This is a genomic window from Stenotrophomonas sp. STEN147, from assembly GCF_056757995.1.
The window spans coordinates 54,512-159,419 of sequence record NZ_JBRRCG010000010.1 but is presented as its reverse complement, the minus strand read 5'-3'; the positions used below and the strand labels follow the sequence as shown (position 1 = coordinate 159,419).

Genomic DNA, 104,908 nt, shown 5'->3' with positions numbered 1-104,908 from the left:
CCGATCCCATCCCGAACTCGGAAGTGAAACGCAGCTGCGCCGATGGTAGTGTGGCTCAAGCCATGCGAGAGTAGGTCATCGCCAGGGTTTATACCCAAAAACCCCGCTGCTCACGCAGCGGGGTTTTTCCTTTTAATGAAGGCACTGCATTTCCGGGTGGCTTCCGCCCAAGGGCAAGATCGCGAAGCTGGCGCCGCAGGCGCTGCTGCAACCGTCTCCCTGGTGAAATTAGCGCTGTGGAACCACCCGATCCCATCCCGAACTCGGAAGTGAAACGCAGCCGCGCCGATGGTAGTGTGGCTCAAGCCATGCGAGAGTAGGTCATCGCCAGGGTTTATACCCAAAACCCCGCTGCTCACGCAGCGGGGTTTTTCTTTATGCGCGGAAAGCGGCCACTGAGCTGCGATCGCACAAAAAAAGCGGCGCCCCGAAGGGCGCCGCTCTGACCTCGTTAGCGGGCCGGGGTCTTGGCCTTCATCATCGTGTCGCGGGCGGCTTTGAAGGGATTGCCTTCATACCAGTTCGGCCAGCGGTCGCCACCGGCAAGCTCCCTGCCGACGCCATACATCAGTTGCAGGTCTTCGACAGTGCCGTCCAGCTTCCAGCTCGCCGCATCGAACTCATCCTTCGGGCCATGGTAGCGGTTGGCGCCGTAGTCGGCTGCTGCCTTGCGGCCGGCTTCCACCCCACCTTCGCGCAGATCTTCGCCGCCGTCGGCGTACAGCGCCGGGACGCCTGCCTTGGCGAAATTGAAGTGGTCGGAACGGAAGTAGAAGCCACTCTGTACCGAGCTTTCGCCGTGCAGGGTGCGTCCCTGGGCCGCCGCCAGCGGCTTGAGGATGTCTTCCAGCTCGGAGCTGCCGAAGCCGGTCACCGTCACGTCCTTGGCGCGGCCGGCCACGGACATGGCGTCGATGTTGATGACGCCGGCGATCCTGTCCAGCGGGAACGTCGGATGCGCAACGTAGTACTTGGAGCCGAGCAGGCCGGATTCTTCCAGGGTCACGGCAAGGAACACCACCGAACGCTCCGGCTTCGGATCCTGGTGGGCCATCGCTTCGGCGACTTCCAGGATGCCTGCCACGCCGGTCGCGTTGTCGATCGCACCGTTGTAGATGTTGTCGCCTTCCTCGCCCTCGTGCTTGCCCAGGTGATCCCAATGGGCCATGTACAGCACGGCCTCGTCGGCACGCTTGGTGCCCGGCAGGACGCCGACCACGTTGCGCGACTGCTTCTGTGCGATACGGCTCTTGAGGTCGACGGATGCGGTGGCTTTCAGCGGCACCGGCTTGAAGCCGCGCTTGCTGGCGTCCTTGTAGGCCTGGTCAAGGTCCAGGCCCGCAGCGGCGAACAGCGAGCGTGCGGCGTCGGCGCTCAGCCAGCCCTGCACCGGGATGCGTGCTTCCGGATCGTCCTTGGCCGGCAGGTCGTACTGCGGTCCGGCCCAGGAGTTCTTCACCACATCCCAGCCGTAGGAGGCGCCGGCCGTGTCGTGCACGATCAGGGCCGCGGCGGCGCCCTTGCGTGCGGCCTCCTCGAACTTGTAGGTCCAGCGGCCGTAATAGGTCATGCGCTTGCCGTCGAACAGGGTCTCGTCATCGACGTGGAACCCCGGGTCGTTGACGAACATGACGACCGTCTTGCCCTTCCAGTCCTGGCCGGCATAGTCGTTCCACTTCTGTTCCGGTGCATCGACACCGTAGCCGACGAACACCAGGTCGCTGGCATCGATGCTGATCTCGGCCTGGCCGGTACGCGTGCCGACCACCATGTCAGTGCCGAACTTCAGCTCGGTGGTCTTGCCGCCCTGGTTGATCTTCAGCACGGTGGACTCATCGGCCGTGGTTTCGGTCATCGGCACGTCCTGGAACCAGCTGTCGCCGTTGCCCGGCTGCAGGCCGATGCGCTGCATCTGGTCGCGGATGTAGTTGACCGTCAGCTCTTCGCCCTTGCTGCCCGGTGCTCGCCCTTCGAACTCGTCGGAGGCCAGGGTCTTGACCATCTCGGCGAAATCGGCGGCATTGATCTCCGGCGAGAACGCATGGCCCGCGGTCGCGGTGGACGGGGCGGTACTGTCGGTGCCGGCGCTCGGCGCCGGGGAGTCATTGCCTTTGCAGGCACTGAGCGCGGCCGCGGCGGCCAGGCACAGGAGGAGTTTGCGGGGCATCATCGGTTCCTGGGAAACAAGGGAGGGCCGCACGGTGGTGCGGCCGGGAACGGGGAGTATCCCCGAATCGTTGGGCTCAGTCCGCCGGCGCGGTTTCGCTGTCGAACGGAATGGGATCGGCGCCGCTGACCGGGCCGATGCGCGCAGTGCGGTGCACGTACAGCACCACGTCCCGCTCGAAGTGCAGGGCGCCACTGACCACGGCGTTCGGGCCGATGATGACCCGCGGCTTGCGGACGGCCGTCAGCGAGACGCTGAAGCTGGGCTTGCGCACGCGCACGCCGCCGTCGACCTGGGAGCCGATGCCCACGGTGATATCGCCATTGACGGTTTCCACGTCCTTGCTGACGCGGCTCTCGACCAGGCCGATGCCACCGTTGACGGTCTCCACGCCGCCTTCGATCTGGCTGCCGCGATCACTGAAGATGCTGCCATTGACCGTGCTGACGTTGCCGCGGGCGATCACCTCACGGCCCAGGCGCACCCCGCCGTTGACTGTTTCGATGCTGCCGGTCCGGGCGCGGTCGGCGACCTTCACCCCACCGTTGACGGTATCGATGCTGCCGGTTTCGCTCCCTTCGCCGACGCGGATGCCGCCGTTGACGGTATCCAGCTTGCCGTAGCGCTGCCCGGCTTCGGCGGTGATGCTGCCGTTGACCTTGCTGATGTTGTCCTGTGCCCAGGCGGGACTGCTGGCCAACAGCACGCCCAACAGCAGCGGAATGGATCGAATGTTCATGGGTCCCTCGGTGGATGTGCGGCTGGCAGGCCGCGTGCGTTGATGTCACCATTCCCCAATCGCCCCTGCAACTGCCTGAAGTCACTGGAAAGCCCTTGCGCAACAACGCCTTCCCCTCACGCCGACATCACATCGCCGCTGCCCGCGGCGGGCGCTGCCTGCTGCTGGGGCTGGCCTTGGCATTGGCGCTGCCGCTTCCGTCAGGTGCACAGAACACGCGCGAAACGGAGCGCAAGCTGCAGAAGCTGCGCAGCGAGCTGAAGGGCGTCGCGCAGGAGCGCCGCCAGCTTGAGGGCCAGCGTGGCCAGGCATCTCAGCAGCTGCGCGCGGCCGATGAGAAGGTGGCCCGCAGCGGCCGTGTGCTGGCCCAGACCGAGGCGGCGCTGCGCGAGCAGAACCAGGCACTGGCCGAGGCCGAGCGACGTCGCACGACCCTGCAGTCCAACCTGGCGCAGCAGCATCGCGAACTGGCCGGGTTGCTGCGCGCGGCCTATCAGCTGGGCAACCACGCCCCGCTCAAGCTGCTGCTGTCACAGGACACGGTGGCCGATGCCAACCGTGCACTGGCCTACCATAGGTACCTGCAGCGCGAGCGCGCGCAGCGCATCACCGCGTTGACTGCCGATCTCAAGGAGCTGGAGGCGCTGCAGGCACAGATTGCCGAGCGCCAGCAGCAGCTGCAGGGGACCCAGCGCGAGCAGAAGCAGCAGGCGGCTGCGCTGGCGGCCGATCGTCGCGAACGTGCGCAGACCGTGGCCTCGCTGGACGAACGCTTCAAGGACCGGCGCGAGAAGGAACAGGCCTTGGGGCAGGATGCCAAGGCACTGGAGACCCTGCTGGCCAATCTGCGCGCGGCCGCAGCGCGGGCCGAAGCCGAGCGTCGCGCGGCAGCGCGCCGGGCTGCCGCGGAGAAGGCCGCCGCCGAACGCGCTGCACGCCAGGCCGCCGCCGAAGGCCGACCGCCGCCGGCGACCAAGGTGCCGCCGGCCGTGGCATCGGCGCCGGCACCGAAGGTCGGGGGGCTGGGGTGGCCGCTGTCGGGCAACCTGCTGGCGCGCTATGGCGGCAAGCTGCCGGATGGCCGCACCAGCAGCGGCGTGCTGATCGGTGCGCCGGCCGGCAGCACGGTAACCGCAGTTGCGGACGGCACGGTCGTCTTCTCCGACTGGATGACCGGTTACGGCATGATCCTGATCGTCGATCACGGCAATGGCTACATGAGCCTCTACGCGCACAACGACACGCTGCTGAAGGATGCCGGTGCGCGGGTCAGCCGTGGCGATGCGGTCGCCAAGGTCGGCAACTCCGGCGGCCAGGGCGTGACCGCGCTGTATTTCGAACTGCGTCGTGGTGGGCAGCCGGTCAATCCGGACAGCTGGCTGCAGCGCCGCTGAACCCGGGGCCGGCACGGACTGCGTGGGTTCAACGGGAATTTAGCTGTGCTTCGCGCATAATCGGTGCCTGTGCCTTGGGCACGATGCCACCGTCGACAGGAGTGCTCCATGCGCGCAGCCCGTACCGCCACCCTCTTGCTGGCCCTGTTGCCAGCGCTGTCCTGGGCGCAGCAGACCGCGCCGGCCCCGACCGCTGCGAACAGCGGGCAGGCGGCGAGCAGCGAGGAGGCGGTGACCTCGAAGGTGCCGCTGGAAGACATCCGCCGTTTCGTGGCGGTGTATAACGCGGTGCGCGCGGCCTATGTCGACCCGGTCGACGATAACAAGCTGATGCAGTCGGCGGTCCGTGGCCTGCTGCTCGACCTCGACCCGCACAGCACGTATTTCAACAAGGAAGATGCGCAGGCCTTCGACGAGCAGGCCTCCGGTGCCTACGAGGGCATCGGCGTCGAGCTGCAGCAGCAGCCGGACAACGCCAGCATGAAGGTGATCGCGCCGATCGATGACACGCCGGCGGCCAAGGCCGGCATCCTCGCGGGAGATCTGATCATCGCCATCGATGGCAAGCCGATCAGTGCGATCGATGCCAGTGAGCCGCTGCGGGGCCCGGCCGGCAGCAAGGTAGTGCTGACCATCGTGCGCGACGGCCGGCCGAAACCGTTCGATGTCAGCCTGACCCGGCAGACGATCCGAGTCACCAGCGTGCGCAGCCGCCTGCTCGAACCGGGCTATGGCTACATCCGCCTGAGTACCTTCCAGGCCGACACCGGTTCGGATTTCCAGAAGCATGTGCAGCAGTTGCAGAAGCAGTCGGGTGGCCAGCTCAAGGGCCTGGTGCTGGACCTGCGCAGCAACCCGGGTGGCCTGCTGACGGCCGCCGTGCAGGTGGCCGACGATCTGCTGGACAAGGGCAACATCGTCAGTACGCGGGGCCGCATCAGCATCAGCGATGCGCGTTTCGACGCCACGCCGGGCGACCTGTTGAAGGGCGCACCGGTGGTGGTGCTGGTCGATGCGGGTTCGGCCAGCGCCTCGGAAGTGCTGGCCGGTGCATTGCGCGACAATGGCCGCGCACGCGTGGTCGGCAGCCGCACGTTCGGCAAGGGCTCGGTGCAGACCGTGCTGCCGCTGGACAACGGCGATTCGGTGAAGCTGACCACCGCACGCTATTACACGCCCAGCGGCAAATCGATCCAGGCCACCGGCATCGTGCCGGACGTCGAGCTGAAACCCGCCGCCACGCCGGCCGAGGATGCACTGCCGGCCAGCCTGAGCGACTACAGCGAAGCCACACTGCCGGGTCATCTGCGCGGCGACGACGAAGGTACCGAAGGTTATCGCGCAGGCGCGGTGTTGCCGGGCGATGGTCCGATCAACGATGCGCTCGCCGAACTGAAGCATCCTGGCTCGGTGGCCGCGCGACTGAAGGCCGAAGCCGCGAAGGCGGAAGCGGAAAAGGCCGCCGACGCGGCGACCGCAAAGCCGGAAGCCAAGCCGGAAGCCAAGCCGGAAGCCAAGCCGAGCCCGGCCCCGGCAAAGCCCTGAGGTAGCGCCGGGCCACGCCCGGCGACGCCGGCCGGTTGCCTAGAACCCGTGCCGCTTGCGCAGGCGGCGCGCGATTGCTGCGCGCACGTACACGCCATACACCACGCCGAACACGAAGCCGCCGATGTGCGCCCACCAGGCCACCATGCCGAAGGTCGGGCCGATGTAGGCGAACACCACCTGCAGTGCTGCCCACACGCCGATCAGCAGGTAGGCCGGGGCGCGCACGAACTCCAGGAACAGGCCGAGCGGAATCACCACGCCCAGTCGCGCGCCCGGGAACAGGGCCAGGTAGGCGCCGATCAGGGCCGACACCGCGCCGCTGGCACCGATGATGATCTGGTCCGGGCTGCCCATGGTGTAGATCGCCACCAGGTTGGAGACCGCGCCGCCGACCAGGAACAGCAGCAACAGGCGCCATGGCCCCAGTACCCGCTCTGCCGGCAGGCCGAAGATCAGCAGGAAGACCAGGTTGCCCAGCAGGTGCGACCAGTCCGCATGCAGGAACAGGGCTGTGAACAGGCGCAGTACGCTGCCGTCCTGCAGGGTGGCCCACCAGTCCAGCGGATGGGTCAGCCCGGTGGAGAGCGCGCCCCAGTCGAGCCACAGGCTGCCCCTGGCATCATCCGGCCGTGAGATCGACCACAGGAAAGCCAGCCACAGTGCCGCAAACAGCACGGGTGTGGCCCAGCGCAGGGCGGCCTTCTTGCGCGACGGAAGGGAAACGAACATGGCGACAAGCCTAGCGCGCCGGGCTCCGTGGCGGGGGCGCTCCTGTTCAGGTTTTGCGACGAAAAAAGCGCCGCCGCTGTTATTGTTTCATTAACGGCTCTGGGTAATACTCGCATACGGCGTCGTATGTCGGGAGGGGAATCCGGCGCGCTCCGATGGGCCCCAGGGCCTGCCGGGCGCAGGCGCACTCAGAGCAACATCACCGCTTACCGGAGAGAGAACTACGATGCAAACCGCTTCCACCATTGCCCGTCTGACCCTGCTGGCCGTCGGCGTTGCCGGTGCGCTGGCCGCCGCCGACGCCAACGCTGCTGCCTTCCAGCTGAAGGAAAACAGCGCCAAGGGCCTGGGCCGCGCCTTCGCCGGCTCCACCTCGACCGAAGGCGACGCCTCGGTCATCGCCACCAACCCGGCCTCCATGCGCCTGCTCGACGGTACCCTGCTGCAGGGCGACGTCAGCGCCATCAGCTTCGGTGCCAAGTTCCGCGGCCGTGGCGAATACGGCAACGGCGCGCCGATCTCGGGTGGCAACGGCGGCGACGCCGGCATGATCGCCCCGGTCCCGGCGGCCTACTTCCACCTGCCGTTCGGCGAGAACGAGAACATGCACTTCGGTGCCTCGCTGACCGTTCCGTTCGGCTTCAAGACCGAATACGACCGTGACTGGGTCGGCCGCTACAACGGTGTCAAGACCGAACTGCAGGCGATCGACCTGGGCGTCGCGTTCTCGTACGACGTCAACCCGTACCTGTCGTTTGGTGCTTCGGTGTTCGCCGAGCGCCTGAACGTTGACCTGACCAGCGCCGTCGACACCGGCACCGCGATCAACGCCACGGCCCAGCGCCAGGCTGCCGCCCGCGTGCTGCAGGCCGGCGGTACTCCGGCCCAGGCCGCTGCCGCTTCGCAGGCCGCCGCCCGCCAGGCGGCCCAGCTGGGCTTCGCTCCGGGCACCGCTGATGGCTACCTGCGCATCAAGGGTGACGAAGTGTCGGTCGGCTATACCCTGGGCATGACCGTCAGCCCGGTGGAAGGCACCAACATCGCCTTCAGCTACCGGTCGGAGGTCGAACACAAGATCACCGACGGCACCGCCGACTTCACCATTCCGCAGAATGCCGCGGCCTTCCTGGCCAATACCGGCACCTTCATCGACAGCAACGGCCGCGCCACCATCACCCTGCCGGCCAGCGCGACCGTCGGCATCACCCATCGGGTGAACGACCAGTGGCAGGTCATGGCGGAAGTCACCCGTACTGCCTGGAGCAAGTTCGACCAGGTCACCGTCGACTATGACTCCAACCAGCCGGACAGCGTGCTGCCGTTCCACTACCGCGATACCACCTTCGCGGCGATCGGTACCGATTACAAGGTCAACGACAAGCTGACCCTGCGCGGCGGCCTGGCCTACGATCAGACCCCGACCACCTACGAGCACCGTGACGTCCGCGTGCCGGACACCACCCGCAAGTGGCTGTCGCTGGGTATGACCTACGCAGCGTCGGACAAGCTGGAGTACAGCGTGGGCTACACCCACCTGTTCACCAAGGATCCGGACATCTACTCGACCTCGGCGACGGCCAACACCGTCATCGGCAAGTACAAGGTCAGTGGCGACGTGCTGGCCGCATCGCTGCAGTACAAGTTCTGATCCAGGCCACGGCCTGATCCGGTACACGAAGGGCCCCGCGCAAGCGGGGCCTTTTGTTTGTGCAGCGCGCATCCACGCGGGCTGCGGATCTACGACAATGGCCGCATGAACCTGTCCGATCCGAACTTCCAGCTGGAGCTGGCCGCCAACGTAGCGGTCGCAGGCTCGATCCTGCTGGCGGGACGCAACAACGTCCACACCTGGTGGATGGGCATCGTCGGCTGCGCGTTGTTCGCCCTTGTCTTCGAGCGCTCACACCTGTACGCCGACATGGTGCTGCAGTTCTTCTTCATCGCCATCAGCGTGCTGGGATGGTGGCAATGGCTGCGTGGCAACCACGGCGCACCGCTGCCGATCACCTCGCTGCGCCCGCGCACGGGAATGTGGCTGCTGCCGACGGCGGCACTGGCCACGCTCGGTTACGGCTGGATGCTGACCCGCCTGACCCACGCCTATGCGCCCTATGTCGATTCGGCGGTACTGGTGCTGAGCGTGATCGCGCAGATCCTGATGATGCGCCGCAAGCTGGAATCGTGGTGGGTGTGGCTGCTGGTCAACACGATCGCCGTGCCCCTGTACTACAGCCGTGGCCTGCACCTGACGTCGATCCTGTACGTCGGTTTCTGGATCAATGCACTGGTGGCGTTGCGCCACTGGCGAAATCTGATGCGTGCCGAGGCCACGGCGGCACCTGGCTCCCTGTAGAGCCGAGCCCACGCTCGGCTGCGCCGGAAAAGCCGAGCGCGGGCTCGGTTCTACGGCAAGCGAAGCACAAAAAACCCCGCTTCCGCGGGGTTTTTCGTTGACCACATCAACCCGGTGATCAGTCGCCCAGCGTCAGCAGCGAGGCGTTACCACCAGCGGCCGTGGTGTTCACCGTGACGGTCTTCTCGGTGGCAAAGCGCAGCAGATAATGCGGGCCACCGGCCTTCGGTCCGGTGCCGGACAGGCCCTGGCCGCCGAACGGCTGCACGCCGACCACTGCACCGATCTGGTTGCGGTTGACATACACATTGCCGACCTGGATGCCGTTGGTGATGCGATCGACCGTCTCGTCGATGCGCGAGTGCACGCCCAGGGTCAGGCCGTAGCCGGTGGCATTGATCTGCTCGATCACCGCGTCCAGCTGCTCACCCTTCCAGCGGATGACGTGCAGGACCGGCCCGAAGATCTCCCTCTGCAGCTGGCCCAGGTTCTTCAGTTCGTACGCGCGCGGTGCGAAGAAGGTGCCGTGGGCAGCCTCGGCGGACAGTTCAGCCGCAGCGATCAGGCGCGCTTCGCGGTCCATGCGTTCGGCATGGTCCTGCAGGATCTTCAGCGCATCGGCGTCGATCACCGGGCCGACGTCGGTGGACAGCAGGCCGGGGTCGCCGACCTTCAGTTCCTTCATGGCGCCGGCCAGCATGGTCATCACCTTGTCGGCGATGTCGTCCTGCACGAACAGCACGCGTGCGGCCGAGCAGCGCTGGCCGGCGGAAGTGAAGGCCGAACCGATCGCATCCTTGACCAGCTGTTCCGGCAGCGCCGAGGAGTCGGCGATGAAGGCGTTCTGGCCACCCGTCTCGGCGATCAGCACGCCGATGGCGGCATCACGCGCGGCCATCGCGCGGTTGATCGCACGTGCGGTGTCGGTGGAGCCGGTGAAGGCCACGCCCGCCACGCGCGGATCGGCGGTCAGCGCCGCACCGACGGTGGCACCATCGCCCGGCAGGAACTGCACCACTTCGGCCGGCACGCCGGCGTCATGCAGCAGCTTCACGGCGTAGTAGCCGACCAGGTTGGTCTGCTCTGCCGGCTTGGCGATGACGCTGTTGCCGGCAGCCAGTGCGGCGGCCACCTGGCCCAGGAAGATCGCCAGCGGGAAGTTCCACGGGCTGATGCAGACAAACACGCCACGGCCGTGCAGCTGCAGCTCGTTGGACTCGCCGGTGGGGCTCGGAAGCTTCTCGGCATGTCCGAACTGCTCGCGTGCCTGCTTGGCGTAATAGCGCAGGAAATCGACCGCTTCACGCACTTCGGCGATGCTGTCGGGCAGGCTCTTGCCGGCTTCCTTCACGCACAGCGCCATGAACTCGGGCATGCGTGCTTCGAGCTGGTCGGCGGCGTGCTCGAGGATGGCGGCGCGGCTTGCTGCCGGGGTGCGGTTCCAGGCCGGCTGCGCGGCCACGGCATTGGCCAGCGCCTTCTGCACGGTGGCGGTATCGGCGGGCAGCCACTGCCCGACCACTTCGCGGGTATCGGCGGGGTTGGTCACCGGTTGCGGCGCGCCTGCGGGAGTCGCACCCGGCACCAGCGGCGCGGCCTGCCACGGCTTCACTGCCGCGTTGAGCTGCCCGGCCAGGGCGCGCAGTTCGTTGTCGTTGGCGAGATTGGCGCCCATGGAGTTCTTCCTGTCGTGGTTCTGGCTGCGCAGCAGGTCAACCGGCAGCGGGATCTTGGGATGCGGAATCGATTCGAACGAGGACACCATCTCGACCGGATCGCGGATCAGATCGGAGATCGGCACGCGTTCGTCGGTGATGCGGTTGACGAAGCTGGAGTTGGCGCCGTTTTCCAGCAGGCGTCGCACCAGGTACGGCAGCAGATCCTCATGCGATCCGACCGGTGCATAGACGCGGCAGGGAAGGCCGAGACGATCGGCCGGCACCACTTCGGCGTAGAGATCGTCGCCCATGCCATGCAGCTTCTGGTGCTCGTACACGCCGCCGTTGGCAATGCTGCGCACGGCCGCGATGGTGTGCGCGTTGTGGGTGGCGAACATCGGGTAGATCGCATCGGCATGCGTGAACAGACGCTTGGCACAGGCCAGGTAGGACACGTCGGTGTTCTGCTTGCGGGTGAACACCGGGTAGCCCGGGTAGCCTTCGATCTGCGCGCGCTTGATCTCGGCATCCCAGTAGGCGCCCTTGACCAGGCGCACCTGCAGGCGGCGACCGGCACGGCGCGCCATGTCGGCCAGGTGGTCGATCGTGTACGGGGTGCGCTTCTGGTAGGCCTGCACCACGACGCCGAAGCCGTCCCAGCCGGCCAGCGAGGCGTCGCAGAACACCTGCTCGATGATGTCCAGCGACAGTTCGAGGCGGTCGGACTCCTCGGCGTCGACGGTGCAGCCGATGCCGTAGCTCTTGGCCAGCTGGGCCAGTTCCAGCACGCCCGGCACCAGGTCTTTCAGCACGCGCTCGCGCTTGGCATGTTCGTAGCGCGGGTACAGCGCCGACAGCTTGATCGAGATGCCCGGTGCGTTGTTGACGTCGCCGTCGGGACGGCCGCCGCGTGCCTTGTGGTCACCGCCGATGGCGTGGATCGCACGACGGTAGTCTTCCAGATAGCGCAGCGCATCCTTCATGGTCAGGGCACCTTCGCCCAGCATGTCGAAGGAGTAGCGGTAACTGGCGTTGTCGCCCTTGTGCGAACGCGCCAGCGCCTCGCTGATGGTGCGGCCCATGACGAACTGGTGGCCCATGATCTTCATCGCCTGGCGCACGGCCAGGCGGATCACCGGCTCACCCACGCGGCCGACCAGTCGCTTGAACGCGCTGGGCGCATCGGCGCGAGTGGCATCGTTCATCTGCACCAGCTTGCCGGTCAGCATCAGGCCCCAGGTGGAGGCGTTGACCAGTACCGAGTCACTGCCGCCCAGGTGCTTTTCCCAGTCGGCGTCGGCCAGCTTGTCGCGGATCAGTTTGTCGGCGGTGTCCTGGTCCGGAATGCGCAGCAGCGCTTCGGCCACGCACATCAGCAGCACGCCTTCCTCGCTGCCCAGATCGTACTGGCGCATGAAGGCTTCGATCGCGCCCTGGTCCTTGGCGCGCACGCGCACGCGGCCGACCAGATCGGCGGCCAGCGCCTGCACCCGGGCCTGTTCCTCGGCGGGCAGGCGGGCCTGCGCCAGCAGCTCACGAACGTGGCTGGCCTCGTCCTTCAGCCAGGCGTCGGTAATGGCCTGGCGGAACGGGTTGGGGGACGCCGGCAGTTCCGGCGACAGCAGCGCGCCAGGACGCGGGGCGTCTTGGGCGGCAAGGGAGGAGGAGGGTGCGTTCATGCCGGTCCGGCCAATGGAAAACTTGGCGATTTTAATCATTTTTGCGCCCTTCGGAAGTGCCCCGCGGCCGCCTTCGTGAATGCTGATAGCCCCTAACGGTGGTGGATTCAGCGTGTTCAGCAAGCGCGACACTATTTGTGCTGAATTCGTCATTTGCGGCGCCGGGCGAATGCTGTATTGCAGCATGGCAAAAAGTGTGAATGCACCCTTGCTACCGGTGAGACGGCGGGGCTACCATCGAGACGTTTCCCGCGGCAGGAACGCGGTTGCGACATGATCGAGGTGCTTCCAGCTCCAGATGGGTCAGGTACGCAGCTGCGGCTGCGTCCCCCACGGGCGCTCGATGCCCGGCAGTTCGTCCTGTTGTTCACCGTGTTGTCGGGAGCGATGTGGCTGGTCTCCGCCCTGGGGTGGTTGGCCGGCAATGCATTCGCCCCCCTGTTCGCGCTGCTGTACAGCCTGTTGCTGGCAGCCGCGTTACGCGCCCTGTGGCGCAGCGGCGAACGGCAGGAGGAAATCCGGGTAGTGCCGGCGTATGTGGAGGTCATCCCCGTACCCGGTGGATTGCCGGTGTTCCGGGCTCACCCGCATTGGGTGCGCCTGCTCGCCGACGATGAGAGGGTCCGGCTTGCGTCCAGCGGCCGGCAGGTGGAGGTGGGGAGTTTCCTCGCGCCGGCCGAACGTCAGACGCTCGCAGAGACACTTGAAGGCTTGCTCGCCGCCAGCGATGGCGGCAACCGACGACGCTAAGGGTCTAGGCAATGAAGCAAAGCAGCAGGTGGGGCACGAAGTGCGTTGCAATGGCCGCCGCAGTGGTGGCCGGGGGATGGGTTCCGGCGATGGCATGGGCCCAGGCGGCCGATCCCAAGCCGTGGCAGCTGAACATGGGCAAGGGGGTCACCCAGACCTCGCGCCTGGCCTGGGAGTCGAACAATCTCTCGCTGATCGTCTGCACGGTGATCGGCGTGATCGTGTTCGGGGCGATGGCCTACGCCATCTTCAAGTTCCGCAAATCCAAGGGGGCGGTCGCCGCCACCTTCAGCCACAACACCAAGGCCGAGATCATCTGGACGGTGATCCCGGTGATCATCCTGGTGGTGATGGCATGGCCGGCCACGGCCAATCTGATCAAGATGTACGACACCCGCGATGCCGAGATGACGGTGAAGGTCACCGGCTACCAGTGGATGTGGAAGTACGAATACCTGGGCGAGAACGTCACCTTCACCAGCCGCCTGGACCGCGAGTCGGACCGCATGCGGCAGAGTGGCAAGGTGCCGACGCGCGAGAGCCATCCCCACTACCTGCTGGATGTCGACAACCGGCTGGTGCTGCCGGTCGATACCAAGGTCCGTTTCGTCATCACCTCCGACGACGTGATCCACGCCTGGTGGGTGCCGGCGCTGGGCTGGAAGCAGGATGCCATTCCCGGCTTCATCAACGAGGCCTGGACCAGCATCGAGCAGCCGGGCGTCTATCGCGGGCAGTGCGCTGAACTGTGCGGCAAGGACCACGGATTCATGCCGATCGTGGTCGAGGCCGTGTCCAAGGAGGAGTTCAGGCAGTGGCTGGCGCAGCGCAAGCCGGCACCGCCGGCCGCAGCCCCGGCCGAACCGGCTGCGCCTGCGGCGGAGACGCCTGCCGCGCCGGCCGAACCTGCCGCCGCCGAAGCGGGTGCCGCCCCTGCCACCGCGGCCAGCGGCGCGTGATGTAAATCCCGCGGCCGCCTGCGGCCGTGGCGACAACCGATTCTGAGAGGTGTTTTGCAATGGCGCACTCGGCAGTTGGGCACGACGATCACCACCACCACCCGGGCTTCTTCGAGCGTTGGTTCTTCTCGACCAACCACAAGGACATCGGCACCCTGTATCTGCTTTTCAGCTTCATCATGTTCATCATCGGCGCGGCGATGAGCGTGATCATCCGCGCCGAGCTGATGCAGCCGGGCCTGCAGTTCGTCAGGCCGGAGACCTTCAACCAGCTCACCACCGTGCATGCACTGGTGATGATCTTCGGCGGAGTGATGCCGGCCTTCGTCGGCCTGGCCAACTGGATGGTGCCGCTGCAGATCGGTGCGCCGGACATGGCCCTGCCGCGCATGAACAACTGGTCGTTCTGGCTGCTGCCGGTGGCCTTCAGCCTGCTGCTGCTCACCTTCCTGCTGCCCGGAGGTGCGCCGGCCGGTGGCTGGACGCTGTATCCGCCGCTGTCGCTGCAGGGCGGTTACAACGTGGCCTTCACTGTGTTCGCCATCCACGTGGCCGGTATCAGTTCGATCATGGGCGCGATCAACATCATCGCCACCGTGCTCAACATGCGCGCGCCGGGCATCGACCTGCTGAAGATGCCGATCTTCTGCTGGGCCTGGCTGATCACCGCCTTCCTGCTGATCGCGGTGATGCCGGTGCTGGCCGGTGCGGTGACCATGCTGCTGACCGACAAGTTCTTCGGCACCAGCTTCTTCAACGCCGCCGGTGGCGGTGACCCGGTGATGTTCCAGCACATCTTCTGGTTCTTCGGCCACCCCGAGGTGTACATCATGATCCTGCCCGCCTTCGGCGTGGTCAGCGAGATCATTCCCACCTTCAGCCGCAAGCCCCTGTTCGGCTACCAGGCGATGGTGTACGCCACGGCTGCGATCGCCTTCCTGTCGTTCATCGTCTGGGCCCACCACATGTTCACCGTGGGCATGCCGCTGGGCGGCGAGATCTACTTCATGTTCGCCACCATGCTGATCTCGATCCCGACCGGCGTGAAGGTCTTCAACTGGGTCAGCACGATGTGGCGTGGCTCGCTGACGTTCGAGGCGCCGATGCTGTGGTCGGTGGCCTTCGTCATCCTGTTCACCATTGGCGGCTTCTCTGGTCTGATGCTGGCCATCGTCGCCGCCGACTTCCAGTACCACGACACCTACTTCGTCGTTGCCCACTTCCACTACGTGCTGGTGACCGGTGCGGTGTTCGCGCTGATTGCCGCGGTGTACTACTGGTGGCCGAAGTGGACCGGTCGCATGTACAGCGAGAAGTGGGCCAAGGTGCACTTCTGGTGGTCGATCGTGTTCGTCAACCTGCTGTTCTTCCCGCAGCACTTCCTCGGCCTGGCCGGGATGCCGCGCCGTATTCCCGATTACAGCGTGGCGTTCGCCGACTGGAACCTGATCAGCTCGATCGGCGCATTCGGCATGTTCGTCACGCCCTTCATGATGGCGGCGATCCTGCTGTCCTCGCTGCGCAATGGCGAGAGGGCGGCCGATCGGTCCTGGGAAGGTGCGCGTGGCCTGGAGTGGACGCTGCCGTCGCCGGCACCGGCCCACACCTTCACCACCCCGCCGATCCTGCGCCCGGGCGATCTGGCGCATGACGACATCACGCATTGAGGTGGGGCATGCATAACGAGCGCCCGCTCCAGACCTGTAGAGCCGAGCCCGGCTCGGCTGTCGAAGAGCAGCCGGGCAGGGCCCTGCTGTACGGCGGCGAGACTGAGGGCATCGAACAGCAGCGCCGGCGTGCCCGGCGCACGGCGGTCGTGGTGGGCGCCATCGCCGTACTGGTCTATGCCGCCTTCATTCTCAGCGGGGTGATCGGACGATGAGCCCGACGCCGGCCAGCACACCGTCGCCCAGCGCCGGCCTGCCGCGCCTGATCGGCGTTGCCGTGGCCGTGTTCCTGCTGACCTTCTCGCTGGTGCCGCTGTATCGCATCGCGTGCGAGAAGGTGTTCGGCGTGCGCCTGGAGCGCGGCCCGGGCAGCGAGGCCAGCGTGGGGGCTGCCACCGCAAAGCGCACCGTGCGGGTGGAGTTCGATGGCGGGGTCAATTCGCGGCTGCCATGGGCATTCCATCCCGAGCAGCTGACCATGGACGTGGTGCCCGGTGAGCTGAACGAGGCGCTGTACTACGCCCGCAATGACGGCCCACAGGCGATCGTCGGCAGTGCGGTGCCCTCGGTCGCGCCAGCACGTGCCTCCGGATTCTTCAGCAAGACCGAGTGCTTCTGCTTCACCGCGCAGACGCTGCAGGCCGGCGAGAAGCGCGACATGCCGGTGCGCTTCATCGTCGATCCGGATCTGCCGCCGGAAATCAAGACGATCACCCTGTCCTACACCTTCTACCGCAACGACGCGCTGTCCGATCGGCTGGCTCCGGCCGCCACTTCGGAAGGCGCGCACGCCGCTCCCTGACCCGGATAACGACATGGCCCAGACACCGACCGACGCCAACGTGTACTTCGTCCCGGCCCAGAGCAAATGGCCATTCGTGGGCTCCATCGCGATGATGGTGACCATGGTGGGCGTGGCCAGCTGGCTCAACGATGCCAGCTGGGGGCGCTGGACGTTCTACATCGGCATCGCGATGCTGGTGCTGACCCTGTTCTGGTGGTTCAGCGACGTGGTGCGCGAATCGCAGGCCGGCCACTACAACCGCCAGGTCGATGGTTCGTTCCGGATGGGGATGGTCTGGTTCATCTTCTCCGAGGTGATGTTCTTCGGCGCGTTCTTCGGCGCACTGTTCTACACCCGTCACCTGGGCCTGTCCTGGCTCAGCGGCGAGGGCCGCGGGGTGATGACCAACGAGCTGCTGTGGCAGGGCTACTCCGCGGGGTGGCCCACCAACGGCCCGGCGGCGATCGGCGGGGCCTTCCAGACCATTCCGGCCTGGGGCCTGCCGTTGATCAATACGCTGATCCTGCTGACGTCCGGCGTGACGCTCACCATCGCCCACCATGCGCTGAAGGCCGGGCACCGCCGCCAGCTGCTGGTCTGGCTGGGCCTGACCGTGGCGCTGGGCCTGGGCTTCCTTGCCCTGCAGGCGGAGGAGTACATCCACGCCTACAAGGAGCTGAACCTGACGCTCGGCTCGGGCATCTACGGGTCGACGTTCTTCATGCTGACCGGTTTCCACGGTGCGCATGTGCTGCTGGGCACGATCATGCTGATCGTGATGTGGCTGCGCTCGGCGAAGGGGCATTTCACCCGCGACAACCATTTCGCGTTCGAAGCCGCTGCGTGGTACTGGCACTTCGTCGACGTGGTGTGGCTGATGCTGTTCCTGTTCGTCTACGTGCTGTAAGCGCCGGTGCCGGTGGCGTACTCAGCCACCGATGCCGTGCGGTTTGATCCAGCCCATGTAGATGCTCACGATCACCAGTACGATCAACGCCACCGACACCGCGATGCGGCGCGTCAGTGCGTTGACCGTGCGCTTGGTCTGGCCCCGGTCGACCAGCAGGTAGTACAGCCCGGCGCCCAGGTTCCAGACGATGACGATCAGAAACGCGATCACCAGCAGGGTCTTCAGCGAATCACTCATGCGCGGCTCGAGGGCAGGGTGGATGTGCCTATCTGACCGCGTTTGCGCGGACTTGTCATGATGCGCCAGCACACGCGGGTGATCGGCTGGCTGCTGGCACTGGTGGCGATCACGGGATTCACCGCGCTGGGGCTGTGGCAGTTGCAGCGCATGCATGCAAAACAGGCCATGCTGGATGCGCAGGGCCCCGCTGCGGCGCAGGCACTTCCGCTGGCGCAGGCACTGGCGGCGCCGGGCGCGCTGCATGGCGTGGCCGACCATGGCCGCTTCCTGCCGGGTGTGGTGCTGCTGGACAACCAGACCCGGCACGGCCGGGCCGGGGTGAAGATCTATCGCCCCTTCCGCAGCGACGGCGGCAGCGTGCTGCTGGTCGACCTCGGCTGGCGCGCGCTGCCCCCCGACCGCACGCTCCCCGATCTGCCGCCGCCGCCTTCGCCGGTGGCCGTGCGCGGGCTGCTGGCGCCGCCGCCGTCTGCAGGGTTGGCGCTGGGCCCGGCGTTCTCTGCAACCGGTGAGGCGCAGCGCTGGCTGGCCAGCCGGCTGCCTGCCGAGGGCCTGGCGACGGCGCTGGGGCTGCCTGCGCTGCCGGAGCGCGTGCTGCGGCTGGATCCGGCGCTGCCCTTCGGTGATGAACGCGACCTCGATCTGCTGCCGAACACGCTGCCCCCGCAGCGCCACCTGGGTTACGCCGTGCAATGGTTCGGCCTGGCGCTGACCGTGCTGGTGGTCGCGCTGGTGCTGGAATGGCGCAGCAGGCGCGTTGCACGCTAGCGCCGGCCCGACATCGGACGCCCGGCATCCCCTGTCCAACCATGAGAAAATGCCCGCATGAACACTGCTACATCCCCGCAGGCGCGCGGTTCCGGTCGCCGGACCCTGGTGCTGTTGTTCGCCGTGTTCTTCGGGGCAATGGCGCTGGCGGCCGTGCTGCGCTTCTCCGGATGGCAGCCCACCGGCCACCGCAACAGTGGACAGCTGCTCAAACCCCCGGTGGACCTGCGCCAGCAGCCACCGACCCTGGCCGACGGCACGGCCTATCCCTGGAATCCGGAGGCGCGCACCTGGCGCCTGCTGGTGGCACCGGCTGGTGCCTGCGACGCGCAGTGCGTCACTTTGTCGCAGGGACTGGGCAAGGTGTGGCAGCTGTTCGGCCATAACGCCGATAATGTCGAGATCCTGTGGCTGGGTCCGCCACCGGCGTCGATCGCCTCGCTGCCCGCGCTGCGGCCGCTGGCACCGTCGCCAGCGCTGCGCGCGGCCCTGCCCGGCGTCGATGATCCGGCTGGCCTGCCGGTCTACGTGATCGATCCGAACGGCTTCGTGATCATGCGCCACGCCCCGGGCAGCGACCTCGGGGGCCTGCGCAAGGACATGGCCACGTTGCTGAAACTGAAGTGAGTCCTGTTTGATGAGCCTTTCCGCGCGTCCGGCGCTGCACCGCAATTTCCACCGCCTGGCGTGGTTCGCCATGATCATGACCGCGAGCACGATCATGTTCGGTGCCTTCGTCCGCCTGTCCGATGCGGGGCTGAGCTGCCCGGACTGGCCGACCTGCTATGGCCGCGCGACCTGGCCGCAGCACATCGAGGAGACGGTTGGCCACCCGGCCGCCGATATCCGTCCGCTGGAAACGCACAAGGCCTGGCGCGAGCAGGTTCACCGCTTCCTGGCCGGCGCGCTGGGCATCGAGATCCTGACCCTGGCCCTGCTGGCCACGCGCAGGCGCCGGTTCGGAACCACGGCGGTCGTCACCGCCTGCGTGCTGGTGGCTGCCGGCATACCGTTGTACATGATGGGCTGGCATGCAACGGCCAGTGCCCTGGCCCTGAGTGGTGAGGCGATACTGCTGATTGCCGCCTTGCGCTGGAACAACATCGATCTGGCGCGCGCGGCGGTACTGACCCTGGCGGTGGTGATCTTCCAGGCCCTGCTGGGCATGTGGACGGTGACGCTGCTGCTGAAGCCGATCGTGGTGATGGGCCACCTGCTGGGCGGCATGCTGATGTTCGGCCTGCTGGTGTGGCTGGCGTGGCGGGCCACGCATCTGCCGATCACGCTGGCCGAGGCGCCCAGGCTGAAGTGGCTGCTGCGTGCCGCCGTGGTCGTGCTGGTCACCCAGATCGCACTGGGCGGCTGGGTCAGTGCCAACTACGCGGCGCTGGCCTGCGGCGGCGGCAGCGCCTCGCTGGACAATTTCCCACGCTGTGCCAACCAGTGGTGGCCGCAGCACAACTTCGTCGAAGGCTTCACCCTGTGGCGTGGCATCGGCGTGGACTACGAAGGGGGCGTGCTCGATGGCGCCTCGCGCATCGCCATCCAGCTGGCGCATCGCCTGTTCGCCATCGTGGTGGCTGCCTACCTGCTGTGGCTGGGCGTGCGCCTGTTCCGCCTGCCGAGCATGCGGGGCTGGGCGACTGCGCTGATCGTGCTGCTGGTGCTGCAGGTCACGCTCGGCATCCTCAACGTGAAGCTGGCGCTGCCGCTGGAAGTGGCGGTGGCGCACAACGGCGTGGCCGTTGCCCTGTTGTTCGTGCTGGTCAGCCTGCTGGCCCGCCTGCGTGCCCCGGACTGATCCGATGTTCTCCAATTACCGCCAGTACTGGGACCTGACCAAGCCCAAGGTCGTCGCCCTGATCGTATTCACCGCTCTGGTGGGCATGGTCCTGGCCATTCCAGGCGTGCCCAGCTGGGAACAGGTACGCGCGGGCCTGCTCGGCTTCCTCGGCATCTGGCTGGCGGCCTCGGCTGCGGCTGCGATCAACCAGCTGCTGGATGCGCACATCGATGCGCAGATGGCGCGCACCTCGTGGCGGCCGCTGGTGGTCGGCAAGGTCAAGCCGTGGCAGGTGCTGGTGTTCGCCGGCGCGCTGATCGCGCTGTCGATGACGATCCTGGTGCTGTGGGTGAACGTGATCACCGCCGTGCTGACCTTCGCTTCACTGATCGGTTATGCGGTGATCTATACGGTCTACCTCAAGCGTGCGACCTCGCAGAACATCGTCATCGGTGGTCTGGCCGGCGCGATGCCACCGATGCTGGGCTGGGCCGCCGTCACCGGAATGCAGGGCTCTTCGGACTGGGCGTACTCGTCGCTGCTGGTGCTGATCATCTTCATCTGGACGCCGCCGCATTTCTGGGCGCTGGCGATCTTCCGCCGCGAGGACTACGCCAAGGCGAAGATCCCGATGCTGCCGGTGACCCACGGCGTAGTGCATACCCGCAGGCAGATCATGGTGTATTCGGTGGTGCTGGCCCTGGTCTGCCTGCTGCCCTATCTGGTGGGCATGAGCGGACCGTTCTACCTGGGCGGTGCGATCGTGCTCAACGCGGTGTTCCTCTGGTATGCGTGGCGCATGCTGGATCCGCCGGATGAGCTGTTCTCGATGAAGATGTTCCAGTACTCCATCGTCTATCTGATGGCGCTGTTCGCCTTCCTGCTGATCGACCACTGGATCCTGCCCTGGCTGTAACGGGCGCATGCCGCCGGGCATGGCCCGGCGCTACCGCATCCCGGAAAGAGGCGGGCGCATCAGCCGGATGCATGACGGCCGTCGCAGGGAGGACATGCTTGACCTGATCGAGGCGGCACGCGTGCTGCGCAGCCACGCCGTGCGTGGACGGTCTTCCACAGAACTCCGTGCGTTCAATGTCGGGTTCCGCTCGCCGGAGGCGGCACTTTGCCAACCCGCCGAGCCGCTACGGTGTAGCGATCTGCCCCGCTGCTGACTCACCGCGGGCAGTGGATCACAGATACGGATGGATTCGGCAGGCGGGATGGTCGAATGTGGATACACAGGATTTGCGAGATGAATCGCAATTCTGTGGAGCAATCAATGAAATGCCATGTTTCTCTGCCAATCGTTCTATGTGCTGCGCTTGCATGCTTGGCCGGCAATGCAACAGCAGAAGTAAAAGCACTGAGTCGGGCCAACTGCATTGGATTCGTCAATGAATCCGTTACCTACGAACGGCCCCAGTTCCGCAACTTCCAGGGCTCTGCCGCATCCAGGCATATCCCGCTTGGAAACATCGAGCCGAAGCATGTCCTTGCTGCTCCCAACAATGGACTGTACTCCTGGCGCTTCTATGCAGGCGATGGCACCGATCCGGAACGGATGGTTGTTCATGGCTACCACACATGGGTGCTGGGCGGGCGTGTATTCACCCAATCCACGAGCGCGGTCGATTGCCAACTTTCGGAGTGGTGAGCATCATGAAAAGCGTTTGCTTTCTTGCAACCTCACTGCTGATGTCGATGTCGGCCCAGGCATCGCAGACCGATGCAGCTCCTGATCCGGTGGGACATTGGCTACATCAACGTGCCATGCAAGCTGCAATGGAGGAGGCCTCGATGACGAGAGGGTCGTCCGTAGGCGCTGGCAGCTACCAGATCGTGCGGCTGGCAGACCTGGATGCTCCCGAAGAGGTGAAGCATCAGCTTCGCGCGGACATGGACCGGTCAGCAGGTGTGGTGCAGGTTGCAGAAGGGGACATCCCAACGCGGGCCGAACTGCTGGCTGCGTTGCCCCGCCGATATCGCTCGGCGTCGGAACTACGCCAGCGCCTGCCGCAGCCCCCCAGCAGTCTGGAAGCAAGCCTCCTGGGACCGGCAGAGCTGATCGGTATGGAGCCCAGTGGCGCGCTGGATGGAGGCAGGTCCTCGGGGCTGAGCCGTTTCTTCCAGCTGGAAGGCATCGGCGTCGTGGAGTTCAGCGAGAACAACTTCCTCGCTGCGGGCACGCATATCGAGGTCATTGCCGAGGCGCAGAACACAACAGTGAAAGGCGCGCTCGCGCACTTGAAGAAGAGCATTGACAGTGCTGGCCGCACCCGCGTCGAGCTTGTCTGGACGGGAGACAGCAAGACCTTCAGCCTGATCGCAACCGGGGAGCGCGGCACCGACGTGGAGCGTAGCGCCCGATTGCTGCACGACATCGCTGCCGCCATCATGGATTAGCGGCGCGAGGCGCATCCACACGTGGCGTGGCATCGGCCGAGCATGGGCTCGGCTCTGCAGTAGTTCCACGCCATGTGTGGATGAATTTCCGGGTCAGGACGCGCGCCTGGCATACCGCTGCGCGATCACGCCGCAGACGATCAGCTGGATCTGGTGATAGATCATCACCGGCAGCACGATGGCACCGAGGCTGCCGCCGGCGAACAGCACCTTGGCGATCGGTACACCCGTGGCCAGGCTCTTCTTCGAGCCGCAGAACACGATGGCGATCTCGTCCTCGCGGTTGAAGTGCAGGCGACGGGCGATGAAGGTGATCAGCGGCATGGCGATACCGAGCAGGACGGCGGCTACCACGGCCACCGCCAGCAGCGACAGCATGGGGGTCTTGCTCCAGAGCCCTTCGGTGACGGCTTCGCCGAACGCCGAATACACGACCAGCAGGATGGTGGCCTGGTCGGTGTAGCGCAGCAGCGCGCGCTGCTTCTCGACCCAGCCGGCGATCCACGGGCGCAGCAGGTGGCCGGCCACGAACGGCACCAGCAGCTGCAGCATGATGCCGCCGATAGCATGCAGCGGGTCATGCACACCGCCGGAGGTGCCGGCCAGCGCGGTCAACAGCAGCGGCGTGAGGAACACACCGAGGATGCTCGACAGCGATGCGCTGCAGACGGCCGCCGGCACATTGCCGCGTGCCATCGAGGTGAAGGCGATGGATGACTGCACGGTGGAGGGCAGGGTGCACAGGAACAGCACGCCCAGGTACAACTCCGGGGTCAACAGCCAGCCCGACAGCGGCTTGAACATCAGGCCCAGCATCGGAAACAGCAGGAAGGTGCAGGCGAGAATGGTCAGATGCAGGCGCCAGTGCAGCATGCCGCCGATGATCGATTCGCGCGGCAGGCGCGCCCCGTGCAGGAAGAACAGCGCGGCGATGGCGACCGTGGTGACATCGTCCAGGACGATGGCGGCGGCGCCCTTCATCGGCAGCAGCGAGGCCAGGCCGACGGTGCACAGCAGGGCGAGGGTGAAGTTGTCCGGTCGCAGGCGCGACCACCAGCGGGTCATGGGGGGCAGACTCCTTGGTGTGGAGGGTTCAGGGCGAGGTGACCGGTGTGGCCAGATGCTGGCGGGTGGCCGCTTCCAGCGACTTCAGGCCGGCGCGCTGGCCCAGCTGGAGGGCCTGTTCCGGGCTGGCATGTTCGTAGCGTGCATTGACCAGGCCGAGCACGGCACCGGCGCGGTTGCCGGACGCGCAGTGCAGCAGCACCGGCCCCTGGCTCTGCTGCAGGGCCTGGTGCACGGCGCGCACATTGGCCGCATCCAGGCCCTCGGCGCCGGCCACCGGGATGCGCACATAGCGCAGGCCCAGCGATTCGGCCGCGCGGGTTTCATCGAAACCACGTTCCTCGTCGGGCTGGCGCAGGTCGATCACGGTGCGTACGCCTTGCGCAGCCAGTTCGCGCAGGTGTGCGGCACTGGGCTGGCCGCCGGCATACAGGCCGGGGCGGACTTCATTGAGCGGGGCATCTGCGGCCAAGGCCGCCCGCGGCAGGCAGAGGGACAGCAACAGCAGGCAGGTCAGGCGCAGCAGCATGGTCCTCTCCGTTGAAACGTTCCGCCGCTACCGGCCCAGGCTGGCGCGGGCCTTGAGCAGCTCGCGCAGTTCGTACTTGTCAGTATCGTCCAGTCCCTGCTGACGCTGCTTTGCCAACAGCTCTTCCAGACGTTGCTGCAACAGTTGTTTCTCCAGCTGGGCCACGGCGTCGTGCAGTTCCTGGGTCCAGATCGCTTCGCTGCCGGGCAGGGTCTGAGCGGCCAGCGTGTGCAGCGAGGCCTGCTCCTCACGCCCGTCGAAATGTTCCAGCAGCGCGCCGGTGCTGATATCGGGACGCTGTTCAACCAGTGCCAGCAGCTCCAGCAGCAGCTCCACACCCGGCAGGCGCAGGCCCTGGAAGTGATGCTTGCCGCCCAGGGTCAGCGCCAGCGACGGCTGCTGCAGCAGCACGGCGATCGCACCCCGCACCAGGCTGCGCTTGGCCACCGGCTGGATCGACCGTGCCGGAGGGCGCTGCGGCATCGCCGTGCGGGTATTCTGCGTGGCCGCACCGAGCCCGGTCAGCTGCGCCAGCTGCTGCTTCATCAGGTCACCGAACGCGCCATCGGGAATCTGCGCCAGCATCGGTCTGGCCCGCTCGGCCAGGCGTGCCCGGCCGTCCAGCGTGCCCATGTTGATCTCGCGGGTCAGCTCGTCGAAGAAGAACTGCGACAGCGGCGTGGCCTGCTTCAGGCGCTCGTTGAAGGCCTCAGCGCCTTCCTTGCGCACGATGGTGTCCGGGTCCTCGCCGTCGGGCAGGAACAGGAAGAAGGCCTGGCGGCCGTCCTTCATGCGCGGAAGCACCGACTCCAGTGCCTTCCAGCCGGCGCGGCGGCCGGCGGCATCGCCATCGAAGCAGAAGAACACGTCCGGTGCGTTGCGGAACAGCAGCTCGGCATGGTCGGGTGTGGTCGCGGTGCCCAGCGTCGCCACCGCCTGGGTGACGCCGAACTGGAACAGCGAGACCACGTCCATGTAACCCTCGACCACGATCAGCCGCTCGATCTTCTGGTTCGCCTGGCGCACCTGCCACAGGCCGTACAGTTCGCGGCCCTTGTGGAACAGCGCGGTTTCGGGCGAATTGAGGTACTTGGGACCGTCGTCCTTCTCGAACACACGGCCACCGAAGGCGATCACCCGCCCACGGCGGTCGAAGATCGGGAACATCACCCGGTCGCGGAACTTGTCGTAGACGTGCCCCCGGTCGTTCTTGGAGAACAGGCCGGCACGGTCGAGCAGCTTCATCCGCCGCTCGTCCTTGCCCAGCGCATCGCGCAGGCCGCTGTAGCCGTCGGGCGCATAGCCGATCTGGAAGCGGGCGCGGTTCTGTTCGTCCACGCCACGGCCGTCAAGGTAGGCCCGCGCCTTGTCGCTGCCTTCCAGGTTCTTCTGGAAGAAGCGCGCCGCTGCATCCAGTGCCGAATAGAGTTCACGGCTGTCGTCCTGCTGCTGGGCGCTGCGCGGGTTCTCGCTGCGCGGCACGTCCAGGCCGGCGCGCTTGGCCAGCTCATCCACCGCGTCGAGGAACTCGAGGCGGTCGTAGTTCATCAGGAAGCTGATTGCGGTGCCGTGCGCACCGCAGCCGAAGCAGTGATAGAACTGCTTGGTCGGCGAGACGGTGAACGAGGCCGAGCGCTCGTCATGGAACGGGCAGCGTGCCGCGTACTCCTTGCCCTGTCGCTTCAACGGCACACGGCTGCCCACCACCTCGACGATGTCGGTGCGGGCCAGCAGGTCGTCGATGAAAGCGTCGGGGATACGGGCCATGGGCAGCAGGGCAGGGCGCGGCCGCCGGGGCGCGCAGCAGGGGCGGCAGGTCCCCCTAGTTTACTCGCTGGCGATGGTCGGGCCGGCCTGTTGTTCGCTGCTGCCGCCGGCGCTGGCGGCAGCCCGCTGTGCCCGGGCACTCAGGCGCTCGTCGATCACCGCGGTCATCAGGGCGCCGACGAAGAACACCGCGGTAGCGTAGTAGATCCAGACCAGCGCGATCACCAGGGCGCCCATCGAACCGTAGGCGCTGCCGGGTGCCACGGTGGCGATGTAGACGCCGATGCCGTAGCGCCCCAGGGCGAACAGGAGCGAGGTGATGGCCCCGCCGATGAAGGCCTGGCGCCAGGCCACGCGACGGTCGGGCAGATAGTGGTAGAGGAAGGCGAAGGCCAGCGTGTACAGCAGCAGCGTGGTCACGTAACCGATGGCCGGCAACACCGATGGCAGCTGCGCGAATACCACCTGCAGGGCGGTGGTGGCGGTCATCGACAGGATCAGCAGGAAGCCCAGCGCCAGCACCACGCCGAAGGAGAACACGCGCTTGCGCAGCCAGGCCTGGACGCCTTCCAGGCGCTGGCCGCTGGTATGGAAGATGCGGTTGAGCGCGTTCTGCAGCTGTGCGAACACGGCGGTGGCACCGACGAACAGCAGCAGGGTGCTCCACAACCCGGCCAGCGAGCCCATGCTCGGCTGGCTGTTGGCGTTGTGCAGCACGGTATCGGCCACGCTGGCCACACTGCTGCCGGCCACCGAGCCGATCTGGCTGATCAGCGCCTGCTGCGCGGGCGGGTACAGCGAGGCGGTCAACCACAGCAGCAGCACCAGCAACGGCGCCATCGACAGCAGGGAATAGAACGAAACCGATGCGGCCTGGGTCAGGACGTCGATTTCGACGAAGCGCTTGGCCACGGCCATCGGGAAGCTGTCCTGCAGCTTCTCCAGGCGCGATCGGACGATGGGCAGGAAGGTGCGGGGATGCGGCATCTACGGCGTCGGCTGGAGCGGTACAGGCTTCCTTTTCTAGCAGATGCCGGCGTTGCGGCAGGTGAAGTGGAAGCGCGGTCGCAGAATGCAGCGAAGTCCGCGTTATCCTTCTGCCCGGACCGAGGGCGCGCTGGGGCTGCCGCCGCGGTATCCGGGCCCACCGCCGGTGTGCGGGGCCACGACAATCCAACTTCTCTGCAAAAGGACGCGTTATGAAAGGGATGGTCTGCACCACGATGGTATTGCTGCTGGCGGCGAGCGGTTCGGCCGCTGCGGCGTCCACGGCCTGCGAAAAGGCCTTCAAGACGGTAGGGGATCCGCGCAATGGCGCGATGTACATGGCCGACCTGACGGTGCCCGGTCTGAAGGTGCAGAGTGCACTGGACCAGCTTCGCAAGATCGGTGCCGATGACCAGTTCGAGGTGGGCGGCCAGCTGGTGGAAGGCGATACCGGCAACCAGTACCTGATCCAGACCAAGGGCCTGCGTACGCCGCTGGTACTGATCGGCACCGCCGACCGCAGCGGCCGGGTCACCCTGGCCACCAAGCTGGCCCGCGGCCAGACCATCGCCCAGGAGGACGCCCGCAAGTCGATGTGCGACATGCTGGACAAGCTCAAGGGCGGCAGCCAGGGGGATGCGCTGGCCGCCGCTGCGCGCGCGCAGTATCCGACTTCCGTGGCGGAGGACGTGACCGCGCCGGACCTGTCCAAGAAGATGGGCAAGGAGGTGCGCGATACGATGGCGGCCTACAACGCCGCGGGCAGCTTCAAGGACCTGCTGCTGGGCACCACCACCAACAAGGAAGACCTGGGCGACCGTTCGGCCACCTTCCTGCCGTTGTATGCCAAGTACATCGGTCGCCGCTACCGGATCGACGGCCAGATCTACACGGTCAACTCGAACAGCTACTCCAGCCGTCCGGGTGAAGTCGGATCGATCAACTACCTGGTGACGCCGACCCGTGGCCTGTTGCGGATCCGCCAGAATGACACCTTCAACAACAACAACTACACCATCCGTTGCGAATTCGCTCCGGACCAGGCGGCCAACTTCGCCATGCTGCGCGAGCGCGACTGGGCCAAGCTGGAAGGCGAGGTCAGCGCGGTGGAGGGCAGTTCCATGACCCTGCGCAACTGCCGCCAGGTGTAAGCGCTGGCGCGGCAGCTGCAGCAATGACAAGGCCCGCGTGAAGCGGGCCTTGTCATGTCCGGCAGGGTGGTGGCGGATCAGCCAGCCAGGGCCTGCTTGACCAGCTTGGACACCACGCCCATGTCGGCCTGACCGGCGAGCCTGGGCTTCAGCGCCCCCATCAGCTTGCCCATGTCGGCCGGGCCGGTGGCACCGGTTTCGGCGATGGCGGCCTGGATGGCGGCGGCGATCTCGGCCTCACCCATCTTGGCGGGCAGGTAGGCCTCGATGACCACGATCTCGGCACGCTCGATCGCGGCCAGGTCTTCACGGTTGGCCGCTTCGTACTGGCTGACCGAGTCCTTGCGCTGCTTGACCATCTTGTCCAGCACGGCGATCACGGCGGTGTCGTCGAGCTCGATACGCTCGTCCACTTCCTTCTGCTTGATCGCGGCGTTGATCAGGCGGATCACGCCCAGCTTGTCCTTCTCGCCCGCCTTCATGGCGGCCTTCATGTCATCGGTGAGCTGCTGCTTCATGCTCATGGGAGACCTCGTGGTGGTAGTGGGGCAGGGCGGTTGCCCGGGCCCGGAAACGCAAAAAGCCGGCGACGCTCGCGCGTGCCGGCTTCGGCTTCACCGCGGAAGGACGAACCCGCCGCAATGAAGATGCGTCCGATCAGTACAGGCGCTGACGCTTGGTGACGTCGCGCGACGAGCGGCGCAGCTGACGCTTCACAGCAGCGGCGGCCTTGCGCTTGCGCTCCTGGGTCGGCTTTTCGTAGAACTCGCGCTTGCGGGTTTCGGCCAGCACACCGGCCTTTTCGCAAGTGCGCTTGAAGCGGCGAAGAGCAAACTCGAAGGGCTCGTTCTCGCGGACTTTGACGCTGGGCATGGAATCTCCGGGACACAGTAGAACCGGGTCACGCCCGGCGAGCCGCACATTATAGCGGCGAATCAACAAACTGCAAGCGCGCAAGCCTGAATGCGGGCCAGCGATACGGATGCAGTGGGATCTGCACGTCACCCCGAGGGGGCGGCAGGGGCGTCATAATAGCAGGCATGCGAGTCCTTGGCATCGAATCTTCCTGTGATGAGACCGGCGTGGCGGTGTACGACACCGACCTGACCGGCAGCGCGGCCCTGCGCGCCCATGCGGTCTACAGCCAGATCGCCCTGCACGCCGAGTACGGCGGTGTGGTGCCCGAGCTGGCCAGCCGTGACCACGTGCGCAAGCTGCTGCCGCTGGTCCGGCAGACCCTGGCCGAGGCGGGCCTGGGCGTGGACGACATCGATGGTGTGGCCTATACCGCTGGCCCCGGGCTGGTCGGTGCGCTGCTGGTCGGTGCCGGGGTGGCCCGTGCCCTGGCCTGGGCACTGGAGGTGCCGGCCGTGGGCGTGCATCACATGGAAGGGCACCTGCTGGCGCCCTTGATGGAGGACGATCCGCCGCAGGCCCCGTTCGTGGCTCTGCTGGTGTCCGGTGGCCACACCCAACTGGTGGCGGTCGATGCCATCGGCCGCTACCGCCTGCTGGGCGAGACCCTGGACGATGCGGCCGGCGAAGCCTTCGACAAGACGGCCAAACTGATGGGGCTGCCCTATCCCGGCGGCCCGCAGCTGGCCAGGCTGGCCGAACAGGGCACCCCGGGGACCTACCGTTTCGCGCGGCCGATGACCGATCGCCCGGGTCTGGATTTCAGCTTTTCCGGCCTGAAGACCCAGGTGCTGATGGCCTGGCGTGACAGCGACCAGAGCGACCAGACCCGCGCCGACATCGCGCGCGGTTTCGAGGATGCGGTGGTGGAGACCCTGTCGATCAAGTGCGAACGCGCGCTGGAAGCAGCCGGCACCAATGTGATCGTGGTGGCCGGCGGTGTCGGTGCCAATACGCGGCTGCGTGCACGCCTGCAGCAGATGGCCGAACGCCTCGGGGGGCGTGCCTGCTTCCCGCGGCCGGCGCTGTGCACCGACAACGGCGCGATGATTGCTTTCGCCGGCGCCCTGCGCCTGCAGGCCGGGCAGCACAACCCGCCGAACGTTGACGTGACCCCGCGCTGGGACATGGCGACGCTGCCCGCGGTGTGACCCGCGACGCACCCATCCACACAGGCTGCGACCGCAGCGGCGGACGTGCCGGGATCCGGTCGTTTCAGGCAGCGGTGGTTCCGTGCCGTTACCATGACCGTCTGTTTTCCGGCTGGTAACCGCAATGGACAAGGTTTTCATCGAGGGGCTGACGATCGACGCCCTGATCGGCATCTACGATTGGGAACGGCGGATCCGGCAGGACCTGGTGTTCGACCTGGAGATGGGTTTCGACAACCGGCGCCCGGCAGCGACCGACGATATCGCCCATACCCTCAACTACAAGGCGGTCAGCAAGCGGCTGGAGCAGTTCGTGCGCGAATCGGAGTTCGGCCTGGTCGAGACCCTGGCCGAGCGTTGCGCGCAGATCGTGCTCGACGAATTCGATGTGCGTTGGCTGCGGCTGAAGCTGAGCAAGCCGGGAGCGGTGCGCGGCGCGCGCGCGGTCGGCGTGATCATCGAGCGCGAACGCGGCTGAAACAGCAGCGTCGGCCGGCGGCCGGCAACTTCTTCATGCGAAATGACTGAAACAGGAGACGACTGATGGTGGATGCGGTGGTGGCGGTACAGTGGATGGAGCGGCTGCAGAACACACTGGAACCCTATCCCGGCGCCTACCTGGCGTTGATGATTTCGGCGCTGCTGCTCGCGGCGGGCCTGGCCAACTGGGTGACCAAGCGCATCCTGGTGCGCGGCCTGCGCCGTCTGCTGCAGCGCCTGCCCGGTGCCGAATCCGGGCGTGGCAGCCATCTGATGCGGGTCATCTCGCGGTTGTCCAACGTGGTGCCCAGCCAGGTGATCGCCTCTGGCATCACCCTCATTCCCGATCTGCCACCGGGGCTGGTCAGCGTCATCGTCAAGCTGTGCATCGTGTGGGCGGTGCTGACCGTCTCGCTGGCCTTCTCGCATGCGCTGGATGCGGCCAACAGCCTGTACGAGCGCAAGCCGGATGCGCGCAACAAGCCGATCAAGGGCTACCTGCAGGTGGTCAAGATCGTGATCTTCGTGGCGGCCGGCCTGGCGATCATCTCCACCCTGCTGGGCGTGGCGCTGGGCCCGCTGGTGACCGGCCTGGGTGCGGCCACGGCCGTGCTGATGCTGATCTTCCAGGACACCATCCTCTCGCTGGTGGCCAGCGTGCAGATCAGTGGCGATGGCCGCGTGCGCATCGGCGACTGGATCGAGATGCCGAGCCAGAACGCCGATGGTGACGTCATCGACATCGCCCTGCACACCATCACCGTGCAGAACTTCGACAAGACCATCACCACCATCCCGACCAAGAAGCTGGTGACCGAGTCGTTCAAGAACTGGCGCGGCATGCAGGAGGCCGGTGGCCGCCGCATCAAGCGCGCGCTGTACCTGGACCAGCACAGCGTCGGCTTCCTGGACGAGGGCGACCTGGCCTTCCTCGGTGAGTTCGCCCTGCTGCGCGACTACCTGCGCGACAAGGAGCAGGAGCTGGGGCAGTGGAACGGGCGCCTGCGCGAGCAGGGCGTGGCGGACGTGAACAGCCGCCGGGTGACCAATCTGGGCACGTTCCGCGCCTATGTGGAGCGCTACCTGCGCAGCCACCCGGGTATCCACACCGACATGACCCTGCTGGTGCGCCAGCTGCAACCGACCACCGAGGGCCTGCCGCTGGAGCTGTACTGCTTCACCCGCACTACCGCCTGGGCGGAGTACGAGGCCGTGCAGTCGGACATTTTCGACCATCTGCTGGCGATCCTGCCGGCCTTCGGCCTGAGGGTGTTCCAGGCGTCCAGCGACGCCATGTTGATGGCCGGGCAGCGCCAGTCGGCCCGCTCGGAGTAAGCTGCCGTGCCGCCCGCGGGACCGTACGGACCCCGCTGGTGGATGAAACTGAATGCCGAAACCTCTCGCCAAATGGCCCGGGATCGCTAGAATGCCGGGCTTGTAAACGTTTTCATCAAGGACTGCCGGTGGCCTCCGAACGCATCGAATCCCTCATTGCCCAGATGACCGTCGAGGAAAAGGTCGGCCAGCTGGGTGTTTTCGCGGACATGGTCCGCCCGTTCGCCCCGGACGTGAACCCGGAAGCCAACGTGCGCAATGCCGACCAGGTGCTGCAGCAGGTGCGCGAGGGCAAGGTCGGCTCGCTGTTCAACGGGGTGGGCGCCGAACTGGGCCGCCGCATCCAGCAGGTCGCGACCGAGGAGAGCCGGCTGGGCATCCCGGTCATCCTCGCGGCCGACGTCATCCACGGCATGCGCACCGTGTTCCCGATCCCGCTGGGCGAGGCCGCCAGCTTCGAGCCGGACCTGGCCGAGCGCACCGCCCGCGCCACCGCGGTCGAGGCCACCGCCGCCGGCCTGCACTGGACCTATGCGCCGGCCGTGGACATCGCCCGCGACCAGCGCTGGGGCCGTGGCGCCGAAGGCGCAGGCGAGGACGTGGTGCTGGGCTGTGCCTTCGCCGCCGCCCGTGTGCGCGGCTTCCAGGGCAGCGACCTGCGTGCCGCCGATTCGCTGCTGGCCACGCCCAAGCATTTCGCCGCCTATGGCGCGGTGATGGCCGGCATGGAATACAACATGGTGGACATCTCGCCGCAGACCCTGCGCGACGTGCACCTGCCGCCGTTCAAGGCGGCCTTCGATGCCGGCGCGATCACGGTGATGTCCTCGTTCAACGACATCAACGGCGTGCCGGCCAGCGCCAATGCAGAACTGCTCACCGACATCCTGCGTGGCGAGTGGAAGTTCCCGGGTGTGGTGATCTCCGATTACACCGCCGACATGGAACTGGTGGCGCACGGCTACGCCGCCGATGACCGCGACGCCACCGCCAAGGCCTTCACCGCAGGCCTGGACCTGAGCATGCAGAGCGGCTTCTATGCCGAGCACCTGCCAGGCCTGGTGGAAAGCGGCGAGGTGCCGATGGCGGTGCTGGATGAGGGCGTGCGCCGCATCCTGTGGCTGAAGGAAACCATCGGCCTGTTCGACGACCCGTACCGGTCGCTGGACCCGGCCCGCGAAGCGGACGACTCGCACATCGCCGCACATGATGAGCTCGCGCGCGATGCCGCGCGCCGTTCGATCGTGCTGCTGAACAACCGTGACAACGTGCTGCCGCTGCAGAAGACCGGGCAGAAGATCGCGTTGATCGGCCCGTTCGTGCAGGACCGCGAAAACATCGAAGGCTGCTGGACCCTGTTCGGCGACAAGCAGCGCTATGTGGACCTGGAAACCGGTGTGCGTGCCGCCATCGGTGACGCGTCGCTGCTGGAGATCGTGCCCGGCTGCGATCTGGAAACCGCGATCCCGGGGGGCACCGAAGCCGCCGTGGCGGCTGCGCTGCGTGCCGACGTAGTGGTGTTGGCGCTGGGCGAGCCGCAGCGCTACAGCGGCGAGGCGCAGTCGCGCGTGGAGATCACCCTGCCGCCGGCGCAGCAGGCACTGGCCGAGGCGGTGGCGATGACCGGCAAGCCGCTGGTGGTGCTGCTGCGCAATGGCCGCGCGCTGGCCCTGCAAGGTGCGGTGCGCAATGCGCACGCCGTGGCGGTCACCTGGTACCTGGGCACGCAGACCGGTCATGCGGTGGCCGATGTGCTGTTCGGCGACTACAGCCCGTCCGGCCGCCTGCCGGTCAGCTTCCCGCAGGTGTCCGGCCAGCAGCCGTATTTCTACAACCATCCGCGTACCGGCCGCCCCGAACTGCCGACGATGTCGGAGTTCAAGGCGCGCTGGCGCGAGATTCCCAACGAGCCGCTGTATCCGTTCGGCCATGGCATCGGCTACACCACCTTCGCCTACGGCGTGCCGCAGCTCAGTGCGACACAACTGGGCTGGGACGATACCCTGACCATCACCACCACGCTGACCAACACCGGTACCGTGGCTGGCGAGGAAGTGGTGCAGCTGTACATCCATGACCGCGTGGCCAGCCGCGTGCGGCCGGTGCGCGAGCTGAAGGACTTCCGCAAGATCGCACTGCAGCCGGGCGAATCCACCGATGTGGTGTTCACCCTGCATCGCGAGCAGTTGGCGTTCACTGGCCGCGATGGCGTACTGCGTGCCGAGCCGGGCCTGTTCGAGCTGTGGGTGTGCGCCTCGTCAGCGGCTGGCGAGCCGGTGCAGTTTGAACTGCTGAAGGGCTGAACGGGAACGGTAGCGCCGGGCCATGCCCGGCGTCGTCACCCACACGCCGGGCATGGCCCGGCGCTACCATCGCTGTGGGTGTGCGCGTCGTCACCCATGGCAAACACGCCGGGCCTGACCCGGCGCTACCCTCGGGGTTCGTGATCCGACGGAGCCTGACCATGCGCAAGCGTGCTTTCCTTGCCCCCGCGCTGCTGCTCGCAGCCTGCGCACAGCCGGCGCCGCCGACGGCTCCGGAGGCAACGCCCGCTGCTGCACCGCCGGCCGAACCCGTGCAGGCAGCACCGGCAGCACCTGCGGCACCCGCGAGCGAACAGACCGAAGATGCGCGCGCGCGCATCGAGACACTGCTCGGTGATGCGGCGCAGTACGAGAAGGTCTTCGATGCCTTCAGAACGGCGGTGGTCGGCGGTGATCGCGCGGCGATCGTCGAGGAAATACGTTTCCCGCTGAACATCAGCGGCGGAAAGACGATCGCCGGACCGGGCGAATTCCAGCGCAGCTACGAGAAGATCATCACCCCGGCCGTGGTCAAGGCGGTATCCACACAGGATTTCGGCAAGGTGTTCGTCAACCAGCAGGGTGTGATGATCGGCGATGGCCAGGTGTGGTTGAGCGGCCAGTGCCTTGATGCGGCCTGCACCCGGACCGAAGTGAAGGTCATCACCATCCAGTGAGCGTGCAGGGTGACGGGCACTGGTCCGCCACCCTGCGTTACCTGATCAGGTCTTTGGCGTGAGCTTGAGCAGGCGCGCCTTGCTGCCATCTTCAAGCAGCCACAGCGCGCCATCGGGCCCCTGTTCCACTTCACGGATGCGCTCACCCATGTTGAAACGTTCCGCCTCGCGCGCGTTGTCGCCCTCGAAGGCCACGCGCACCAGTGATGTGGAGGACAGGCCGCCGATGAATCCGCTGCCCTTCCACTGCGGGAACAGGGTGCCGCTGTAGATGACGAAGCCCGCAGGCGAGATGACCGGCGTCCAGGTCACCTTCGGCGCGGCGAACTCCGGGCGCGTGTCGTGGTCGGGAATCGGCCGGCCGTCGTAGTGGTCGCCGTTGGAGACCACCGGGTAGCCGTAGTTGGCGCCCCGCACGATCAGGTTCAGTTCGTCTCCGCCCGCCGGCCCCATCTCATGCGCCCACAGCTTGCCGTTGGCATCGAAGGCCATGCCCAGGATGTTGCGATGGCCGAGCGACCACACCTGTGCTGCCACGCCGCCCTGTGACGCGAACGGATTGTCCGCCGGCAGGCTGCCATCGTCGTTGAGGCGGATGATCTTGCCGAGGTTGCCCCCCATGTCCTGCGCGGGGTCGAACTTCTGCCGTTCGCTGGAGCTGATCCAGAGTTTGCCGTCCGGACCGAACACTAGGCGATGGCCGTAGTGGCCCTGCCCGCTGACCTTCGGTGTCTGTCGCCAGATCACCTTCAGATCCTTGAGCTGGCCGCCGCCATCGGCGTCCAGGGCAAGCGTGGCGCGGGCCACCGCGGCGCCGCGGGTATCCAGCGTGCCTTCCTCCGCATAACTGACGTAAATGACCTGGTTGCGGGCGAAGTCGGGGTGCAGGATGACGTCGCCGAAGCCGCCCTGGCCACCATAGGCGACCTTCGGTACGCCGGTGATCTCATGCTTCTGGCCGCTTGCCACGTCCAGGTGCTGCAGCTTGCCGCGCTTTTCGGTGACCAGCAGACTGCCATCGGGCAGGAAGGTCATTGCCCACGGTTGATCGAAACGGCTGACTTCCGTGGCGGTGAACGGCCGCTGGTCGGTTGCGGCCGCAGTGGCGGCGGGTGCAGCAGCGGTGGCGGCAGTACCGGCCGCAGCGGATGCAGGATCGGCGGCGTTGCAGGCAGTGGTGGCGAGGATCGGCACGAGGCCGAGGGCAAGCAGGAGGGGCGTACGGGTCACGGGAATCTCCGGGGCGGGGATGCGGATGGCCAGGCGTTCCCTTGTATACCACTGCGGGTGTGACCGTCGTGGCCCGAAGGTCCTGCTACCCCCTGTGCGACGTGGGGCGGATCGTCTAGGGTGGGCACGCCCGGGCAATGCATGCCCGTCTGTCTGCCAAGGATCTGCAATGCACACTGTTCCGACCCACAAGCCATCTCCCGCCTTCGTCGCCGCTTCGTGGGTGGCGCTGCTGCTTGGCGCGGTGGCTTATCTGATCGGCCTGTTCAACGCCGAAATGGCCCTGAACGAGAAGGGCTACTACCTGGCGTTGCTGCTGTACGGCCTGTTCGCGGCGGTATCGCTGCAGAAGAGCGTGCGCGACCGCGTGGAGGGCATCCCGGTCAGCGGCCTGTACTACGCGCTGTGCTGGTTCGCCCTGCTGTCGGCGCTGCTGCTGTTGCTGGTGGGCCTGTGGAATGCCACGTTGCTGTTGAGCGAGAAGGGCTTCTACGCCATGGCCTTCGCACTTGCGCTGTTCGGCGCGGTCGCGGTGCAGAAGAACACCCGCGACCTGATCGCCGCCAACGGCGGCAATGCACGCGGTCAGGCCGTGCCGCCGCTGCCGGAACAGGACTGACGCCCGGATTGCGCAGAGCCGGGACCATGCCCGGCTCTGCCGCAGTGCCGAAGGACAGCCGGGCATGGCCCGGCCGCAGCGGGGCGTGCCCTCAGGTGCCGCGCGGTACGCCCCGGTCCAGGCGCTGGTCGAGGTTGACCGCTTCTTCCCAGCCGCGGCGGACGGCGTTGCGGGCCTGCGCCCATTCCAGCCGGCTCTTGCCGCGCTCGCTCGCCCAGCGCGACTCGAGTTCGGCCTCCACCTCTTCGTACGCGCGGATCATGTCCTGCGCACGGGCAGCGTGGCCGATGCGATAGGCCGGCTCGTAGTCCTCGAAGAACAGCTGGTTGTCGTAATAGGGTTCAGCGGTGTAACGCTCGCGCCAGAAGTCGGAAACGGCCTGGCGCGGTGCGCTGTCATCCGGCACGCGGCCGGGGATCTGGTACTCGGGGCTCATCGATCGGGCTCCGTGGTGGATGAGCTTCGATCATGCCGCCATGGCGGTTAACGGTCCGGTCCGCTCGCGTGAAGGGAAGGTGTCCTCCATCCGCGCCGTCGCTGCCGATCATCAGGCGCCCACGTCCTTGCGCGGCAGTTTGTAGATCACGGCGCCAATGGCGAAGGCGACCAGTGCGGCGGCGATGTTCTGCCAGCTGGCACTGGCGAACAGGGCCAGGCAGAGCAGCAGGGCCAGGACCGGAATCAGCGGCCCGCCCGGCAGCTTCAGTGCGCCCGGCCGGTCGGCGTAGCGCTTGGCCAGCACCAGCACGGCCGCCGCGGTTCCGATATAGGCGAACAGTCGCGTGGTCATCGACAGCAGCGCCAGCTGAACGAACGAACCGGACAGCGCCAGGCCGAGGGCGATCAGCCCCTGGCAGAAGATCGCGGCAGCCGGTGTGCGGAAGCGCGGATGGACCTGCGCGAGGATCTTCGGCCCGTAGCCATCGCGGGCAAGCGCGAACAGGAAGCGCGGGCCCATCATCATCGTATTGCTGTTGGTGCCGAGGATGGAGATGGTCGCGCCGACGGTCAGGATCAACGCCAGTGCCTCACCGCCGAATCCGGCGGCGGCATCGGCCAGCGGTGTCGGCGACGACGCGAGCCCGGCCAGGGTGCCCTGCGCCACCACCTGCACGGCGCCGTAGATGACGGTGACGGTGATGATCATGGTGATCAACGCGAACGGAATGTCGCGACGGGGATTGCGGTACTCGCCGGCTGCCGCCGGGATGTTCTCGAAACCGGCGTAGGCATACAGCAGCAACAATGCGGCCTCACCCATGCGCTGCAGGTCGTGCGGGTCCGGGCGCTGGCCGGAGAACGCCAGCTGCGGATCGATGTAGAACGCGCCGATGGCCACGAACAGCAGCAGCGGCAGCATCTTGCCGATCACCAGCACGATGCCGGTGCGGGCCGCCGAGCGCACGCCGATGATGTTCACGCCGGTCAGGAAACCCAGCGACAGCACGATCACGGCAAGGCGACCCGTGCCGGCCCCGGCCCAGGGCCAGAAGCGCGCGACCGCATCGGCCAGCGCATTGCTGAGTGCGGCGGCCGAGCTGATACGGGTCAGCCAGATCATCCAGCCGATCTCGAAGCCGGCGAAGCGGCCAAAGGCTTCGCGGGCATACAGATAGCTGCCGCCGGGTTCATCGAAGTAACTGGCGGCCTGCGCGTAGCACAGCACCAGCAGGGCCACCACGATGCCGGCGGCGACCACGCCCCACAGGCTGAAGGGGCCCAGCAGGGCGACGGTGGCCGCCGGCAGCAGATAGATGCCGCTGCCGATCACATCGTTGATCGACAGGCCGACGATCTGCCAGCGGCTGACCGCGCGCTGCAGCTGCGGTTCGTCCGGGGCGCTCAACGCAACGCTCCGGTCAGGGCCGGCAGCTGCCACGGCCCCTGCAGGTTGTCGTACTCCGTCTTGGGCAGCAGGACGAAGACCGCGCGCGTGTCCGGCTTCAGCCAGGCCAGCAGGGCCGTCATGTGGCGCGGCTCCATTGCCGTACAGCCGGCCGTGGCCTCGCCCGGTTTGCGCCAGAGGTGGGCGAAGATGCAACTGCCCTTGCCCGGCCTGCGGCTGCTGTTGTGCTCGATCACGAAGCCCTCGCGGTAGCGAACATCGCCCTTGTTGTGCAGGTCCAGCCGCATCGGTTCGGTGGAGCCTTCTACTGCGGCGGTACCTACGTCCGCCGCATCAACGATGCGGTTGTAGTAGCGCGAGGCGGGTACATCCATGCAGTAGTGGCTGGCCGTCATCGGCAGATACGGCATCGCGCTGGCGATCGTCGGCGCGTAGCCGAACGCGGGGCCGATATCGAAGACGCCGGCCGGACTGCGCCCGTCGCCTTCCGTCTTCTGCGGTCCCTGGTTGTGCAGCGACGCACGGCCTACGCCCCACGCGCTGCCCTCACGCCCCACGGCCACGGTGAAGGCCGGGCCGTGCGGGCGCCACGTGTCGTCGCTGCTCCTGCGCTCATAGGCCTGCAGCCGGCCCTGGGTAGCATCCCAGCTGTCGGTGACCACCACGATGGCCTGCAGACTGCGCGCCATCGGCGGCAGCGGGGTGAGCGCGCCGGCCGGCAGCGCGGTGGCCAGAGCGGTGACAGCGAGGGCGGTACGCAGCAGCGGCAACATCGTGGACTCCAGTGAACCAGGGGTCGATCAGGCGTCGATCAGGTGTTCGATCCGTTCCAGGTTCACCCCGAGCTGGCGGTGGCGGTCCGGGTTGGCATGGCACAAAAGCACGAAGACGAAGTCGAGCAGGGACTGCAGTGAAGCACGGTACAGCAGCTGCGCCACGTGCGGTGCGGGGTCATGGGCGCAGACCACCAGTGACTGGTCGGCATGTGCGCGCAGTGGGTTGGCGGTGTGGCGGGTGATCGACACCACCTTCCCGCCCACGTCCTGGAACTGCCGCGACAGCTGGAACAGCTGCGGCAGCTTGCCGAACTCGGAGAACACCAGCATGGCATCACCGGCCCGCGCCGCTGACAGGTTGGCCATCATCAGGATCGGATCGGCATGGTGCACGGTCAGCATGCCCAGCAGCGACAGTCGCATGGCGAACTCACGCGCGTACAGGCCGTCATCGCCAAGGCCGTACACGAACACTTTGGGCGCCCTGTCGAGCAGTCGCACGATGGCCTCCACATCAGCCTGCGCATTGGCCAGGCTGGTCTCTTCCTCGGCGGCTGCCCGGCTCAGGCGCAGGCGCCCGGCGATGTCGGCGTAGTCATCGGCGCTCGGCGACGGCGGGCGTGCCTGCGGATCGTGGCCGGCGCGCGCCACGTCCTGGCCGATCGAGTACTTCAGGTCCGGATAACCCTTGAAGCCCAGCTTCTGGCTGAACTTCACCACGCTGGACTGGCTGATGCCCAGCGCGCTGGCCAGCTGCTGCGACGAGTAGTCGCGCAGCAGGTGCGCGTTGTCGAGGATGAAGTCGGCGATGCGGCGTTCGATGGCCGACATCTGCCCGCGCTCGGAGCGGATTTTCACCAGGGGTGGCATGGGGCTCAGCGTGGGTCCGGTTGCAGGAAGGGTAAGCGGGATCAGCGGTCGGCGGTAGCGCCCGTGCGGCGGCCTACCAGCGCGGCGGCGTGATCATCTCCAGCCCGCGCACCTCGGTGATTCCCAGCCCCGGCGCATCGCTGATGGTGATCTCCGACTCGTTGAAGTTGACCCCGCCGCTGACCGGGTCGAACTGGCCCAGCGAAGGGCCGTCCAGGTCGACCTTGGTGATCACATCACTCCTGGCCACGGCCAGGTGCACGGCCGCGGCCACGCTGATGCTCGATTCGATCATGCAGCCGATCATGCACGGCACTCCGTAGATGCCGGCGATGTCGGCGATGCGGATGGCATTGGACAGGCCACCGGTCTTCATCAGCTTGATGTTGATGATGTCCGCCGCGCGCTGCTGGATCAGGTCCATCACCTGGCTGGGACTGAACACGCTCTCATCGGCCATGACCGGCGTGTTGACCCGGTCGGTCACGTACTTCAGGCCACTGATGTCGGCGGCCTTCACCGGCTGCTCCAGCAGCTCCAGTACCACGCCGGCATCCTCCAGCGTGCGCATCGCGTGCACCGCCTGCTTGGCGGTCCAGCCCTGGTTGGCGTCCAGGCGCAGCAGGGCGCGGCCTTCAACCGCCGCGTGGATCGCCTTGACCCGCTCGATGTCCAGGCCGATGTCCTTGCCGACCTTGATCTTCAGCGACTCGAAGCCACGCTCGATCGCCGACAGCGAGTCGGCCACCATCTTGTCGATGTAGTCCACGCTGATGGTGATGTCGGTGGTGATGACCGGATCGCCGCCGCCGAGCATCTGGTACAGCGGCGCACCATGCAGCTGCGCCCACAGGTCGTACAGGGCGATCTCCACCGCGGCCTTGGCGCTGGTATTGCGCTCCATCGACGTCTGCACCAGCCCGCACAGGCGGTTGAGGTTGGCAACGTCCTGCCCGATCAGGCGTGGAGCGATGAAGTGGCGGATCGCTTCGATGATCGAGCCATGCGTATCACCGGTGATCACGGCGGTGGCCGGCGCTTCACCGTACCCGGTGTGGCCGCTGTCGGTGCGGACCAGCACCACCACGTCCTCCACGGTTTCCACGGTGCGCAGGGCGGTCTTGAAGGGGGTCTTCAGCGGCACGCGCAGCATGCCCAGTTCAATGGCGGTGATCTTCATTCAGGGGTCTTGGCCCGCAGGCGCTGGATGTTGGTGATGCGGTCGATGTAGCGGACCGTGTCGCTGGCCATCATCGGCTCCAGCGGCGTGACCGAAACACCATTGAGATGGGCCTGCACACGCGTGCCGTCGGCGCCGAACCAGCTGCCGCCGGCCGTATCGTGGATGACCCAGGTGCGGCCGTCGACGTGGCCGATGGCCATCATCACATGACCGGGGATGTAGACCAGATCACCGACCTGCAGGCCGGTGACCGCACGTTCGCGCGCGGCCTTGCCATCCTTGCTGGTGAACGGCAGGCGATCCAGTGCCGGGCTGATCGCCTGGGCGCTGGTATTGCGCGGCAGCAGCACGCCGAAGCTGCGGTAGATTTCCGAAACGAAGCCGCTGCAGTCGCGGGTATCGTAGTCATGGCCCCAGCCATAGCGCTCACCCAGGAACTTGAACGCCTGCTGCAACAGGTGGCGAGGGGTCAGCGGCAGGTAATCGGCGGCCGTGTCCTGCGAGCGCGGCAGCAGTGCCGGAACCAGTTTCAGTCGTCCATCGGCCTCGCGCACCGGCAACTGCACCACCCATGAGGCGTGGGCCTGCTGGCCGTTGACCGGTGTGGCCGCAGGCCAGTCGGCCAGCACCGGCAGGCGCACGCCCATGTCCAGCTGCAGGCGCGAGACGCGCGGCTCTTCCGGCGTGTAGACGGTGTGCGCGGTGGCGCCGGTGACGATGCGGTACGGGCCGGAACTGCCATAGTCGAGCACGCGGGCCTTGTCGCCGGTGGCCACGGCGTCCGTTTCGATCCATGCGCTGTAACGCTCGCTGTGCACGAACAACCAGCGGCCATCGGTGCTGCGATGAACCACGGCGACCTTGTCACCGGGGAACAGCGCCGATTCCTGGAAGCGATCGATATCGGTATCGCCCACCGTGCTGAAGACCCGCTCGCGGGTCGGGAAGGTGCGCAGTGCGGCACGCTTCACCACCAGCCCGTAGTCGGGCGCCACCTGTGCGGGAATCGCATCCAGGCCGAGGTTGGCTTCGATGGCCTTGCGCACTGCCGGTGCGATCGCCTGCCCCTCGGCGTTATAGAGCGTACGCGTGGGCCAGCTCGACAGCGCCGTGATGCTGCTGCGTACCTGTGCCGCATCCAGCTGGGCGGGCAGGGCGGCGATGTCCTGGATATGGACATCCTCTGCGCGCATCCGTGCGTTCTGCGCCTGGATCTGTGCGCGGTCGAGGATCGGCGCATCGGCATCGTCCAGCCGGGCGGCCCAGTAGTCCGGGGTCAGGTAAGCCTCGTGCAGACCGATCACATACGGCAGCGGCGCGCCCGGATCGGGCGCGGCAGCCTGCACGAAGGCCGGTGCGGCGAACAGGCACAGGGCCAGGGTCAACCGGCGCGGCCACTGCCGGCGCGGTTCGCGGGAAGCCAGGATCATGCGCAGCACACCCTCCTCGAATGCCTTAAGGAATATTTATTCCTTTCGCCTGCGAAAGCAAGAATAAATTATTGACCGGTCCTCCGGCCCGTGTTACACAGCCGTTACCACCCGCGCTTGGGAAGTGTCGCTGTGGATCCTGCCGTTCGCAAACCGCGTCTGCCTGCCGCCGCCGGCCTGTGTGCCGCGCTGCTGCTGTGGGCGTCGGCCACGCACACGGCAGACGCGCGCGACAGCCGGCAGCTGCAGGTGATCGACCTGATCGACAGCGGGCGCTTCAGCGACGCCCAGGCGCTGCTGGCGACCGGGCGCGACGCTGCCGAAGACGCATTCCAGCGCGAGCGCATGCGCCGCATCCGCCTGGATTTTTCCCTCGACGAAGCGGCGGCCAAAGCGGTGGTGCGTCGCTGGATTCCGGATCTGACTGACGAGGAATTCGCGCGCTGGGACCAGCTGGGGCTGATCGAGCACCTCGATATCGATGGCAGGCGCGCGTACTTCAAGCGCGGGCCCTCGAACCTGTTCCTGCTCAGCGATGAAGCGCGTGCACGCCGCCGCGCCGATGCACCGATGCCGTCTCCGGGCCCGAATGAAGTGCTCAACGCGCACCACGCACGTGTCGTTGCTGCTGCCGGTCAAAGCGGCCAGGGCTCGGTGCTGCCGCAGCGCATCGCGTTCACGCAGTCGCTCACGGTCAAGGCCGATGCGGTCCCGGCGGGCGAAACCGTTCGCGCCTGGATTCCCTATCCGCGCGAGATTCCGGGCCAGCAGGAGCGCGTGCAATGGCTTGGCAGCACGCCGGGCAAAGCACGCGTGGCACCCGCCAGTACCCTGCAGCGCACCTCCTATCTGGAAGCGAAGGCCGTCGCCGGGCAGCCCACGCGCTTCGAGATCCGTTATGCGGTCACCCTGTTCGCCCGCCACACGGCAATCGATCCGGCCCGGGTGCAGCCGACACCGGCCGACGCCGCGCTGCAGCCTTACTTGAGCGAACACTTGCCGCATGTGCGTTTCACGCCGGCATTGAAACTGTTTTCCGACCAGGTGCTGCAGGGCGAAACACGCCCCTACGAGATCGTGCGCAGGCTGTTCGCGGCGGTCGATCGCATCCCATGGGCCGGGGCGCGCGAGTATTCCACCCTCAGCAACATCAGCGACTACGCGCTGCGTGCCGGCCATGCCGACTGCGGCCAGCAGACGCTGCTGCTGATCGCGCTGCTGCGCATGAACGGCATTCCCGCGCGCTGGCAGTCGGGCATGGTGTTCTCCGACGATGGCAGCGGCTACAACAACCTGCATGACTGGGGACAGGTCTATCTGGCGCCGTATGGCTGGCTGCCGATGGATGTGACCACCGGTGCACTGGCCAGCGATGTACCTGCGCTGCGCGATTTCTACCTGGGTGGCCTGGACGGCTACCGCATCGCCTTCAACGACGATTTCGGCCAGCCGTTCGTGCCGGCCAAACAGCATTTCCGCTCGGAAACGGTCGACTCGCAGCGCGGCGAGGCCGAGTGGGCAGGCGGCAACCTGTACTTCGACCAATGGAGCTACGACTTCCAGTGGCAGGTACTGCCCGCCGGGCAACGCTAGCGCGACACACCACCATCGGCACCATTCAATTCTTGCAGGAGAGAGCAGGGGATGAAGGCATACAACATCAAGCGGGCGGCGCTGTGCGTCGCCCTGGGCACCTGTCTGGGCGTGATCGCGCCCGGCGCCTTCGCGCAGGATGGCTCCGTCGCCGGCCGGCTGGTCAGCGATGCCGGCCAGGTTCCCGCCGGCGCCACGGTCACGGTGCGCAATCCGGCCACCGGCTTCGTCCGCTCGGTACAGGCCGATGCCAACGGCAGCTATCGCATTCCGCTGCTGCCGGTGGGCACCTATGAGATGGAGGTGAGCCTGCCCGGCGGCGGCGCCAGCCGCGTCGGCCAGGTCACCGTGGGCCTGGGCAGCGCCACCACCGTCAATGTGCCGCTGGGTGCGGTCAGTACCCTGGGAACGGTGGAGGTGCGCGCGCCGCAGGTGGTATCGATGGTGGATGTGAAGTCCACCGAGTCGGCCACCAACATCACCCGCGAGGAGCTGTCGCGCCTGCCGGTGGACCGTGACATCACCGCCGTCGCGCTGCTGGCGCCGGGCGCAGTGAAGGGCAAGGGCTCGCTGGGCGGGCAGGGCATTTCGTTCGGCGGCTCGTCAGTGGCCGAGAACACCGTGTACATCAATGGACTGAACGTCACCGACTTCTACAACCGGGTGGGCTTCTCGTCAGTACCGTTCTCCTTCTACCAGGAGTTCCAGGTCAAGACCGGAGGCTATTCGGTGGAGTTCGGGCGCAGCACCGGTGGCGTCATCAACGCCGTCACCCGCTCGGGCAGCAACGACTTCAAGGCCGGTGCCGAGCTGGTGTTCGAACCCCGCGCATGGCAGTCGCAGGCCCGCGATCGCTATGACGGCCAGGGCAGCCGCTACATCACCGCCAGCCGAGACGACTACAGCCGCAGTGCGCTCAACGTGTTCGCCTCCGGTGCCCTGGTCCAGGACCGGCTGTTCTTCTTCGGCATGTACGAGGCACGTGACTACCGGCCAACCTCGACCAACGATGCGGGTACGCGACTGAGCCAGGGCAAGGCCGATGACCCGTTCTGGGGCGGCAAGATCGACTGGCAGATCACCGACAACCAGATGCTGTCGCTGTTCGGCTTCTCGGACAAGAGCAAGACGCTCACCGACGTCTACAACTACGACTATGCCAGTGGCCAGACGGTAGGCGAGCGCAGCAACCAGATCTACAACACCGTGGGCGGCAGGAACTGGTCGGGCACCTACAGCTGGCAGGTCAACAACGACCTGACCATGAAGCTGATGTATGGCGAGAACAAGCGCAACCGCGCGCAGAGCTCGTTGATGGACGAGAACTGCAACCGTGTGTTCGACAACCGTACCGCCAGCCAAGGCGTGCCCTCGCAGCTGCAGGGCGACCGCAGCTGCACCAGCAGCTCGCTGCTGGAATCGGCACTGGATACGCGCAAGGCCGCACGCGCCGATTTCGAGTGGACCCTGGGCGACCATCTGCTGCGCTTCGGCCTGGACCGCGAAGAGAATACCTCCGACTACAGCCGCGCCTATCCCGGTCCGGGAGGTTTCCGCTACGACATCTACTACCGCACGCCGGGCAGCTCGCTCAATGGGGGCATCGTGCCGGCCAGCGGACTGGTCGCGCGCACCCGTCGCTATGAAGTGGATGGCTCGTTTGAAACCATCAACTCGGCGTATTACCTGGAAGACAACTGGCAGGTCACCCCGAACCTGCTGCTGAACATGGGCCTGCGCCTGGAAGCCTTCGACAACAAGGGCGGCGACGGCAGCAGCTACATCAAGATCGACGACATGCTGGCCCCGCGGCTGGGCTTCGCGTGGGACGTGCGCGGTGATGGCACCACCAAGGTGTTCGGCAACCTTGGCCGCTACTTCCTGCCGGTGGCCAACGTCATCAACATCAAGCAGGCCGGTGGCTTCCTGGACGAACGCACGTGGTACGAGTTCCTCGGCTATAGCGGCGCCGCCAACAACGTGCCGAACCTGGGGGCGCAGATCGGGCCGGTCGACAACTCGCAGGGTGATGGCAGCGTGCCGGACCTGCGTGCCGAAGTGAACCGGGACATGGACCCGGTCTACCAGGACGAGGCGATCCTCGGCTTCCAGCAGATGATCAACGAAGCCTGGTCGGTCGGTGCCAGCGTGACCTATCGGCGCCTGCACAACGCCATCGATGACATGAACATCACCGCCACCGGCCAGTGCGGTGCCATCGACAGCGTCTGGATCATGGGCAATCCCGGGCGCAGCAATACCGTCTGGGGCGATACCAACTGCGACGGCAGCAACGACGGCTGGATCAGCATCGATACGTCGAAGGAAGGCTGGGCGCTGTATGACGATGACGGCAACTATGTTGGCCAGCGTGGCTGGGTGAAGCCCAAGCGCGACTACAAGGCGCTGGAGCTGCAGGTCGATCGCGCTTGGGATGGCAAGTGGGGCTTCAATGCGTCCTATACGCTGGCCTACGGCCGTGGCAACGCCGAAGGCCCGGTCAACTCGGATACCGACTTCGCCGATGCCGGACGCACCGAGAACTTCGACAACCCCTGGGTGAACTACCGCGGCTATGGCTACCTGGCCAATGACCGACGGCATCAGTTCAAGTTCCGTGGCAGCTACGCGTTGACCGAGAACCTGAGCGTGGCGGCGACGCTGGGCGTGCAGTCGGGCAGCCCGATCACCCGCTTCGGCGCCGGCAATCCGTTCGACGACACCGACTTCCACAGCTATTACGTGTGCGTCTCCAACTGCCAGGCGAGCGTGCCGTCCGAGCGCGTGTTCGTGCATTCCCCGCGCGGTGGCGATGGCCGCACGCCGTGGACCTACGACCTCGACGTCAGTGTGTCGTACAAGGTGCCGATCCCCACCGACCTGCGCCTGAAGCTGGCGGTGTACAACGTACTCAACCAGCAGCGCGTGGTGACGGTGGACCAGGACTACGAACCGCAGGACAGCATCGGTACGCCGAACCCGCTGTATCGTTATGGCACCGGCTTCCAGTCGCCGCGCTATGCGCAGCTGACGGTAACCTGGAGCTACTGACGCTGTGCCCGCGCCGCTCGAAGGGGCGGCGCGGGCAATGACACAAGGAGCGCGCCTGTGCTTCAGCTGATCGTCCTTGCTGCACTTGCCACCTCGCCTGCTGCGTCGGCGGAGCCCGCGCGCTTCGATGCCGATATCGCCACCGTTGTCGCACGCGAGCACCTGCCTGGGATGGCGGTGGCGGTGGTGGACCAGGGACAGGTGGTGTACCGCCATGCCGAAGGCATGCGGGGTGATGGCGGTCGCATTGATGAGGACACGCTGTTCAAGATCGCCTCCAACAGCAAGGCGATGACCGCCGCGCTGCTGGCACGGCTGGTGCAGCAGGGCCGGCTGCGCTGGGATGACCCCGTGCAGCGGCATCTGCCCGGCTTCCGCATGCACGACGCCTGGGTGGGGCAGCAGATGCAGGTGCGTGATCTGCTGATCCACAACAGCGGCCTGGGGCTGGGCGCCGGTGACCTGATGCTGTGGCCCGAGCCCAATGCCTTCACCCGCGCCGACATCATCGCCGGGCTTGCGCATCTGAAACCCGTTACCAGCTTCCGCAGCGGCTATGCCTACGACAACCTGATGTACGTGGTCGCAGGTGAAGTGGCTGCTGCCGCAGGGGGCAAGCCCTATGACCAGCTGATGCGCGAGCAGGTGTTTGAGCCGCTGGGCATGGCCCGTTGCCAGGTCGGTCGCTGGTCGGTGCGCGATGTCGGCAACGTCGCCCAGCCGCATGCGCGGCGCGACGGCCGCACGACGGTGGTCAACGCCGATGGTGAGATCAGCGCCGATCTGCCATCGATGGCGGCCGGTAGCATCCGCTGCTCGCTGCGCGACATGACGCGCTGGATGCAGGTCCTGCTGGATCCCGACCTGGTGCCGGACTGGCTGGACACGCCACAGCGGCGGGCACTGTGGTCGCTGCACATGCCGATGCCGCTGGGTGACCTGCAGCGGCGCTGGGACAACGCACACGTCCATGGCTATGGCTACGGCTGGCGCCTGTCGGACATCGATGGCCACTGGAAGGTGGCGCATACCGGCACCCTGTCCGGCATGTATTCGTCGCTGGCCCTGCTGCCCGACCGTGGCATCGGCGTGGTGATGCTGATCAATGGCGAGGGCGAGCAGGCACGTACGGCGCTGATGCAGTCGATGCTGAAGGCGTACACCGCGCCGCAGGACCGCAGGCGTGCCGCCGACTACCTCGATGAACTGGAGCGCGCGCAGGCGTCCCAGCGTGCGCAGGGGCATGTGGCGCCTTCGACGGCAGGTGCGCGCGCCGTATCCGGCACGGCCTTGCCGCAGTGGCAGGGCCGCTATGCGGATCCGTGGCTGGGAACCGCCTGGCTGTGCCCAGGCCCCGACGGCCTGCGGTTCCGCGTGGAGAAGTCGCCCCGCCTGCACGCCCGGGTGATGCAGCTGCAGCAGCGTTGGCTGCTGCGTTGGGATACGCTGGGTGAGGACGCGCAGGCGTGGCTGCAGCCCGGCGACGGCCCGGTGCCCTCCCTGCAACTGCGCGCGATCGACCCGGACATCGACTTCAGCTATGACTTCCAGGATCTGCATTTCACTCGCACTGGCGATTGCACTGGCCAGCCCCGCGCGCGCCAGTGAGGCGCCCCGCATATCGTCGGCCACCGATGCGTCGCAGGCCGGGCTGGTGGAGATCCGCACGGTGTCGCCGGGAATCGAGCTGGACATCCGCTATGCCGGCGCCGGCAACTTCACGGGCGCACGCGTGCCTGGCTATGAAGCGCCGGCCTGTTATCTGCTGGCGCCGGTCGCGACCGCACTGGCACGGGTCGAAGCGGATCTGAGCGCGCAGGGCTTCGCTCTGCGCATCTACGACTGCTATCGCCCGGTGCGCGCGGTGCAGGCGTTCGTGGCCTGGGCACATGACCCCGCGGAGCAGTCACGCAAGTCACTGCAGTATCCGGATCTGGAAAAGCCGCAGCTGTTGAGCGAAGGCTACATCGCCGAGCGCTCGGGCCACAGTCGCGGCGCCACCGTGGACGTCGGCCTGCTGGCGTGCCGGCGCGACACGTGCACGCCGCTGGACATGGGCACCGATTTCGATTTCTTCGGTCCGCGGGCGCACACCGCGGCCGAGGGACTCAATGACGCACAGCGGGCCCACCGTGCCCGTCTGCTGCAGGCGATGGCCAGGCATGGCTTCAGCAACTATGCGCAGGAGTGGTGGCACTACACGCTGCAGCCCGAGCCGGACCCGATGACCGCCTACGACGTGCCCGTTCGATAGCAGCACCGGTGGGTCCGCGCCGCCGAGACCCTCCGTCGTACACTGGCCGCCTTTCCCCTTCTGCGCACCCGATGAATCTTCCCCTGCATTTCGGCCTGCTCGGTACCCTGGAAGCTGGCGCCATCGCATTGCTGGTTGGCCTGCTGGTGTACCTGCTCTGGCATCGGCTGTGCCGCCTGCTGCACTGGACGGTAGGCCATGCCATCGGCTGGTCGTGCGTCATCGCCGTGGTGATCTCGGCCGGCATCGATGCATGGAAGCTGTTCTACATGGGAATCGTGCGGCTGGAGTCGCCGCTGTATGCGCGGCTGTTCCTGGCCACCATCCACGATCCCAACGAACTCGGCAGCCGCGTGGTGCTGGAGATCGCCGGTGCACTCGCCGGTGTGGCGCTGGGGTGGGTGTTGTTCAGTTCGCGGTCATCGGCCGAGAACGTCGACTGACGCAGGTTTTTCGTTGCCTGCGGGTTAAATCCAAGGGCGTTGAATGTTCGCCTTATGGGCCGATCACTCCACCCTAACCACCGCGCTAATGCATGCACGCCGGGCAGTGGTTAACCGCGCGTGTGGATGCCGGTCGCGGCGCAAAATCGATTCAGAAACGGCGTGGCAGGGTAGGTGCCGTGCGGGAAACAACAGGCCGCGCAACACCACCCCAAGGAGACATCCCTGATGACCATTCGCAACCGCAAGCCCCTGATCGCCCTGATTGTCGCCGCCGGCAGCGTACTGGCCATTCCGGCCATGGCACAGACCGCGCAGCAGCAGGCCGCACAGGCGCAGAATGATGCTGCGCAGGCCCAGCAGGCCGCCGCGCAGGCAGGCCAGGCCGCGAACCAGGCCACTGACGCAGCGGCGGCCGCATCGGCGCAGGCCAGCGGCGGCGGCCAGACCTGGGCCAGCATTGATACCGACGGCAACGGCACCATCAGCAAGTCCGAGGCACAGGTCAACGCCGGCCTTGCCCAGGTGTTCGACCAGGCCGATGCCAACAAGGACGGCGAGCTGAGCGCCGATGAGTACAAGGCCTATGTGGCCGCCCAGCAGGCCGGTGCCGGCGGCGCCGCACAGGGCCGCTGATCCACCGTTGATTCGGGACAACCGGTGCATGGATACCCGGGCGGCGCCAGCCGCCCGGGTTTTTTTCGCCCTCGCCGCGCCTGTATCCTTGTCCGATGAACACCTCCACGCCTGCGCCCGCGCGCGCCATCGGCCTGGTCGGTTTTGACGGTGATGACACGCTGTGGAAGAGCGAGGACTACTACCGCAAGGCCGAGCAGGACTACCTTGACCTGCTGTCGCGCTACATCGACGTGCACGACACCCAGACCGCCCGTCACCTGCTGGAGGTGCAGCAGCGCAACCTGGGCGTGTTCGGCTACGGCGTGAAAGGCATGGCGCTGTCGATGATCGAGGCGGCCATCGACATCACCGGCCAGCGCATCGACGCGAAGGACATCCAGCGCATCCTCGACATCGGCCACGACACCCTGCGCCATCCGGTCGAGCTGATCGACGGTGTGCGCGAATCGGTGGCGGCCATCGCCGAGCACTATCCGGTGGTGCTGATCACCAAGGGCGACCTGTTCCACCAGGAAGCGAAGATCAACGTTGCCCGGCTGCATGAACTGTTCCCGCGCATCGAGATCGTCTCGGAGAAGGACCCGGCAACCTATGCCCGCGTGCTGGCCGAATTCGACCTGCCGATCGAGCGCTTCGTGATGGTCGGCAATTCGCTGCGCTCGGACATCGAGCCGGTGGTCACGCTCGGGGGCTGGGGCATCCATACGCCCTATGCGGTCACCTGGGCGCACGAGACCCAGCATGGCGTGGCCGACGACGAGCCGCGCATGGTCAGCGCCGATACCGCCTGGGACTGGCCGGCCGCACTGGCCGCGATCGAAGCCAAGGCCAGCGTCGCGGCCTGACAGGGCGCGACGGCTGCGGCAGAATCGGGGCATGAATGCTCGCCTGCTCACGCTGCTGATGCTCCTGCTGCTGGCGCCGGCCACCGTGCTGGCACAGCAGACGGCCGAACGCTCGGCAGCCTATGAGGTGGACACCGGCGACCGCTGGATCGACGCCCAGCTGCGCGACATCAACCACTACGCCGAGCGCTACCCCGATGCCTTCCTCGACGAGGTCTCGCGCTATGCCGATGTGCCGCGTGGCTATGTCAGCGCGCTGTTCAGCACCCACGGCTGGCAGGCGGGTGACCTGTACTTCGCCTGCTTCTGGGCCAAGGCCAGCGGCCAGACCTGCCGCGACAGCGTGCGTGCCTTCAGCCGTGACCCGGCCGGCGGCTGGCAGGCCGTGGTGAAGCGGATGCCCAAGGCACCGGATAACCTGCACTACCGCGCCGTGCGCCACGCCATCGTGGCCAGCTATGAGCATTGGGACCGGCCGATCACCCTGGATGCCACCCTGAAGCGCCAGCTCAACCGGTAGCGCCGGTCCGCTCCATGCTGCTCTGCATATCGCCGCCGGCCCCGCGCTCCGGCGACAATACGGGTCCGAGCTGTTCCCCGTTCCCGTAATCGAGTGACTGATGAGCGCCTCTTTCGTTTCGCCTGATGTGATCCGCCGCCTGTTCGCCCAGGCCATGTCCCGCATGTACCGCACCGAAGTGCCGCTGTACGGCACGCTGGTGGAACTGGTGGAGCGGATCAACGCGCAGGTGCTGGCGCAGGACCCGGCATTGGCTGCGCAGCTGCAGCGCAACGATGAGCGCGGCCGGCTGGACGAGGAGCGGCACGGCGCGATCCGCGTCGGCACCGCGCAGGAGCTGGCCACCCTGCGCCGCCTGTTCGCGGTGATGGGCATGTTTCCGGTCGGCTACTACGACCTGTCGGTGGCCGGGGTGCCGGTGCATTCCACCGCGTTCCGCCCGCTCACCGGTGCGGCGCTGGCGCAGAATCCGTTCCGCGTGTTCACCTCGCTGCTGCGCCTGGAACTGATCGAGGACGAGGCCCTGCGTGCGCAATCGGCGCAGATCCTGGCCCGCCGCCGCATCTTCACCGATGCCGCCCTGGCCCTGATCGACCAGGCCGAGCGCGATGGCGGGCTGTCGCAGGGCGACGCCGAGCGCTTCGTGGCCGAGGCGCTGGAGACCTTCCGCTGGCACGGTGACGCCACCGTCGACCTGCCGACCTACCATGCGCTGCACCAGGCACACCGGCTGGTGGCCGACGTGGTCAGCTTCCGTGGCCCGCACATCAACCACCTGACCCCGCGCACGCTGGACATCGATGCCGCGCAGGCGGCGATGATCGAGCAGGGCATGGCCGCCAAGGCGGTCATCGAAGGTCCGCCGCGCCGCGCCTGTCCGATCCTGCTGCGGCAGACCAGTTTCAAAGCGCTGGAAGAAGCCGTGCATTTCCCCGATGACCAGGGCGGTGATGCCGGCACCCACACCGCGCGGTTCGGCGAGATCGAGCAGCGTGGCCTGGCCCTGACGCCGAAGGGGCGCGCGCTGTACGACCAGCTGCTGGCGCAGGCGCGCAACAGCGAAGGTGCCGGCAGCACCGGTGGCGACTATGGCCAGCGCCTGCAGGCAGCGTTCGCAGCGTTCCCGGACGACCATGACACCCTGCGCCGCGAGGGTCTGGGCTACTTCCGCTACCAGCTGACCGAGGCCGGCCGCGCCGCGCCTGGCGGGATCGGTGACCTGCCGGCGGAAGCCCTGATCGCGGCGGGGCTGGCGGTGGCCGACCCGATCGTCTACGAGGATTTCCTGCCGGTCAGCGCCGCAGGCATCTTCCAGTCGAACCTGGGTGGCGAAGAGCAGCGCGCCTATGCCGCACATGCCAACCGCGAAGCGTTCGAGCAGGCGTTGGGCGTGCCGGTGAACGATGAGTTCGACATCTACGAGCGCCTGCAGGCCGAATCACTGGCGAGCCTGCGCGGTTGATGCGTTGCTCGCCGGGCATGGCCCGGCGCTACCAGGGACAATGCAACGGTAGCGCCGGGCCGCGCCCGGCGAAACGGCGAAGGATGCAACGGTAGCGCCGGGCCATGCCCGGCGAACCCTATGCCTCAACCCTTCATCGTGCCCGTATCGAGCCACCGCTGGTGCCAGGACAACGCTTCCGGCAGCAGGTGCGGGGTGTGCTTGCCATAGCTCTCACGGCTGGCGCGGTCGAAGTAGTCCTGCAGCTGCGGGCGGAAATCCGGGTGCGCGCAGCGGTCGATCAGCACCTGCGCACGCTTGCGCGGGGTCAGGCCGCGCAGATCGGCCAGGCCCTGCTCGGTGACGATCACCGAGACGTCGTGTTCGGTGTGGTCGACGTGGCTGGCCATCGGCACGATCGCCGAGATGGTGCCGTTCTTCGCCGTGGACGGGCTGAGGAACGCCGACAGGAACCCGTTGCGGGCAAAGTCACCAGAGCCGCCGATGCCGTTCATGATCCGGGTGCCCATCACGTGCGTCGAATTGACGTTGCCGTACAGGTCCACCTCGATCATGCCGTTCATGCCGATGCAGCCCAGCCGGCGCACCAGCTCGGGATGGTTGGAGATTTCCTGCGTGCGCATGATGATGCGCTCGCGGTAGAAATCGATGTTCTCCTTGAACGTCTCGTTGGCCTGCGGGCTCAGCGCGAAGCCCGTGCACGAGGCATAGCTCAGCACGCCGTCGCGCAGCAGGTCGAGCATGCCGTCCTGGATCACCTCGGTGAACGCGGCCAGATCACGGAAACCACTCCTGGCCAAGCCTGCCAGCACCGCATTGGGGATATTGCCCACGCCGGACTGCAGCGGCAGCAGGTTCGGCGGCAGCCGGCCGTGCTTCACTTCGTGCTTGAGAAAGTCGATCAGGTGCGCGGCGATCTGCTCGCTGGTCGCATCGATCGGGCTGAACGGGCTGTTGCGGTCCGGGCCGTTGGTGCGGACCACCGCCACGATCTTGTCCGGGTCGCAGCGCAGCGCGGTATCGCCGATGCGGTCGTTGGCGTTGACCAGCGGAATCGGCTTGCGATGCGGCGGCAGTGCGGTGCCGTAGTAGATGTCATGCATGCCATCGACGCCGGCCGGCTGCCACTCGTTGACCTCGACGATCACCTTCTTCGCCAGGTCCAGCCAGGTCTTGTTGTTGCCGACCGAGGTGGACGGCACCAGCGAGCCGTCCTCGCGGATGGCCGAGACTTCCACCACGGCGGTGTCGATCTCGCCGTAGAAGCCGAACCAGACGTGCTGGGCAACGTGGCTGAGGTGGATGTCGATGTAATCCAGCTTGCCTTCATTGATGCGGTTGCGCGCATCCGGGTCGCTCTGGAAGGGCATGCGCATGGCGATGCCATCGGCCTTGGCCAGCGCACCGTCCAGCTCCGGCGCGGTGGAGGCGCCGGTCATCAGCTTGATCTGGAAGGGCTGGCCCTGGGCATGCACCGCTTCGATGCGGCGCGCCAGTTCCACGGGGACGGCCTTGGGATAGCCCGAGCCGGTAAACCCGCTCATGGCCACGGTTTCACCCGGCTGGATCAGCGCGGCTGCGGCCTCGGCGGAGACCACGCGGTCGCGGAGACGCGCGTTGGCGATGCGATCAACAGACATGACGACAGTGTTTCTGGGGGGAGCCTCGATTATCGGCCATCCCCCGGCGTACGGGGGGGCTACCTTCGTGGAATGGCTTTTCGCGGGCGGGGCTATCCATACCCGCCGGTTCTGTTTTGCAGTGCAGCGTGCAAAGTCCTTTCGCAGCCCGCAGGATGGCCCTGCATCCCGACGTGGGGGAGGGAGCAGAGCCCGCTGGCAGTTCGCTGCAAGCGGGCTTTTTTATTGCCTGCTGCCCAGGATGAATGCGCGCGATGGATGGCGGCGCAGCGACTTCCCGCCGTTGGCAAAGGCGCCCGGCGCCGCGAGAATCAACGCATGACCCTCGCCCCCGCCGAACTGCCCGCCGCGTTGCAGCCCCTGGTTGATCGTGCCCTGTCGCGCCTGGCCCAGGTGGTTCCGGAACCGATTCCGGCCGATCTGCGGCCCCTGCTGACCCACCTGGCCATCGCCAGTGACTTCGCCTTGGACACGCTGGTGCGGCAGCCCGGCCTGTTGTCGCAATTGGCCCAGCCGGGGTGCCCGCCGTTGCCGACGCCGGTGCTCGACCCGGTGCAGCCCGGTGAATGGCCGGCGCAGCTGCGGCGTTGGCGTGCGGCGATGTCGACCCGCTTGATCTGGCGCGATCTGGCCGGGTTGGATGACGTGGCGCAGACCCTGGCCGGCGCCACCGCCCTGGCCGAAGACTGCCTGCGGCTGGCGCTGGATGCCCTGCAGCAGGAATTCGCACAGCGCCACGGCGTGATCCGTGATGACGAAGGCCGTGTCGAGCAACTTGTCGTATTTGGCTTGGGCAAGCTCGGCGGTGGCGAACTCAACTTCAGCTCCGACATCGACCTGGTCTACGCCTACCCGCAGGGCGGTGAATCGGACGGACCGCGTCCGCTGGCCGCCGAAGAATACTTCGCGCGGCTCGGCCAGCGCCTGGCCAAGCTGCTGGATGAAACCACCGTCGATGGCTTCAGCCACCGCGTCGACCTGCGCCTGCGCCCGTTCGGCAGTGCCGGCCGCGTTGCGCTGTCGTTCGCTGCGATGGACCAGTACTTCCAGCGGGAGGGCCGCGACTGGGAGCGCTACGCCTGGTTGAAGGCACGTGCCGTGGCCGGTGATATCGCCGCCGGTGAGGCGTGGCTGCAGACGCTGCGCCCGTTCGTCTATCGACGCTATCTGGACTTCACCGCGCTGGACGGACTGCGCGAGATGAAGGCTGCGATCACGGCTGAAGTCGCCCGCCGCGAACTGCATGAAGACATCAAACGCGGTGCCGGTGGCATCCGCGAAATCGAATTCCTGTGCCAGGCACTGCAGCTGATCCGTGGCGGCCGCGAACCGGCCCTGCGTGAACGTCGCCTGCTGGTGGCGCTGCAGGCGCTGGTGGCGGCGGGCCAGATCGCGCCCGAAGACGGCGCATCGCTGGAGCAGGCCTACCTCTTCCTTCGCCGCCTGGAGAACCGGCTGCAGATGCTGCGCGATGCGCAGACGCATGTGCTGCCCAGCGATGCGATCGACCGCGAGCGCATCGCCCTGGGCCTGGGTTACCCCGACTGGGAGGCGCTGCGCGCTGCACTGGCCGTGCAGCAGCAGCGGGTCAGCACCGAGTTCGCTGCATTGCTGGCACCGCGCAAGGGCCAGGCGGCGCCGGATGCGCTGGCCAACTACTGGCGCAGCCTGCCCGGTGGCAGTGACGCGCCGTTGCTGGCCGAAGCCGGTTTTCTCGATGCGAACGGCGCCGATCAGTCGCTGCGCGATTTCGCGCAGAGCACCGGCGTGAAGTCGCTGTCCGACGCCGCGCGCGCGCGGCTGGACCGCGTGCTGCCGGCGCTGCTGCACGCCGCCACGCGCTCGCCGCAACCGGATGCCGCACTGAAGCGCGTGCTCGGCCTGCTGCAGGCGGTGCTGCGCCGGACCAGTTATCTGGCCCTGCTGGACGAACAGCCCAGTGCGCTGGCGCGGCTGGTGGATGTGCTGGCGCGCAGCGCGCTGCTGGCCGAGCGCCTGGCGGCCTATCCGTTGCTGCTGGACGAACTGCTGGACGTGCGCGTGTCCGGCCCGATGCCGGATGCGGCCGGCATGCTGGCCGAATGCCAGCAGGCGCTGACGGTCGAAGACCCGGAAGCCGCGTTGCGCTGGCTCAACGAAACCCGGCTGGCCCTGAGTTTCCGCATGGCGATGGCCACGCTGGACGGCCGCCAGGGCGCGGTCGACAGCACCCGCCAACTGGCCGAGCTGGCGCAGGCGGTGGTGGTCACGGTGCTGGCCATGGCCGAGGCCGACATGCAGGCCGCGCACGGGGGCATTCCCGGCGGGCGCTTTGCGATCATCGGCTATGGCAGCCTGGGGGGCCTCGAACTCGGCTTCGGTTCCGATCTGGACCTGGTGTTCCTGCACGACCATCCGGTGGGCGTGGAGACCAGCGATGGCGCGCGCGCGCTGGAGCCGGGACGCTGGTACGCGCGGCTGGCACAGAAGGTGATGGCCCTGCTCGGCGCGGTCACCGCCGCCGGTCGCCTGTACGACATCGACGTGCGCCTGCGGCCGGACGGCGGCAAAGGCTCGCTGGTCTCGTCGCTGGCCAGTTACACCGAATACCAGCGCGAACGCGCGTGGACCTGGGAGCATCAGGCGCTGGTGCGTGCGCGCGGCGTGGCCGGGGATGCCAGCCTGCTGGCCGACTTCGAGCAGGTGCGTGCGCAGACCCTGGGCCGTGCACGCGACCCCGCCACCCTCTATGCCGATGTGCTGAAGATGCGAGGGCGCATGCGCACCGAACTGGACCGCAGCGATGCCGCGCGCATCGACCTGAAGCAGGGCGCCGGTGGCGTGGTGGACCTGGAGTTCCTGCTGCAGACCGGTGTGCTCGAGCGCAGTGCACAGGTACCGGCGCTGCTGTCACCCCGCGATACGCCGTCATTGATCGATGCACTGGCCGCAGCGGAATTCCTGCCGGTTGCCACCGCGCAGGCACTGCACGCTGCGCATGCCACTCTGCTGGATGTGGGCCTGGCCTGCACGCTGGACCGTCGCCCGCGGCTGGCACCGACCACACCGGCCATCGAAGCGGCCTGCGCAGCAATCAGTGCGGCCTGCCGGGCGGCCGGCCTGCCGTTCGGCTGATCGGCAGCGAGGCCGCCGGGCATGGCCCGGCGCTACCGTTGCGTTTGTTTGGATAACGCCGGCACGGCGCTGCGCGTTTGTTCGGGTAGCGCCGGGCCATGCCCGGCGGAATCACCGCGCGCTTTCCGCGCGCAGCGGCGCCATCTTCCACAGCAGCGCGCGGAACGGCGCCAGCAGGCACACGCCGATGGCCAGCTTCACGGCCAGATCGCCCGCCGCCCAGCTCACCCACGGCAGGCTGGAACCGGCAAAGGCGATCGACCAGAAGATCGTGGTGTCCACCGTCGCGCTGCAGGTGGTGGCTACCATCGGCGCACGCCACCAGCTGCCCCGGCGCAGGCGGTCGAACACGGTGATGTCCAGCAGCTGCGCCACGATGAAGGCCGAGCACGATGCGATGGCGATGCGCGGCGTCGCCACCCAGACCGACAACAGCACCGCCACCGCGAAACCGATCCAGGCCACGCGCCGGGCGGGTCCCGGGCCGAAGCGACGGTTGATCAGATTGCTCACCAGGAACGCGACGGGATAGCTGAACGCACCCCAGGTCAGCCAGTCGTTGATCGGGTACTGCACCAGCACGTTCGACAGCAGCACCACCGCGCCCATCGCCAGCACGGCCAGCATCAGGGCGCGCGGGGTCAGCGGGGCAAAAACGGGGGCGGGACGCACGGACATGGCGAGCCAGGAGGACAAGGGGAATCGCCCATTATCCGCCCGGCCTGCGGCAAAGCCAAAACCGGTCGTTCAGCTTTACAGCGCTTCGCTCATCATATCGCCGGCGGCGTAGGCGGTGGGTACGTAGGCCAGCGTCTGGCCCTGGGTACCCTTCACGTTCCAGCCGGCACCGGCCGGGGTCGGCTCGAAACGCACCAGCTGGCCGACCACGAAGGCCGCCGTCGGGTCCTGGTCCTTCGGCGTGACCGGCCAGTGCAGGGTGGCAGTCTGGTCGGCCTTGTCGGGTACCTGCAGCTGCACCTGGCGCTCGCCTTGCGGCGTGGTCTCCACCTTCTTCACCTCCATCGGCGGCAGCGGCACCGCCTTGGTGCGGGTGGCCTTGCCGTGGCGCTCGCTGGCCTCGAACGGGGCCTTGGACAGCTCGGATAGGCCCATCGAGGCCGCCAGCGGCAACGACAGCACCACGAACGAAGTGACGATCACGCTGGCCTGGCTGCTGTTCAACTGCGGCGCGGCGCCGGCATGGACGGTGGGCACCAGCAGTGCGGACAGCAGCAGGGCGGACGCGGGAACACGCAGGCAACGGAACATGCAGACCTCCAGGGAGCGAGGGGAAAGAGGGATTCAGGGCGCGGCGGCAGCAGCACCGGCCACCGGCACATGAGGGATCACCAGTTCCTGCTGCAGCTGGCTGCGCTGGTGCAGGAAGTCGAACACCGATTCCACCGTCACCACCGAGTAGTTGCCGGAGATGCGCTCGCCGGCGGGGTGGTCGGTGGTGGTGGCGTTGGCCACGAACAGGCGCGCACCCACGCGCTTGCCCAGGCCGATGTGCAGCACGCTGGGCTGGTACTTGTGCTGGCGCAGCCACTGCTGGGCCTGTTCGCGCTTGACGATGGCCGGCGCGCCTTCGGCCTGCGCCATCGCCGCGGCCAGCACTTCCAGCACCCACTGGTTGGAGTTCTGGTAGTCGGTGGCGAACGGATAGGCCACCACGTTGTACTGGGTTTCGTGCAGCGCCTTGGGCTGGATCGACGGCGCGGCCAGCATCGCCTTCAGTGCCGCACGCAACGCCGGCGCAGGGATGCCGATGCGCACATCGGTATGCCCCGCGCTTTCACCGACAAAGTTGCCCAGGCCCTCGTGGTACAGCTGCGAGCTGTCGGTCTTGCAGCGGTTGAGCAGGTGCATCGCGCGCCAGCGGCCGTCGTCCTCGCGCAGCAGGAAGGCCAGGTGGCTGTGGCGCAGGCCGTAGCGGCTCAGGTCCTGGCCACCGCGCGCGGCCACCACTACGTCCACGTCGGGTAGCGCGTCCACGCGTTCGGCGGTGGCCCAGGCAACGTCCAGCATCGCTGCCTGCGACGCCACGCTGGGGTAGCGCTCGCGGCACTCGGTGCTGTTGGCCCAGGCGGGTGTGGTCGCCAGCAGGGTGGCGAACAGCAGCACGGCGCGGGGCAGGCGAGAGAAACGATCCATGTCGGTACCTTCAACGGCTGTCAGGGCCGCGCGCTGATCATACGCCGGTCAGCGCAGCGGGCGGTCCACACCCTTGCGCTTGAGCTCGCGGTCGCAGGCCTCGCTGATCGGTGCCACCGGCAGTGGCGGGCGCTCGTCGCGTGGATTGCGCAGCGCCGGCTGTTCGCGGTACGCATCCAGCTGCTGCTGGCACTGGTAGGAAATCGGGTCCAGCTCGGTGGGCGCGGTGGAGCACGCGGCGAGCAGGGCCAGCGGCAGCAGAAGCAGGGTACGCATGGGGACATCCGGTCCGACGGGGGAAGCTGGACTCTAACTGCGCTGCCCGATCGAGATGTTCAGAAATCGCTGGGCGATCAGATGCTGCCGGCCAGCGACCGGCACTACTGTAGTGCCAAGCGCTGCTTTACCTCGGCGGCGATGCGCGCGGTTTCGCGCAGTGGTTCGATGCGGTCGTACTGCCAGTCCAGCCAGCGTTTCTGCAATCGCCCGCGCTCGTGCAGCTGCTGCTGGAAGCGGGCGAGGCGTCCCTGCGCGGTCTGCGCCAGCGCCACCATCACCGGCATGCGCGTGGCGCAGGCTTCAGAGAGCAGGTTCACCGAATCGGGCGATACCACCACCCGGTTGGCCCAGCCGAGCAGGCCGCCATACGGATTCACCCCGTCGCCGCCGTCGCCCCAGATCACGTGCGGCAGGTCGGCGAAGGTCGCGCGCAGGATCTCGGCCAGTGCCGGCGGGGTGCGTCGCGAGGTGGTGGCCAGCAGGCTGCCGCCTTCGCTGCGGATCTGCGCGGCCAGCGCCCGGAACACACCGACCATCGCCGTTTCGTCCCACGGCGCCAGCGGCGTCGGGCCGCCTACCAGCAGTGCAGTGCGCGGACCGGGCAGGGTGCTGAAGCCGGCGAACGCGGCCCGTCCCCAGGCCAGCCAGTCGTCATCGACCGGGTTGAGGCTGCCGATCAAGGTCAGCACATTGCTGCCGCGCAGGCGGTCATGCTCGGGTACCACCACCATGTCCCAGTGGCGGGCGCCGATGCGCGGGTCGAGGATCTGCACCACCTGCGTGCCGCGGGCGCGCAGCACGCGCAGCGCACCGGCGGCCTGGCGGCCACAGCCGATCGCCAGCGCAGGGGGCTCGGCAGCCAGTGCCGCGAACGCATCGCCGTAGCCGTTGGCATCGCCGGGCAGGCGCCGCGGGGTGACCCAGCGCCAGGGCGCCCGAGGCTGTAGTACCACGGGTCGATAGGTGCCTTGGCGCAGCGCCGAGGCCAGCGCGACCGCCTGGCGGACATTGCCTGCACGGCCATCGGTGACCGTCCACGGTGCGCTCGATCGTTTCACCATTGGCATTAATTCGTTTCAGCCCTGCTGGGTGTTGCAACAGTCGCGACACTCTACACTGCGGCTGGTCGTTTCGCCCCGCGTTGCCCGCGGGCACTGACTCCCCTTCGCCGCCCTGGAGATGCACCGATGTCCCACGCGCTTGACGCCGCCGCACTGGATCAGCTGTTCCGCACCGCCCGCACCCAGAATGCCTTCCTCGACACCCCGGTCGACGACAGCCTGCTGCAGGAACTGTACGAGCTGGTGAAGTGGGGCCCGACCGCGGCCAACGCCAGCCCGGCGCGCTTCGTGTTCGTGAAGTCGGCTGAAGCCAAGGCCAAGCTGGCCCCCGCGCTGTCCGAAGGCAACCACGACAAGACCATGGCCGCACCGGTCACCGTCATCATCGGTTTCGACCTGGATTTCCACGAGAAGCTGCCGTACCTGTTCCCGCACGCCGACGCCAAGTCCTGGTTCGACGGCCCGCAGGAAGGCCGCCACGAGGCCGCCATCCGCAACGGCAGCCTGCAGGGCGCCTACCTGATCCTGGCCGCGCGCGCGCTGGGCCTGGATGCCGGCCCGATGTCCGGCTTCGACCCGGCCAAGGTTGATGAAGCCTTCTTCGCCGGCACCAGCATCAAGTCGAATTTCCTGGTCAACCTGGGGTACGGTGACCCGGCGGGCCTGTTCCCGCGCCTGCCGCGTCTGTCGTTCGACGAAGCGGCGCGCATCGCGTAAGTCGCTGTATCGGTTTCGGGCCCGCTGGTTGCGGCGGGCCATTGCTGCACCCTGTACCCACCCTACGATCCGGAGAGTTCCTCAGATGAGCGCCACCCGTAAACTGCTGCTGCCGCTGGCCCTGACCCTGGCCATCGCCGCCTGCTCCAAGCCGGCCGATACCGCTGCCCCGGCCGCTGATGCCGCCGCTCCGGCCGCCACCGAACAGCCGGCCGCCACCCCGGCTGCCGATGCTGCCGCTGCCGCGCCGGCCGCCGAAGCGATCCAGATCGCCTCGGGCACCTACAAGCTCGACCCGACCCACACCGATGTGCTGGCACAGTGGAGCCACTTCGGCTTCTCCAACCCGAGCGCGCACTTCGGCAACGCCGAAGGCACCCTGGTGTACGACGCCGCCGACGTGACCAAGTCCACCGTGGAAGTGAAGCTGCCGCTGAGCGGCCTCAACAGCTTCACCGCCAAGTTCGACGAGCACCTGAAGAGCGCAGACTTCTTCGACGCTGCCAAGTTCCCGGCGGCCACCTTCAAGAGCACCAAGGTGGAATCGGCCGGCACCAACAAGCTGACCGTCACTGGCGACCTGACCATCAAGGACATCACCAAGCCGGTGACCCTGGACGTCACCATCAACGGCGGTGGCGAGCACCCGATGGCCAAGGTTCCGGCCGCCGGCTTCGATGCCACCACCACCCTCAAGCGCAGCGATTTCGGCGTGGGCGCCTACGCCCCGAACGTCAGCGATGAAGTGAAGATCCGCATCACCACCGAAGCCACCGGCGAGAAGCCGGCCGCTTGATGCACCCCGCTCACTCGTCGTGAGAAGGCAGAAGGCCCGCTGCGAAGCGGGCCTTCTTTTTTGAGCGCGGGCAACGCGCGTTGGTCGCTACCGGTACGTGCCCTCAGCGCAGCGCGCCCAGCCACGCTGCACACGCCTCGCTCGGGCTCTGCTTGGCCTTCACCGTCATGCCACTCACCCGCACGAACGTCTGCGCGGCCTGCGCCACCACCTGACGTGCGATCAACGCGGCCTGCCTGGTCGCCGCCTGCTGCTTGCGCAGCTGCACGATATGCACCGACGGCCGGCCCACCGGCGCGTACTTCTGGTCGCGGCGCAGCACATCGGCCACCTGCGCCACTTCGTACTCGGCCTGCAGGAACCGGTGTTCGGCGTCCAACAGATCCCGCAGCGGTGCACGCAGGGCGGCCGGATCAGCGAAGGCCGCCAGCGCGCCATCACAGGCGGCGTCGTCGTTGAAGCGGGAGCGCAGCGCATCGACGCCGGCCAAGGTCAGTTTGCCCACAGGGGCCTCGTTGCAACTGGAAAGGAGCGCGATTGTCGCATCTGCCCGGGTCGATCCGCTGCCGGCGTCATCCGCCGCTCCGTGAGACAAGGGGCCTGACCCCGTGGCATGGGCCGAAGAGCCACCGAGGGTGAACCCGGTCCTACAATCGCCTGCTGTTTCATCCACGGAAGGTAAGGCCATGCAGGACGTGCAGTACTGGTTGAACGAATTCTGGGCCGGGTTGAGCGTGCTCGATCTGGCAGTGGGCAGCGTGCTGGGCGCGCTGCTGGGCCTCATGGTGGGCCTGGCCGGCTGGTATGCGCTGCGCCGCCGCGGCTGGTTGCAGCGGCGCAGGCGCTGGCATCACTGGCTGCTGGCCAGTTACGCGCTGCTGCTGCCGCTGGGCACCGCCTTCTTCGGCCTGCAGCTGGGTTTCACCGCGGGCGCGCACCGCGCGCTGCTGCAGCAGATGGACCATTTCCAGCCGCATCTGCAGACGCTCGTGGCCCAGTGGAGCCACGGGTTCACCGACTCGCTTGACGCCCCGCGCATGCGCGATGCGCTGCACAGCGAAGGCACGGTGGGCGATGTGGCCGAAGCGGTCGCCTCGGCCTACCTCAGCGAACACCCGCTGCCGGTACTGGATCGCCTGGGTGACGGCGTACTGGCACGCGCCAGTGGCTGGGTGATCGGCAAGGTGCGCGAAGGCGTGCTGCGCGGGCTGGTGGAAGACACCCTGGTGGACAAGGCCGGTGTACTGGGCGTGGAGCCGACGGTGGTGCGCGAAGCGCTGACGATGCGCGTGGACGAACTGCTGCACACCCGCGGCGTGTTGCGGCTGGTGAAAGCGCAGATCAACGGCATGATGCCGGGCGTGTATTTCGGCCTGCTGCTGCCGTGGCTGGTCGTTGTGCTGCTGATGGCGCTGGAAATCTGGGCGGCGCACCGGTTCGGATGGCGACAGCAACGCATTCCGGTGGCTGCCTGCTGCAGAGCCGGGCCATGCCCGGCTCACGCAGACTGAGGCAAACGCGGCGCGCTCAGTCGCCGTCGGTATCGTCCGGGTGCGCCTTCCAGTAGCCGGTCGAACGGATCCAGTCGCGCGGCACGCCCAGATGGCCTTCGATGAACTTGCGCATCATCCGTGCGCGACGCGATTCGGTGGCGATCCAGTAGAACGTGTCGCCCTCCGGTGCCTCGAAGTCGGTCAGCATGTCTTCCAGCAGCGTGCTGCTGGCCGCCGGGAAGCCATTGCGCTCCAACCAGTGAATCTGCACGTTCTCGTACTGCGGCAGGTCCTGGCGCTCGGCTTCATCGCTCACCTCGATGAAGGCCTGCACCTCGGCGCCCTCCGGCAGCACATCCAGCCAGCGGGCAATGGCCGGCAGCGCGGTCTCATCGCCAATCAGCACGTAGGCGTCGTAGCTGTCGGCCACCACGAATGAGCCGCGCGGGCCGCCGATCACCAGCCTGTCGCCCGGCTGCGCCCGTTCGGCCCATGGCCCGGCAATGCCCTGGTCGTGCAGCACGAAGTCGATGGCCAGTTCGCCGGCGTCGTGGTCCCACCAGCGTGGGGTGTAGTCGCGTGCCGGCGATGGCTGCTTGCCGTCCGGGTAGCTGCGGCCTTCGGCAGTCAGCACCGGCAGCACCATTTCGCCGCTGGCGTTGGGGAAGAACAGCTTGATGTGGTCGTCGGCGCCGGGCGAATCGAAGCCGGCCAGATCATCGCCGCCCAGCACGACGCGGCGCATGTGCGGGGTGACCACCTCGGTGCGCAGCACCGTCAGTTCGCGGAATCTCACATCCAGGCGCAGGCGCGCGTTGTGATGCTCAGTCATGGGAATACCTGTAAAGGTGTCGCGCAGGGGGCGCGGCGTAGGGGGAGACCTGGCTGGAGTCAGTCTGGCTGGGTCGTTGAAGAGGTGGGCTCGCTACCGGTGGTGCCGTTGATCAGTGCCGATGCCTGCGACAGCAGCGCCGCCACCTGCTCGGCCTCGCCTTCGGCCCAGCGGCCGTGGTGATGCACCAGCGCCCGCTTGAAGTCACGCAGGGCGCTGGCCAGCGGCGGCGGCAGCGATGCCTTGGTGATCTCGCGGGCGCGGTCGAAGGCCCGTCGCTGGGCCAGGCGCACCTGGGTGCGCTGCACCTTCAGCTCGAACTCGCCGGCGGCGGTGATGCGGAACACCCGACGGCCATCCACTTCCTCCGATGCCACCCAGCCGGCCTGCTCGAAGCTCGCCAGCAGCGGGTACATGGTGCCGGCGCTGGGCGTGTAGGCCTGCAGGAACTGGTTGCTGATCAGCTGCATCAGCTCGTAGCCGTGGCGCGGCTGCTCGCCGATCAGGGCCAGCACCAGCAGACGCAGGTCGCCCCGGCTCAGCACGCGTGGCTGGCCATGGCGGCGGGGCACGGCCGATTCACCGGAACGGGTTCTGGGGGAAGGGGAACGGCTCATTTCGATATATCGGTAACGAGTATCGAAACGATATATCGATAGGGCAGGCGCCGGCAAGCGTCGATCCGGCCACAACCGTGCCGCGTTTGGGCCACGTACACAGAAAGGGCGCCCTTGCGGTGCGCCCCGGGGACCACTGTGGAAGGGAGCGAGGCAGCCAGACGACGGGCCGTTGCGGCAGTGCCAACACTCGCCGCCACCTTGCGCGGCAGGCGCAGCCCGGTCCAGAGCCGGGCGCGACACCGCATCAGTCATTCAGCTGCGGTGCCCCCGGCGTAGGCCCACACGCGGTCGGCCGTGCCCTACAACGGTCATCGCCCTGGGTAACACTTCGTTCTGCACATGCGCCAGGCGGGCAATCGCGACGTGCCCGAAGCGGTCCGAGGCCCGCCGCAGCGGCCTGCAGCACGCCTGCTGGCCCGCCGAAGACAGGCGGGACATGCCTTGCGGACACTGGCTGCATGCGTCCATACGCCAGCGTAGCCAAGTGACGAAAGCCCTTGGTGCGCTACACTTTGCGGTCTAGATATCTATACAACAGTCGCGCGCGTGCGTGCGGTTATGGGAGCGCTAATGAACTGGTTGAACGAGGTGCTGAACAACGACCCGAATCCTGTGGAAACCCAGGAGTGGATCGAGTCGTTGAAGGCCGTTATTGATGTCGAGGGCTCCGAGCGCGCGCATCAGCTGCTGGAAGGCATGGTGGAGCTGACCCGTCGTTCGGGCGCCTACCTGCCGTTCTCTCCCACCACCGAATACGTCAATACCATCGAGCCGCAGTTCGAGGCCAAGAGCCCGGGCAATGCCGAGCTGGAATGGCGCATCCGTTCGATCATCCGCTGGAACGCGATGGCCACCGTGGTCCGCGCCAACCGCAAGCCGGGCGACCTGGGCGGCCACATCGCCTCGTTCGCCTCCGGCGCCACCCTGTACGACGTGGGCTTCAACCACTTCTGGCGCGCCCCGAGCGACAACCACCCCGGCGACCTGCTGTTCATCCAGGGCCACAGCGCCCCGGGCATCTACGCCCGCGCCTTCCTGGAAGGCCGCATCAGCGAAGAGCAGCTGGACAAGTTCCGCATGGAAGTGGACGGCGGTGGCCTGTCCTCCTACCCGCACCCGTGGCTGATGCCGGACTTCTGGCAGACCCCCACCGTGTCGATGGGCCTGGGCCCGCTGGCCGCCATCTACCAGGCGCAGTTCATGCGTTACCTGGAAAACCGTGGCCTGATCGAGAAGTCCGACCGCAAGGTGTGGTGCTTCATCGGCGACGGCGAGTCCGACGAGCCGGAAACCCTGGGTGCCATCGCCCTGGCCGGCCGTGAAGGCCTGGACAACCTGATCTTCGTGGTGAACTGCAACCTGCAGCGCCTGGACGGCCCGGTGCGTGGCAACGGCAAGATCATTCAGGAACTGGAAGGCGTGTTCCGCGGCGGCGGCTGGAACGTCATCAAGCTGCTGTGGGGCGGTTACTGGGATGCCCTGCTGGCCAAGGACACCAACGGCGTCCTGAAGAAGCTGATGATGGAAACCGTCGACGGCGAATACCAGAACTGCAAGGCCTTCGGCGGCGCGTATACCCGCGAGCATTTCTTCGGCAAGTACCCGGAGACCGCCGCGATGGTCGCCGGCCTGTCCGACGACGACATCTGGCGCCTCAACCGCGGTGGCCACGACCCGCACAAGGTGTACGCCGCCTACCACCAGGCCGTGAACACCAAGGGCATGCCGACCGTCATCCTGGCCAAGACCGTGAAGGGGTACGGCATGGGCAGCGCCGGTGAAGCGCTGAACCCGACCCACCAGACCAAGAAGCTGGACGACGAAGCCGTCAAGCACTTCCGCGACCGCTTCAACATTCCGGTGACCGACGAGCAGCTCAAGGACGGCCAGGTGCCGTTCTACAACCCGGGCCCGGACTCGCCGGAAGTGCAGTACCTGCAGGAGCGCCGTGCCGCCCTGGGCGGTTACCTGCCGCAGCGCCGCCGCAAGGCCGACAAGAGCTTCAATGCACCGAAGCTGGAAACCTACGAGCGCCTGCTGAAGAGCAGCGGCGAACGCACCTACTCCACCACCATGGCGTTCGTGCAGAGCCTGAACATCACCCTGCGCGACAAGGAGCTGGGCCCGCACATCGTGCCGATCGTGGCCGACGAAGCCCGCACCTTCGGCATGGAAGGCCTGTTCCGCCAGATCGGCATCTACGCGCCGTTCGGCCAGAAGTACAAGCCGGTGGACGCCGACCAGCTGATGTTCTACCGCGAAGACCAGAGCGGCCAGGTGCTGCAGCAGGGCATCAGCGAGCCGGGCGCGATCAGCTCGTGGATGGCCGCCGGTACCAGCTACTCGGTCAGCAACGTGCCGATGCTGCCGTTCTACATCTACTACTCGATGTTCGGCTTCCAGCGCGTGGGCGACATCGCCTGGCAGGCCGCCGACATGCGCACCCGCGGCTTCCTGCTGGGTGGCACCGCCGGCCGCACCACGCTGAACGGTGAAGGCCTGCAGCACGAAGATGGCTTCAGCCATCTGGTGGCCGGTGGCATCCCGAATGTGCGCAGCTACGACCCGACCTTCGGCTACGAAGTGACGGTGATCCTGCAGCACGGCACCAAGGCGATGATGGAAGACCAGGTAGACGAGTACTACTACCTGACCCTGATGAACGAGAACTACGCCCACCCGGACATGCCGGAAGGCGCCGCCGAGGGCATCGTCAAGGGCATGTACCTGCTGACCGACGCCGGCAAGCCGAAGAAGGGCGAACTGCGCGTGCAGCTGCTGGGTTCGGGCACCATCCTGCGCGAAGCCATCGCCGCCGCCGAGCTGCTGGACAAGGACTTCGGCGTGACCGCCGATATCTGGAGCTGCCCGAGCTTCAACGAACTGCGCCGCGACGGCTTCGATGTGGAGCGCCACAACCGCCTGCATCCGGAAGGCGAGCAGCGCAAGGCCTACGTGACCGAGCTGCTGGAAGGCCGCCAGGGCCCGGCGATTGCCGCTACCGACTACGTGCGTGCGTATGCGGACCAGATCCGCGCGTTCGTGCCGATGTCGTACACGGTGCTGGGTACGGATGGTTTCGGCCGTTCGGATACCCGTGCGAACCTGCGTCGCTTCTTCGAGGTTGACCGGTACTACATCGCGCATGCCGCGATTGCGGCGCTGGCGAAGGAAGGGAAGATGACCGCGAAGGACGTGGCCCGGGCGATCAAGCAGTACAAGATTGATCCGGAGAAGGCTAATCCTGTTGGGGTTTGATTTCGTCAGTTGATTGACGTGAGAAGGGGCGGCCATCGGTCGCCCTTTTTTATGTTCAGCAGTTCGAAGTACGCTTAACTGCTAGTTCACTACAGGGGATAGTAATGATCAGAGTTGAGGATGGAATCTATAACGTTACAGCCTGTATTCCAGAGTATCGAATATCAGATCGAGTAGGAGTCGTAGAGTTAAACGCTATAGTCGAAAAGAGGAGGCTGGGCCCGGCGACGCTGACAGTCGAATCTCAGCGGGCGGGCGTTCTAACCCAGGCTAAACTACGCCTGCACGAAGTGGAGGTTACTTTAGCCCTCGGTAAACGATACTCTCCGGCCGGTACGACTGCAGAGATTCACGCACCATCGGCGGAAATGAACGGTGCCTCGATCTCCCTTGGCGAGAACGCTTCCTGGAAGTTGCACCCTAGGCAAAATGAAGCGAAGTCGGGCGCGCTACGGTCTCAAGTTCAGAAGTCCTGGTCGACGTATCCTGCCATACTCGAGGAGATAGTTGGCATCGATGGAATCGTTCAAAGAAAGGGCTTACGGAAGGCACAAGCTGGTGCACTACACGCGCTGGCTTCGCACTGGAGCGTAAAAGATGGGCACGCACTAGTTGTACTCCCCACAGGGACAGGAAAGACGGAAGTTTTGATTGCTGCGTCACTACTTCTATCGGCAGAACGTACACTTGTCGTTGTTCCTAGTGACTCATTGCGCGCCCAAACGGTCGATAAGTTCGTAAAGTTGGGCGTGCTTGAGGAAATTGGGGTAATTGATGATCAGTGCCTTACCCCAGTTGTTGGACTGCTATCAAAATCGCCAAAATCGGAGCAAGATATTTCTGCGCTTCTGAATGCGAACGTAGTTGTGACAACGACGCAAATGCTCCTTTCAACGGAAAACTCAATCATTGAGAAACTGCTTGAAGTATTTGACCTTGTTACATTCGATGAGGCGCACCACCTTCCGGCTGCCTCTTGGGAACGGATAAGGCAAAGAATTCCTAGTTCTACGAAAATACTTTCGTTAACGGCAACTCCGTTCAGGAACGATGGAAAGCGAATTCCTGGTGAATTGGTGTATCAATTTCCATTGAGATTGGCTCAGCGATATGGGTACTTTACTAAAATAAACGTGGTGAAGGTTGATCAATCTGATGCGAAGATTGCTGATGAGGCTATAGCGCGAGCAGCAGTGCAGGTGCTTCGACAAGACGAGGTTGAAGGTTTCGATCATGTGATCTTGGCGAGGTCTCGATCTATAGATCATGCGAATAGTTTGCTTGACGTCTATCAACGCTTAGCCCCTGAGTATTCCCCGGTTCTTCTTCATTCGGGGATGGCTCGGAGGAAGAAGGAAGTCGCTATCGAGAGCATGAAGTCACTCGTAAGTCGAGTGGTGATATGTGTCGATATGTTAGGGGAGGGATTTGATTTCTCGGCTCTAAAGATAGCGGCAATGCACGAGTTGCATAAAAGCCTCCCCGTGACGCTACAGTTCGTGGGTAGATTTACGCGCGCCTCTAATGCCGTTGGTTCAGCTACAGTCATCATTAACACGGCGGAGCCTATGGCCGATACTGCTGTGGCAGAGCTATTCTCCGAGGACGCCGACTGGAACGAAATAGTTCCAGAACTCAGTGCAAGTGCCATTGATTCTGACGCTGAAGTTAAAGAACTAGCTCAAAGGATGAGGCAGTTGGTTTCTCCGGATGACAAGGTATTCGACATCTCTTTAATATCTCCTGGCCTCTCATCTCAGTTCTATCGGGTTGAAAATTTTGAGCCTGGGGCGCTGACTCAGTGGAGCAGCAAGGATTCGATGCTCCATCATATATGGATGGATCAAGAGAATGGAACGCTTGTCGCAATTACTCGAGACTACACTTCGCCAGATTGGTCAAAAACAAAGGATGCTCGGGGGTTTGAGTGGAATCTTTTCATAGTGTCCTACGACTCTGACAAGAGTTTGCTCATGGTTAATAGCACTCTTGGGCGCGGGAAGACCAAGCGTTTAGTCGAGACGGTGAGTCGGAAAACAGCCTCGCCCATTGCCGGCGAGCATATGTTTAGGGCATTTAGCGATATGAAGCGTGCTGTGCTTCATAACGTCGGGCTACGCAAAAGAGGGCAGGTTAGATTTCAAATGCTAGTAGGAATAGACGTCGGCCAACACGTATCACAAGCGATACAGGCCGGGAGCTCCAAATCAAACCTATTCGCAGCCGGATATGTTGATGGTGTCAAAGAGAGCATCGGCGTTTCGTTCAGAGGGAAAGTGTGGTCGATGGCATCTGCGTCTCTGCCTCAATGGTTGGCGTGGGCAAGGAAGATTTCAAGAAAGATTCTTGATAGCACAATTCCTACGAACAGCTTCCTTGCTTTTACGCTTATTCCGACGGAAATAGTATCTCCACCTCCAACTCGCGTGTTTAGCTGTATTCCGCCGGATGAGCTCCTTCCCGGAAGCTATCACGGGGAGAAGCGCCTGCGATATTCCGGGTCCACATTAAGTGTGACGCAATCAAATCTGGATTTCCAGGTTGTTTCAAGAGACGCTGATTCAATCGACTTTGAAGTTCGTGCTGACGGGCAGGGAACTATCCTGATGAAAATGACGTGGGGTGGTGGATATAAAGTATCAAGGATAGCGGGGCCTGACGTTTTCGTAATGGATGAAGGGCATGAGGTTTCTCTGCAGTCCTATCTTTCGGACAACCCTCCGGCTCTGATACTTGTGGATGGCTCTGAGATAGTAGGTGGGCATCACTTTAAGTATCTCTCCTCTCCAGTCTATTCATTCAGCGCAGCATCGATAAGTACGCCAGACTGGACGGGCGTTAACCTGAGGCTCGAGTCGATGTGGAAAGGTGGACTATTTAGAAGTAATTCTATTCAGGAGTTTATGGTGACTATGCTGAAGTCGGGCAGTTATGACTACATAATTGACGACGATGATAGCGGAGAGGTTGCAGACGTAATTGCCATAGAAGATGATCGGGTTGGTAAAGAACTTAGAGTGTCCCTCTACCACTGCAAGTACGCACATGGATCTAGTGCCGGTGCGAGAGTCGCTGATCTCTACGAAGTCTGCGGCCAGGCAATCAAGAGTTGCCGAATTCTGAATAGGGCGGAAGACCTGGTGGCTCACATTATAAGGCGTGAGTCACAGCGTGGAGGTCGCCCCACTCGCTTTGAAGTTGGAGATATTGGCGGGATGAAGTCGCTAAAGACTAGGGTGTCGACCTACAGAATGTCCCTGCAGATATTCATTGTGCAGCCCGGGCTCTCTGCCGGAGCGCTCACTCCAGATCTTTCTTCTATTCTGGGTTCCGCTGAAAACTTTGTTCTTGAGTTTACCGGGAGGCGGCTGGGGGTGGTTGCAAGCGCGTAGGAACGGGAGTCGACAAAGCTTCTGGGCTTGGGCTGGCTAGTGGCTAAACTAGCTGGCCTCCGCTTACATGCTGCTTCGGTCTGTCCTTCCGTTTGATCTTGAGTGCCGTTTGCTAGACCTGTCTGAGCGGTGGGTCGACAGTTCAAAGGTCGCGGCGGCGGGCTAAGCTGAAACTAGCCCGCACGCCCAGTTCCATCAGTTGCTCATGCCAGCGCTCATCCAGTAGGGAACTAATGTCTATATCATGCTTCGGGTCATTGAATACGATAACTAGCAGATGGAGTGAGTTTTCGATTAGCACGTAGGGTTTTCCTTCGATGAATAGTTCAAAGAATCCGCGCTCATTCTCTTTAAAGCCTAGCGAAGTTCCACCTGCCGATTCAGCCTAGGTCGTTCGAAAGGCCCCTTCTTGTAGGCTTGAGTAGTCATTACTAGAGATTCTCTCGGAAGCAAGAATCTCAACATCGGCCAGCGATAAGGTGAGCCGCGCGATCACTACGGTAAGCAACAGCACGGCAAGCGCGGTTGGGGAGAGTCGGACCCTTTCATGAGGCAACCCGGAAGGCTCGCTACTCCCGCACCTGCAACCGCTCAGTAACCTGCGCAGTCAACGCCACACACGCCATCTTCAACCCCTCCATCACCCGATCCCCCACGTACTCTTCGGGCGCACCGTTCTGCCGCGTGCGCTCCGCAGCCAGCATCAGCTCTGCTACCACACGCAATCCCGCCAACGCGCAATCTGCATCCGCCAGTTGAAGACAACGCCCAGGCAACTGATGCCGCTCGGGCCACGGCTGGCCATCCGCGGCCGCACCCTTTCCGATGCGGCGCAGGGTGGAGACAAATCCGTTGGGATCGGTGGGTGCGTCGCGCTCGGGCTCGGTATTGGCCGGATCGTACTGCGCGTGCAGGGAACGGAAATCCGATTCGTTCATGGCAATGCTCCGTACAGGACAGAAAGCAACGCCACCGATGGAGGTGGCGGGACGGTGCGTGGCTCGAAAACCGGGATGATGTAGCGTCATTGAACCGGCGAGTCCTGAGACTCCCACGCACCGCCCGCCATGAAGGCCGACGGATTGCCAGCCGGCACCCCAAACGAGGTGCCGACTGGCAAGCGTAAACAACTGACGCGTACATCATCTCGGGTTTTCGACGCCCGGCCACCCGTTGTCGGTGGCGCGCCAATCTGCTCACGCCTGCGCCCTGAAATCCAATTGGAATTTGCGGAGGAAACACGCAGTTCCACAGAGCGGAACTATTGTCGCAGATGGCCGGCGTGCCGTATGCGACGACAATCTCCGCAATCGAACTTCAAGGAAGGTTTTTGCGACAGGAAAGATCGTAATCAGCCTGTGCGCCCGCACAGAACGCAACCGCCTGCCGATCGCGCAGGGCCTTCCGAAATCCTCCGTCCACGCCGGAATCGGGCCCTCGTCACCGCCCCGCAGCCGAAAAGGCGAGCCAAAAACGACACTTCGGGCCGTCGTCCTCGGCGCCACGCCTCTCCCCAGCCTGCTAACATTCCCCCGCAACCCAGCCAGCCCACCCCGCGCAGACACACCCGGGGCGGGCCGTCGCCGTACGGCCCAGCGAGCCAGGACACCCTTCCGTGCCCTTTCAAGGATGCTCGCATGTTCCGTCATTCCGCTTTCCGCTCGGCCGCCCTGGCCCTTGCCATCTCGCTCAGCGTCGGCGCCCCGGCGGCCTTCGCCGATAACGCGCCCGCCGCCAGCACCCCCGCTGCCGTGCAGCGCCAGGCCATCGCCAAGGGCCTGTACGAACTGGCGTACAGCCCCACCCAGAACGCCGTGTTCGTGGCCTCATCCGGTGGTTTCGGCGATGACGCCGGCCCGTCGCAGGTGCTGCGCCTGAACCCGGCCACGCTGGCCGTGGAAACCCGCATCCCGCTGGAGCGCAAGGCGTTCGGCGTGGTGCTGGATGACGCCCACAACCGCCTGTACGTGGGCAACACCGTTGATACCTCGGTAACCGTGGTCGATACCGCCCAGAACAAGGCCATCGGCATCGTGCAGCTGATGGAGAAGAAGGTCGGCAAGGACGGCAAGGCCGCCTACACCCACGACCTGCGCGAGCTGGTGGTCGACAGCCCGGCCAACCGTCTGTACGTGACCGGTCATTCCAGCGAGGGCAGCGTGCTGTTCGTGGTCGATACCACCACGCTGAAAGTGATCGACACCATTCCGGGCCTGGGCAACGCCAAGGCGCCGGGCCTGGCGCTGGATGCCGCCAACAAGCGCGTGTATACCAGCAACCTGCTGGCCGACCTGGTGGTGGTTGGCACCGACGCCAACAAGGTGGTGGCCCAGCACAAGATCAGCGCCGAGCAGCCGATGAACATCGCACTGCACCCGGACGGCAAGCGCCTGTTCGTGACCGACCAGGGCTCGGAGATGATCCGCAGCTACATGACCAAGAGCAGCGCGGGCTTCACGAGCAAGCACCCGGGCCAGCGCGTGCTGGTGCTCGACCGCACTACCGGCAAGGAACTGGCCAGCATCCCGACCGACGCCGGCCCGCTGGGCATCCTGCTGGACGCACCGCGCAAGCGCCTGTACGTAACCAACCGCGATGGCGGCACGGTGACCGCGTACGACAGTGAGAGCTACCAGAAGGTGGCCACCTACCCGGTGCCGACCCACCCGAACAGCCTGGCGCTGGATGCCAAGAACAACGTGCTGTACGTGAGCATCAAGAACGGCGAGAAGGATGCCAAGGACGCGAACGAGAGCGTGGCGCGCATCCAGCTGTAAGCGCAACACGCGATAGGTCAAAGGCAGAGGCAGGGCGATCCCCTGCCTCTGTTCCTTTGGACGAAATCGTGCCGATTACGACATTGCTAGGTAGTATCCCGTCAGGCGGCCAGGAGGCTGCGTCATCTGGACGAGACGGGGGCAGGAATGAGGTATTGGTGGGTCAATCAAAAGAAGACGTTCGACGCATCGTTCCAGGGCGGCTTTCTGTGGTCCCCAAAGAAGAAGAAGGGCGGGTACTCCAGTCCCTTCTATGACCATATGACGCAGGTCCAGCCCGGCGACATGGTCTTCGCATTTGCGAACAAGCGGATCAAAGCCCTTGCGGTGGTAACGGACCCGCACCACTCCCAGGACCGACCAGACGCGTTCGATGTGCCGGATAGTGAGTGGGGCAAGGACGGTTGGGCCGTCCCGGTGACGTACCGCCTGCTCGAGGCACCGCTGCTGGTGAGCGAGCATATGGATCGTCTCGATCCTCATCTCCCGGACAAGTATTCGCCCCTCAAGCGAAACGGCAAGGCGAACGAGGCGTACCTCTGCCCGGTGCCGCAGCGCATGGCAGACGAACTCCTAGCACTGATGAGGGTTGATGTTGATGAGGTGTCGCAGTGGCGGGAGGACGTGCCGATCAACCGCGCTATCGAAAAGATTGAGAATGATCGCGAGCTCTCGGTAACTCAAAAGAAGCAGTTGATTACCGCGCGCCTGGGACAGGGGAAGTTCCGCAACAACGTGAAGGCCATTGAGCTCAGGTGCCGCGTCACGGGAACCAGTGATGTCAACTTTCTTATCGCAAGCCACATCAAGCCGTGGGCGGATAGTGACAACGCCGAGCGTCTCGATGGCAACAATGGCCTAATGCTTGCGCCGCATGTCGATCGACTATTCGATCGGGGGTTCATCTCGTTCGATGACGAGGGTGGACTTATCGTGAGCCCCAAATTGCCCGCAACGCTGTTGCAGGATTGGTCGCTCGAGCAGCGACGGGCGCAGCAGCCGTTCAATGCAGCGCAGCGGCGGTACCTCGACTACCACCGTAACCGGCGATTCCAGAGGTAGAACGACAGCTCGGTACCGCTGTTCGCATCTCAGGGGGATAAGACATGGATGGCATCATCAATCGACTGGTGGACTTGAATGGTGGGCAATTGCTCTTCCCACTCATCTTGTGCGCTATCGCTGTTCTGCTGTTCAAGTGGATTGCAAGTAATGCGCAGTCGAAAGGTACATCGCGAAAGGAGTTCCTTGAGCTATTTCAGCGTGCGGATGGCAAGGATGATCTTTGGCTCTCCGTTGCTGTGCGACATCACTTTGGCGCCTATCTGCCGGTGTCGCTGATTAAGGAACTCTCCCGGTTGGACCAGCCGGCGCGCGCAATCATGGAGATCGCTGATGCGTGGGAACTCATCGATCTGGACGACACCACGGGTGAGCTGACATGGCGCCACCGGCGGCATTCCACTCCACAACGAAGAAGGTATCTCGCTTGCGCATTCATGGCGGGCTACTGCATTACGGCCATGGTGGCCATGCTACTGGCGTACTTCTTGCTGGTCGGCGATTTCTCGCTGCGTGCATCTGCCCCGTACTGGCTGTGGGTTGCGATTGCTGGCGTGTTGGCGGGGCGGTGCCTACATCGGTACATGCTGTTCAGTACAGGCAGCGCAGCGATTGAGCGTTGGCTCGGAATGACGTGAGGCCGCCACTCGACTGCTGAGCTGGATCGAAGGGGCAGGCCTGTAAGTGCCCGCCGAACCTCAATCCACCCCGCGGTGGTCATAGCTGATCACCCGCTCCACCTGCCAGGTGCCGTCCACGCGTCGCCACACCTGCACGAAGCGCGCCTGCCCCACCCACCGCTCCACACCGTCCTTGCCGCGTTCGTAGAAGCGATGGTCACCCATCTCCAATGCACGCTCGTCGTGCAGCGGGAACACCTGCAGCGAACGGTCCACCAATTCGCGGCGCAGGCGCCAGCCGCCCTGGCGCGCGCTGTCGCACATGCGGGCCACGCTGCGCCGGAAGTCCTCGCGGCTGCTGGCCGATTTGCCGTCCTTGTCATGGAAGAACTCCATGTCCTCGGTGGTCATCGCCGCGGCCCGGTCGGCATCGCAGGCCTCGAATGCCACCGCGAACAGCTGGGTATCGGCTTGGCGGATCTGCTCGCGCAGGGTATCGGACGGGGCCGGGCTGGCGGCAAGGCCGGCGGCGAGCAGGGGCAGGGCGAACAGCATGGCGCGTCTCCGTGGATGTCGGGCGCACAGTGGCACGCTGCGGGGGCGGTCGGCGTACGGGTGCGACGAAGCCGCGTCTGCCGGGTACGAACGGCCGGATTCCGGGTGCGGGTGCCGGGCGCCAGGCGTGTAGGGCATGTCATGGCGCGGGCGGATTCCCTCACGGTCGCCATAGGCGGCGCTGCCTAGGCTGGTGCCATCCTTTCACCAGGAGTTCCCATGCCTGCTTCCCCCATCCGGCTGCACATCGAAGACACCGGCGGCGAGGGCCGCCCGGTCATCCTCATCCATGGCTGGCCGCTCTCGGCCGAGGCGTGGAAGGATCAGGTGCCGATCCTGCGGGATGCGGGCTACCGCGTGATCAGCTATGACCGCCGTGGCTTCGGTCGCTCCGAGAAGCCAGCCGACGGCTATGACTACGACACGCTGGCGGCCGATCTGGCCGGCATCATCGAGCAGCGCGATCTGAAGGAGGTCACGCTGGTCGGTTTCTCGATGGGTGGCGGCGAGGTGGCGCGCTACATCGCCAATCACGGCGAGTCGCGCCTGCACAGCGTGGTTTTCGCGGCTGCGGTGCCCCCTTACCTGCTGCGCACCGACGATAACCCGGAGGGCCCGCTGACCCAGGATAAGGTGGACGAGATGCGCGCCGGCCTGGAGCAGGACCGCGAAGCCTTTTTCGATGGCTTCACCCGCGACTTCTTCAGCGCCAACGGCAAGCTGATGGTCACCGAGGCCGAGCGCCAGGCGGCGATCGCGCTGTGCCACCAGTCCGACCAGACGGCGGCGCTGGGCTGCATGAAGGCGTTTGCCACTACCGACTTCCGTCGCGACCTGCAGAAGGTGAGCGTCCCCACTCTGGTGCTGCACGGCGACAGTGATGCCACTGTGCCACTGGAGGGCTCGGGCAAGCGCACCCAGCGCGCCATACGCGGCAGCGAGCTGGTGGTGCTGCAGAACGCGCCGCATGGCTGCAACACCAGCCACACCGACGACTTCAATCTGGCGCTGCTGAACTTCCTCAAGCAGTAACCGGCCTCTACACTCGTCGCATGCGCCAGACCCGCACGCCACCGTGGAAGAAGCCCAACCCGAAGGGCCAGAAGTCGCAGCCGCTGTCGCCTGCACAGAAGGACGCAGCGCGGCAGCGTGCGGAGGAGAACGGGCGCCCCTATCCGAACCTGGTCGACAACATGTGGGCGGCCAAGCTGCCGCGCGGTTAGCGCGGCGTTGGGCGGCCCGCTTGTGCAGGGGCGAGCAGGGGCGTCCAACCGCGTTCGCGCCAGGGCGCGAACGTGCGTGGGTGGACCTGCACCGCACCGGCGGCCAGAGCGCCGCGCGTGCTCAGTGCGGCCTGCAGCTGGTGTGTCTGCATCGGCTGTGCGAACGCGACCTGCAGCAGGTCACCCTGCTGCCGTACCTGTACCGGCAGAACGTCGCGCGACTGGATTGCCAGCGGTGGTCGGCCGATGGTGTAGTCCATCTCGACCGTGCGTGCGCCCTGTGCGATGACGGGCTGCCACGCCTGCAACAGCGCGGCGTGCCGGGATGCGGGCAGGCGCACCTGGGCGATGCTCGCCGGGTAGCCGACGGTGCTCTCAACCATCACCTGGAAGCGTGCGCCGTCCGGCATGGCGACGGCCCATACCGCTGCCGTGGCGAAGATCGGTATGCAGCCGATGAAGTACCACGCGCGGGGAACCGGTGCGGCAACGTGGTAGCTCCACTGCGGATGACGACGTTGCAGGCGCCGTAGTGCCTTGCGTTCGCGACGGCGCGGTGGTGTTGCCGTAGGCAGCAGGGAGTGCGTGACGGGTGGCAGCTTGGCGCGCTGGGTCTGGATGACACGCGACACGGCGTAGGCCGCCCCTGCGATCATCAACAGGCCGGTGCCGTAATGCACCAGCAGGTACAGCGTCAGCATCCAGCGCACTCCATGCAGCGGTTCTTCCTCGGTGGACATCGTACCGCCGAGCACACGTGTTGTCGCATCCGCCAGCCGACAGCCGTGATCGGCTTGGTTACGATGACAGACCGCCGACACGAGTGTAACGATGACATCCACTCCGTTCCCTCAGGGCCGCACGCGCGCCCCGGGACTGATGTTGCTTCTGCTGCAGGTGGTCGCCGTGCTGGGCCTTGGCCTGGCCGCAGGCTATTTCCATCACCGTGTGGATCTGTTGCTGGAGCCGGTGACGGCTGCCTGCGGTGGCCCGGACCCCGCGGCGCGACTGCGGATGGCCGAAGTGTTGATGGCGCGTGCCGGCGCGCTGGATGATTGGCAGCCACTGCGGTGGCTGCCGGTAGCGGGCATGGTGCTCGCACTGCTGGGTGCGATGGCCATCTGCGTGCATTGGTGGCACCGGGTGCGGCGGCCCCTGCGCACCACCGCGCTGGGGCTGATGGCCCTGCATGCCAGCGCCATGGCGCTGGCGGCGTGGACCCTGCATCTGTACGAAGACGCATGGAACAGCGTGGTCAGGCTGTCTCCGACGGCGTGTCTGGTCGATCTGACCCAGCAGGGACGCATGCCACTGGAGCAGGCCCAGGAAGTGGTCTTCCATATCTTCACCCGCGCGCACGCGCCGCTGCAGCGCAATCCGGATGACCTGGCCCTGGTGCTGGTGGCGCTGCTGACGGCCGCGATGGTGGGCGGTGTTGCGCTGTGGCGGGCCGCGGCTGCGGAAGAGGGGCGCTGACGGCGCTCGCGCGCTGGGCTACAGTCGGCGTTCCTGCCGACACAAGGATGGTCCATGCGTACGTGGCTGCGTGCCCTGCCGTTGCTGCTGTTGTCGCTGGCGGTGCACGCCGCGGAGGTGGACCGGCGCATCGCGGTGACCATTGATGATCTGCCGTGGGCGCGCGTGGACACCATCCTGCCTGCGGATCTGCAGACGCGCCATGCGGCGTTGATGGCGCAGCTGCGCCAAGCTGATGTGCCGGTGGTGGGCTTCGTCAACGAGAACAAGCTGGAGGTTGATGGCCAGGTGCAGCCGGCGCGGGTGCAGATGCTGCGCGATTGGCTCGACGCGGGTTATGGGCTGGGCAACCACACCTATTCGCACATGGACCTCAACGCGCAGGGCGTGGCCGCCTTCCAGCAGGATTTCCTGCGTGGCGAACGGGTGCTGCGGCCACTGCTGGCCGAGCGCGGCCAGCGGCCACAGTGGATGCGCCATCCGTATCTGCGTGCGGGCCGGACGGCCGAGGACCGCGCGGCAATGGACGGATTCTTTCGCAACCACGGGTACCGCGTGGCGCCGGTGACGGTGGACAACGGCGAATGGGTCTGGGCCTTCGCCTACGCCAACGTGATGAATGAACAGTCGCCGTCCGCGGCCCGCGAGGCCACGCTGGCGCAGCTGCGCAAGGGCTATGTGCCGTACATGCTCAACAAGCTGGACTACTACGAGCGGCAGTCGCAGGCGCTGCTGGGCTATGCGTTGCCGCAGGTCTGGCTGATGCATGCCAATGAGCTCAACGCGGCCACCTTCGCCGAATTGGTGGCGGCCACCCGGCGGCGCGGCTATCGCTTCATCACGCTGGAAGAAGCCATGCGTGATCCCGCCTATGCGCGCGGCGCGGAAGGCTACAACGGCCGCTACGGCCCGAGCTGGCTGCATCGCTGGGCGATGGCCGAGAACAAGCCGAAGGATTTCTATGCCGGCGAACCGGTGGTGCCGACGTGGGTGATGACGCTGGCGAAGGTGGATTCGGAGTAGCGCTCAGCGCTTGACCGCCAGCACGCCGTCCAGCGCGAGCTCGGCCTTGAATCCGGCCTTTTCCAGGCGCTTGGCCACTTCGCGCGGCACATCGCGGCCGCTGGTGAGCTTGTTGGGCGCGCCGGTGTAGTGGAACAGGCGGCCGCCCTTGCGCAGGACGCGGGCAAGATGGTCGTAGAACACCTGCGAATACAGTTCGCCTGCGATGCCGAAGCGCGGCGGGTCATGCAGGATCGCATCGACGCTGTTGCTGGCGATCTGCTCGATCTGCTGCGAGACGTCGCCCTGGCTGAAGTGCAGGCGACCGCCGGCAGCGGCCGAGTCGGGATCGGGCGACCACGGGTTGAGCGTGCGCAGCCACATCACGTCGGCGTTCTTCTCGAATGAGCGGATCTGGCCGACGCCGGCCTCCAGTGCGCAGGCGGCGAAGTAGCCGAGCCCACCACAGGTATCAAGCAGCGCCTTGCCCGCCGGTGCAACCAGCTCGACCTTGCGGCGTGCGTCTTCGAACGGCGACAGCTTCGAGGTGGGCAGCATCTTGATGCCGTCGATTTCGAAGGTCGGCGCACCCCACTCGGTAGGCACCAGTTTGATCAGTGAACCGCTGTAGCGTGAGATGGGAGCGAAGTCTTGGCCCTCCCAGTAGTACAGCGTGCGGTCCTTCAGCTTGCCCGGCCACGGGTAGTGCTGGCCGCGGAAGCTGAAGCCGTCAGCATCCAGCGTGACCGCGTCCTGGCTGCGCCCCAGGTCAAGCGAGCCCTGCCACTCGGGCGCGCCCTTGTCATGGGCACGACGCAGGGCGTCGGCGCTGTCGCGGGTCAGTAGAGGGCCGGTGTAGTGGGGCACGGCAGGCATCGGGCGGTTCGGGGAAGGGCATGGTACCGCAGCTGCCGTAGCGCCGAGCCCTGGTCGGCTCGAGCCGCACACAAGCGTGGGCGTTGATCATGGCCCGCAGGGACGACACGCGTCAGGGGCACTTCACCGCATACACCGGCCCGGCACCGATCAGCATCAGTGCCATGTAGTCGCTGTCACTGGCCTTGCCCTTCAGCGTGGCGCCCCTGTTGAAGTGGAAGAGGCCGAAGCCGCCGGCCATGCGGATCAAGGCGCTGTCGATCTGTGCCGCATCGTCGCGGAAGTAGCGGCTGATCTCGCTGGAGGTGGCCTTGTGCAGCCCGTTCGGGTCGCGCTGCCATTGCCCATCGCGGTTGAAGGAAACGAAGTACTGGCTGCCTTCGCGCTCGATGCGGAAATCGGCGGTCTTGCGCGGGCTGGTAGCGAAGCAGCCTTGCAGGGCATCGGAAGAGAACGGAAGCCGCGCATCGCCGCCACAGGCGGCGAGCAGCAGGAGGGCACCGGGCAGCAGCAGGCGAAGCGCGCGCATGGGATGTCCCGACGAGGCAGGTGCGGCTAGTGTAGGCAGCAGCCGGGCGTGGCCCGTACAGAAATTCGGCAAGAGGACGCGTGCAATGGCACAGGGCAAGGCACCGTGGTGCGGTGTGGCCAGTGGATTGGGCCTGGTCGTGGGGTGGGCTGCAGGCACGCTTGCGGCACAGGCGGCGGTGGCTGCGGGAGGCAATGGCATCGCCGCAGGCCTGGGGGTGGGTGTGCTGGGCTCGGCGCTGGTGGGATGCGGGCTGGCGGTGGCATCGCGGGTGCGGGGCGAGCGTTGGCCCTGGATCGGTATCGTGGGCGCGGTGCTGAGTGCGCTGCCGTTGCTGATGTACCTGCTGCGGATGATGCTGAAGCTCTGAAGCCGGGGCGAGGGCTCGGCGCTGTCAGGAAGCGCTGTGATGGATCTCGACCGTCACGTGCACCAGCTCCTCGTGGATCGCCAGCGCCTGGCGCACGGTATCGGCATCAAGGCGGGCGTCGCTGGTCACCACGCTGGCGCTGACCGCGTACTTGCCGCGGCCCACCTGCCAGACGTGCAGGTCGGCCAGGCGTGCCGGCCATGGGCCCTGCTCGATCACCTCGCGGACCTCGGCCACCACCGGCGCGTCCATCTGCGCGTCGAGCAGGATGCGGCCACTGTCGCGCAGCAGGCCGACCGCCCACACCGTGACCAGTACGGCGCCGACCAGACCCATCACGGGGTCCAGCCAGGTGAGGCCCAGCAGTTTGCCGCCGAGCAGTGCGACGATGGCCAGCACCGAGGTGGCCGCGTCGGCCAGCACGTGCAGGTAGGCCGAGCGCAGATTGAGATCGTGGCCATGCGAAGGGTCATGATCGTGATCGTGGTGATGCCCGTGATGATGCGCGTGGTCGTGCCCATGCGCGTGATGCGCGTGGCCGGGGCTGTCGTGCAGCCACCACGCACAGAGCAGATTCACGCCCAGGCCGACCACGGCGATGGCGATGGCTTCGTCGTAATGGATCGGCGCGGGAACCCACAGCCGCTGCACGGACTGCGCGGCCATCAACGCGGCGACACCCAGCAGGGCAATGGCGCTGGTATAGCCCGCCAGGATCTCGATCTTCCAGGTGCCGAAGGCGAACCGCGGGTCGTGCGCGTAGCGCCGTGCACAGCGGTAGGCGAACACCGAAAGGCCCAGCGCCAGTGCGTGCGAGCTCATGTGCCAGCCGTCGGCCAGCACGGCCATGGAGTTGAACCACCAGCCGCCGACGATCTCCACCAGCATCATGCCGACGGTCAGCCACAGGGCGCGGCGGGTATTACGTTCGGCAAGGGGATTGCCATCGTCGAAGCGATGGTCGTGGCGACGGGCAGCGGCGAGCGTGTCCAGATGCATGGAGTGACCGGCGGGTGGAGTTGATACCCCCATAGGGTATACGATCCACCCATGGCACATGTACACAGAAATCGAAAACAGCTGCTGACCCGGGTGCGCCGCATTGGCGGCCAGGTGGCGGCATTGGAGCAGGCGCTGGACAGGCCCGAGGGTGAAGCGGGCGACTGTGCGGACGTGCTGGTGCAGGTCGCGGCGGTGCGTGGTGCGGCCCACAGCCTGTTGATGGAGTTGCTGCACGAGCACCTGCAGGAGCACGTGGTCGGGGCTGAAGACCCGCAGCAGCGGGCGGCGGAGGCCGAGGTGCTGGTCGAACTGTTGCGGCGTTACGGGAAGTAACGCCGAGCGGGCCGTCGGCGATGCTCAGCAGTGGCGGTGCCGGCGCCGCGCGTTCCAGACGTGGGTGGCGGCCAGCAGCAGGCTGCCGGTGACGGTCAGCGGCGTTTCCCAGGCATGCGAAGGCAGCTCGAGCGCGCCGGCCAGCAGCAGGCCCAGGCCGAGACCGGCCACGGTCCAGGCCATGACGGGCAGGCGATGGCGGCGGTCGGCCCGCCACAGGGCGTAGCCGGTGAGCGGCAGGGCGATCGCCACGAACAGCAGATGCACCCATTCGGCCTGGGCCCAGGCGCCGAACAGTGGCAACGCGGCGGCAAGCAGGGGCAGCGCCAGGCAGTGCAGCAGGCACAGGCTCGACAGGGCGAGGGCACCGGCATCGAGCAGGGCGGGGGAAGGGGACTTCATGGGGGAGGTTCCTTGCGCAGTAATTGTTATACAGTAACATTTCTTTCCCGCAGCCAGACCGCTCCGACATGAACACTGTTTCCCGCGCCGACCGCCGCTTGCCCGTCACCGTGCTGTCCGGCTTTCTGGGGGCCGGCAAGACCACCCTGCTCAACCAGATCCTGCGCAACCGCGAGGGCCTGCGCGTGGCGGTCATCGTCAACGACATGAGCGAGGTCAACATCGATGCGCAGTGGGTGCGCGACGGTGGCGCCGAGCTGCGCCGCACCGAAGAGACGCTGGTGGAGTTCAGCAACGGCTGCATCTGCTGCACGCTGCGCGAGGACCTGCTGCAGGAAGTGCGGCGGCTGGCTGACAGCGGCCGCTACGACTACCTGCTGATCGAATCCACCGGTATCGGCGAACCGATGCCGGTGGCCGCGACCTTCGCGGTGCGCGATGAGCAGGGCTTCAGCCTGAGTGACATCGCCCGGCTGGACACGATGGTCACCGTGGTCGACGGCAGTGCCTTCCTGGCCGACTTCGGATCGACCCTGCGCCTGGCCGAGCGTGGCCAGCAGGCGGGACCGGACGACGACCGCGGGGTGGTCGACCTGCTCTGCGAGCAGGTCGAGTTCGCTGACGTGATCGTGGTCAGCAAGATCGACCAGGTGGAGGAGGAAGTGCTGCAGGACACGCTGGCCGTGCTGCGCGGCCTCAACCGCGATGCGAAGCTGCTGCTGTCCAGCTTCGGTGATGTGCCGCTGACGGAACTGCTCGATACCGGCCGCTTCGACTTCGAGCGGGCGCAGCGCGCACCGGGCTGGGTGAAGGAGCTGCGTGGCGAGCACACGCCGGAAAGCGAAGCGTACGGCATTGCCAGCTTCGTCTACCGCTCACGGCGGCCGTTCCATCCGGCCCGTTTCGCGCGCGCGCTGCAAAGTGGCATGCCCGGCGTGATCCGCAGCAAGGGCTGGTTCTGGCTGGCCAACCGCATGGACTGGGTGGGCGAGTTGAACGCGGTTGGCGCGGCCACGCGCACGCAGGCCGCAGGCTTCTGGTACGCCGCGCGTGATCGCGTACGTGCAGGCCTGGAAGACACCACGCCGCTGCTGCCGCCGACGCCCCTGCCGTACAGCGATGTGGGCTGGGCGCGCCAGCAGGCCAACTGCTGGAGCGCTCCGCTGCCGGGCGTGGAGGACTTCCCGGATCGCGCCGCGCATGCCGCGATGGCGCGGCTGTGGCATCCGCTATGGGGGGATCGTCGGCAGGAACTGGTGGTGATCGGCGTGCACATGGACGAACGCGCGGTGCGCGCGGAACTGGACGCGTGCCTGCTGGATGACCAGGAGCTCCGCGCCGGTCCGCTGCTGTGGCAGCAGCTGCCTCAGTCGTTCCCGGTGTGGAAGCGCTGACGGGAAGGATTCAAGGGCGTGGGTCGTGCCATTGCCAACCGTCTGCTGTTACCTGCAGCACCTGCGTGGGCCGCAAGGCCTGCAGCAGGTGACGGTCGTGGCTGACCATCATCAACCCGCCCGGCCATGCATCCAGCAGCTGTTCCAGCGCCTGCAGTGCCCCCAGGTCCAGGGCATTGCCGGGCTCGTCGAGCAGCAGCAGCTGGGGTGCCGGGTCGGCATACAGCACGCTGGCCAGTGCGCCCTTCACCCGTTCGCCGTCGCTGAGGCTGCTGGCGGGACGCTGGATGCGCTGCGCATCCAGCCCCAGCAACGCCAGGCGCGTGCGCAGCTCGCCAGGATCGGCGGCGGGGTTGGCGGCCTGCACGCTGTCCAGAATGCTGCGCGTGCCGCACAACCCCAGCAGCTGCTGGTCCAGCAGGGCCAGCGGGGCCAGGCGCTGCACGGCGCCACTGCGGGCGGGCAGGTGATCGGCCAGCACACGCAGCAGGGTCGATTTGCCACTGCCGTTATCGCCGATCACGGCGATGCGTTGCCGGCGACGGATCTCCAGCTGCAACGGCAGGCTGCAACCGTATGGCAGTACGAGATCAGTCGCCTGCAACAGGCGCGGACTGCCACGTTCGCCCTCGCCTGCAAACAGGGCCAGCTCGGGTATGGCCTGCACGGCCGATGAAGCGGCGCGCAGCTGCGCGGCACTGGCCTGCAGGCGCTCGTTCTGGATCTGCTGCGCACGCCCGTGGCTGGCTTCTGCGCGCTGCTTCTGCCGTCCGAGCAGGATCGGTGCCTGGTTGGCCTGCTTCGCCTCGCGTGTGCCGCGTGCCTGCCGCTGCTGTTGGCGTTCGTGCTGCTCGCGCGCGCTGCGTTGCTGCCGCCGGTGCTGCGCACGTGCATGGTCAAGCTGTGCGTCGGCTGCGTCCCGCTCGGCGGCGCGTGCCTCGGCATAGTGCTGCCAGGGGCCGCCGTAGCGTCGCAGGCCGTGCGCATCCAGCTCGACGATCTGCTGCATGTGCGACAGCAGCTCGCGGTCGTGGCTGATCACCAGCAGACCACCGGTCCACTGCTGCAGCTGCGCGTAGAGCTGCTGCCGATGGCGGGCGTCAAGGTGATTGCTGGGCTCGTCCAGAATCAGCCAGTCGGCGCCACTGGCCCAGGCGCCGGAGAGCGCCACCTGCATCGCCTGGCCACCGCTGAGGCGGGCCGCCGGCTGCGCAGGATCGAGATCGTCCGGCAGCTGTTGCGCCTGCCAGTGCTGTGCCAGCCGCTCGCGTAGATCCCAATGCTCGCCGATGCAGGCGAAGTCGGCCTCGTCGATGCTGCCGGCTTCAATCCGCGCCAGTGCGGCCAGCTGCGGGCCGACGCCGGCCAGCTCGCCGACGCTGCCACGGGGTGGGTGGCCGGGCGTGGGCAGCAGGAACACGTTGCCGCTGCGGTGCACGTCGCCGCTGTCCGGCGTGATCTGCCCCGCCAGCAGGCGCGCCAGCACGCTCTTGCCGGCACCGTTGGCGCCGACCAGGCCGGCGGCGACCGGTTCAAAGGAAAACGACAGGTCTGAAAACAGCGACCGGCCATCGGCCAGTCGATACGACACGCGATCGAGCGTGAGGAAATGTGTGGTCATGCGACCTCCATGGATGCCGTGTTCTCCCCTGCGCACAGGGGCGGGAAGCGTCGGGCCGTCTAGTTCGAAGACGGCGGCATCAATGGCGCATCGGTCGCGAGCCTCAAGGAGGAATGAGCGGCCAGTATAGCGCCGGCGGCTGAACGGTCGCGCCGCAGCGTGGCTACGGCACGGTGTCCAGGCGCGCGCCGACGAAGTCGATGAACACGCGCAGCTTCGGCAGTACGTGGCGCCCCGAGGGCCACAACAGGTGGAAGGTGCCGCAGGAGTGCACGTACTGGTCCAGCACCGTCACCAGGCGCCCGTCGGCCAGCGTATCGCGCACTGAATGCACGGGCACGAAGGCCAGGCCAACATCGCGCAGGGCCAGGGCCACGCGGGCTTCGATGGTGTTGGCGACCATGTGCACGGGCAGTTCCTGCACGGGTTCGCCTTCAGGCCAGTGGATCGGCCATGGTTCCAGCTTGCCGCTGCTGGGGAAGCGGTAGTGCAGCAGCGTGTGCTGCAGCAGGTCGGCCGGGGTGCGGGGGGTACCACGCCGCTGCAGATAGGCCGGCGAGGCAACGACACGCCGGGGAAACACCCCCATCCGACGCGCGTTCATGCGCGAATCGCTGGGCTCACCCACGCGCAGCACTGCGTCGAAGCCTTCTTCGATCACGTCCACCAGGCGGTCACTGAAGTCCAGGTCGAGGCGGATGTCCGGATACGCCGCCATGAATTCGGCCATCAGCGGCAGGGTGAGGTCGCCGACCAGCGGCAGGCTGATGCGCAGGGTGCCACTGGGCGTGGCATGCGGTTGCGCCAGTTCGGTACGCGCAGCATCGCGCTCGTCGAGGATGCGCCGGCAACGGGCCAGGAACAGCTGGCCCTCCGCGGTGAGGGTGATGCTGCGCGTACTGCGGTGGAACAGGCGTACGCCCAGGGCCTGTTCCAGCCGCGCCACGCACTTGCCCGCCGCGGAGGCGGAAATGCCCTGCAGGCGCCCGGTTTCGACGAAGCTGCGGGTGTCGGCGGCATGCACGAAGGTCTGCAGGTTGGCGAGATTGTCGAGAACGGACATGGGCGTGGCAGGCAGGGGAGCGGCATGATGGCCTTCCGGTTCCGGGCATCATGCCCATTGCGGACTCCCCGGTCCATGATGCGCGGAGCGGCAACCGGCTTTTTGCCGGCGTCCAGGCTGCCTAAGGTGGCGGCCTCTCCCCCCACGGACTGCCGTCATGAATGCCGCTCTTTCTCCAGTGACTGAACCCGCCCTGCCGTCGGTGCAGCGTCTGCTGCAGCAGATGCACCCTCACCGGCTGGTCGGTGCGGTCGTGCAGGTGCGCGTGCACGGGGTGCTGCGCCACGCCAGCGCCACCGGCCTGGCCGACCGTGAACGCGGCGAACCGATGCGCCGTGACCATCTGTTCCGCCTGGCATCGGTGAGCAAGCCTCTGCTGACGGTGGTGATCCTGCGCCTGGTCGCCGAGGGCGTGCTTGATCTGGATGCGCCCGTGCAGCGCTGGCTGCCCGACTTCCGGCCGGCGCTCGCCGACGGCAGCACGCCGGCCATCAGCCTGCGCCAGCTGCTCAGTCACAGCAGCGGCCTGGGCTACCGCTTCCTGGAAGCCGATGCGCACGGCCCCTACGCGCGGGCCGGCGTCAGTGATGGCATGGATGCCAATCCGCTGTCGCTGGCCGACAACGTGCGGCGTATCGCACAGGTGCCCCTGCTGTTCCCGCCGGGCAGCCAGTGGATGTATTCGCTGGGCGTGGACGTGGCCGGGGCGGTGGCCGAAGCCGCAACCGGCGAGACCCTGCAGGCGTTGTTCGAGCGCCTGCTGGCGATGCCGCTCGGCCTGCGTGACACCGCCTTCGCAACCGGCGACGCGAGCCGCCTGGCCACGCCCTATGTCAGCGACGACCCGCTGCCGCACCGCCTGCGCGAGGGCGAGGTCGTGCCGGTGTTCCCGGAAACGGTCGGTATCGAGTACAGCCTCGCCCGGGCCACCGATGCCAGCCGCTATCCGTCGGCCGGCGCGGGTCTGATCGGCACGGCCGACGACCTGATGACGGTGCTCGAGGCGCTGCGCGACGGGCAGGCGTCTGCGCTGCTGCCGGCCCCGCTGCTGGCGCAGATGGGCACGCCGCAGGTGGGTGAGGCGGGGCCGCCGGAGCCGGCAGGCTGGGGCTTCGGCCTGGGATTTGCCGTGCTGCGCGATGCGGTTGCCGGCGCAACGCCGCAGGCGCCGGGCAGCTGGCGCTGGGGCGGTGCCTACGGCCACAGCTGGTTCGTCGACCCGGCACGGGGCCTGAGCGTGGTGGCGCTGACCAATACGCTGTACGAGGGCATGGACGGTGCATTCGTGGATGAACTGCGCGATGCGATCTACGCCGATCTGGAGGCTGCACGATGAGTGGCCACGCGATCGATGCGGCAGCCCCTGCGGGTGCGGCCTCGCGCCTGCCCTGGGCCGGCCTGCTGGCGCTGGCCGGCGGTGCCTTCATCACCCTGCTGACGGAAACACTGCCGGCCGGGGTGCTGCGGCCGATGGGTGCCAGCCTGGGGGTGAGCGATGCGGCGGTGGGTCAGCTGGTCAGCGTGTACGCGCTGGGTTCGGTACTGGCGGCGCTGCCGATGACCGCGCTGACCCAGCGCTTGCCGCGTCGTCCCCTGTTGCTGGCCGCGATCGCCGGCTTCGTGCTGGTCAATACGCTGACCGCGTTGAGCAGCAGCTATGCGCTGATCCTGGCGGCGCGCTTCCTGGCCGGCGTCAGTGGCGGCCTGCTGTGGTCGCTGGTGGCAGGTTACGCCGCGCGCATGGTGGTGCCTGAACTGCAGGGACGGGCCATCGCGGTGGCGATGATCGGATCGCCGTTGGCCCTGTCATTGGGCGTGCCGGCCGGCACCCTGCTGGGCCAGCAGATCGGGTGGCGCTGGGCGTTCGCCCTGATGAGCGTGCTGGCGGTGCTGCTGCTGGTCTATGCGCGCTGGGCCCTGCCGGCCCTGCCCGCAGCCGGCTCCGGACGGCGTGTGTCGCTGGCTGCGGTATGGCGCATGCCGGGCGTGCGCAGCACCTTGCTGGTGATGGCGCTGTACGTACTCGCGCACAACGTGCTGTACACCTACATCGAACCTCTGGCCTTGCAGGCCGGTGCGGGGGCTTGGCTGGACCGCCTGCTGCTGGCGTTCGGCATGGCAGCCCTTGTCGGTATCGCGATCGCTGGCTGGGGTGTGGACCGCCACCTGCATGCGCTGGTCTGGAGCACGGTGCTGGGCTTCATTGCCGCCGTCATGGCGCTGCTGTTGTGGCCGGTGAGCGCGACCGCACTGCTGCTGGCGACGGTCGTGTGGGGTGTGGCGTTCGGCGCGGTGCCGACCCTGTTCCAGACGGCATTGGCGCGGCGCGCCGGCGCGGCGGCCGACCTTGCGCAGTCGATGCTGGTGACCGGCTGGAACCTGGCCATTGCGGCCGGCGGCGTGGCCGGCGGCCTGGTGCTGCAGTCCGGCGACGCGCGCCATCTGGGCTGGCTGCCGCTGCTGTTGCTGGCGGCAAGTGCGGTGTGGCTGATCGCACGCCCGAAGGCCTGGGCGTAACGCTTACGGCAGTGGCTCCTGTTCGATCGGTACGCTGCGCGGGTTCTGCATCTGTTCGCGCGCTGCGCCATAGCGTTGCTGCCGTTTGTGGTGGAACGCCACGAACTCGTCACGTGGCAGCGGCCGGGAGAACAGCCAGCCCTGCCCGAACTGCACCTTCTGGCTGTGCAGATAGGCCAGCTGCGCTTCTGTCTCCACGCCTTCGGCCACGACCCACAGGCCCAGTTCGCGTGCCATGCCGATGATGTGCGGGGTGACCGGGCTGGTGGCACTGTCGGTGCCGATCGCATCGACGAAGGACTTGTCGATCTTCAGCGCATCCAGTGGCAGCTGTGCCAGGTACTGCAGGCTGGAATAGCCCACGCCGAAATCGTCGATGGCGACGCTGTGCCCGGCGCGGCGTGCCGCGGCCAGCATCGTGCGGGCCCGATCCAGGTCGAGGAAGCCGCGCTCGGTGGCCTCCATCCAGATCTGCTGCGGCAGGATGCCGCTGCCGGTCATGTGCTTGGCGATCATCTTCAACGCGCGGCCGCTGCTGATGTCTTCGGCTGCCAGGTTGATCGCCACGTGCGCGCTGCGATCGCCGACCAGCAGTTCGCGCAGGTCGCGCACCACGTTCTCGATCACCAGATCGGTGACATCGCCGATCATGCCGGCCTCTTCGGCCAGCGGAATGAACAGGTCCGGACGCACCTGGGTGCCGTCCGGACGCTGCCAGCGCACCAGCGCTTCGGCGCCCACGCAGATGCCGGTGTCCAGTTCGATGATCGGCTGGTAATGCAGGTACAGCTCGCGACGGCGGATGGCGGTGGCCAGTTCGCCCCGCAGCGACAGCCGGCGGCGCGACAACCAGATCACCAGGCCGGCACCGGCGGCGGCCAGCAGCACGCCCAGCGGCACGAACAGCCACGCCTGCTGGCGGAAGCTGGCGGTGAGCGCGGTGCGTGGGGTGGTGGCGATGGCCAGCCATTCTTCATTGCGAGCGGTGGCGTACAGCGTGTTCTGGTCCAGACCATTGCCGGGATCGCGCAGCAGGCTCTGCAGCAGCACCGGATCCATGTCGTTCTGCCGGGCCAGCAGGCGGCCGTCGGGGCTGGCCAGGGCCAGCCGCACGTTCGGATCAACGATGACATCGACGAAGCGGCGGGGATCGACCAGTACGTCGTAGGAGCCATACAGGATCGACAGCACCTTGCGGCGGCCGCTGGTCTCGGGACGCACATCGACCGCGATGCCGGCGCCGTCGCTGGTGACGTGGTCCGGCCTGGGCTGGCTCACGTCGGACAGGAACGGCCCCCATGAGGTGCACCGCAGTTTGCCGCCTTCGAAATAGCCCAGCTGATCGGCCGAAGGGGTGGTCATCACCAGCGTCTGCATGCGCCGGATGTGCTCCGGGCTGCAGGCGGGGAGTGCGGTGGCCTCGGCGGATTTCAGCGCGGCCAGCGCTTCCTGGTAGGACAGGTCCGCGCGCCGCAGGGTGCGCTCGGCGATGTCGTGCAGGCGCTGCTGCTCCACACTCACGGCGCGGTCCCACGTGGCGTAGGCCATGACGGCGATGGGAATGGCCGCCGCCAGCAGCGCCAGCGCGGTGCCGCCGATGATGATCCGCAGTCGGCTCACGTCCGGGGCTCCAGCAAGGCAGGCAGGGCAGGGCGCATGGTCGGGCCGATCCTTGGGCAGATGCGGCTATCTGAGCATGCCGCCGGGCCGGGCGGAATGGGACGAATCAGGTATTCGGTCACATTGTGGTGAAAGCGGCCAACTTTGCCGGATTCAGCCCGTCCCCAGCTGGCGCAACCGGCCCGGGAGGACTACCGTCGGACGCTTCGCCCGCCGATTCCGCGCCATGACCGACCCTGCCCACCCCCCCGAGCATCTGCGCCGCAGCCTGTCCAACCGCCACCTTCAGCTGATTGCCATCGGCGGTGCCATCGGCACCGGTCTGTTCATGGGATCGGGCAAGACCATCAGCCTGGCCGGCCCGTCCATCGTGTTCGTCTACCTGATCATCGGCGCGATGCTGTTCTTCGTCATGCGCGCGATGGGCGAACTGCTGCTGTCCAACCTGCAGTACAAATCCTTCATCGATTTTTCAACCGATCTGCTTGGGCCTTGGGCCGGCTTCTTCTGTGGATGGACCTACTGGTTCTGCTGGATCGTCACCGCCATCGCCGATGTCATCGCCATCGCTGCGTACGCACAGTTCTGGTTCCCCGACCTGGATGCGTGGATTCCGGCACTGATGTGCGTGCTGTTGCTGCTGGGGTTGAATCTGGTGACAGTGAAGCTGTTCGGTGAGATGGAGTTCTGGTTCGCGCTGATCAAGATCGTGGCGATCTGCGCGCTGATCATCACCGGCGCCGGCCTGGTGGCGTGGGGCTTCACCTCGCCCAGCGGGCACACCGCCTCGCTGGCCAACCTGTGGAACGACGGTGGCATGTTCCCGATGGGACTGGTCGGCTTCTTTGCCGGTTTCCAGATCGCGGTGTTCGCCTTCGTCGGCATCGAGCTGGTGGGAACCACCGCCGCTGAAACCGCCGACCCGGAGCGCAACCTGCCCAAGGCGATCAACTCGATCCCGGTGCGCATCATCATCTTCTACGTGCTTGCGCTGGTGGCGATCATGGCAGTGACGCCGTGGCGGCAGGTGGTGCCGGACAAGAGCCCGTTCGTGCAGCTGTTCGTACTGGCAGGCATCCCTGCCGCCGCCAGCCTGATCAATTTCGTGGTGCTGACCTCGGCAACGTCCTCGGCCAACAGCGGCATCTTCTCCACCAGCCGCATGCTGTATGGCCTGGCGGAAGAAGGCCACGCGCCGCGCGGCCTGTCGAAACTGTCGCGCGCGGCGGTGCCGGCCCGCGGGCTGCTGTTCTCCTGCCTGTGCCTGCTGGGCGGCACGCTGCTGATCTACCTGATCCCGAATCTGGTGACCGCCTTCACCCTGGTGACAACGCTGGCGACGGTGCTCTTCATCTTCGTCTGGTCGCTGATCCTGGTGGCTTACATGGTCTACCGCCGCCGTTACCCGCAGCGCCACGCGGCCTCGATCTTCAAGATGCCCGGTGGCGTGGCGATGTGCTGGGCGTGCCTGGTGTTCTTCGCGGACGTGCTGGTCCTGTTGAGCCTGCAGACCGATACCCGCCAGGCCCTGATCGCGAGCCCGGCGTGGTTCGTGCTGCTGGGCGTGGGCTACGCGCTGCGCAGCCGGATGGCCCGCTAGGGGCGCGGCCGCCACCGCATTCACCCATCGTTAGCGGGGGCGGCCGGATGATCCGGCCGCCATGACCCGCCGCCCCGTCCTCGCTGCGCTGATGCTGCTGCCCCTCCTGTGGGCCGGGACGGCGGCTGCGCGCACGGTGTACCGCTGCGTGCAGGGCAACACCGTCAGCCTGGCCACCGCGCCGGAACCCGGTTCGCGCTGCACCGCGCGAGATATCGACGACAACGCCATCCAGACCCCGAACCTGTGGGGCAACATGGGGGTGTTCAGCGGCGTGCTGTACGAACGTGAGCAGGATGGCCGGCTGGTCTATTCCACCCGCAATCTGCCGGGCTCGCGGGTGTTCCTGAAATTCACCGTGGCTACGCCACCGGGCGAGCCTGCGCATGAGGGCCTGGGCCGGGTCGGCAAGCCGCAGCTGGCGCCGCACGCGCGGCAGTTCAGGGCGGCAGCGAAGGCGACCGGTGTTGATGATGCCTGGCTGCGTGCCATCGCCCACGCCGAAAGCAACTTCGACGCGCTGGCGGTGTCCAGCAAGGGCGCCCAGGGCGTGATGCAGCTGATGCCCGAGACCGCACTGGAGTACGGGGTGAGCGACCCGTTCTCGCCACAGCAGTCGATCGACGGTGGCGCGCGCTACATGCGCGTGCTGCTGCGCCGCTACAACGGCGACCGCACGCTTGCAGCGGCCGCGTACAACGCCGGCATCGGTGCGGTGACCCGCTACAAGGGTGTACCGCCCTACGCGGAAACGCTGGCCTACGTGGACAAGGTGATGGCGTTGTACACGCGCTATCGCGAGGCGATGGGCGTCCGCATCGAGGTGCCGGCAAAGTAGCCACTCGTCGGACGGTGATTGTGGATGCCCCTCGGCCGCGGCAGGATGGCGCTGCACGGGTGCGGCGGGGAGCGCCGGCCCGGGCGTCGAGGGACGATCCGGCCTGCAGCATCGAATCCACAGGGGGATGTGCATGAAGCCTATCGGGAGCGTGGTCGCGGCATTGTTGTTCGCGATCGCATGCAATGGCTGTGCCAGCAAGAACGTGTTGTATCGCGACGCCGAACGACGACAGGACGCAACCGCGCTGTTCCTGGACCGTGAAGGAAGTCTCTACCCTGCGGCCAGCGTAGCGGTGCCGGTGCAGCAGATGCTGGAAGGGGCACGCCCGTCGTCGGCGGAGTTCGCGACGCTCCGGCATCTCTACCAGCAGTCGGCGGTGCCAGGTGCTGCCTCGGCAGAGGCGTGGCGCAGCCTGCTTGCCGATACCGGGGTGACGCCCGACGCCGCCTTCACTGACACCTGGCAGCAGATCCAGCAGGTGCTGCGTGCGCGCGCCTCGCAGCAGCTGGATCGTGCGGCGGAGGACGGCCGTGTGGTGGTGCTGCTGGTGCACGGCTACAACAACGACTACCGCGAGGCGGCCGCCTGGTACGAACGGGTGGAGCGTGATTTCCGCGAGCGCGGGGCGGCCAGCGGGCAGACGTTGTCATTCGTGCGCGTGTACTGGGATGGCCTGCATGGCAACGCGTTCCGGATCTGGGGCGCCGCCCAGCTCAACGGGCCCTACGTGGGGCTGGAGCTGCGCAGGGTGCTGGCGGGTGTGGACAACACGGACATGCCGTTGCGGGTGTTCACCCACAGCTCGGGTGCGTACGTGATGAACAACGCATTGGGCAACGGCTCTTCGCCGCTGCGCGGCATGCAGGACGCCTACTACCGTCGCGCTGCCGGTCTGGATGGCTATGGATTCCCGCCGCTGCGCAACCTGCGCATGGCCATGCTGGTGCCGGCGCAGCCGCCGACGGCGATGGCCAACTACCATCATCCGCGCCTGGAGCAGACCTTCGGCACGATCCCCGACCGGTTGATCCTGGGCCTGAGCCGGCACGATTTCGCCACCGGCAAGGGCCGCCGGCTGGGGTCGTGCAGGATGGCGGGCAACACCTGCATGGCCACCCACATCCGCTATTCCTGCGCAGCGGTACGGCGCGACCTGCGCAGCAGCGAATCGCACGGGCGAAAGCAGGTGTGGGCCGTCGCGTTTCCGCAGCCCGCGCTGAAATCGCATCCACATCCGGTAGCGTCCTACATGCAGGATGGCGACTGGAAGCTGTTCGCCGACGCGCTGCTGCTCGACACCGCGCTGGAGCCGGCCAACCAGGCTGCGCTGTGCGAGCGCAGGGTAGGGCCGCTGAAGCACAGCGATGCCTGGCCTGACGAAATCAAAGTGCGCGCTGCAACAGCACCCGAGCGTGCGGCTGAGGCCGATGCGGGTTGGCATGGGTGGCACTACTGGCTAAGTTCGTCGCTCCCCGTTGAATGATGGAACACGATGGCGCGGCGATACTGGATGGCGGCGGTTGCGGTGGCAACCGCCGGTGCATTGGCAGCGACCTTCTGGCTGCCGGACGAACCCCACCCCGACACACCTGCGGGACCAGCGCCGACGCCGCTGGCATGGACCGCGCAGATCGAACTGCTGGCCGGTGATGGCCATCCGGGCGATCGGGATGGGGCCTCCGCGCAGGCGCGCTTCGCCGATCCCTACGCGCTGCTGCGGCTGGCCGATGGCCGCGTCTACTTCACCGATGGCGGCGACAACAACCGCATCCGCCGCCGCCTGCCCGATGGCCGCGTCGAGACCGTGGCCGGGCAGGGCGAAGGTCGCGTCGATGGCCCGGCACTGCAGGCACGCTTCCACACGCCGTCCGGCATCGCCGCCGATGCACAGGGCAATCTGTACGTGGCCGACACCGGCAACCATGCGATCCGCCGCATTGGCGTCGATGGCCAGGTGACCACGGTGGCCGGCGGCGAGCAGGGATACGCCGACGGTCCCGGCGCGCAGGCACGTTTCGATGCGCCGATGGGTATCGCCTTGGATGCGCAGGGGCAGATCTACGTGGCCGATACCTGGAACGACCGGATCCGGGTGATCGGCACCGACGGCAGTGTGCGCACCCTCGCCGGGGGCGATCGGCCTGGTTTCATCGACGCGGCAGGAGGCGAGGCGCGGTTCGATACACCGGTGGCGTTGGCCTTCGACGCGCACGGAGCCCTGCTGGTGGCGGATCTGTTCAACAACGCGGTGCGTCGTGTGGGTGCCGATGGCACGGTCAGCACGTGGGTCGGCAGTGGCGGGGTCATCAACGGGCCGCTGTCGCTGGCCGCGACCCATGATGGCGTGCTGTATGTGGGCGACCTCGAGGGACGCGTGGTGCAGGTCACCGCACAGGGCCACCAGATCGCACTGGTGGGCAATGACCGGCTGCCGCGGCTGGCGCGCCCCAGCGGCCTGGCGCTGGATGCGGATGGCAGCCTGCTGGTGGCCGACGCGGCCGGATACCGGCTGCATCGGCTGCGGCCGCTGCCGGTGGGCGAGCTTCCGGCCCCTGCGCTGGTTGGACCTGCCGCTGATGCAGCACTGCCGGACACGGCCGGGCGCTGGCCGCTGGCACCGCAGGAGGGCTGGCACGAGGTGGTCGGCACGCTGGGCGAGGTGCGGGGCAATTTCAGGGGGGAGAGCCGGCACCATCTGCACGGCGGCTTCGATGTGCGCGGCGATGTCGGCCAGACCGTGCTGGCCATTGCCGAGGGCAAGATCAGCAGCCCGGTGGCCAGCTGGAGCCTGGGCGGGCAGGGCGAAGGGCTGGCGGTGGACCGGCTGAAATACATCCACATGCGGGTGGGCCGCACGCCGCGCGGGGAACCGTTCGACGCGCGCTGGCAGGCGCTGTATGACGACCAGGGCGCGCTGGAACGCATCCGCGTGCGCCGGGGCACGCGCATCCACGTGGGCGATCGCCTGGGCAGCATCAACAGCCAGGCGCACGTGCATCTGGCGGTGGGCACCAGCGGCTTTGAAACCAACGCGGTCGCGCTGGGGTTCCGCAACTTCGCCGATCACTTCGCGCCGCGCATCACCGAGGTGGCGCTGCTGGACGCCAACGACCAACCGATGACGGCGGGGAGCGACGGCAGCGTGATGGTCGCGCGGCAGGGACGGGGCGTGCAGATCGTGGTCGAGGCCTGGGACCAGGTCGACAACAACCTGGCCCGGCGCAGGCTGGGCGCGTACCAGGTGGGCTACCAGATCCTGGATACGGCCGGTCGGCCGCTGCAGGGCTACGAGCAGCCGCGCTGGAACATCGTGTTCAACCGTATGCCGCCGCAGAATGCCGCCGTGAAGGTTGCCTACGCACCGGACAGCGGCATCACGGTGCACGGCAGCGCCGTCACCCGTTTCCGCTACCTGGTCACCAACACCGTGCGCGATGGCCTGATGGAGACCGGTCGCTGGCAGCCGGCAGCCCTGCCGCCGGGGGACTACATCGTGCGTGCCAGCGTGCGCGACTACAGCGGCAACGAGGGCATCGGCAAGCGCGAGGTCAGAGTACGGCTGCTGCCATAGCGGGCGGGGCGCCGCAGCGCTCGCGCTCGGCGTCCATGTCCTCCAGCGGGCGCACTTCGATGCTGCCGAAGCGTGCCCACGGGAACTCGCGCGCGATGCGCATCGCCTCGTCACGGTCGCGCGCGACAATGAGATTGAAGCCGGCCAGCAGCTCGCGGGTTTCGGCGAACGGGCCATCCAGCACCCGGCTGTGGCCATCGCGGACGCGCAGGGTCTGCGCGGTATCCACCGGCTGAAGTTTCTGGGCCAGCAGCAGCGTGCCTTCGGCCTGCAGCCTGTCGGCGTGGGCCAGGCAGTCGCGCATCAGGCTGTTGAACGCCTCGGTCGGCAGGGCCTGCAGCAAGGCAGGTTCGATGTAGATCAGAAGCAGGTACTGCTGCATGGCGCGATCCTGGCGGGGCGGGGCGGACCTGCATGATCGCGCAGGTTTGCGCCGGGGCATGTTGCAGCGCGGGAGACCGGTCCCCGCCCCCCCCCAAAAAAACTTTCAGAATTTGTCGATTCCCCGTTCCCTCGTTCGTTGTAACAGTGAAGGGCGCGCACCTGCGTCCCACGGGAGACCCACATGAAAGTCATGGTGATCGTCAAAGCCAACGCCGATTCCGAAGCCGGGCGCCTGCCCAGCGAGCAGGAGCTGACGGCCATGGGCGCCTACAACGAACAGCTGGTTGCCGCCGGCATCATGCTGGCCGGTGAAGGCCTGCATGCCACCGCGCGTGGCCGCCGCATTCACTTCGGCGGCGCTGGACCGCAGGTCGAGAGCGGCCCGTTCGCGCCCGTCGCCGACCAGATCGCAGGCTTCTGGCTGTGGAATGTCCGCTCGCTCGACGAGGCCGTGGAATGGGCCAGCCGCGCCCCCTTCGGCAGTGGTGGCACGCTCGAGGTGCGCCCGCTGATCTCCGCCGAAGACTTCGGCGAAGCCTTCACCCCCGAATTACAGCAGCAGGAACAGCGTCTGCGCGAGCAGCTCGAAGGCTGAGCCCCGCCGCGCCGTGAACACTCGACATCTTCAACCGAACGGAGCACCCCAATGAAACTGATTCCCTTCCTTGGCTTCAGCGGCCAGGCCCACGAGGCGATGGCCTTCTACGCCAAGGCCCTGGGTGGCCAGGTCACCTCGGAAATGAAGTACCGCGACATGCCGCCCTCCGACGGCTCGCCGGGGTGCAACGAGATGCCGGCCGACACCCTTGACCACGTGGCCCACAGCCAGCTGGAAATCGGCAGTGCCATCCTGATGGCCGCCGACGGCCCCGGTGCCGGCGACGGCGGCTCGACCACCATCAATGTCGATGTCGACAGCATCGAGGAAGCCGAGCGCGTGTTCGCTGCGCTGGCCGATGGGGGCCAGGTGCAGATGCCGATTGCCGAGACGTTCTGGGCGCACCGCTGGGGCATGTTGACCGATCGCTATGGCAAGCCGTGGATGGTCAACTGCATGAAGCAGCCCTGATCGCCCGCCTTCTTTCCATTTTCCAGGGAACCCGAACAATGAGCACACCGCAACCGCAGATGATCTTCGTCAACCTGCCCGTGCAGGATCTGGAGAAGTCCAAGGCCTTTTTCGCCGCACTGGGCTACCACTTCAATCCGGCGTTCACCGATGAGAACGCGGCCTGCATGGTGGTCAGCGACAGCATCTTCGTGATGCTGCTGGTCAAGCCGTTCTTCCAGCAGTTCACCACCAAGGCGATCGCCGATGCGCAGGCGCAGACCGAGGTGATCACCTGCCTGTCCGCCGACAGCCGCAACGCGGTGGACGTGATGGTGGACAAGGCGCTTGCCGCCGGTGCCAGTGAACCGCAGCCGGCGCGCGACTACGGTTTCATGTACCAGCGTGGCTTCCAGGACCTGGACGGACATCTCTGGGAAATCGCCCACATGGACGGCGAGCCGGGCTGAGCGGCCACGCCCGACGACAGGAGAACGCTCATGGCTTACGTCGATGCCTATGTGCTGCCGTGCCCCCAGGACAAGGTGGCGGCCTACCGCCGTCTTGCCCGCAAGGCCGGTGCGGTGTGGAAGGATCACGGTGCGCTTCAGTACATGGAATGCGTAGCCGACGACGTCGAACCGGGCACGTCGACCTCGTTCCCGCGTGCGGTGAAGGCCAAGCCGGGCGAGACCGTGATCGTGGCCTTCGTGGTGTTCCGGTCGCGTGCTGCACGTGACCGCATCAACGCGAAGGTGATGGCGGATCCGCGCCTGGCCGACATCGGCCCGAAGGACATGCCGTTCGATACCCGGCGGATGTTCTGGGGCGGCTTCAGGCCCATCGTCGAAGCGTGACTGCCGGTGCTTGTGCGGCGGGAGCGTGCATGCTGTGATCGACGCATGCACGAGCCCTCCCTGACCCAGCGCCTGGAGACTCTCTGGCGGATGGAATCGCCAGTGTTGATCGCGCGCCTGGCGCGGCTGCTCGGCGGTGATGTCGGCCGTGCCGAGGAACTGGCCCAGGACACCTGGCTGGCCGCGCTGGAGCGTTGGCCGGAGCAGGGCATCCCGGACAATCCTGGAGCCTGGCTGATGACCACCGCGCGCAACCGGGCCATCGATGTACTGCGCCAGCACCAGCGGGTGGCGCAGCAGCATGCGCAGTGGGGCGAGGCACTGCATCCGGCCGCGCTGCCGGCACCGGACGACAGCACCGCGCTGGAAGACGATCTTGGCGACGATCTGCTGCGCCTGATGTTCGTGGCGTGCCATCCGGTACTGCCCGCCGACGCGCGCGTGGCGCTGACCCTGCGCCTGCTCGGCGGGCTGACCACGAGCGAGATCGCCCGCGCGTTCCTGCAGCCGGAACCGACCATCGCCCAGCGCGTGGTGCGTGCCAAGCGCACGCTCGCGCAGAAGCAGGTGCCCTATGAAGTGCCGCGTGCCGAAGCGTTGCCCGCGCGCCTGGCCTCTGTGCTGGAAGCGATCTACCTGGTGTTCAACGAAGGCTATGCCGCCAGTGCCGGCGATGACTGGATGCGGCCAGCGCTGTGCGAGGAGGCGCTTCGCCTGGCGCGCATTCTCGCCCATCGCATGCCGGCCGCCGCCGTGCTGGGACTGCTGGCACTGATGGAACTGCAGGCGTCGCGCGCCGCGGCGCGGGTGGATGCGCAGGGCCGGCCGATGCTGCTGGACCAGCAGAACCGCGCACGCTGGGACTGGCTGCAGATCGAGCGCGGGCGGCAGGTGCTGGTGCGCGCGCTGTCGGCCGGCGGTAGCGACGATCCCTACGTGCTGCAGGCCTGCATTGCCGAGTGCCACGCAACGGCGCGCCGGGCCGACCAGACCGATTGGGCGCGCATCGCCGGGCTGTATTCGCGGCTGCTGCAGATCCAGCCTTCGCCTGTGGTGGCGTTGAACCGGGTGGTGGCCATCCTGCGCAGTGAGGGCGCGTTCGCTGCCTGGGCGCATCTGCAGCCGCTGCTCTCCGATGACCGTCTGCGTGACTACGCACCGTTGCAGGTCGTCCGTGGCGAAGTGCTGCAGCACCTGGGTCGGGTCGAAGACGCCCGGCAGGCGTTCCAGGCCGCTGCCGCGCTCACCGACAACGTGCGCGAACGCGATCACCTGCTGGCACGGGCCCATCCGACAGTGCCAAAAGCGCCTTAAATCCGTCGGGCCCCTTTTGTACACTCGGCGGGGATTTCCCTGCTGGAGAGAGCAATGAAGCGAGTAGCACTGGGCGTGCTGGCCCTGTCGGTGTCGGGCGCGCTGATGGCGGCCACGCCGAAATTCGATGGCGCGCGGATTTCCGCCGACGTGAAGGAGCTGGCCTCGGACGCCTATGAGGGCCGTTCGCCGGCCACGGCAGGCGAAGCGAAGACGATCGCCTACCTGAGCAAGCAGTTTGCCGACGCCGGGCTGCAGCCGGGCGGCGACCTGAAGGATGGCAAACGCTTGTGGACCCAGGCCGTGCCGCTGCGCAAGGGCGACATCGTGGGGACGCCGCAGCTGGCCCTGCATCAGGGTGACAGGACCATCGCGCTGGAGCAGGGCAAGCAGATCGCCGTGCGCGCGGCCATGAACGGCGCCAGCACGGTGGACATCAGCAAGGCGCCGCTGGTCTTCCTCGGCTACGGCGTGAAGGCACCGGAGCGCAACTGGGACGACTTCAAGGGCGTGGACCTGAAGGGCAAGATCGCGGTCGTGCTGATCAACGACCCGGACTTCGAGACCGGCAAGGGCGACTTCGACGGCAAGGGCATGACCTGGTACGGCCGCTGGCCCTACAAGTACGAGGAAGGCGCACGCCAGGGCGCGCTGGGCGTGCTGATCGTGCATGAGACCGCACCGGCCTCGTACGGCTGGGCCACGGTGGCCGGCTCCAACACCAACACCATGTTCGATGTGGTGCGCGATAACCCGGCCGACAGTCACCCCCTGCTGGAAGGCTGGATCCAGCGCGACCTGGCCGTGGAGCTGTTCCGCGCGGCCGGCCAGGATTTCGAGGCACTGAAGAAAAAGGCGCAGCAGCGCGACTTCACGCCGGTCACGCTGACCGGCGCCAGCCTGGACGCGAAGTATGCGGTGAAGACCGAAGTGATCACCTCGCACAACGTGGCGGCGCGGCTGGAAGGCAGCAGCCACCCGGACGAGACCGTGATCTACAGCGCCCACTGGGACCACATCGGCGTGGGCGAGCCCGATGCCCGCGGCGACCGCATCTTCAACGGTGCGCTGGACAATGCCAGTGGCACCGCTTCGCTGATCGAACTGGCCCGTGGCTTCGCCAAGGGCAAGCAGCCGCAGCGCTCGCTGCTGTTCCTGGCGGTCACCGCCGAAGAAAAGGGCCTGCTGGGTTCGGAGTACTACGCGACCCATCCGTTGTATCCGCTGGAGAAGACCGTGGCGGTGATCAACATGGATGGCATGGCGCCGTTCGGCCCCTCGCGCGACTTCGGCATCTACGGTGCCGCGCGCTTCGAGCTGCTGGACCAGCTGAAAGAGGTGGCCAAGGGCTGGGACATCCGCTATACGCCCGATCCGAAGCCGGAAGCGGGCCTGTTCTTCCGCTCTGACCATTTCCCGTTCGCCAAGCGCGGCGTGCCGGCGCTGTCCTGGTCGGCCGGACAGGACTGGGTGGACGGGGGCGTGGCTGCTGGCAGGAAGGCGTCGGAGGACTACACCGCCAAGCGCTACCACCAGCAGGGCGACGAGTGGCAGCCGGACTGGGTGTTCGCCGGCGCCGCCCGCGACCTGGAGGTGCTGTACACCCTGGGCAACCAGCTGGCGAACTCGCGCAGCTGGCCGAACTGGAGCAAGGACGAGTCGTTCCGCGCCGTGCGTGACGAAAGCGCGGGGCAGCGGAAGTAAGGGAAGGCGGGGCGCTGCCCCGCCCCCCGGTAGCGCCGGGCCACGCCCGGCGTTTCCGGGAGGGGTTCCATCGCGCCTTTCCCGCACTTCGTCGCAGGCCGCTTGTCTGCCCGGCAGGCCGCCCTATGCTCGGCTTACC

Annotated in this window: 98 protein-coding genes and 2 rRNA genes; 62 read left to right on the top strand and 38 right to left on the bottom strand. The window is 66.6% G+C overall.

Annotated features, from left to right (window positions below; all coding sequences use genetic code 11):
* Positions 1–87, top strand: a 5S ribosomal RNA gene (gene rrf, locus ACVOKU_RS12015); the annotation flags it as partial.
* Between the two features lie 131 nt (positions 88–218).
* Positions 219–333 (top strand): 5S ribosomal RNA (gene rrf, locus ACVOKU_RS12010).
* Between the two features lie 118 nt (positions 334–451).
* Here rrf (ACVOKU_RS12010) and ACVOKU_RS12005 read toward each other — a convergent pair.
* Positions 452–2,167 carry a M28 family metallopeptidase gene (locus tag ACVOKU_RS12005; RefSeq protein ID WP_481560026.1) on the bottom strand — a complete coding sequence of 572 codons (1,716 nt, stop codon included), beginning with the start codon at positions 2,165–2,167 and terminating at the stop codon, positions 452–454.
* A 76-nt stretch (positions 2,168–2,243) separates the two neighbouring features.
* Entirely contained in the window at positions 2,244–2,906 is a 663-nt protein-coding gene (locus ACVOKU_RS12000) for a DUF4097 family beta strand repeat-containing protein (protein WP_053520207.1), read from the bottom strand.
* A 50-nt stretch (positions 2,907–2,956) separates the two neighbouring features.
* On the opposite strand from ACVOKU_RS12000, the gene ACVOKU_RS11995 reads away from it, so the two are divergent.
* Both ACVOKU_RS11995 and ACVOKU_RS11990 read left to right on the top strand, forming a co-directional pair.
* Complete coding sequence (locus ACVOKU_RS11995; RefSeq protein ID WP_428992349.1) at positions 2,957–4,300, top strand: murein hydrolase activator EnvC family protein; 1,344 nt, start codon at positions 2,957–2,959, stop codon at positions 4,298–4,300.
* A gap of 108 nt (positions 4,301–4,408) precedes the next feature.
* Positions 4,409–5,845, top strand: coding sequence for a S41 family peptidase (locus tag ACVOKU_RS11990; RefSeq protein WP_481560025.1), 1,437 nt, complete (start codon positions 4,409–4,411; stop codon positions 5,843–5,845).
* Positions 5,846–5,884: 39 nt separating this feature from the next.
* On the opposite strand, the gene ACVOKU_RS11985 is transcribed toward ACVOKU_RS11990, so the two are convergent.
* A complete protein-coding gene (locus tag ACVOKU_RS11985) occupies positions 5,885–6,577 on the bottom strand; it encodes a rhomboid family intramembrane serine protease (protein WP_053520204.1) in 693 nt (230 codons plus the stop codon).
* A gap of 226 nt (positions 6,578–6,803) precedes the next feature.
* Between ACVOKU_RS11985 and ACVOKU_RS11980 the strand changes: the two genes are divergently transcribed.
* On the top strand, positions 6,804–8,225 hold the full coding sequence (locus ACVOKU_RS11980) for an outer membrane protein transport protein (protein ID WP_065175449.1): 1,422 nt from the start codon (positions 6,804–6,806) through the stop codon (positions 8,223–8,225).
* 105 nt (positions 8,226–8,330) lie between these two features.
* Positions 8,331–8,930 (top strand): nicotinamide riboside transporter PnuC, encoded by a 600-nt coding sequence (pnuC, locus tag ACVOKU_RS11975; RefSeq protein ID WP_481560024.1) that lies wholly within the window; start codon positions 8,331–8,333, stop codon positions 8,928–8,930.
* Between the two features lie 118 nt (positions 8,931–9,048).
* Here pnuC and putA read toward each other — a convergent pair whose 3' ends face one another.
* Complete coding sequence (putA, locus tag ACVOKU_RS11970; protein ID WP_481560023.1) at positions 9,049–12,267, bottom strand: bifunctional proline dehydrogenase/L-glutamate gamma-semialdehyde dehydrogenase PutA; 3,219 nt, start codon at positions 12,265–12,267, stop codon at positions 9,049–9,051.
* 273 nt (positions 12,268–12,540) lie between these two features.
* Between putA and ACVOKU_RS11965 the strand changes: the two genes are divergently transcribed.
* Genes ACVOKU_RS11965 through ACVOKU_RS11940 form a run of 6 tightly spaced genes read left to right on the top strand, consistent with a single transcriptional unit; the run spans position 12,541 to position 17,334 of the window.
* The gene (locus ACVOKU_RS11965) at positions 12,541–13,017 is read left to right on the top strand and encodes a DUF2244 domain-containing protein (protein WP_065182572.1); all 477 of its coding nucleotides are present in this window, start codon (positions 12,541–12,543) and stop codon (positions 13,015–13,017) included.
* Positions 13,018–13,028: 11 nt separating this feature from the next.
* Positions 13,029–13,976 (top strand): cytochrome c oxidase subunit II, encoded by a 948-nt coding sequence (coxB, locus tag ACVOKU_RS11960; protein WP_053519495.1) that lies wholly within the window; start codon positions 13,029–13,031, stop codon positions 13,974–13,976.
* Between the two features lie 59 nt (positions 13,977–14,035).
* Positions 14,036–15,643, top strand: coding sequence for a cytochrome c oxidase subunit I (ctaD, locus tag ACVOKU_RS11955; RefSeq protein ID WP_481560022.1), 1,608 nt, complete (start codon positions 14,036–14,038; stop codon positions 15,641–15,643).
* Between the two features lie 8 nt (positions 15,644–15,651).
* Positions 15,652–15,858, top strand: a complete 207-nt coding sequence (locus tag ACVOKU_RS11950; protein ID WP_481560021.1) for a hypothetical protein — start codon at positions 15,652–15,654, stop codon at positions 15,856–15,858.
* On the top strand, positions 15,855–16,445 hold the full coding sequence (locus tag ACVOKU_RS11945) for a cytochrome c oxidase assembly protein (protein WP_053519492.1): 591 nt from the start codon (positions 15,855–15,857) through the stop codon (positions 16,443–16,445). The genes ACVOKU_RS11950 and ACVOKU_RS11945 overlap by 4 nt, the downstream gene beginning before the upstream one ends.
* 13 nt (positions 16,446–16,458) lie before the next feature.
* The gene (locus ACVOKU_RS11940) at positions 16,459–17,334 is read left to right on the top strand and encodes a cytochrome c oxidase subunit 3 (RefSeq protein WP_128988093.1); all 876 of its coding nucleotides are present in this window, start codon (positions 16,459–16,461) and stop codon (positions 17,332–17,334) included.
* Positions 17,335–17,355: 21 nt separating this feature from the next.
* Here the strand turns inward: ACVOKU_RS11940 and ACVOKU_RS11935 are convergent, their stop codons facing one another.
* Positions 17,356–17,574 (bottom strand): twin transmembrane helix small protein, encoded by a 219-nt coding sequence (locus tag ACVOKU_RS11935; protein ID WP_008264755.1) that lies wholly within the window; start codon positions 17,572–17,574, stop codon positions 17,356–17,358.
* Positions 17,575–17,631: 57 nt separating this feature from the next.
* Between ACVOKU_RS11935 and ACVOKU_RS11930 the strand changes: the two genes are divergently transcribed.
* The 6 genes from ACVOKU_RS11930 to ACVOKU_RS11905 all read left to right on the top strand — a co-directional run bounded on the left by ACVOKU_RS11930 (position 17,632) and on the right by ACVOKU_RS11905 (position 22,531).
* On the top strand, positions 17,632–18,345 hold the full coding sequence (locus tag ACVOKU_RS11930) for an SURF1 family protein (RefSeq protein WP_481560020.1): 714 nt from the start codon (positions 17,632–17,634) through the stop codon (positions 18,343–18,345).
* A gap of 57 nt (positions 18,346–18,402) precedes the next feature.
* Positions 18,403–18,972 carry a hypothetical protein gene (locus tag ACVOKU_RS11925; protein WP_053519489.1) on the top strand — a complete coding sequence of 190 codons (570 nt, stop codon included), beginning with the start codon at positions 18,403–18,405 and terminating at the stop codon, positions 18,970–18,972.
* Positions 18,973–18,982: 10 nt separating this feature from the next.
* A complete protein-coding gene (locus ACVOKU_RS11920) occupies positions 18,983–20,146 on the top strand; it encodes a COX15/CtaA family protein (RefSeq protein WP_053519488.1) in 1,164 nt (387 codons plus the stop codon).
* A 4-nt stretch (positions 20,147–20,150) separates the two neighbouring features.
* The gene (cyoE, locus tag ACVOKU_RS11915; RefSeq protein ID WP_065175444.1) at positions 20,151–21,044 is read left to right on the top strand and encodes a heme o synthase; all 894 of its coding nucleotides are present in this window, start codon (positions 20,151–20,153) and stop codon (positions 21,042–21,044) included.
* Positions 21,045–21,380: 336 nt separating this feature from the next.
* A complete protein-coding gene (locus tag ACVOKU_RS11910) occupies positions 21,381–21,782 on the top strand; it encodes a hypothetical protein (RefSeq protein WP_155760175.1) in 402 nt (133 codons plus the stop codon).
* Complete coding sequence (locus ACVOKU_RS11905; protein WP_481560019.1) at positions 21,779–22,531, top strand: hypothetical protein; 753 nt, start codon at positions 21,779–21,781, stop codon at positions 22,529–22,531. The genes ACVOKU_RS11910 and ACVOKU_RS11905 overlap by 4 nt, the downstream gene beginning before the upstream one ends.
* Positions 22,532–22,624: 93 nt before the next feature.
* Here the strand turns inward: ACVOKU_RS11905 and ACVOKU_RS11900 are convergent, their stop codons facing one another.
* Genes ACVOKU_RS11900 through ACVOKU_RS11885 form a run of 4 tightly spaced genes read right to left on the bottom strand, consistent with a single transcriptional unit; the run spans position 22,625 to position 26,879 of the window.
* Positions 22,625–23,596 carry a bile acid:sodium symporter family protein gene (locus tag ACVOKU_RS11900; protein ID WP_481560018.1) on the bottom strand — a complete coding sequence of 324 codons (972 nt, stop codon included), beginning with the start codon at positions 23,594–23,596 and terminating at the stop codon, positions 22,625–22,627.
* Positions 23,597–23,624: 28 nt separating this feature from the next.
* The gene (locus ACVOKU_RS11895) at positions 23,625–24,125 is read right to left on the bottom strand and encodes a protein tyrosine phosphatase family protein (protein WP_481560017.1); all 501 of its coding nucleotides are present in this window, start codon (positions 24,123–24,125) and stop codon (positions 23,625–23,627) included.
* Between the two features lie 27 nt (positions 24,126–24,152).
* Complete coding sequence (gene dnaG / locus ACVOKU_RS11890) at positions 24,153–25,892, bottom strand: DNA primase (RefSeq protein ID WP_481560016.1); 1,740 nt, start codon at positions 25,890–25,892, stop codon at positions 24,153–24,155.
* Between the two features lie 60 nt (positions 25,893–25,952).
* A complete protein-coding gene (locus ACVOKU_RS11885; protein ID WP_053519482.1) occupies positions 25,953–26,879 on the bottom strand; it encodes a YihY/virulence factor BrkB family protein in 927 nt (308 codons plus the stop codon).
* A gap of 212 nt (positions 26,880–27,091) precedes the next feature.
* Here ACVOKU_RS11885 and ACVOKU_RS11880 point away from each other — a divergent pair, with 212 nt between their 5' ends.
* A complete protein-coding gene (locus ACVOKU_RS11880; protein WP_481560015.1) occupies positions 27,092–28,030 on the top strand; it encodes a hypothetical protein in 939 nt (312 codons plus the stop codon).
* A gap of 77 nt (positions 28,031–28,107) precedes the next feature.
* On the opposite strand, the gene ACVOKU_RS11875 is transcribed toward ACVOKU_RS11880, so the two are convergent.
* Together ACVOKU_RS11875 and rpsU are read right to left on the bottom strand one after the other, a co-directional pair.
* Positions 28,108–28,554 carry a GatB/YqeY domain-containing protein gene (locus ACVOKU_RS11875; RefSeq protein WP_065175438.1) on the bottom strand — a complete coding sequence of 149 codons (447 nt, stop codon included), beginning with the start codon at positions 28,552–28,554 and terminating at the stop codon, positions 28,108–28,110.
* Between the two features lie 133 nt (positions 28,555–28,687).
* Positions 28,688–28,903 (bottom strand): 30S ribosomal protein S21, encoded by a 216-nt coding sequence (gene rpsU, locus ACVOKU_RS11870; protein WP_002808376.1) that lies wholly within the window; start codon positions 28,901–28,903, stop codon positions 28,688–28,690.
* A gap of 167 nt (positions 28,904–29,070) precedes the next feature.
* On the opposite strand from rpsU, the gene tsaD reads away from it, so the two are divergent.
* The 5 genes from tsaD (at position 29,071) to ACVOKU_RS11845 (ending at position 34,891) form a co-directional block, all read left to right on the top strand.
* Positions 29,071–30,096, top strand: a complete 1,026-nt coding sequence (gene tsaD / locus ACVOKU_RS11865) for a tRNA (adenosine(37)-N6)-threonylcarbamoyltransferase complex transferase subunit TsaD (RefSeq protein ID WP_481560014.1) — start codon at positions 29,071–29,073, stop codon at positions 30,094–30,096.
* Positions 30,097–30,220: 124 nt separating this feature from the next.
* Entirely contained in the window at positions 30,221–30,574 is a 354-nt protein-coding gene (folB, locus tag ACVOKU_RS11860; protein WP_053519479.1) for a dihydroneopterin aldolase, read from the top strand.
* 65 nt (positions 30,575–30,639) lie between these two features.
* On the top strand, positions 30,640–31,911 hold the full coding sequence (locus ACVOKU_RS11855) for a mechanosensitive ion channel family protein (protein WP_065175436.1): 1,272 nt from the start codon (positions 30,640–30,642) through the stop codon (positions 31,909–31,911).
* A gap of 128 nt (positions 31,912–32,039) precedes the next feature.
* Positions 32,040–34,214 (top strand): glycoside hydrolase family 3 N-terminal domain-containing protein, encoded by a 2,175-nt coding sequence (locus tag ACVOKU_RS11850; protein ID WP_481560013.1) that lies wholly within the window; start codon positions 32,040–32,042, stop codon positions 34,212–34,214.
* 161 nt (positions 34,215–34,375) lie between these two features.
* Positions 34,376–34,891: a hypothetical protein gene (locus ACVOKU_RS11845; protein WP_481560012.1), complete on the top strand. Its 516-nt coding sequence runs from the start codon at positions 34,376–34,378 to the stop codon at positions 34,889–34,891.
* A 45-nt stretch (positions 34,892–34,936) separates the two neighbouring features.
* On the opposite strand, the gene ACVOKU_RS11840 is transcribed toward ACVOKU_RS11845, so the two are convergent.
* Positions 34,937–36,121 carry a PQQ-dependent sugar dehydrogenase gene (locus ACVOKU_RS11840; protein WP_481560011.1) on the bottom strand — a complete coding sequence of 395 codons (1,185 nt, stop codon included), beginning with the start codon at positions 36,119–36,121 and terminating at the stop codon, positions 34,937–34,939.
* Positions 36,122–36,290: 169 nt separating this feature from the next.
* Between ACVOKU_RS11840 and yiaA the strand changes: the two genes are divergently transcribed.
* Positions 36,291–36,740 carry an inner membrane protein YiaA gene (gene yiaA / locus ACVOKU_RS11835; protein ID WP_279942935.1) on the top strand — a complete coding sequence of 150 codons (450 nt, stop codon included), beginning with the start codon at positions 36,291–36,293 and terminating at the stop codon, positions 36,738–36,740.
* 91 nt (positions 36,741–36,831) lie between these two features.
* On the opposite strand, the gene ACVOKU_RS11830 is transcribed toward yiaA, so the two are convergent.
* From ACVOKU_RS11830 to ACVOKU_RS11805, 6 genes are all read right to left on the bottom strand, one after another.
* Positions 36,832–37,176: a hypothetical protein gene (locus ACVOKU_RS11830; protein WP_053519473.1), complete on the bottom strand. Its 345-nt coding sequence runs from the start codon at positions 37,174–37,176 to the stop codon at positions 36,832–36,834.
* Between the two features lie 111 nt (positions 37,177–37,287).
* A complete protein-coding gene (locus tag ACVOKU_RS11825; protein WP_065175432.1) occupies positions 37,288–38,586 on the bottom strand; it encodes an APC family permease in 1,299 nt (432 codons plus the stop codon).
* Positions 38,583–39,359: a L,D-transpeptidase family protein gene (locus ACVOKU_RS11820; RefSeq protein ID WP_128988080.1), complete on the bottom strand. Its 777-nt coding sequence runs from the start codon at positions 39,357–39,359 to the stop codon at positions 38,583–38,585. Before ACVOKU_RS11820 ends, ACVOKU_RS11825 begins: the two co-directional genes overlap by 4 nt.
* A 27-nt stretch (positions 39,360–39,386) precedes the next feature.
* Entirely contained in the window at positions 39,387–40,232 is an 846-nt protein-coding gene (locus tag ACVOKU_RS11815; RefSeq protein ID WP_065175430.1) for a MurR/RpiR family transcriptional regulator, read from the bottom strand.
* Positions 40,233–40,305: 73 nt separating this feature from the next.
* Entirely contained in the window at positions 40,306–41,412 is a 1,107-nt protein-coding gene (locus tag ACVOKU_RS11810) for a dipeptide epimerase (RefSeq protein WP_065182564.1), read from the bottom strand.
* Positions 41,409–42,845, bottom strand: coding sequence for an SH3 domain-containing protein (locus ACVOKU_RS11805; protein ID WP_481560010.1), 1,437 nt, complete (start codon positions 42,843–42,845; stop codon positions 41,409–41,411). The genes ACVOKU_RS11810 and ACVOKU_RS11805 overlap by 4 nt, the downstream gene beginning before the upstream one ends.
* Before the next feature lie 132 nt (positions 42,846–42,977).
* Between ACVOKU_RS11805 and ACVOKU_RS11800 the strand changes: the two genes are divergently transcribed.
* The 9 genes from ACVOKU_RS11800 to hglS all read left to right on the top strand — a co-directional run bounded on the left by ACVOKU_RS11800 (position 42,978) and on the right by hglS (position 53,652).
* Positions 42,978–44,438: a transglutaminase-like domain-containing protein gene (locus ACVOKU_RS11800; RefSeq protein WP_481560009.1), complete on the top strand. Its 1,461-nt coding sequence runs from the start codon at positions 42,978–42,980 to the stop codon at positions 44,436–44,438.
* 51 nt (positions 44,439–44,489) lie between these two features.
* Positions 44,490–47,489 carry a TonB-dependent receptor gene (locus ACVOKU_RS11795; RefSeq protein WP_065175428.1) on the top strand — a complete coding sequence of 1,000 codons (3,000 nt, stop codon included), beginning with the start codon at positions 44,490–44,492 and terminating at the stop codon, positions 47,487–47,489.
* A 57-nt stretch (positions 47,490–47,546) separates the two neighbouring features.
* Positions 47,547–49,097, top strand: coding sequence for a serine hydrolase domain-containing protein (locus ACVOKU_RS11790; RefSeq protein ID WP_481560008.1), 1,551 nt, complete (start codon positions 47,547–47,549; stop codon positions 49,095–49,097).
* Positions 49,030–49,743, top strand: a complete 714-nt coding sequence (locus ACVOKU_RS11785; RefSeq protein ID WP_481560007.1) for a M15 family metallopeptidase — start codon at positions 49,030–49,032, stop codon at positions 49,741–49,743. Before ACVOKU_RS11790 ends, ACVOKU_RS11785 begins: the two co-directional genes overlap by 68 nt.
* Positions 49,744–49,814: 71 nt before the next feature.
* The gene (locus ACVOKU_RS11780) at positions 49,815–50,186 is read left to right on the top strand and encodes a hypothetical protein (protein ID WP_481560006.1); all 372 of its coding nucleotides are present in this window, start codon (positions 49,815–49,817) and stop codon (positions 50,184–50,186) included.
* A 228-nt stretch (positions 50,187–50,414) separates the two neighbouring features.
* Entirely contained in the window at positions 50,415–50,822 is a 408-nt protein-coding gene (locus ACVOKU_RS11775; RefSeq protein ID WP_065175425.1) for an EF-hand domain-containing protein, read from the top strand.
* Positions 50,823–50,917: 95 nt separating this feature from the next.
* Positions 50,918–51,670 carry an HAD family hydrolase gene (locus tag ACVOKU_RS11770; protein ID WP_481560005.1) on the top strand — a complete coding sequence of 251 codons (753 nt, stop codon included), beginning with the start codon at positions 50,918–50,920 and terminating at the stop codon, positions 51,668–51,670.
* A gap of 31 nt (positions 51,671–51,701) precedes the next feature.
* Positions 51,702–52,190, top strand: coding sequence for a hypothetical protein (locus tag ACVOKU_RS11765; RefSeq protein ID WP_053519656.1), 489 nt, complete (start codon positions 51,702–51,704; stop codon positions 52,188–52,190).
* Between the two features lie 100 nt (positions 52,191–52,290).
* Positions 52,291–53,652, top strand: a complete 1,362-nt coding sequence (hglS, locus tag ACVOKU_RS11760) for a 2-oxoadipate dioxygenase/decarboxylase HglS (protein ID WP_481560004.1) — start codon at positions 52,291–52,293, stop codon at positions 53,650–53,652.
* Positions 53,653–53,777: 125 nt separating this feature from the next.
* Here the strand turns inward: hglS and ACVOKU_RS11755 are convergent, their stop codons facing one another.
* Positions 53,778–55,292, bottom strand: coding sequence for an acetyl-CoA hydrolase/transferase family protein (locus ACVOKU_RS11755; RefSeq protein WP_128988074.1), 1,515 nt, complete (start codon positions 55,290–55,292; stop codon positions 53,778–53,780).
* 318 nt (positions 55,293–55,610) lie between these two features.
* Here ACVOKU_RS11755 and glnE point away from each other — a divergent pair, with 318 nt between their 5' ends.
* Positions 55,611–58,406: a bifunctional [glutamate--ammonia ligase]-adenylyl-L-tyrosine phosphorylase/[glutamate--ammonia-ligase] adenylyltransferase gene (gene glnE, locus ACVOKU_RS11750; RefSeq protein WP_481560003.1), complete on the top strand. Its 2,796-nt coding sequence runs from the start codon at positions 55,611–55,613 to the stop codon at positions 58,404–58,406.
* 111 nt (positions 58,407–58,517) lie between these two features.
* Here glnE and ACVOKU_RS11745 read toward each other — a convergent pair whose 3' ends face one another.
* The 5 genes from ACVOKU_RS11745 to ACVOKU_RS11725 all read right to left on the bottom strand — a co-directional run bounded on the left by ACVOKU_RS11745 (position 58,518) and on the right by ACVOKU_RS11725 (position 61,900).
* The gene (locus ACVOKU_RS11745; RefSeq protein WP_481560002.1) at positions 58,518–59,084 is read right to left on the bottom strand and encodes a queuosine precursor transporter; all 567 of its coding nucleotides are present in this window, start codon (positions 59,082–59,084) and stop codon (positions 58,518–58,520) included.
* Between the two features lie 75 nt (positions 59,085–59,159).
* Positions 59,160–59,675, bottom strand: coding sequence for a hypothetical protein (locus tag ACVOKU_RS11740; protein WP_481560001.1), 516 nt, complete (start codon positions 59,673–59,675; stop codon positions 59,160–59,162).
* A 33-nt stretch (positions 59,676–59,708) separates the two neighbouring features.
* On the bottom strand, positions 59,709–60,560 hold the full coding sequence (locus ACVOKU_RS11735; RefSeq protein WP_481560000.1) for a DUF2145 domain-containing protein: 852 nt from the start codon (positions 60,558–60,560) through the stop codon (positions 59,709–59,711).
* Positions 60,561–60,608: 48 nt separating this feature from the next.
* Positions 60,609–60,836 (bottom strand): hypothetical protein, encoded by a 228-nt coding sequence (locus ACVOKU_RS11730; protein ID WP_107232142.1) that lies wholly within the window; start codon positions 60,834–60,836, stop codon positions 60,609–60,611.
* A gap of 104 nt (positions 60,837–60,940) precedes the next feature.
* Positions 60,941–61,900: a mitochondrial fission ELM1 family protein gene (locus ACVOKU_RS11725; RefSeq protein WP_481559999.1), complete on the bottom strand. Its 960-nt coding sequence runs from the start codon at positions 61,898–61,900 to the stop codon at positions 60,941–60,943.
* A gap of 126 nt (positions 61,901–62,026) precedes the next feature.
* Here ACVOKU_RS11725 and ACVOKU_RS11720 point away from each other — a divergent pair, with 126 nt between their 5' ends.
* Together ACVOKU_RS11720 and ACVOKU_RS11715 are read left to right on the top strand one after the other, a co-directional pair.
* Positions 62,027–62,617 carry a malonic semialdehyde reductase gene (locus ACVOKU_RS11720; protein ID WP_053520115.1) on the top strand — a complete coding sequence of 197 codons (591 nt, stop codon included), beginning with the start codon at positions 62,027–62,029 and terminating at the stop codon, positions 62,615–62,617.
* Positions 62,618–62,702: 85 nt separating this feature from the next.
* Positions 62,703–63,413 carry a YceI family protein gene (locus ACVOKU_RS11715; RefSeq protein WP_312555031.1) on the top strand — a complete coding sequence of 237 codons (711 nt, stop codon included), beginning with the start codon at positions 62,703–62,705 and terminating at the stop codon, positions 63,411–63,413.
* A 103-nt stretch (positions 63,414–63,516) separates the two neighbouring features.
* Here ACVOKU_RS11715 and ACVOKU_RS11710 read toward each other — a convergent pair whose 3' ends face one another.
* Positions 63,517–63,918, bottom strand: coding sequence for a hypothetical protein (locus ACVOKU_RS11710; RefSeq protein WP_065175419.1), 402 nt, complete (start codon positions 63,916–63,918; stop codon positions 63,517–63,519).
* Positions 63,919–64,099: 181 nt separating this feature from the next.
* On the opposite strand from ACVOKU_RS11710, the gene ACVOKU_RS11705 reads away from it, so the two are divergent.
* A complete protein-coding gene (locus ACVOKU_RS11705; RefSeq protein ID WP_481559998.1) occupies positions 64,100–64,924 on the top strand; it encodes a hypothetical protein in 825 nt (274 codons plus the stop codon).
* 16 nt (positions 64,925–64,940) lie between these two features.
* Here the strand turns inward: ACVOKU_RS11705 and ACVOKU_RS11700 are convergent, their stop codons facing one another.
* Both ACVOKU_RS11700 and ACVOKU_RS11695 read right to left on the bottom strand, forming a co-directional pair.
* Entirely contained in the window at positions 64,941–65,738 is a 798-nt protein-coding gene (locus ACVOKU_RS11700) for a siderophore-interacting protein (protein ID WP_065175417.1), read from the bottom strand.
* A 59-nt stretch (positions 65,739–65,797) separates the two neighbouring features.
* Positions 65,798–66,355 carry a PadR family transcriptional regulator gene (locus ACVOKU_RS11695; RefSeq protein WP_481559997.1) on the bottom strand — a complete coding sequence of 186 codons (558 nt, stop codon included), beginning with the start codon at positions 66,353–66,355 and terminating at the stop codon, positions 65,798–65,800.
* A gap of 573 nt (positions 66,356–66,928) precedes the next feature.
* Here ACVOKU_RS11695 and aceE point away from each other — a divergent pair.
* Both aceE and ACVOKU_RS11685 read left to right on the top strand, forming a co-directional pair.
* Positions 66,929–69,616, top strand: a complete 2,688-nt coding sequence (gene aceE / locus ACVOKU_RS11690) for a pyruvate dehydrogenase (acetyl-transferring), homodimeric type (protein WP_065175416.1) — start codon at positions 66,929–66,931, stop codon at positions 69,614–69,616.
* A 104-nt stretch (positions 69,617–69,720) separates the two neighbouring features.
* Positions 69,721–73,008, top strand: coding sequence for a DEAD/DEAH box helicase (locus ACVOKU_RS11685; RefSeq protein WP_481559996.1), 3,288 nt, complete (start codon positions 69,721–69,723; stop codon positions 73,006–73,008).
* Positions 73,009–73,577: 569 nt separating this feature from the next.
* Here the strand turns inward: ACVOKU_RS11685 and ACVOKU_RS11680 are convergent.
* Complete coding sequence (locus tag ACVOKU_RS11680; protein WP_481559995.1) at positions 73,578–73,946, bottom strand: hypothetical protein; 369 nt, start codon at positions 73,944–73,946, stop codon at positions 73,578–73,580.
* Positions 73,947–74,645: 699 nt separating this feature from the next.
* Between ACVOKU_RS11680 and ACVOKU_RS11675 the strand changes: the two genes are divergently transcribed.
* From ACVOKU_RS11675 to ACVOKU_RS11665, 3 genes are all read left to right on the top strand, one after another.
* Positions 74,646–75,785: a YncE family protein gene (locus ACVOKU_RS11675; protein ID WP_481559994.1), complete on the top strand. Its 1,140-nt coding sequence runs from the start codon at positions 74,646–74,648 to the stop codon at positions 75,783–75,785.
* Positions 75,786–75,932: 147 nt separating this feature from the next.
* Positions 75,933–76,847: an HNH endonuclease gene (locus tag ACVOKU_RS11670; protein ID WP_414487754.1), complete on the top strand. Its 915-nt coding sequence runs from the start codon at positions 75,933–75,935 to the stop codon at positions 76,845–76,847.
* Positions 76,848–76,891: 44 nt separating this feature from the next.
* Positions 76,892–77,485, top strand: a complete 594-nt coding sequence (locus ACVOKU_RS11665) for a hypothetical protein (protein WP_481559993.1) — start codon at positions 76,892–76,894, stop codon at positions 77,483–77,485.
* Between the two features lie 60 nt (positions 77,486–77,545).
* Here ACVOKU_RS11665 and ACVOKU_RS11660 read toward each other — a convergent pair whose 3' ends face one another.
* Positions 77,546–78,022, bottom strand: a complete 477-nt coding sequence (locus ACVOKU_RS11660; RefSeq protein ID WP_053518805.1) for a nuclear transport factor 2 family protein — start codon at positions 78,020–78,022, stop codon at positions 77,546–77,548.
* A 219-nt stretch (positions 78,023–78,241) separates the two neighbouring features.
* On the opposite strand from ACVOKU_RS11660, the gene ACVOKU_RS11655 reads away from it, so the two are divergent.
* Together ACVOKU_RS11655 and ACVOKU_RS11650 are read left to right on the top strand one after the other, a co-directional pair.
* Positions 78,242–79,054 (top strand): alpha/beta fold hydrolase, encoded by an 813-nt coding sequence (locus tag ACVOKU_RS11655; protein WP_481559992.1) that lies wholly within the window; start codon positions 78,242–78,244, stop codon positions 79,052–79,054.
* 20 nt (positions 79,055–79,074) lie between these two features.
* A complete protein-coding gene (locus ACVOKU_RS11650) occupies positions 79,075–79,245 on the top strand; it encodes a hypothetical protein (protein WP_283219877.1) in 171 nt (56 codons plus the stop codon).
* Here the strand turns inward: ACVOKU_RS11650 and ACVOKU_RS11645 are convergent.
* Positions 79,242–79,985: a hypothetical protein gene (locus ACVOKU_RS11645; RefSeq protein ID WP_481559991.1), complete on the bottom strand. Its 744-nt coding sequence runs from the start codon at positions 79,983–79,985 to the stop codon at positions 79,242–79,244. The genes ACVOKU_RS11650 and ACVOKU_RS11645 overlap by 4 nt on opposite strands.
* Before the next feature lie 91 nt (positions 79,986–80,076).
* Between ACVOKU_RS11645 and ACVOKU_RS11640 the strand changes: the two genes are divergently transcribed.
* Complete coding sequence (locus tag ACVOKU_RS11640; RefSeq protein WP_053518811.1) at positions 80,077–80,721, top strand: hypothetical protein; 645 nt, start codon at positions 80,077–80,079, stop codon at positions 80,719–80,721.
* 54 nt (positions 80,722–80,775) lie between these two features.
* Positions 80,776–81,744, top strand: coding sequence for a polysaccharide deacetylase family protein (locus tag ACVOKU_RS11635; RefSeq protein ID WP_481559990.1), 969 nt, complete (start codon positions 80,776–80,778; stop codon positions 81,742–81,744).
* Between the two features lie 3 nt (positions 81,745–81,747).
* Here ACVOKU_RS11635 and ACVOKU_RS11630 read toward each other — a convergent pair whose 3' ends face one another.
* Both ACVOKU_RS11630 and ACVOKU_RS11625 read right to left on the bottom strand, forming a co-directional pair.
* Positions 81,748–82,590: a class I SAM-dependent methyltransferase gene (locus ACVOKU_RS11630; RefSeq protein WP_481560027.1), complete on the bottom strand. Its 843-nt coding sequence runs from the start codon at positions 82,588–82,590 to the stop codon at positions 81,748–81,750.
* Positions 82,591–82,711: 121 nt separating this feature from the next.
* Entirely contained in the window at positions 82,712–83,128 is a 417-nt protein-coding gene (locus tag ACVOKU_RS11625; protein WP_481559989.1) for a hypothetical protein, read from the bottom strand.
* 85 nt (positions 83,129–83,213) lie between these two features.
* On the opposite strand from ACVOKU_RS11625, the gene ACVOKU_RS11620 reads away from it, so the two are divergent.
* Positions 83,214–83,498, top strand: coding sequence for a hypothetical protein (locus ACVOKU_RS11620; protein WP_065175406.1), 285 nt, complete (start codon positions 83,214–83,216; stop codon positions 83,496–83,498).
* Positions 83,499–83,522: 24 nt separating this feature from the next.
* Here ACVOKU_RS11620 and dmeF read toward each other — a convergent pair whose 3' ends face one another.
* On the bottom strand, positions 83,523–84,497 hold the full coding sequence (dmeF, locus tag ACVOKU_RS11615) for a CDF family Co(II)/Ni(II) efflux transporter DmeF (RefSeq protein WP_481559988.1): 975 nt from the start codon (positions 84,495–84,497) through the stop codon (positions 83,523–83,525).
* 51 nt (positions 84,498–84,548) lie between these two features.
* Here dmeF and ACVOKU_RS11610 point away from each other — a divergent pair, with 51 nt between their 5' ends.
* Positions 84,549–84,833, top strand: coding sequence for a metal-sensing transcriptional repressor (locus ACVOKU_RS11610; RefSeq protein ID WP_049417302.1), 285 nt, complete (start codon positions 84,549–84,551; stop codon positions 84,831–84,833).
* Between the two features lie 24 nt (positions 84,834–84,857).
* Here the strand turns inward: ACVOKU_RS11610 and ACVOKU_RS11605 are convergent, their stop codons facing one another.
* Positions 84,858–85,235, bottom strand: coding sequence for a MerC domain-containing protein (locus ACVOKU_RS11605; protein ID WP_478053402.1), 378 nt, complete (start codon positions 85,233–85,235; stop codon positions 84,858–84,860).
* Positions 85,236–85,303: 68 nt separating this feature from the next.
* On the opposite strand from ACVOKU_RS11605, the gene ACVOKU_RS11600 reads away from it, so the two are divergent.
* Complete coding sequence (locus ACVOKU_RS11600) at positions 85,304–86,629, top strand: GTP-binding protein (protein ID WP_481559987.1); 1,326 nt, start codon at positions 85,304–85,306, stop codon at positions 86,627–86,629.
* 10 nt (positions 86,630–86,639) lie between these two features.
* Here ACVOKU_RS11600 and ACVOKU_RS11595 read toward each other — a convergent pair whose 3' ends face one another.
* Together ACVOKU_RS11595 and ACVOKU_RS11590 are read right to left on the bottom strand one after the other, a co-directional pair.
* Positions 86,640–88,250 carry an ATP-binding cassette domain-containing protein gene (locus ACVOKU_RS11595; protein WP_481559986.1) on the bottom strand — a complete coding sequence of 537 codons (1,611 nt, stop codon included), beginning with the start codon at positions 88,248–88,250 and terminating at the stop codon, positions 86,640–86,642.
* 163 nt (positions 88,251–88,413) lie between these two features.
* On the bottom strand, positions 88,414–89,313 hold the full coding sequence (locus ACVOKU_RS11590; protein ID WP_481559985.1) for a LysR family transcriptional regulator: 900 nt from the start codon (positions 89,311–89,313) through the stop codon (positions 88,414–88,416).
* A 157-nt stretch (positions 89,314–89,470) separates the two neighbouring features.
* Here ACVOKU_RS11590 and ACVOKU_RS11585 point away from each other — a divergent pair, with 157 nt between their 5' ends.
* On the top strand, positions 89,471–90,649 hold the full coding sequence (locus ACVOKU_RS11585; protein ID WP_481559984.1) for a serine hydrolase domain-containing protein: 1,179 nt from the start codon (positions 89,471–89,473) through the stop codon (positions 90,647–90,649).
* Positions 90,646–91,830, top strand: coding sequence for an MFS transporter (locus ACVOKU_RS11580; protein ID WP_481559983.1), 1,185 nt, complete (start codon positions 90,646–90,648; stop codon positions 91,828–91,830). Before ACVOKU_RS11585 ends, ACVOKU_RS11580 begins: the two co-directional genes overlap by 4 nt.
* Before the next feature lie 3 nt (positions 91,831–91,833).
* Here the strand turns inward: ACVOKU_RS11580 and ACVOKU_RS11575 are convergent, their stop codons facing one another.
* Positions 91,834–93,450, bottom strand: a complete 1,617-nt coding sequence (locus ACVOKU_RS11575; protein ID WP_481559982.1) for an EAL domain-containing protein — start codon at positions 93,448–93,450, stop codon at positions 91,834–91,836.
* Positions 93,451–93,676: 226 nt separating this feature from the next.
* Here ACVOKU_RS11575 and cycA point away from each other — a divergent pair, with 226 nt between their 5' ends.
* The 4 genes from cycA to ACVOKU_RS11555 all read left to right on the top strand — a co-directional run bounded on the left by cycA (position 93,677) and on the right by ACVOKU_RS11555 (position 99,462).
* Complete coding sequence (cycA, locus tag ACVOKU_RS11570; protein WP_481559981.1) at positions 93,677–95,050, top strand: D-serine/D-alanine/glycine transporter; 1,374 nt, start codon at positions 93,677–93,679, stop codon at positions 95,048–95,050.
* 61 nt (positions 95,051–95,111) lie between these two features.
* Positions 95,112–95,888: a lytic transglycosylase domain-containing protein gene (locus ACVOKU_RS11565; protein ID WP_481559980.1), complete on the top strand. Its 777-nt coding sequence runs from the start codon at positions 95,112–95,114 to the stop codon at positions 95,886–95,888.
* A gap of 133 nt (positions 95,889–96,021) precedes the next feature.
* Positions 96,022–97,374 (top strand): hypothetical protein, encoded by a 1,353-nt coding sequence (locus tag ACVOKU_RS11560; protein WP_481559979.1) that lies wholly within the window; start codon positions 96,022–96,024, stop codon positions 97,372–97,374.
* Between the two features lie 9 nt (positions 97,375–97,383).
* The gene (locus ACVOKU_RS11555) at positions 97,384–99,462 is read left to right on the top strand and encodes a gluconolaconase (protein WP_481559978.1); all 2,079 of its coding nucleotides are present in this window, start codon (positions 97,384–97,386) and stop codon (positions 99,460–99,462) included.
* Here ACVOKU_RS11555 and ACVOKU_RS11550 read toward each other — a convergent pair.
* Positions 99,440–99,844: a YciI family protein gene (locus ACVOKU_RS11550; RefSeq protein ID WP_481559977.1), complete on the bottom strand. Its 405-nt coding sequence runs from the start codon at positions 99,842–99,844 to the stop codon at positions 99,440–99,442. The two genes, ACVOKU_RS11555 and ACVOKU_RS11550, sit on opposite strands and share 23 nt — an antisense overlap.
* A gap of 183 nt (positions 99,845–100,027) precedes the next feature.
* On the opposite strand from ACVOKU_RS11550, the gene ACVOKU_RS11545 reads away from it, so the two are divergent.
* From ACVOKU_RS11545 to ACVOKU_RS11520, 6 genes are read left to right on the top strand one after another with little or no spacing between them, the layout of a single operon-like run.
* Positions 100,028–100,441, top strand: a complete 414-nt coding sequence (locus ACVOKU_RS11545) for a YciI family protein (RefSeq protein WP_053518842.1) — start codon at positions 100,028–100,030, stop codon at positions 100,439–100,441.
* Positions 100,442–100,492: 51 nt separating this feature from the next.
* Positions 100,493–100,915 (top strand): VOC family protein, encoded by a 423-nt coding sequence (locus ACVOKU_RS11540; RefSeq protein WP_164151011.1) that lies wholly within the window; start codon positions 100,493–100,495, stop codon positions 100,913–100,915.
* 38 nt (positions 100,916–100,953) lie between these two features.
* The gene (locus ACVOKU_RS11535) at positions 100,954–101,364 is read left to right on the top strand and encodes a VOC family protein (protein ID WP_481559976.1); all 411 of its coding nucleotides are present in this window, start codon (positions 100,954–100,956) and stop codon (positions 101,362–101,364) included.
* 30 nt (positions 101,365–101,394) lie between these two features.
* The gene (locus ACVOKU_RS11530; protein ID WP_481559975.1) at positions 101,395–101,751 is read left to right on the top strand and encodes a DUF1428 domain-containing protein; all 357 of its coding nucleotides are present in this window, start codon (positions 101,395–101,397) and stop codon (positions 101,749–101,751) included.
* A 45-nt stretch (positions 101,752–101,796) separates the two neighbouring features.
* Entirely contained in the window at positions 101,797–103,065 is a 1,269-nt protein-coding gene (locus ACVOKU_RS11525) for an RNA polymerase sigma factor (RefSeq protein ID WP_481559974.1), read from the top strand.
* A 54-nt stretch (positions 103,066–103,119) separates the two neighbouring features.
* Positions 103,120–104,769 (top strand): M28 family metallopeptidase, encoded by a 1,650-nt coding sequence (locus ACVOKU_RS11520; protein WP_481559973.1) that lies wholly within the window; start codon positions 103,120–103,122, stop codon positions 104,767–104,769.
* The last annotated feature ends 139 nt before the right edge of the window (positions 104,770–104,908 follow it).

Bases quoted from the DNA above. Each gene is read 5' to 3' on its own strand.
- rpsU (WP_002808376.1), bottom strand. From the start codon at position 28,903: ATGCCCAGCGTCAAAGTCCGCGAGAACGAGCCCTTCGAGTTTGCTCTT.
- ACVOKU_RS11985 (WP_053520204.1), bottom strand. From the start codon at position 6,577: ATGTTCGTTTCCCTTCCGTCGCGCAAGAAGGCCGCCCTGCGCTGGGCC.
- ACVOKU_RS11610 (WP_049417302.1), top strand. From the start codon at position 84,549: ATGGCACATGTACACAGAAATCGAAAACAGCTGCTGACCCGGGTGCGC.
- ACVOKU_RS11595 (WP_481559986.1), bottom strand. From the start codon at position 88,250: ATGACCACACATTTCCTCACGCTCGATCGCGTGTCGTATCGACTGGCC.
- folB (WP_053519479.1), top strand. From the start codon at position 30,221: ATGGACAAGGTTTTCATCGAGGGGCTGACGATCGACGCCCTGATCGGC.
- ACVOKU_RS11645 (WP_481559991.1), bottom strand. From the start codon at position 79,985: ATGTCCACCGAGGAAGAACCGCTGCATGGAGTGCGCTGGATGCTGACG.
- ACVOKU_RS11670 (WP_414487754.1), top strand. From the start codon at position 75,933: ATGAGGTATTGGTGGGTCAATCAAAAGAAGACGTTCGACGCATCGTTC.
- hglS (WP_481560004.1), top strand. From the start codon at position 52,291: ATGAGCGCCTCTTTCGTTTCGCCTGATGTGATCCGCCGCCTGTTCGCC.
- ACVOKU_RS11755 (WP_128988074.1), bottom strand. From the start codon at position 55,292: ATGTCTGTTGATCGCATCGCCAACGCGCGTCTCCGCGACCGCGTGGTC.
- ACVOKU_RS12005 (WP_481560026.1), bottom strand. From the start codon at position 2,167: ATGCCCCGCAAACTCCTCCTGTGCCTGGCCGCCGCGGCCGCGCTCAGT.
- tsaD (WP_481560014.1), top strand. From the start codon at position 29,071: ATGCGAGTCCTTGGCATCGAATCTTCCTGTGATGAGACCGGCGTGGCG.
- ACVOKU_RS11665 (WP_481559993.1), top strand. From the start codon at position 76,892: ATGGATGGCATCATCAATCGACTGGTGGACTTGAATGGTGGGCAATTG.
- ACVOKU_RS11745 (WP_481560002.1), bottom strand. From the start codon at position 59,084: ATGTCCGTGCGTCCCGCCCCCGTTTTTGCCCCGCTGACCCCGCGCGCC.
- ACVOKU_RS11815 (WP_065175430.1), bottom strand. From the start codon at position 40,232: ATGCCACCCCTGGTGAAAATCCGCTCCGAGCGCGGGCAGATGTCGGCC.
- ACVOKU_RS11950 (WP_481560021.1), top strand. From the start codon at position 15,652: ATGCATAACGAGCGCCCGCTCCAGACCTGTAGAGCCGAGCCCGGCTCG.
- ACVOKU_RS11520 (WP_481559973.1), top strand. From the start codon at position 103,120: ATGAAGCGAGTAGCACTGGGCGTGCTGGCCCTGTCGGTGTCGGGCGCG.
- ACVOKU_RS11810 (WP_065182564.1), bottom strand. From the start codon at position 41,412: ATGAAGATCACCGCCATTGAACTGGGCATGCTGCGCGTGCCGCTGAAG.
- ACVOKU_RS11830 (WP_053519473.1), bottom strand. From the start codon at position 37,176: ATGAGCCCCGAGTACCAGATCCCCGGCCGCGTGCCGGATGACAGCGCA.
- ACVOKU_RS11820 (WP_128988080.1), bottom strand. From the start codon at position 39,359: ATGTTGCCGCTGCTGCGTACCGCCCTCGCTGTCACCGCTCTGGCCACC.
- ACVOKU_RS11565 (WP_481559980.1), top strand. From the start codon at position 95,112: ATGACCCGCCGCCCCGTCCTCGCTGCGCTGATGCTGCTGCCCCTCCTG.
- glnE (WP_481560003.1), top strand. From the start codon at position 55,611: ATGACCCTCGCCCCCGCCGAACTGCCCGCCGCGTTGCAGCCCCTGGTT.
- ACVOKU_RS11805 (WP_481560010.1), bottom strand. From the start codon at position 42,845: ATGATCCTGGCTTCCCGCGAACCGCGCCGGCAGTGGCCGCGCCGGTTG.
- ACVOKU_RS11660 (WP_053518805.1), bottom strand. From the start codon at position 78,022: ATGCTGTTCGCCCTGCCCCTGCTCGCCGCCGGCCTTGCCGCCAGCCCG.
- ACVOKU_RS11675 (WP_481559994.1), top strand. From the start codon at position 74,646: ATGTTCCGTCATTCCGCTTTCCGCTCGGCCGCCCTGGCCCTTGCCATC.
- ACVOKU_RS11585 (WP_481559984.1), top strand. From the start codon at position 89,471: ATGAATGCCGCTCTTTCTCCAGTGACTGAACCCGCCCTGCCGTCGGTG.
- ACVOKU_RS11885 (WP_053519482.1), bottom strand. From the start codon at position 26,879: ATGCCGCATCCCCGCACCTTCCTGCCCATCGTCCGATCGCGCCTGGAG.
- ACVOKU_RS11655 (WP_481559992.1), top strand. From the start codon at position 78,242: ATGCCTGCTTCCCCCATCCGGCTGCACATCGAAGACACCGGCGGCGAG.
- ACVOKU_RS11795 (WP_065175428.1), top strand. From the start codon at position 44,490: ATGAAGGCATACAACATCAAGCGGGCGGCGCTGTGCGTCGCCCTGGGC.
- ACVOKU_RS11965 (WP_065182572.1), top strand. From the start codon at position 12,541: ATGATCGAGGTGCTTCCAGCTCCAGATGGGTCAGGTACGCAGCTGCGG.
- ACVOKU_RS11910 (WP_155760175.1), top strand. From the start codon at position 21,381: ATGAATCGCAATTCTGTGGAGCAATCAATGAAATGCCATGTTTCTCTG.
- dmeF (WP_481559988.1), bottom strand. From the start codon at position 84,497: ATGCATCTGGACACGCTCGCCGCTGCCCGTCGCCACGACCATCGCTTC.
- ACVOKU_RS11920 (WP_053519488.1), top strand. From the start codon at position 18,983: ATGAGCCTTTCCGCGCGTCCGGCGCTGCACCGCAATTTCCACCGCCTG.
- pnuC (WP_481560024.1), top strand. From the start codon at position 8,331: ATGAACCTGTCCGATCCGAACTTCCAGCTGGAGCTGGCCGCCAACGTA.
- ACVOKU_RS11925 (WP_053519489.1), top strand. From the start codon at position 18,403: ATGAACACTGCTACATCCCCGCAGGCGCGCGGTTCCGGTCGCCGGACC.
- coxB (WP_053519495.1), top strand. From the start codon at position 13,029: ATGAAGCAAAGCAGCAGGTGGGGCACGAAGTGCGTTGCAATGGCCGCC.
- ACVOKU_RS11930 (WP_481560020.1), top strand. From the start codon at position 17,632: ATGATGCGCCAGCACACGCGGGTGATCGGCTGGCTGCTGGCACTGGTG.
- ACVOKU_RS11620 (WP_065175406.1), top strand. From the start codon at position 83,214: ATGGCACAGGGCAAGGCACCGTGGTGCGGTGTGGCCAGTGGATTGGGC.
- ACVOKU_RS11640 (WP_053518811.1), top strand. From the start codon at position 80,077: ATGACATCCACTCCGTTCCCTCAGGGCCGCACGCGCGCCCCGGGACTG.
- ACVOKU_RS11990 (WP_481560025.1), top strand. From the start codon at position 4,409: ATGCGCGCAGCCCGTACCGCCACCCTCTTGCTGGCCCTGTTGCCAGCG.
- ACVOKU_RS11940 (WP_128988093.1), top strand. From the start codon at position 16,459: ATGGCCCAGACACCGACCGACGCCAACGTGTACTTCGTCCCGGCCCAG.
- ACVOKU_RS11540 (WP_164151011.1), top strand. From the start codon at position 100,493: ATGAAACTGATTCCCTTCCTTGGCTTCAGCGGCCAGGCCCACGAGGCG.
- ACVOKU_RS11980 (WP_065175449.1), top strand. From the start codon at position 6,804: ATGCAAACCGCTTCCACCATTGCCCGTCTGACCCTGCTGGCCGTCGGC.
- cyoE (WP_065175444.1), top strand. From the start codon at position 20,151: ATGTTCTCCAATTACCGCCAGTACTGGGACCTGACCAAGCCCAAGGTC.
- putA (WP_481560023.1), bottom strand. From the start codon at position 12,267: ATGAACGCACCCTCCTCCTCCCTTGCCGCCCAAGACGCCCCGCGTCCT.
- ACVOKU_RS11600 (WP_481559987.1), top strand. From the start codon at position 85,304: ATGAACACTGTTTCCCGCGCCGACCGCCGCTTGCCCGTCACCGTGCTG.
- ACVOKU_RS11775 (WP_065175425.1), top strand. From the start codon at position 50,415: ATGACCATTCGCAACCGCAAGCCCCTGATCGCCCTGATTGTCGCCGCC.
- ACVOKU_RS11895 (WP_481560017.1), bottom strand. From the start codon at position 24,125: ATGCTGCTGCGCCTGACCTGCCTGCTGTTGCTGTCCCTCTGCCTGCCG.
- ACVOKU_RS11700 (WP_065175417.1), bottom strand. From the start codon at position 65,738: ATGACTGAGCATCACAACGCGCGCCTGCGCCTGGATGTGAGATTCCGC.
- ACVOKU_RS11735 (WP_481560000.1), bottom strand. From the start codon at position 60,560: ATGGATCGTTTCTCTCGCCTGCCCCGCGCCGTGCTGCTGTTCGCCACC.
- ACVOKU_RS11770 (WP_481560005.1), top strand. From the start codon at position 50,918: ATGAACACCTCCACGCCTGCGCCCGCGCGCGCCATCGGCCTGGTCGGT.
- ACVOKU_RS11555 (WP_481559978.1), top strand. From the start codon at position 97,384: ATGGCGCGGCGATACTGGATGGCGGCGGTTGCGGTGGCAACCGCCGGT.
- ACVOKU_RS11635 (WP_481559990.1), top strand. From the start codon at position 80,776: ATGCGTACGTGGCTGCGTGCCCTGCCGTTGCTGCTGTTGTCGCTGGCG.
- ACVOKU_RS11740 (WP_481560001.1), bottom strand. From the start codon at position 59,675: ATGTTCCGTTGCCTGCGTGTTCCCGCGTCCGCCCTGCTGCTGTCCGCA.
- ACVOKU_RS11935 (WP_008264755.1), bottom strand. From the start codon at position 17,574: ATGAGTGATTCGCTGAAGACCCTGCTGGTGATCGCGTTTCTGATCGTC.
- ACVOKU_RS11880 (WP_481560015.1), top strand. From the start codon at position 27,092: ATGAAAGGGATGGTCTGCACCACGATGGTATTGCTGCTGGCGGCGAGC.
- ACVOKU_RS11720 (WP_053520115.1), top strand. From the start codon at position 62,027: ATGTCCCACGCGCTTGACGCCGCCGCACTGGATCAGCTGTTCCGCACC.
- ACVOKU_RS11900 (WP_481560018.1), bottom strand. From the start codon at position 23,596: ATGACCCGCTGGTGGTCGCGCCTGCGACCGGACAACTTCACCCTCGCC.
- yiaA (WP_279942935.1), top strand. From the start codon at position 36,291: ATGCACACTGTTCCGACCCACAAGCCATCTCCCGCCTTCGTCGCCGCT.
- ACVOKU_RS11545 (WP_053518842.1), top strand. From the start codon at position 100,028: ATGAAAGTCATGGTGATCGTCAAAGCCAACGCCGATTCCGAAGCCGGG.
- ACVOKU_RS11650 (WP_283219877.1), top strand. From the start codon at position 79,075: ATGCGCCAGACCCGCACGCCACCGTGGAAGAAGCCCAACCCGAAGGGC.
- ACVOKU_RS11525 (WP_481559974.1), top strand. From the start codon at position 101,797: ATGCACGAGCCCTCCCTGACCCAGCGCCTGGAGACTCTCTGGCGGATG.
- ACVOKU_RS11730 (WP_107232142.1), bottom strand. From the start codon at position 60,836: ATGCGTACCCTGCTTCTGCTGCCGCTGGCCCTGCTCGCCGCGTGCTCC.
- ACVOKU_RS11855 (WP_065175436.1), top strand. From the start codon at position 30,640: ATGGTGGATGCGGTGGTGGCGGTACAGTGGATGGAGCGGCTGCAGAAC.
- ACVOKU_RS11785 (WP_481560007.1), top strand. From the start codon at position 49,030: ATGACTTCCAGGATCTGCATTTCACTCGCACTGGCGATTGCACTGGCC.
- ACVOKU_RS11845 (WP_481560012.1), top strand. From the start codon at position 34,376: ATGCGCAAGCGTGCTTTCCTTGCCCCCGCGCTGCTGCTCGCAGCCTGC.
- ACVOKU_RS11715 (WP_312555031.1), top strand. From the start codon at position 62,703: ATGAGCGCCACCCGTAAACTGCTGCTGCCGCTGGCCCTGACCCTGGCC.
- cycA (WP_481559981.1), top strand. From the start codon at position 93,677: ATGACCGACCCTGCCCACCCCCCCGAGCATCTGCGCCGCAGCCTGTCC.
- ACVOKU_RS11605 (WP_478053402.1), bottom strand. From the start codon at position 85,235: ATGAAGTCCCCTTCCCCCGCCCTGCTCGATGCCGGTGCCCTCGCCCTG.
- ACVOKU_RS11725 (WP_481559999.1), bottom strand. From the start codon at position 61,900: ATGGTGAAACGATCGAGCGCACCGTGGACGGTCACCGATGGCCGTGCA.
- ACVOKU_RS11590 (WP_481559985.1), bottom strand. From the start codon at position 89,313: ATGTCCGTTCTCGACAATCTCGCCAACCTGCAGACCTTCGTGCATGCC.
- ACVOKU_RS11550 (WP_481559977.1), bottom strand. From the start codon at position 99,844: ATGCAGCAGTACCTGCTTCTGATCTACATCGAACCTGCCTTGCTGCAG.
- ACVOKU_RS11875 (WP_065175438.1), bottom strand. From the start codon at position 28,554: ATGAGCATGAAGCAGCAGCTCACCGATGACATGAAGGCCGCCATGAAG.
- ACVOKU_RS11580 (WP_481559983.1), top strand. From the start codon at position 90,646: ATGAGTGGCCACGCGATCGATGCGGCAGCCCCTGCGGGTGCGGCCTCG.
- ACVOKU_RS11535 (WP_481559976.1), top strand. From the start codon at position 100,954: ATGAGCACACCGCAACCGCAGATGATCTTCGTCAACCTGCCCGTGCAG.
- ACVOKU_RS11780 (WP_481560006.1), top strand. From the start codon at position 49,815: ATGAATCTTCCCCTGCATTTCGGCCTGCTCGGTACCCTGGAAGCTGGC.
- ACVOKU_RS11685 (WP_481559996.1), top strand. From the start codon at position 69,721: ATGATCAGAGTTGAGGATGGAATCTATAACGTTACAGCCTGTATTCCA.
- ACVOKU_RS11705 (WP_481559998.1), top strand. From the start codon at position 64,100: ATGCAGGACGTGCAGTACTGGTTGAACGAATTCTGGGCCGGGTTGAGC.
- dnaG (WP_481560016.1), bottom strand. From the start codon at position 25,892: ATGGCCCGTATCCCCGACGCTTTCATCGACGACCTGCTGGCCCGCACC.
- ACVOKU_RS11945 (WP_053519492.1), top strand. From the start codon at position 15,855: ATGAGCCCGACGCCGGCCAGCACACCGTCGCCCAGCGCCGGCCTGCCG.
- ACVOKU_RS11560 (WP_481559979.1), top strand. From the start codon at position 96,022: ATGAAGCCTATCGGGAGCGTGGTCGCGGCATTGTTGTTCGCGATCGCA.
- ACVOKU_RS11625 (WP_481559989.1), bottom strand. From the start codon at position 83,128: ATGCGCGCGCTTCGCCTGCTGCTGCCCGGTGCCCTCCTGCTGCTCGCC.
- ACVOKU_RS11680 (WP_481559995.1), bottom strand. From the start codon at position 73,946: ATGAACGAATCGGATTTCCGTTCCCTGCACGCGCAGTACGATCCGGCC.
- ACVOKU_RS11530 (WP_481559975.1), top strand. From the start codon at position 101,395: ATGGCTTACGTCGATGCCTATGTGCTGCCGTGCCCCCAGGACAAGGTG.
- ACVOKU_RS11765 (WP_053519656.1), top strand. From the start codon at position 51,702: ATGAATGCTCGCCTGCTCACGCTGCTGATGCTCCTGCTGCTGGCGCCG.
- ctaD (WP_481560022.1), top strand. From the start codon at position 14,036: ATGGCGCACTCGGCAGTTGGGCACGACGATCACCACCACCACCCGGGC.
- ACVOKU_RS11695 (WP_481559997.1), bottom strand. From the start codon at position 66,355: ATGAGCCGTTCCCCTTCCCCCAGAACCCGTTCCGGTGAATCGGCCGTG.
- aceE (WP_065175416.1), top strand. From the start codon at position 66,929: ATGAACTGGTTGAACGAGGTGCTGAACAACGACCCGAATCCTGTGGAA.
- ACVOKU_RS12000 (WP_053520207.1), bottom strand. From the start codon at position 2,906: ATGAACATTCGATCCATTCCGCTGCTGTTGGGCGTGCTGTTGGCCAGC.